Source organism: Streptomyces sp. NPDC051776, from assembly GCF_040681345.1.
Lineage (GTDB): Bacteria > Actinomycetota > Actinomycetes > Streptomycetales > Streptomycetaceae > Streptomyces.
The window spans coordinates 1-115,343 of the sequence record NZ_JBFAYQ010000004.1 but is presented as its reverse complement, the minus strand read 5'-3'; the positions used below and the strand labels follow the sequence as shown (position 1 = coordinate 115,343).

At 70.1% G+C, this 115,343-nt stretch carries 97 protein-coding genes, 3 tRNA genes, 2 pseudogenes and 1 riboswitch (1 of these 103 running past the window's edge); of the genes and pseudogenes, 71 read left to right on the top strand and 31 right to left on the bottom strand.

Annotated elements, in window-relative coordinates; translation table 11 throughout:
- The 5 genes from AB0M26_RS05345 to AB0M26_RS05325 all read left to right on the top strand — a co-directional run.
- Positions 1 to 806, top strand: partial view of an Ig-like domain-containing protein gene (locus AB0M26_RS05345; protein WP_365254817.1) — the 3' portion only. It extends 349 nt beyond the left edge of the window; 806 of the gene's 1,155 nt are visible here — the last part of the coding sequence; its start codon lies beyond the left edge, outside the window; its stop codon occupies positions 804 to 806.
- A gap of 258 nt (positions 807 to 1,064) precedes the next feature.
- Positions 1,065 to 2,297: an Ig-like domain-containing protein gene (locus tag AB0M26_RS05340; protein ID WP_365254815.1), complete on the top strand. Its 1,233-nt coding sequence runs from the start codon at positions 1,065 to 1,067 to the stop codon at positions 2,295 to 2,297.
- Positions 2,298 to 2,428: 131 nt separating this feature from the next.
- Positions 2,429 to 3,196 (top strand): enoyl-CoA hydratase-related protein, encoded by a 768-nt coding sequence (locus AB0M26_RS05335; protein ID WP_365254812.1) that lies wholly within the window; start codon positions 2,429 to 2,431, stop codon positions 3,194 to 3,196.
- Between the two features lie 266 nt (positions 3,197 to 3,462).
- Positions 3,463 to 3,966, top strand: coding sequence for an ATP-binding protein (locus AB0M26_RS05330; protein ID WP_365254809.1), 504 nt, complete (start codon positions 3,463 to 3,465; stop codon positions 3,964 to 3,966).
- 88 nt (positions 3,967 to 4,054) lie between these two features.
- Complete coding sequence (locus tag AB0M26_RS05325) at positions 4,055 to 5,245, top strand: hypothetical protein (RefSeq protein WP_365254806.1); 1,191 nt, start codon at positions 4,055 to 4,057, stop codon at positions 5,243 to 5,245.
- A 392-nt stretch (positions 5,246 to 5,637) separates the two neighbouring features.
- Here AB0M26_RS05325 and AB0M26_RS05320 read toward each other — a convergent pair whose 3' ends face one another.
- The gene (locus AB0M26_RS05320; RefSeq protein ID WP_365254803.1) at positions 5,638 to 6,279 is read right to left on the bottom strand and encodes a GNAT family N-acetyltransferase; all 642 of its coding nucleotides are present in this window, start codon (positions 6,277 to 6,279) and stop codon (positions 5,638 to 5,640) included.
- 105 nt (positions 6,280 to 6,384) lie between these two features.
- On the opposite strand from AB0M26_RS05320, the gene AB0M26_RS05315 reads away from it, so the two are divergent.
- The gene (locus AB0M26_RS05315; RefSeq protein WP_365254800.1) at positions 6,385 to 6,597 is read left to right on the top strand and encodes an EF-hand domain-containing protein; all 213 of its coding nucleotides are present in this window, start codon (positions 6,385 to 6,387) and stop codon (positions 6,595 to 6,597) included.
- 36 nt (positions 6,598 to 6,633) lie between these two features.
- Here AB0M26_RS05315 and AB0M26_RS05310 read toward each other — a convergent pair whose 3' ends face one another.
- From AB0M26_RS05310 to AB0M26_RS05300, 3 genes are all read right to left on the bottom strand, one after another.
- The gene (locus AB0M26_RS05310) at positions 6,634 to 6,942 is read right to left on the bottom strand and encodes a hypothetical protein (protein ID WP_365254797.1); all 309 of its coding nucleotides are present in this window, start codon (positions 6,940 to 6,942) and stop codon (positions 6,634 to 6,636) included.
- Positions 6,943 to 7,234: 292 nt separating this feature from the next.
- Positions 7,235 to 7,732, bottom strand: a complete 498-nt coding sequence (locus AB0M26_RS05305) for an SRPBCC family protein (RefSeq protein ID WP_365254794.1) — start codon at positions 7,730 to 7,732, stop codon at positions 7,235 to 7,237.
- A gap of 204 nt (positions 7,733 to 7,936) precedes the next feature.
- Entirely contained in the window at positions 7,937 to 8,719 is a 783-nt protein-coding gene (locus tag AB0M26_RS05300) for a class I SAM-dependent methyltransferase (RefSeq protein ID WP_365254791.1), read from the bottom strand.
- A gap of 390 nt (positions 8,720 to 9,109) precedes the next feature.
- On the opposite strand from AB0M26_RS05300, the gene AB0M26_RS05295 reads away from it, so the two are divergent.
- From AB0M26_RS05295 to AB0M26_RS05260, 8 genes are all read left to right on the top strand, one after another.
- Positions 9,110 to 9,886 (top strand): GNAT family N-acetyltransferase, encoded by a 777-nt coding sequence (locus tag AB0M26_RS05295; RefSeq protein WP_365254788.1) that lies wholly within the window; start codon positions 9,110 to 9,112, stop codon positions 9,884 to 9,886.
- Between the two features lie 567 nt (positions 9,887 to 10,453).
- Positions 10,454 to 10,930, top strand: coding sequence for a cyclic pyranopterin monophosphate synthase MoaC (gene moaC, locus AB0M26_RS05290; protein ID WP_365254785.1), 477 nt, complete (start codon positions 10,454 to 10,456; stop codon positions 10,928 to 10,930).
- 10 nt (positions 10,931 to 10,940) lie between these two features.
- Positions 10,941 to 11,540 carry a MogA/MoaB family molybdenum cofactor biosynthesis protein gene (locus tag AB0M26_RS05285; RefSeq protein WP_365254782.1) on the top strand — a complete coding sequence of 200 codons (600 nt, stop codon included), beginning with the start codon at positions 10,941 to 10,943 and terminating at the stop codon, positions 11,538 to 11,540.
- A gap of 375 nt (positions 11,541 to 11,915) precedes the next feature.
- Positions 11,916 to 13,016 (top strand): MFS transporter, encoded by a 1,101-nt coding sequence (locus AB0M26_RS05280; RefSeq protein WP_365254779.1) that lies wholly within the window; start codon positions 11,916 to 11,918, stop codon positions 13,014 to 13,016.
- Positions 12,985 to 13,428, top strand: coding sequence for a hypothetical protein (locus AB0M26_RS05275; RefSeq protein WP_365254776.1), 444 nt, complete (start codon positions 12,985 to 12,987; stop codon positions 13,426 to 13,428). The genes AB0M26_RS05280 and AB0M26_RS05275 overlap by 32 nt, the downstream gene beginning before the upstream one ends.
- A 536-nt stretch (positions 13,429 to 13,964) precedes the next feature.
- On the top strand, positions 13,965 to 15,014 hold the full coding sequence (gene moaA / locus AB0M26_RS05270) for a GTP 3',8-cyclase MoaA (RefSeq protein ID WP_365254773.1): 1,050 nt from the start codon (positions 13,965 to 13,967) through the stop codon (positions 15,012 to 15,014).
- Between the two features lie 44 nt (positions 15,015 to 15,058).
- The gene (locus AB0M26_RS05265; protein WP_365254770.1) at positions 15,059 to 15,442 is read left to right on the top strand and encodes a 4a-hydroxytetrahydrobiopterin dehydratase; all 384 of its coding nucleotides are present in this window, start codon (positions 15,059 to 15,061) and stop codon (positions 15,440 to 15,442) included.
- 244 nt (positions 15,443 to 15,686) lie between these two features.
- Positions 15,687 to 16,286, top strand: a complete 600-nt coding sequence (locus tag AB0M26_RS05260; RefSeq protein ID WP_365254767.1) for a class I SAM-dependent methyltransferase — start codon at positions 15,687 to 15,689, stop codon at positions 16,284 to 16,286.
- Between the two features lie 209 nt (positions 16,287 to 16,495).
- Here AB0M26_RS05260 and AB0M26_RS05255 read toward each other — a convergent pair whose 3' ends face one another.
- The 4 genes from AB0M26_RS05255 to gcvT form a co-directional block, all read right to left on the bottom strand.
- Positions 16,496 to 17,893 carry an L-serine ammonia-lyase gene (locus AB0M26_RS05255; protein ID WP_365254764.1) on the bottom strand — a complete coding sequence of 466 codons (1,398 nt, stop codon included), beginning with the start codon at positions 17,891 to 17,893 and terminating at the stop codon, positions 16,496 to 16,498.
- 150 nt (positions 17,894 to 18,043) lie between these two features.
- Positions 18,044 to 19,309, bottom strand: a complete 1,266-nt coding sequence (gene glyA / locus AB0M26_RS05250) for a serine hydroxymethyltransferase (RefSeq protein ID WP_365254762.1) — start codon at positions 19,307 to 19,309, stop codon at positions 18,044 to 18,046.
- 33 nt (positions 19,310 to 19,342) lie between these two features.
- A complete protein-coding gene (gcvH, locus tag AB0M26_RS05245) occupies positions 19,343 to 19,723 on the bottom strand; it encodes a glycine cleavage system protein GcvH (RefSeq protein WP_365254760.1) in 381 nt (126 codons plus the stop codon).
- A 99-nt stretch (positions 19,724 to 19,822) separates the two neighbouring features.
- Positions 19,823 to 20,944 carry a glycine cleavage system aminomethyltransferase GcvT gene (gene gcvT, locus AB0M26_RS05240; RefSeq protein WP_365254757.1) on the bottom strand — a complete coding sequence of 374 codons (1,122 nt, stop codon included), beginning with the start codon at positions 20,942 to 20,944 and terminating at the stop codon, positions 19,823 to 19,825.
- A gap of 163 nt (positions 20,945 to 21,107) precedes the next feature.
- A riboswitch (glycine riboswitch) is annotated at positions 21,108 to 21,214 on the bottom strand.
- A gap of 150 nt (positions 21,215 to 21,364) precedes the next feature.
- On the opposite strand from gcvT, the gene AB0M26_RS05235 reads away from it, so the two are divergent.
- The gene (locus AB0M26_RS05235; RefSeq protein ID WP_365255241.1) at positions 21,365 to 22,168 is read left to right on the top strand and encodes an AAA family ATPase; all 804 of its coding nucleotides are present in this window, start codon (positions 21,365 to 21,367) and stop codon (positions 22,166 to 22,168) included.
- 133 nt (positions 22,169 to 22,301) lie between these two features.
- Here AB0M26_RS05235 and AB0M26_RS05230 read toward each other — a convergent pair whose 3' ends face one another.
- On the bottom strand, positions 22,302 to 23,189 hold the full coding sequence (locus tag AB0M26_RS05230) for a hypothetical protein (protein ID WP_365254754.1): 888 nt from the start codon (positions 23,187 to 23,189) through the stop codon (positions 22,302 to 22,304).
- 228 nt (positions 23,190 to 23,417) lie between these two features.
- Between AB0M26_RS05230 and AB0M26_RS05225 the strand changes: the two genes are divergently transcribed.
- The 8 genes from AB0M26_RS05225 to AB0M26_RS05190 all read left to right on the top strand — a co-directional run bounded on the left by AB0M26_RS05225 (position 23,418) and on the right by AB0M26_RS05190 (position 32,118).
- A complete protein-coding gene (locus AB0M26_RS05225) occupies positions 23,418 to 24,257 on the top strand; it encodes an enhanced serine sensitivity protein SseB (protein WP_365254751.1) in 840 nt (279 codons plus the stop codon).
- 132 nt (positions 24,258 to 24,389) lie between these two features.
- Complete coding sequence (locus AB0M26_RS05220; RefSeq protein WP_365255238.1) at positions 24,390 to 25,208, top strand: enhanced serine sensitivity protein SseB C-terminal domain-containing protein; 819 nt, start codon at positions 24,390 to 24,392, stop codon at positions 25,206 to 25,208.
- A gap of 459 nt (positions 25,209 to 25,667) precedes the next feature.
- Positions 25,668 to 26,666 (top strand): ABC transporter permease, encoded by a 999-nt coding sequence (locus AB0M26_RS05215; protein ID WP_365254748.1) that lies wholly within the window; start codon positions 25,668 to 25,670, stop codon positions 26,664 to 26,666.
- A 114-nt stretch (positions 26,667 to 26,780) separates the two neighbouring features.
- A complete protein-coding gene (locus AB0M26_RS05210; protein ID WP_365255235.1) occupies positions 26,781 to 28,508 on the top strand; it encodes an ABC transporter substrate-binding protein in 1,728 nt (575 codons plus the stop codon).
- Between the two features lie 119 nt (positions 28,509 to 28,627).
- Positions 28,628 to 29,626 carry an ABC transporter permease gene (locus AB0M26_RS05205; RefSeq protein ID WP_365254745.1) on the top strand — a complete coding sequence of 333 codons (999 nt, stop codon included), beginning with the start codon at positions 28,628 to 28,630 and terminating at the stop codon, positions 29,624 to 29,626.
- Positions 29,623 to 30,756, top strand: a complete 1,134-nt coding sequence (locus tag AB0M26_RS05200) for an ABC transporter ATP-binding protein (protein ID WP_365254742.1) — start codon at positions 29,623 to 29,625, stop codon at positions 30,754 to 30,756. The genes AB0M26_RS05205 and AB0M26_RS05200 overlap by 4 nt, the downstream gene beginning before the upstream one ends.
- 88 nt (positions 30,757 to 30,844) lie before the next feature.
- Positions 30,845 to 30,970: a hypothetical protein gene (locus AB0M26_RS05195; protein WP_365254739.1), complete on the top strand. Its 126-nt coding sequence runs from the start codon at positions 30,845 to 30,847 to the stop codon at positions 30,968 to 30,970.
- A 14-nt stretch (positions 30,971 to 30,984) separates the two neighbouring features.
- Positions 30,985 to 32,118 carry a dipeptide ABC transporter ATP-binding protein gene (locus AB0M26_RS05190; protein WP_365255232.1) on the top strand — a complete coding sequence of 378 codons (1,134 nt, stop codon included), beginning with the start codon at positions 30,985 to 30,987 and terminating at the stop codon, positions 32,116 to 32,118.
- Between the two features lie 91 nt (positions 32,119 to 32,209).
- Here the strand turns inward: AB0M26_RS05190 and AB0M26_RS05185 are convergent, their stop codons facing one another.
- Complete coding sequence (locus AB0M26_RS05185; RefSeq protein WP_365254736.1) at positions 32,210 to 32,836, bottom strand: TRIC cation channel family protein; 627 nt, start codon at positions 32,834 to 32,836, stop codon at positions 32,210 to 32,212.
- 108 nt (positions 32,837 to 32,944) lie between these two features.
- Here AB0M26_RS05185 and AB0M26_RS05180 point away from each other — a divergent pair, with 108 nt between their 5' ends.
- Entirely contained in the window at positions 32,945 to 33,802 is an 858-nt protein-coding gene (locus AB0M26_RS05180) for a thioesterase family protein (RefSeq protein ID WP_365254733.1), read from the top strand.
- Positions 33,803 to 34,029: 227 nt separating this feature from the next.
- Entirely contained in the window at positions 34,030 to 35,199 is a 1,170-nt protein-coding gene (locus AB0M26_RS05175) for a cysteine desulfurase family protein (RefSeq protein ID WP_365254730.1), read from the top strand.
- 64 nt (positions 35,200 to 35,263) lie between these two features.
- On the opposite strand, the gene AB0M26_RS05170 is transcribed toward AB0M26_RS05175, so the two are convergent.
- The gene (locus tag AB0M26_RS05170; protein ID WP_365254728.1) at positions 35,264 to 35,965 is read right to left on the bottom strand and encodes an N-acetylmuramoyl-L-alanine amidase; all 702 of its coding nucleotides are present in this window, start codon (positions 35,963 to 35,965) and stop codon (positions 35,264 to 35,266) included.
- Positions 35,966 to 36,045: 80 nt separating this feature from the next.
- Between AB0M26_RS05170 and mnmA the strand changes: the two genes are divergently transcribed.
- The 12 genes from mnmA to AB0M26_RS05110 all read left to right on the top strand — a co-directional run bounded on the left by mnmA (position 36,046) and on the right by AB0M26_RS05110 (position 53,701).
- Positions 36,046 to 37,221 (top strand): tRNA 2-thiouridine(34) synthase MnmA, encoded by a 1,176-nt coding sequence (gene mnmA, locus AB0M26_RS05165; RefSeq protein ID WP_365254725.1) that lies wholly within the window; start codon positions 36,046 to 36,048, stop codon positions 37,219 to 37,221.
- Positions 37,222 to 37,440: 219 nt separating this feature from the next.
- A complete protein-coding gene (locus AB0M26_RS05160; protein ID WP_365254722.1) occupies positions 37,441 to 38,130 on the top strand; it encodes an SDR family oxidoreductase in 690 nt (229 codons plus the stop codon).
- A complete protein-coding gene (locus AB0M26_RS05155) occupies positions 38,127 to 39,143 on the top strand; it encodes a methionine synthase (protein ID WP_365254719.1) in 1,017 nt (338 codons plus the stop codon). Before AB0M26_RS05160 ends, AB0M26_RS05155 begins: the two co-directional genes overlap by 4 nt.
- 15 nt (positions 39,144 to 39,158) lie before the next feature.
- A complete protein-coding gene (gene ligA, locus AB0M26_RS05150; RefSeq protein WP_365254716.1) occupies positions 39,159 to 41,339 on the top strand; it encodes an NAD-dependent DNA ligase LigA in 2,181 nt (726 codons plus the stop codon).
- A 218-nt stretch (positions 41,340 to 41,557) separates the two neighbouring features.
- Complete coding sequence (locus tag AB0M26_RS05145) at positions 41,558 to 43,687, top strand: bifunctional diguanylate cyclase/phosphodiesterase (protein WP_365254713.1); 2,130 nt, start codon at positions 41,558 to 41,560, stop codon at positions 43,685 to 43,687.
- 351 nt (positions 43,688 to 44,038) lie between these two features.
- Positions 44,039 to 44,335 carry an Asp-tRNA(Asn)/Glu-tRNA(Gln) amidotransferase subunit GatC gene (gatC, locus tag AB0M26_RS05140; protein ID WP_365254710.1) on the top strand — a complete coding sequence of 99 codons (297 nt, stop codon included), beginning with the start codon at positions 44,039 to 44,041 and terminating at the stop codon, positions 44,333 to 44,335.
- A 2-nt stretch (positions 44,336 to 44,337) separates the two neighbouring features.
- Positions 44,338 to 45,831, top strand: a complete 1,494-nt coding sequence (gatA, locus tag AB0M26_RS05135; protein WP_365254707.1) for an Asp-tRNA(Asn)/Glu-tRNA(Gln) amidotransferase subunit GatA — start codon at positions 44,338 to 44,340, stop codon at positions 45,829 to 45,831.
- Positions 45,828 to 46,067 (top strand): hypothetical protein, encoded by a 240-nt coding sequence (locus AB0M26_RS05130; RefSeq protein WP_365254704.1) that lies wholly within the window; start codon positions 45,828 to 45,830, stop codon positions 46,065 to 46,067. The genes gatA and AB0M26_RS05130 overlap by 4 nt, the downstream gene beginning before the upstream one ends.
- Positions 46,068 to 46,082: 15 nt before the next feature.
- Entirely contained in the window at positions 46,083 to 47,588 is a 1,506-nt protein-coding gene (gene gatB, locus AB0M26_RS05125; RefSeq protein ID WP_365254701.1) for an Asp-tRNA(Asn)/Glu-tRNA(Gln) amidotransferase subunit GatB, read from the top strand.
- Between the two features lie 399 nt (positions 47,589 to 47,987).
- Positions 47,988 to 50,108 (top strand): phosphocholine-specific phospholipase C, encoded by a 2,121-nt coding sequence (locus tag AB0M26_RS05120; RefSeq protein WP_365254698.1) that lies wholly within the window; start codon positions 47,988 to 47,990, stop codon positions 50,106 to 50,108.
- Positions 50,109 to 50,317: 209 nt separating this feature from the next.
- On the top strand, positions 50,318 to 52,852 hold the full coding sequence (locus tag AB0M26_RS05115) for an MMPL family transporter (RefSeq protein WP_365254695.1): 2,535 nt from the start codon (positions 50,318 to 50,320) through the stop codon (positions 52,850 to 52,852).
- Between the two features lie 627 nt (positions 52,853 to 53,479).
- Entirely contained in the window at positions 53,480 to 53,701 is a 222-nt protein-coding gene (locus AB0M26_RS05110) for a hypothetical protein (RefSeq protein WP_365254692.1), read from the top strand.
- An 86-nt stretch (positions 53,702 to 53,787) separates the two neighbouring features.
- On the opposite strand, the gene AB0M26_RS05105 is transcribed toward AB0M26_RS05110, so the two are convergent.
- Positions 53,788 to 54,942: a PQQ-dependent sugar dehydrogenase gene (locus tag AB0M26_RS05105; protein ID WP_365254689.1), complete on the bottom strand. Its 1,155-nt coding sequence runs from the start codon at positions 54,940 to 54,942 to the stop codon at positions 53,788 to 53,790.
- Between the two features lie 129 nt (positions 54,943 to 55,071).
- The gene (locus AB0M26_RS05100) at positions 55,072 to 56,238 is read right to left on the bottom strand and encodes an aldo/keto reductase (RefSeq protein WP_365254686.1); all 1,167 of its coding nucleotides are present in this window, start codon (positions 56,236 to 56,238) and stop codon (positions 55,072 to 55,074) included.
- A gap of 246 nt (positions 56,239 to 56,484) precedes the next feature.
- On the opposite strand from AB0M26_RS05100, the gene AB0M26_RS05095 reads away from it, so the two are divergent.
- From AB0M26_RS05095 to serA, 6 genes are all read left to right on the top strand, one after another.
- Positions 56,485 to 57,423 carry a 2-hydroxyacid dehydrogenase gene (locus AB0M26_RS05095; RefSeq protein ID WP_365254683.1) on the top strand — a complete coding sequence of 313 codons (939 nt, stop codon included), beginning with the start codon at positions 56,485 to 56,487 and terminating at the stop codon, positions 57,421 to 57,423.
- Between the two features lie 325 nt (positions 57,424 to 57,748).
- Positions 57,749 to 60,724: an EAL domain-containing protein gene (locus AB0M26_RS05090; RefSeq protein WP_365254680.1), complete on the top strand. Its 2,976-nt coding sequence runs from the start codon at positions 57,749 to 57,751 to the stop codon at positions 60,722 to 60,724.
- 202 nt (positions 60,725 to 60,926) lie between these two features.
- Positions 60,927 to 62,804, top strand: a complete 1,878-nt coding sequence (locus tag AB0M26_RS05085) for an acetolactate synthase large subunit (RefSeq protein ID WP_365254677.1) — start codon at positions 60,927 to 60,929, stop codon at positions 62,802 to 62,804.
- Positions 62,805 to 62,848: 44 nt separating this feature from the next.
- On the top strand, positions 62,849 to 63,373 hold the full coding sequence (gene ilvN, locus AB0M26_RS05080) for an acetolactate synthase small subunit (RefSeq protein ID WP_365254674.1): 525 nt from the start codon (positions 62,849 to 62,851) through the stop codon (positions 63,371 to 63,373).
- Positions 63,374 to 63,446: 73 nt separating this feature from the next.
- Positions 63,447 to 64,445, top strand: coding sequence for a ketol-acid reductoisomerase (gene ilvC, locus AB0M26_RS05075; RefSeq protein WP_365254671.1), 999 nt, complete (start codon positions 63,447 to 63,449; stop codon positions 64,443 to 64,445).
- A gap of 385 nt (positions 64,446 to 64,830) precedes the next feature.
- Positions 64,831 to 66,423 (top strand): phosphoglycerate dehydrogenase, encoded by a 1,593-nt coding sequence (serA, locus tag AB0M26_RS05070; protein ID WP_365254668.1) that lies wholly within the window; start codon positions 64,831 to 64,833, stop codon positions 66,421 to 66,423.
- Between the two features lie 342 nt (positions 66,424 to 66,765).
- On the opposite strand, the gene AB0M26_RS05065 is transcribed toward serA, so the two are convergent.
- Positions 66,766 to 68,259 carry a helix-turn-helix domain-containing protein gene (locus AB0M26_RS05065; protein ID WP_365254665.1) on the bottom strand — a complete coding sequence of 498 codons (1,494 nt, stop codon included), beginning with the start codon at positions 68,257 to 68,259 and terminating at the stop codon, positions 66,766 to 66,768.
- A 236-nt stretch (positions 68,260 to 68,495) separates the two neighbouring features.
- On the opposite strand from AB0M26_RS05065, the gene AB0M26_RS05060 reads away from it, so the two are divergent.
- The 3 genes from AB0M26_RS05060 to AB0M26_RS05050 all read left to right on the top strand — a co-directional run bounded on the left by AB0M26_RS05060 (position 68,496) and on the right by AB0M26_RS05050 (position 72,000).
- Entirely contained in the window at positions 68,496 to 69,422 is a 927-nt protein-coding gene (locus tag AB0M26_RS05060) for a proline dehydrogenase family protein (protein ID WP_365254662.1), read from the top strand.
- 68 nt (positions 69,423 to 69,490) lie between these two features.
- Positions 69,491 to 71,122 carry an L-glutamate gamma-semialdehyde dehydrogenase gene (gene pruA / locus AB0M26_RS05055; protein ID WP_365254659.1) on the top strand — a complete coding sequence of 544 codons (1,632 nt, stop codon included), beginning with the start codon at positions 69,491 to 69,493 and terminating at the stop codon, positions 71,120 to 71,122.
- Between the two features lie 746 nt (positions 71,123 to 71,868).
- Positions 71,869 to 72,000 carry a hypothetical protein gene (locus AB0M26_RS05050; protein WP_365254656.1) on the top strand — a complete coding sequence of 44 codons (132 nt, stop codon included), beginning with the start codon at positions 71,869 to 71,871 and terminating at the stop codon, positions 71,998 to 72,000.
- A gap of 189 nt (positions 72,001 to 72,189) precedes the next feature.
- Here the strand turns inward: AB0M26_RS05050 and AB0M26_RS05045 are convergent, their stop codons facing one another.
- Positions 72,190 to 73,776 carry a metallophosphoesterase family protein gene (locus AB0M26_RS05045; RefSeq protein ID WP_365254653.1) on the bottom strand — a complete coding sequence of 529 codons (1,587 nt, stop codon included), beginning with the start codon at positions 73,774 to 73,776 and terminating at the stop codon, positions 72,190 to 72,192.
- 129 nt (positions 73,777 to 73,905) lie between these two features.
- Between AB0M26_RS05045 and AB0M26_RS05040 the strand changes: the two genes are divergently transcribed.
- The 3 genes from AB0M26_RS05040 to cimA all read left to right on the top strand — a co-directional run bounded on the left by AB0M26_RS05040 (position 73,906) and on the right by cimA (position 78,584).
- A complete protein-coding gene (locus AB0M26_RS05040; protein WP_365254650.1) occupies positions 73,906 to 74,946 on the top strand; it encodes a 3-isopropylmalate dehydrogenase in 1,041 nt (346 codons plus the stop codon).
- Positions 74,947 to 75,448: 502 nt separating this feature from the next.
- Entirely contained in the window at positions 75,449 to 76,552 is a 1,104-nt protein-coding gene (locus AB0M26_RS05035) for a branched-chain amino acid aminotransferase (protein WP_365254647.1), read from the top strand.
- 418 nt (positions 76,553 to 76,970) lie between these two features.
- Positions 76,971 to 78,584 carry a citramalate synthase gene (gene cimA / locus AB0M26_RS05030; protein ID WP_365254644.1) on the top strand — a complete coding sequence of 538 codons (1,614 nt, stop codon included), beginning with the start codon at positions 76,971 to 76,973 and terminating at the stop codon, positions 78,582 to 78,584.
- Positions 78,585 to 78,695: 111 nt separating this feature from the next.
- Here the strand turns inward: cimA and AB0M26_RS05025 are convergent, their stop codons facing one another.
- Entirely contained in the window at positions 78,696 to 79,322 is a 627-nt protein-coding gene (locus AB0M26_RS05025; RefSeq protein ID WP_365254641.1) for a YceI family protein, read from the bottom strand.
- Between the two features lie 331 nt (positions 79,323 to 79,653).
- Between AB0M26_RS05025 and AB0M26_RS05020 the strand changes: the two genes are divergently transcribed.
- The 3 genes and pseudogenes from AB0M26_RS05020 to AB0M26_RS05010 form a co-directional block, all read left to right on the top strand.
- Positions 79,654 to 81,237, top strand: a complete 1,584-nt coding sequence (locus AB0M26_RS05020) for an acyl-CoA carboxylase subunit beta (protein WP_365254638.1) — start codon at positions 79,654 to 79,656, stop codon at positions 81,235 to 81,237.
- 29 nt (positions 81,238 to 81,266) lie between these two features.
- Complete coding sequence (locus AB0M26_RS05015) at positions 81,267 to 81,473, top strand: acyl-CoA carboxylase epsilon subunit (RefSeq protein ID WP_365254635.1); 207 nt, start codon at positions 81,267 to 81,269, stop codon at positions 81,471 to 81,473.
- Between the two features lie 289 nt (positions 81,474 to 81,762).
- A pseudogene (locus tag AB0M26_RS05010) lies at positions 81,763 to 81,867 on the top strand (IS481 family transposase); the annotation flags it as partial.
- Between the two features lie 43 nt (positions 81,868 to 81,910).
- Here the strand turns inward: AB0M26_RS05010 and AB0M26_RS05005 are convergent.
- The 8 genes from AB0M26_RS05005 to AB0M26_RS04970 all read right to left on the bottom strand — a co-directional run bounded on the left by AB0M26_RS05005 (position 81,911) and on the right by AB0M26_RS04970 (position 92,063).
- Positions 81,911 to 82,489: an ATP/GTP-binding protein gene (locus AB0M26_RS05005; protein ID WP_360846600.1), complete on the bottom strand. Its 579-nt coding sequence runs from the start codon at positions 82,487 to 82,489 to the stop codon at positions 81,911 to 81,913.
- Complete coding sequence (locus tag AB0M26_RS05000; protein WP_365254632.1) at positions 82,470 to 83,036, bottom strand: DUF742 domain-containing protein; 567 nt, start codon at positions 83,034 to 83,036, stop codon at positions 82,470 to 82,472. The genes AB0M26_RS05005 and AB0M26_RS05000 overlap by 20 nt, the downstream gene beginning before the upstream one ends.
- Positions 83,037 to 83,132: 96 nt before the next feature.
- Positions 83,133 to 83,546, bottom strand: coding sequence for a roadblock/LC7 domain-containing protein (locus AB0M26_RS04995; protein ID WP_098749732.1), 414 nt, complete (start codon positions 83,544 to 83,546; stop codon positions 83,133 to 83,135).
- 10 nt (positions 83,547 to 83,556) lie between these two features.
- Complete coding sequence (locus AB0M26_RS04990) at positions 83,557 to 86,643, bottom strand: nitrate- and nitrite sensing domain-containing protein (RefSeq protein WP_365254629.1); 3,087 nt, start codon at positions 86,641 to 86,643, stop codon at positions 83,557 to 83,559.
- A 330-nt stretch (positions 86,644 to 86,973) separates the two neighbouring features.
- Complete coding sequence (locus tag AB0M26_RS04985) at positions 86,974 to 87,555, bottom strand: ATP/GTP-binding protein (protein WP_365254626.1); 582 nt, start codon at positions 87,553 to 87,555, stop codon at positions 86,974 to 86,976.
- Positions 87,536 to 87,943: a DUF742 domain-containing protein gene (locus AB0M26_RS04980; protein WP_360846608.1), complete on the bottom strand. Its 408-nt coding sequence runs from the start codon at positions 87,941 to 87,943 to the stop codon at positions 87,536 to 87,538. Before AB0M26_RS04980 ends, AB0M26_RS04985 begins: the two co-directional genes overlap by 20 nt.
- Positions 87,944 to 88,076: 133 nt before the next feature.
- Positions 88,077 to 88,490 (bottom strand): roadblock/LC7 domain-containing protein, encoded by a 414-nt coding sequence (locus tag AB0M26_RS04975; RefSeq protein ID WP_360847068.1) that lies wholly within the window; start codon positions 88,488 to 88,490, stop codon positions 88,077 to 88,079.
- 9 nt (positions 88,491 to 88,499) lie between these two features.
- A complete protein-coding gene (locus AB0M26_RS04970; RefSeq protein ID WP_365254624.1) occupies positions 88,500 to 92,063 on the bottom strand; it encodes a nitrate- and nitrite sensing domain-containing protein in 3,564 nt (1,187 codons plus the stop codon).
- A 473-nt stretch (positions 92,064 to 92,536) separates the two neighbouring features.
- Between AB0M26_RS04970 and AB0M26_RS04965 the strand changes: the two genes are divergently transcribed.
- The 7 genes from AB0M26_RS04965 to AB0M26_RS04935 all read left to right on the top strand — a co-directional run bounded on the left by AB0M26_RS04965 (position 92,537) and on the right by AB0M26_RS04935 (position 96,384).
- On the top strand, positions 92,537 to 92,716 hold the full coding sequence (locus tag AB0M26_RS04965) for a hypothetical protein (RefSeq protein ID WP_365254621.1): 180 nt from the start codon (positions 92,537 to 92,539) through the stop codon (positions 92,714 to 92,716).
- A 243-nt stretch (positions 92,717 to 92,959) separates the two neighbouring features.
- Entirely contained in the window at positions 92,960 to 93,742 is a 783-nt protein-coding gene (locus AB0M26_RS04960) for a fumarylacetoacetate hydrolase family protein (protein WP_365254618.1), read from the top strand.
- Complete coding sequence (gltX, locus tag AB0M26_RS04955; RefSeq protein WP_365254615.1) at positions 93,735 to 95,207, top strand: glutamate--tRNA ligase; 1,473 nt, start codon at positions 93,735 to 93,737, stop codon at positions 95,205 to 95,207. Before AB0M26_RS04960 ends, gltX begins: the two co-directional genes overlap by 8 nt.
- 245 nt (positions 95,208 to 95,452) lie before the next feature.
- Positions 95,453 to 95,905, top strand: a complete 453-nt coding sequence (locus AB0M26_RS04950) for an ATP-binding protein (RefSeq protein ID WP_365254612.1) — start codon at positions 95,453 to 95,455, stop codon at positions 95,903 to 95,905.
- Positions 95,906 to 96,061: 156 nt separating this feature from the next.
- Positions 96,062 to 96,133, top strand: a tRNA-Gln gene (locus AB0M26_RS04945).
- Positions 96,134 to 96,172: 39 nt separating this feature from the next.
- Positions 96,173 to 96,245 (top strand) — tRNA-Glu (locus AB0M26_RS04940).
- A gap of 66 nt (positions 96,246 to 96,311) precedes the next feature.
- A tRNA-Glu gene (locus AB0M26_RS04935) sits at positions 96,312 to 96,384 on the top strand.
- A gap of 328 nt (positions 96,385 to 96,712) precedes the next feature.
- Here AB0M26_RS04935 and ndgR read toward each other — a convergent pair.
- Positions 96,713 to 97,429, bottom strand: coding sequence for an IclR family transcriptional regulator NdgR (ndgR, locus tag AB0M26_RS04930; protein ID WP_365254609.1), 717 nt, complete (start codon positions 97,427 to 97,429; stop codon positions 96,713 to 96,715).
- A gap of 172 nt (positions 97,430 to 97,601) precedes the next feature.
- On the opposite strand from ndgR, the gene leuC reads away from it, so the two are divergent.
- From leuC to AB0M26_RS04910, 4 genes are all read left to right on the top strand, one after another.
- Positions 97,602 to 99,026 carry a 3-isopropylmalate dehydratase large subunit gene (leuC, locus tag AB0M26_RS04925; RefSeq protein ID WP_365254606.1) on the top strand — a complete coding sequence of 475 codons (1,425 nt, stop codon included), beginning with the start codon at positions 97,602 to 97,604 and terminating at the stop codon, positions 99,024 to 99,026.
- Between the two features lie 5 nt (positions 99,027 to 99,031).
- Positions 99,032 to 99,625, top strand: a complete 594-nt coding sequence (gene leuD, locus AB0M26_RS04920) for a 3-isopropylmalate dehydratase small subunit (protein WP_365254603.1) — start codon at positions 99,032 to 99,034, stop codon at positions 99,623 to 99,625.
- A 115-nt stretch (positions 99,626 to 99,740) separates the two neighbouring features.
- The gene (locus AB0M26_RS04915; protein WP_365254600.1) at positions 99,741 to 99,968 is read left to right on the top strand and encodes a hypothetical protein; all 228 of its coding nucleotides are present in this window, start codon (positions 99,741 to 99,743) and stop codon (positions 99,966 to 99,968) included.
- Positions 99,969 to 100,116: 148 nt separating this feature from the next.
- On the top strand, positions 100,117 to 100,770 hold the full coding sequence (locus tag AB0M26_RS04910; protein ID WP_365254597.1) for an HU family DNA-binding protein: 654 nt from the start codon (positions 100,117 to 100,119) through the stop codon (positions 100,768 to 100,770).
- A 252-nt stretch (positions 100,771 to 101,022) separates the two neighbouring features.
- On the opposite strand, the gene AB0M26_RS04905 is transcribed toward AB0M26_RS04910, so the two are convergent.
- Positions 101,023 to 101,226, bottom strand: a complete 204-nt coding sequence (locus tag AB0M26_RS04905) for a hypothetical protein (RefSeq protein ID WP_365254594.1) — start codon at positions 101,224 to 101,226, stop codon at positions 101,023 to 101,025.
- Between the two features lie 268 nt (positions 101,227 to 101,494).
- Positions 101,495 to 102,127: pseudogene (gene cofC, locus AB0M26_RS04900) on the bottom strand (2-phospho-L-lactate guanylyltransferase); the annotation flags it as partial.
- Between the two features lie 150 nt (positions 102,128 to 102,277).
- Between cofC and AB0M26_RS04895 the strand changes: the two are divergent.
- From AB0M26_RS04895 to AB0M26_RS04885, 3 genes are read left to right on the top strand one after another with little or no spacing between them, the layout of a single operon-like run.
- Complete coding sequence (locus tag AB0M26_RS04895) at positions 102,278 to 103,081, top strand: lysophospholipid acyltransferase family protein (RefSeq protein WP_365254591.1); 804 nt, start codon at positions 102,278 to 102,280, stop codon at positions 103,079 to 103,081.
- The gene (locus AB0M26_RS04890) at positions 103,078 to 104,079 is read left to right on the top strand and encodes an NAD(P)H-dependent glycerol-3-phosphate dehydrogenase (protein ID WP_365254588.1); all 1,002 of its coding nucleotides are present in this window, start codon (positions 103,078 to 103,080) and stop codon (positions 104,077 to 104,079) included. Before AB0M26_RS04895 ends, AB0M26_RS04890 begins: the two co-directional genes overlap by 4 nt.
- Before the next feature lie 34 nt (positions 104,080 to 104,113).
- Positions 104,114 to 105,259: a D-alanine--D-alanine ligase family protein gene (locus tag AB0M26_RS04885; protein ID WP_365254585.1), complete on the top strand. Its 1,146-nt coding sequence runs from the start codon at positions 104,114 to 104,116 to the stop codon at positions 105,257 to 105,259.
- 103 nt (positions 105,260 to 105,362) lie between these two features.
- Here AB0M26_RS04885 and AB0M26_RS04880 read toward each other — a convergent pair whose 3' ends face one another.
- Both AB0M26_RS04880 and AB0M26_RS04875 read right to left on the bottom strand, forming a co-directional pair.
- Positions 105,363 to 105,866: a DUF3515 domain-containing protein gene (locus AB0M26_RS04880; RefSeq protein ID WP_365254582.1), complete on the bottom strand. Its 504-nt coding sequence runs from the start codon at positions 105,864 to 105,866 to the stop codon at positions 105,363 to 105,365.
- A 20-nt stretch (positions 105,867 to 105,886) separates the two neighbouring features.
- On the bottom strand, positions 105,887 to 106,120 hold the full coding sequence (locus tag AB0M26_RS04875) for an Lrp/AsnC ligand binding domain-containing protein (RefSeq protein ID WP_064070330.1): 234 nt from the start codon (positions 106,118 to 106,120) through the stop codon (positions 105,887 to 105,889).
- A 188-nt stretch (positions 106,121 to 106,308) separates the two neighbouring features.
- Between AB0M26_RS04875 and AB0M26_RS04870 the strand changes: the two genes are divergently transcribed.
- Positions 106,309 to 107,277 carry a thiamine-phosphate kinase gene (locus tag AB0M26_RS04870; RefSeq protein ID WP_365254580.1) on the top strand — a complete coding sequence of 323 codons (969 nt, stop codon included), beginning with the start codon at positions 106,309 to 106,311 and terminating at the stop codon, positions 107,275 to 107,277.
- 40 nt (positions 107,278 to 107,317) lie between these two features.
- The gene (thiD, locus tag AB0M26_RS04865; RefSeq protein WP_365254577.1) at positions 107,318 to 108,133 is read left to right on the top strand and encodes a bifunctional hydroxymethylpyrimidine kinase/phosphomethylpyrimidine kinase; all 816 of its coding nucleotides are present in this window, start codon (positions 107,318 to 107,320) and stop codon (positions 108,131 to 108,133) included.
- Positions 108,134 to 108,252: 119 nt separating this feature from the next.
- Here the strand turns inward: thiD and AB0M26_RS04860 are convergent, their stop codons facing one another.
- Both AB0M26_RS04860 and rpmB read right to left on the bottom strand, forming a co-directional pair.
- Positions 108,253 to 109,158, bottom strand: coding sequence for an alpha/beta fold hydrolase (locus tag AB0M26_RS04860; protein WP_365254574.1), 906 nt, complete (start codon positions 109,156 to 109,158; stop codon positions 108,253 to 108,255).
- A 179-nt stretch (positions 109,159 to 109,337) separates the two neighbouring features.
- A complete protein-coding gene (gene rpmB / locus AB0M26_RS04855; protein ID WP_014628431.1) occupies positions 109,338 to 109,523 on the bottom strand; it encodes a 50S ribosomal protein L28 in 186 nt (61 codons plus the stop codon).
- A gap of 254 nt (positions 109,524 to 109,777) precedes the next feature.
- On the opposite strand from rpmB, the gene AB0M26_RS04850 reads away from it, so the two are divergent.
- The 3 genes from AB0M26_RS04850 to AB0M26_RS04840 all read left to right on the top strand — a co-directional run bounded on the left by AB0M26_RS04850 (position 109,778) and on the right by AB0M26_RS04840 (position 115,220).
- On the top strand, positions 109,778 to 112,039 hold the full coding sequence (locus AB0M26_RS04850) for a DAK2 domain-containing protein (RefSeq protein WP_365254571.1): 2,262 nt from the start codon (positions 109,778 to 109,780) through the stop codon (positions 112,037 to 112,039).
- A gap of 149 nt (positions 112,040 to 112,188) precedes the next feature.
- Positions 112,189 to 114,405: an ATP-dependent DNA helicase RecG gene (gene recG / locus AB0M26_RS04845; protein WP_365254568.1), complete on the top strand. Its 2,217-nt coding sequence runs from the start codon at positions 112,189 to 112,191 to the stop codon at positions 114,403 to 114,405.
- Between the two features lie 296 nt (positions 114,406 to 114,701).
- The gene (locus AB0M26_RS04840) at positions 114,702 to 115,220 is read left to right on the top strand and encodes a hypothetical protein (RefSeq protein ID WP_365254565.1); all 519 of its coding nucleotides are present in this window, start codon (positions 114,702 to 114,704) and stop codon (positions 115,218 to 115,220) included.
- Positions 115,221 to 115,343 lie beyond the last annotated feature (123 nt).

Below are 115,343 nucleotides of genomic sequence, written 5' to 3'. Positions count from 1 at the left end.
TCGTGCCGGAGCACCGCTTCATCGGCTTCTTCCGGCCCGAGCACGGGGCGGTCGTCGGCGCGGGCATGATCGTGTCCTTCGACTTCGACCGCGCCATCGCCGATCGCGCCGCCGTCGAGCGTGCCATCCGGGTCACCGCGCGTCCCCCGGTGAAGGTCGTCGGCCACTGGTTCGGCGACCGGCGGGTTGACTTCCGGCCGCGGACGTACTGGAAGCCTGGCACGGAGGTCGTGGTCCGGATCCGGCTGCGCGGGGTCAAGGCGGCCCCGGGGGCTTACGGGATCCAGCACCGGACGGTCCGGTTCACCGTCGCCCGCCGCCAGGTGAGCATCGTCGACGCCGCCGCGTACACGATGACCGTCTACCGCGACCACCGGGTGCTGGCCACGCTGCCGGTCACCGCGGGCGCCCCCCACACGCCCACGTACAACGGGAAGATGGTGGTGATGGCGCGGCACGAGGTGACCCGCATGGACGGCGCCACGGTGGGTTTCGGCGCCGAGTACGACATCCCGGACGTGCCGCACGCGCTGCGGCTGACCACCTCCGGCACGTTTCTGCACGGCAACTACTGGGCGCCGCGGAGGACGTTCGGCTCGGTCAACACCAGCCACGGCTGCATCGGGCTGTACGACGCCCAGGGGGGTGGGGTGCCCACACCCGCGCGCTGGTTCTTCGACAACTCCCTGGTCGGGGACGTCGTACAGGTGGTGAACAGCACGGACCGCACGGTGGCACCGCACAACGGCCTCGGCGGCTGGAACCTCTCCTGGGCTCAGTGGCAGGCGGGTTCGGCCCTGCGCTGATCCGCCCGCGGCGACTCCGCTCCCCCTGCAGGTCGGGCTGCGGCCCGCCCGCTTCCCCATCCGCTCCGGCGCCCTGCCCCGCGCACCGGATTGCTCAGGCACTCGCCCATACCCGGTACTTGGGACTGATCCGTGACATTCACGGGGATCTCTCTGTGAAAGCTGTGTGGTTATCTAACGACGTGCGCGCTGGTCGTTGCGCGCCGGGGGATAACGGCTCGGGCCGTGCCAGCAGCCCGCGCGAGGGGAGAAACAACTGTGAACGTGCAGCCGATATCGGGGGCGCCGTCGGGACGGCGGAGTCGGCGCAGGGCAGGCACCCTGCTCGCCGCGATGACCGGAGCCATGTTGCTCGCGGTCACCGCGTGCGGCGGTGACGGGTCCGATGCGGGGGACGACGGCGACGGGGTCGACACCAAGGCTTCGCAGGCCGTTGTCAAGATCACCCCGAAGGACGGCGCCGACGACGTCATGACCAACGGCGGCCTCAAGGTCACGGCGGACAAGGGCAGGTTGACCTCCGTCAAGGTCAAGGACTCCAAGGGCAACAGGGTCACGGGGAAGATCACCGGTGACGGGTCCCGCTGGGAGCCGACCGGTCACCTCGGATCGGGCACCGAGTACACGGTGGACGCGGTCGCGAAGGACTCCGAGGGCAGGGAATCCGCGAAGCACGCGAGCTTCACCACGTTCGTGCCCGAGAACACCTTCATCGGCTACTTCACTCCGGAGAACGGCCAGACGGTCGGCGCGGGCATGCCGGTCTCCATCCGCTTCAGCCGGGGCATCACCGACCCCGAGGCCGTCAAGCGGGCGATCGAGGTCAAGGCCGAGCCGTCCGTGCCGATCGAGGGGCACTGGTTCGGCAACGACCGGCTGGACTTCCGCCCGGAGAATTACTGGACCAAGGGCACCAAGGTGAGCCTGAAGCTGAACCTCGACGGCGTCGAGGGCCGTCCTGGCGTCTACGGCAAGCAGGCCAAGACCGTGGAGTTCACCATCGGCCGCTCCCAGGTGAGCACCGTCGACGCCAAGTCGAAGAAGATGACCGTGAAGCGCGACGGCAAGGTGATCAAAACGATCCCGATCACGGCCGGCGCACCCGCCAACCCGACCTATAACGGTCAGATGGTGATCAGCGAGAAGCACAAGGTGACCCGGATGAACGGCGACACCGTGGGCTTCGGCGGTGAGTACGACATCAAGGACGTTCCGCACGCGATGCGGCTGAGCACCTCCGGCACCTTCATCCACGGCAACTACTGGGCCGGCGGGCCCACGTTCGGCAGCGCCAACGTCAGCCACGGCTGTGTCGGTCTGCAGGACGTGCGCGGTGCCGGCGACAAGTCCACCCCGGCCGCCTGGTTCTACGACAACTCGATCATCGGCGACGTCGTGATCGTGAAGAACTCCAAGGACAAGCAGATCCAGCCGGACAACGGTCTCAACGGCTGGAACATGGACTGGGACGAGTGGAAGGCGCCGCAGTAGAGCTTGCGGCGGAGTCCCCCAAGCCCCGGCGGAGTCGGTGAAGCCGCCGCGGCGGCGCGCGGTCCGGTGCCTCGTGGCGGCCCGGCCGGGGGGTGGTGGCCCCCCGGCCGGCGAAAGCTAACCTTCCCCTCATGACTGCGCATCTTGAGGTCTCCGAAGGAGTCGGCACCATCCGGCTCGACCGCCCGCCGATGAACGCCCTCGACATCGCCACCCAGGACCGCCTGCGCGAACTCGCCGAGGAGGCGACGCGCCGGGACGACGTACGCGCCGTGATCCTGTGGGGCGGCGAGAAGGTGTTCGCGGCGGGCGCGGACATCAAGGAGATGCAGGACATGGACCACGCCGCCATGGTGGCCAGGTCCCGCGCCCTGCAGGACTCCTTCACCGCCGTCGCCCGCATCCCCAAGCCGGTCGTCGCGGCGGTCACCGGCTACGCGCTGGGCGGCGGGTGCGAGCTGGCGCTGTGCGCCGACATCCGTATCGCGGCCGACAACGCCAAGTTGGGCCAGCCCGAGATCCTGCTCGGCCTGATCCCGGGCGCGGGCGGCACGCAGCGTCTGCCGCGCCTGGTCGGCCCGTCGAAGGCCAAGGATCTGATCTTCACGGGGCGGCAGGTGAAGGCCGACGAGGCGCTCGCCATCGGCCTGGTGGACAAGATCGTGCCCGCGGCCGAGGTGTACGAGGAGGCCCGCATGTGGGCCGGCCGCCTCGCGCAGGGCCCCGCCATGGCGCTCCGGGCCGCAAAGGAGTCCGTCGACACCGGTCTGGAGGCCGACATCGATACGGGGCTCGCCATCGAACGGAACTGGTTCGCCGGTCTTTTCGCCACCGAGGACCGGCAGACGGGGATGCGCAGCTTCGTCGAAGAGGGCCCGGGCAAGGCCAAGTTCCGCTGACCGTCGTGGAGTTGAGGGCCGGACGGAGGGATTCGTCCCGGCCCCTTGCGGGGGAATCCCGGAAAAAAATCGAGCGCCCGGGATCGGGTCCTCGTCAACGCTCGGCGACCACCCGCATGCGGAACGTCATTGCAGGTCAGGCCGGATGAATGCGGGTCGCACTGCCGTCGGCATATGACGATGGCCGGTGCGGAATGCGATATTCCGCCAAATGCAATTGCACGGTTCCCGCTACGAGCGGTCCGACGGCCCGTCATGATGGGGTCATGGCGGGCCTGGAGGAGATGGAGCAGCCGCGGCCGCGCAGCGGTGCTGCCGCCGCGCGTTGGGTGCCGTCCGTCGAGGACGATCAGGCGCTCAAGGCGGTCGACCTGTTCGGCAATCCGGCGGTCGAGGAGGTGCGGCTGCCCTCGCGCCCGGAATCCGCGGCCACGGCCCGCCGGTTGGCGCAGACGGTCGTGCTGCGTCAGTGGGGCCTCTCCGTCCAGTTGGCCGAGCACGCGATTCTTCTCGTCTCCGAACTCGTGGGCAACGCCGTGCGCCACACCGGAGCCCGCACCTTCGGCCTGCGCATGCTGCGCCGCCGCGGATGGATCCGCATCGAGGTGCGGGACCCCTCGCGCGGCCTCCCGTGTCTGATGCCGGTGCACGAACTCGACACCAGCGGTCGCGGCCTGTTCCTCGTGGACAAGCTCTCCGACCGCTGGGGCGTCGATCTCTTACCCTGCGGCAAGACCACCTGGTTCGAAATGCGCGTCACCGATCGCTAGTGCCGCGACTGGGCCTGCCGAGACACGTTGGGCCGTCCAAATGGGTCAATAACGGGCTTATCGCCTTCTTGGGCCTTTCAATGGCCGCGTGAGATCCACCGCCACCCGCGCCGCCGCCCCCTTCGCCGCCGCCGCCCTCCTCGCCGTGCTCCCCGGATGTGCGTCCTCCCCCGAGGACCGCGGCCGTGCCGTCCGCAGTCACGGCGCCCCCTCGAAGCCGACCGGCAGCTCCCCGAGTGCCGCCCCCGCGGGCCTCCCCGGGATGCCGCCGGTGCTCGACACCCGGGACATCTACGCCGCCGACCGCCCGAACCGGCTGTCCCCGGTCGTCAAGGACTTCCCCTCCCGGGTCTACGTGCCCAACACCACGTCCAACACGGTCACCGTCATCGACCCGAAGAAGTACGAGGTCATCAAGACCATCAAGGTCGGCATCCAACCGCAGCACGTGGTCCCGTCGTGGGATCTCAAGACGCTCTGGGTCAACAACAACCGGGGCCACACGCTCACGCCCATCAACCCCCGCACGGGCAAGGCGGGCGAGCCGGTCGATGTACACGACCCGTACAACCTCTACTTCACGCCCAACGGCAAGTACGCGGTCGTCATGGCCTCACTGGACCGCGAACTGGTCTTCCGCGACCCCCACACGATGGAGGTGAAGAAGACCGTCCCCGTCTCCTGCTACGGGGTCAACCACGCCGACTTCTCGCCCGACGGCCGGTACTTCATCGTCTCCTGCGAGTTCTCCGGGGAACTCCTCAAGGTCGACACCGAGAGGATGAAGGTCATCGGTCAGCAGAAGCTGCCGTTCCGGGGTGCCATGCCGCAGGACGTGAAGATCTCGCCGGACGGCCGGACGTGGTACGTCGCCGACATGATGGCCCACGGCGTCTGGGTCCTGAACGGCGACAGGTTCACCAAGCCGAAGCTGATGCGCACCGGCCGGGGAGCCCATGGCCTCTACGTCAGCCGCGACTCCAAGTCGATGTACATCTCCAACCGCGGCGAGGGCACGATCTCGGTCTTCGACTTCCCGAACCGCAAGCTGAAGAAGAAGTGGCGGCTCCCCGACGGCGGCAGCCCCGACATGGGTGGTGTGTCGGCCGACGGCAAGGTGCTGTGGCTCTCCGGCCGTTACGACGACGAGGTCTACGCGATCGACACCCGCACGGGGAAGCAGCTCGCCCGCATCGAGGTCGGCGGCGGCCCGCACGGACTCGCCGTCTACCCGCAGCCGGGGCGCTACTCGCTCGGCCACACCGGCGTCTTCCGCTGACGGCGGCAGCGCTGCTGACCGGCGCCGTACGGTCGCGCGCTCCCCGGTCGGGGGCCGTACGGCCAGGTCCCCTTGGGGCCGGGGACCTCCTGGGCAGGGGTCCTTCGGGCCGGTGTCGTTCCATCAGGCGCCCCACGGCCCGGCCGCCGGGATGCCGGGGCCCGGCACCGGAAACTCGGTGGAGCCGCCCGGGTGCCCCTCCTTACAGTCGTGGACGTCCGGATGCGCGCGCGGCGTCGGTCCGGCCGGCGGAACGGGGGAGCGGGCCGGCGGGCGGGCACCGCGCACGCACCGGCCCGGTGCCCGGGGCCGGACGGCCATCACCCGTGGCGCCGCCCGGGTCCGCCGGTGTACGGGGGTTCCCGGCGGACCCGGGCCCACCGGTCACAGCGCTAGGCGGCGACGAGCAGGGCCTCGGCCCCGACCGGGCGGTACCCCGCCGCCTGGAACGCCCGTACGCTCGCGGCGTTGCCCGGCGCCTGCTGAGCCCACAACACCCCGCCCTCCGGGACCAGATGCCGGGCCGCCCGGGCCAGCGCCCGGCCGGTTCCCTTGCCGCGAGCGGCCGGATCGACCTCTACAGCGACCTCCCAGCGCCCGGCGACGCCCCGGCCCAGCACGACCACACCCCCCTCGCCCGCCCAGACCCGTACGTCGTCGCGGTACTTGTGCGCCCGGGCGACCCGCGGATGGTCCGGATCCTCGATCGGGCTCAGCGTCAGAGGCGGCTCGCCCTGGAGCGGCTCCGCGACGGTCAGCAGATCGATGTTGTTGACCATCCGGCCCGTTCGCGCGGTGAACGCGGTCAGGAAGGGAGGACAGAGCGCGGCGGCGAGCGGGTCGCTCGGCACCTCACGCAGCCGTCCCCGCACCCACTCCGGATCCTCGTCCGTGAAGATCACCGCATGAGCCGTGAAGGCGATCACCCCGGCGTCGCGGGAGTTGGGCTGGGGGAGCACGGTCGCCGAGCCGTCGGCGGGCGGGAAGACGCCGCGTGCCGCGTCGGCGAGCAGGGCGGAAAGCGCATCACTCATGGCAGGACGATAGCCGCACGTCAGTGCGACGGCCCGAGCCGGTACTGTATCTCCGTTCGGGAGGCATCTGCCATGACCGGCAGGCAACATCGAAGGGGTGGACCAGTGGCCGACATCGAGGCTGCGCGGCGGGCGTTCGAGCGGTACGACCTGAACAAGGACGGGCTGATCTCGGCGAGCGAGTACAAGAGCGTCATGGCCCAGCTCGGCGACCCGTTCGTGACCGAGACGGTTGCGCAGGCCGTGATCAACAGCGCTGACTCCGACGGCGACGGCCTGCTCTCCTTCGACGAGTTCTGGGCCACCCAGCAGCGCTGAACCCGGGGCGGGCCAGGTCGCGGCGGGTGCGTCGCCTCAGCGGAGTCCGTGCCGGTGCGTGCCCGCGCGCCGTCTGCGGTCGTTGCACAGCAGGCACTTGCCGTAGCCCGGCGGCAGCGGGTCCTCCGGATCCCCGTACAGCGGATCGACGGCGCCGCGCGGATGCTCGGGGCATCCCGTGGCGCCGACGGCGGAGGAGAGCGTGCCGGCGGCGGCCAGCGCGCGCCGCAGGGCCTCGACCAGCGCGTCGGCCTGCCGGCTCGACGGATCGGACTCGAGGCCGAACGCGATGTCCGACGCGGTGGCGAGCGAGTTGCGCAGTTCCAGCAGATCGGCGTGGCTCATGCCCGGGAGCGTAGGGGCCCTCACTGACAACGCGTCCGTAGGGGCAGCGGGCGCGCTGCCGCGATCGTACGGAGGCTGGGTGCCGCACCGTCCGACCGCACCTGCGACCACACGCGTCCGTACGTGATGCCCGGGTGCGCCGACAAGTGCCCCGGTAGGTCAGGGCGCGCCGCCCGCATCCGTATGGTCAGGGCGCGCCGCCCGCGTCCGTATGGTCAGGGCCCGCCACCCGCGTCCGTACAGGCCATGGACCCGCGCGGGACTCGGCAGGATTCCGGCCGGGCGCGGCACGTCACGGTGTCCGCGGGTCCTGTCCGGTGTCCGGGGCCGGTCGCTCCACATGGGCCGCGACATCGGCGAGGTCCTGTTCGATCGCCTTCATCACCGCCTTGGTGCCCAGCCCGCCGAACACCTTCATCAGCATTCCCGCGAAGCCTCCGGGCGGCGTGGCCGAGAACGTCATCCGCACCGTCGTCGCGCCCTCGACGTCGGCCTCCGGGGACAGGTCGAACTCCGAGACGTAGTGCGCACCGTGGGACTCGGACTCGACGACACAGCGCGTGGGCTCCTCGCAGGCCGTCACGTACATCTCCTCGGTCGCCGTCCGCCCCAGCATCCGCCGCGTCTCCCGCCACCGGGTTCCCTCGGTGAACGGACCCGGCGTGAGAACCTCGATGCTCTGCACGCCGCTCAGCACGCGCGGCGCCGACTCCAGGTCCGTCAGCGCGTGCCACACCTTGTCGACCGGGGCTTCGATCCGCCGGTTTACGACTACCTGCGTGTCAGTCATGATCTCTCCCGGTGACGGACCGTGATCACGTGCACGGCCGGTCCCCCCTCACACCCTGGCACCGACCGCAATACCCCGCTAGTCGGGTGACGGCGCCAGGATCAGCGCCACGGACGGGCAGGCCCGGCACCTGCCGTAAGGGTGACCGGGCCCGCCGGGGGTGGGCCCAGGGCGATCACGTCTCCGCGGTGAGCGGCCAGTGCGCTACGGGTGGGTGACCCGGATCTTCGACTGTCCGTGCGGCCGCCGCTCCCAGTCCTCCATCAGCCGTGCCGCCATACCGTGCCGCTCGGCGAGGGCGACGAGCGTCTCGGTGCGGTAGTAGAAGTCCTCGCGGAGGACGTGGTGCTCGGCGCCCTCGGTGCGGTCGAACGTGAAGTCGAAGAAGCCGTCCGGCGCCATGACCCGGCCGACATGGGTCAGGCACTGGTCGATGACCTCCAGCGGCGAGTGCGAGAAGACGCTGTGCGCATGGACTACCGAGAACCAGCCACTGGGCAGAAAGTCCAGGGTGAGATCGGTGGCCAGAGTCAGATGCGCCAGCTTGTCCTGCAAGTTCCGCCTGACCAGGGTCCTCTGTGCCTCGATCAGGATGTCCGGCGAGATGTCGATGCCGTAGTAGTTCCCCGGCTCGAGGTAGTCGATGAAGCGCCATCCGGCGCGCAGGTTCCCGCAGCCGATCTCCAGCATGCGGTCCCGGGGCTTCAGCCCGTGCTCCGCCAGGTAGTCGAACTGCATCTGCCCGAGCGCCAGCCATCGCTCCCGCGTCGCGCTGCCCACCGCTCCCTCGGGGCTGCGCGCCGTGTCGGAGGCCATGACGGCCCGGTAGTACGCGATGTGGTCGCGGTGCCGTGCCCGGAGCCAGGCATCGCGCGCGGCCCGGCGCACATGCGCGGGTATGCGCTGCGGATGGCGCACCGCGTAGGTCACCTTGTGGGCGAGGCTGGAGCGGTTCCGGCTCTGCCTCGGCGCGGATATCTCGGGCATACGGCCTCCGTGGGTCGGCGTTGCTGACCCCCCGGGGAGCGTAACCGAGTGGCGAAGGATCCGCCCTCGACGTGTCGATCCGGGACGGGTCCGTTCGCTGCCGGGCGTCCGCGGTGATCTGCTCGTCCGGTCGGCCGGACGGAGGAGGCCAGGGCCGAGCTGGAGAGGGGCGGCGGCTCTCACCCGTAATGCCCCGGAGCGGGCCTGCTGCTCGACCGTGCAGCGGCTCTGGGGGCAGGACCCGGGACGGGTGACTGCCGTCAACCACGTCTCCCAGGGTTGCTGACTCAGGTCGGTCTTGTCAGCGACTTGGGAAGGGAGCGGACGCGGAGCCGGAAGCGGCGCGGAAGTCGGTTGCCGCGCCGCTCCCCCCGGCGCTGCAATGACGCCATGGACCGCGATGCCGTACTCGCCCGCTTCGACCGCCAGATGCGCCAGGACGTGCGCGCCGACGGACCGAACGCCCGCGTCGAACGCACGGGCGCGGTCGTACGGCGGGTGGGCGCGGAGGACGACTGGAGCGCCGTCCTCTGGTCCGACCTGGACGAGGCGACCGCGGACGCGGAAATCGCGGAGCAGGCCCGGTATTTCTCTTCGCTGGGCCGCGAGTTCGAGTGGAAGCTCTACGGGTACGACGCGCCGCGCGACCTCGGCGCCCGCCTGGGGGCGGCGGGCTTCGTGCCCGAGCCCGAGGAGACCTTGATGATCGCCGAGACCGCCGCCCTGCGGACCGACGCCGAACCGCCTCCGGGCGTCCAGGTGCACCGGGTGACGGACGCCGCGGGCGTGGACCTCGTCGTCCAGGTTCACGAGACGGTGTTCGGCATGCGCCACGCTTTCCTCCGCAAGCAGCTCCTGGACCAACTCGCCCACGATCCGGACGCGGTGAGCATCGTCGTCGCGATGGCGGGCGAGCTGCCGGTCTGCTCGGCGCGGATGGAGCTGTACGCAAGCACGGACTTCGCGGGCCTCTGGGGCGGCGGCACCCTCCCCGCCTGGCGCGGCCGCGGTATCTATCGCGCCCTGGTCGCCCACCGCGCCCGTATCGCCGCCGCGCGCGGATTCCGCTACCTCCAGGTCGACGCCTCGGACGACAGCCGTCCCGTCCTCCAACGCCTCGGCTTCGCCCCGCTGACGACCACGAGGCCGTACCTGTACGGCGCCTGAACGCCCGCGCGGGCCATCGTCGGTGGGTCCGGCCGCGGAGACGCGTCGGGCCGCGGAGACGCGTCGGGCCACGGAGACACGGCGGCCCGCGAAGACGCGTCGGCCCGCGGCGGCACGGCGGCCACCGCGGCGGCGGACCACAGGTCTTGCGGGCACACAGGTCCGGTGTGCCCGGCGCGGGTCGACCCCGCTCACGCCGACGGGAGCCGCGCTCCGCCGGCGCGGCACCAGTCGTGCCATCGGCCCGCATCAGGCTGCCGCAGACGCCTACGCGTAGACCATCGCGGAGTCGGCGTCGCGCCATGTGATGGACGTCGGCGGCCGGACGCTCGGGCCGCCCAGTCGCCGCGAAGGGGCAGCGTGTCGCCGGGCAGGCGCCCCAAGCGTTGCCTACTATGTGGTGAAACAAAGGGACGGAGATAGTTCTATCCCTTTTGGGGTAACGGGGTCCTGGTCGGCCACGACCCCACTTCCAGGCGGACGCGCTGTTCGTGATTCCGGAGGCGTGACCTCCGCGCAGCAGCGACTGAGCGGCCGCAGAATTCGCACGCTGACCAGAAGGCGATCATGAAAGCAGAGCAAAGACTCACACACGTCGACGAGGTGGGCGCGGCCCGCATGGTCGACGTCTCAGGGAATGACATCACCGCGCGTACGTCCCGCGCGAGCGGCCGCGTCCGGGTCTCGGCGCGAGCCGTCGAGTTGCTGAGGGGCGACGGAGTACCCAAGGGCGATGTCCTCGCCACCGCCCGAGTCGCCGGCATCATGGGCGCCAAGCGGACGCCGGATCTCATGCCGCTGTGTCACCCATTGGCGGTGTCCGGAGTGGAGCTCGACCTGTCGGTGGCCGATGACGCCGTGAAGATCGTCGCGACCGTAAAGACGATGGACCGTACGGGAGTCGAGATGGAGGCCCTCACCGCAGTCTCCGTCGCCGCGCTGACCGTGATCGACATGATCAAGGAGGTGGACAAGGCCGCGGTCATCACAGACGTCCAGGTTGAGGAGAAGACCGGCGGCAAGTCCGGTCGTTGGTCCCGTTAGGGAGCCGACGATGAACCCTCGCGCGGATGAATCGCACAGTCACGCCCACGGCGGCCAGGCGCAACCACATGCCGGTGCCCGTGGGAAGGACGGCGGGCGGGCCGTGCGGCGCGCCCTCATCGTGAGCGCCTCCGACCGCGCCTCCGCCGGGGTGTACGGGGACAAGGGCGGCCCGATCCTGGTCCAGGGACTGGTGGACATGGGCTTCGAGGTCGACGGTCCACGCGTCGTCCCCGACGGTGACGCGGTCGAGGCGGCCCTACGTGAGGGGGTGGCCGCGGAGTACGACGTGATCCTCACCAACGGGGGTACCGGCGTCTCGCCCACCGATCGCACCCCCGACGTGACCCGTAGGGTCCTCGACTACGAGATCCTGGGCATTCCCGAGGCCATCCGCGCCTACGGTTTGGCGAAGGTCCCGGCCGCCGCGCTGTCCCGGGGCCTGGCAGGCGTGGCCGGGCGTACCCTGATCGTCAATCTTCCCGGTTCGTCGGGCGGGGTACGGGACGGGCTCGCGGTGCTGTCGCGGCTACTGCCCACCGCTGTGGACGAGTTGTGCAGGACGGTGGACGTTCTGGGCGGTACCGGCCCCGAGGGGAGTCCTGGTTGAAGCTCTCCTTGCCGGAGTACGCGGAGACCTGGACCACTTCGCCGCGCTGGGCTTCTTTGGCCTGTGCTGACGCGTTCTGACAACTGCCTGTGGAGCGGAGTGGATTGAGCTGGCGAGAGGTGTCCCAGGAGACCGGGACTCGCCGCTCGTGAGACGCGCTTGTCCCGCGGCTGCCCCGGCAGGCGCGCACTGCACGTGCCCCATCGTCCCGGCAGATAAACCGGGCATCTGGTGTGGGCCGCCAAAAACCCAGCGTCTGTTCCATCACGCGATCATGTACATCCGTTGTTGCAGCGGCGGCGTCATAAAAGGGGCCCTTCGGAAAGGCTTGTGTTGAGGCGTCTGCGCATCAGGGACGAGGATCACCGCTGGTGGGTGCTGGGCGCGATGATCGTGGCCAGGGCGATGGTCGGCATTGATGCACTTGTCGTTCTGGTCGCTCTGCCTGCGATGCAACGAAGCCTTGAGGCCTCTGGGACGGATCTGCAGTGGTTCGTCAACGCCTTTCTTCTCCCGTATGCGGGATTCGTCGCCTTGGGCGGTCGGGCAGGAGACTCCTTCGGCCATGTCCTGGTATTGCGGATCGGCATCCTGTTCTTCATCGCGGCATCGGCTGCCGGCGGACTGGCCCAGTCCACCGGTTCGCTGATCGCCGCGCGCGCCGCCCAAGGCGTAGGCGCAGCATTTCTGCGGCCGAATGCTGAAATGATCCTCGCTTCGCAGTTCGGCCGACAGGAACGAGGTCGCGCGGTAGGCGTGGCCAGTAGTGCGTCCACCGTGTTCTTCGGCTTGGCCCCGTTGCTGGGTGGGGTGCTGACTGCGACGGTGACCTGGCGAGCGATCTTTTTCCTCAACCTCCCTCTGGGGCTCGCCTGTTTGACTCTCGTCCACCTGCTCCTGCCCACCGGCAAGGTGAGGCGCAATCCACTTCCTTGGGGTAGTGCACCGCTGATCATCCTCGGAATGGGAGGCGTGGTATTCGCCATCGTGACCTCCCGGGATTGGGGATTGGCTTCGGCGGCCTCGATCAGCCTTTTCGTGGGGAGCGTCATCCTCCTGGTAGCGGTGATCATACGGGAGCTCCGTCTCACCGAACCATTGATCGAGTTCCGGTTGTTCGCCTTGCGTGCCTTCAGCGTTGACGTCGGAATGCTCACGGCAGTGCGATTCTCCGCCATTGGATTCCAAGTCTTCACTGTCCTCTGGGTGCAGGACGTTCTTGGTTTCTCAGCCATCAAAGCCGGCCTGTTCGTACTGCCTCTCACTCTTCCCATCGTTCTCTGTGGCCCCTTGGGCGGAATACTCTACGACCGCCTGGGTCCTCGCACACCTGTGGTGATGGGAGGAACGCTGCAGGCCGCGGGGACGTTGTGTGCCGCAGTGACACTCCACTATCAGTCCTACCCCGTGGCTGCTCGGCTCCTGCTTTGTGAACGGTTTAGGGATGGGCATCCTCATTGCCCCACTGTTCACTGATGCCTTCAATGTGACACCACCGGCACTGCGCGGCCAGGCAGAAGGCGTCGTTCAAACAACTCGTGAAATGGGGGCTGCCCTTGGGATCGCAGTTCTGGGTGCGGTCGTCACACATGTGCAGGGCTCGAGCCTCTCCAGCCTCCTCCAGCGCGACGGCCGTATTCCCGTCAGTCATCTCCCGGAGGTGGAACGATCGATCGGAAAGGCCGTGGCGGCTCAGGAGGCGAAACCGCCTGCCGGTATCCCGGCAGACCTGCTTCCTGAACTCAAGGCTGCTGTGACAGAGGGTGTCTCAGCAGCCTTCTATGTCGCCTTCGGCGTCGTGTTCCTGGCGACAACGGTGGCAGCTGTGTTCCTGTCACACGTGGCTCCGGGCGAGATCCCGGAACCTGGTGAGGTCGATTCGCCTTGAGCAACGATCACTACCGAGGTCAATCCTTGGTCCGATGACTCTTTGTGCGCAATCGCGAGGACCACGGGCTTCGGCTTCCTCCACGCGCTCCTCGCGTGCGCGCCCTGCCGATCGGCACCAATGCCCCGGCGTGTACATCCTGGCGACCGTGTGGCCCCGGAGCGCACCATGGGACCTGCTGACCGACGCGCGGCCCGATGAAACTGGAGGTCCAGGGCAACCGCCCCACGGTGACGACCGTCCTGCGACGGACTCCCCCTCGCACCCCGACTCTTCTCCCTGGTGTGGTCTGCATTTCTGTGTCCGCACTACAGAGTGGTGGCATCGAGTCGGCGCAGCGGTGCGTCGCTGCTCTGCCACGGGGATGAACTGGTTTCCCGCTGCTAGTAGGCTGGTATGTATGGCAAGGCTGGAGAGGCTTCTCCACCGGGGGCGGTGACGCAGCCTCGCACGCCCTCGTTCACCGCAAGAGACCCGGTTTCTGCGCGGCTTTTCCGCGCGTAGAGCTATCTCCCGATCTGATGGATTGATTTACCATGCGACCAGAGACGGAATTCACGCCCCGGGATCTGTTTGATCGCCCACTTCAGGATCTGCGGATATCGGTAATCGATCAGTGCAATCTGCGGTGCCAGTACTGCATGCCGGAGGAGCATTACACCTGGCTCGCGAAACGCGATGTGCTGACCCTCCCGGAGATCGCCCGCCTGGTGAACATCTTCATGTCATTGGGAGTCACCAAGGTTCGTCTGACGGGAGGCGAGCCACTGATCCGCCCCGATCTTCCGCAGATTGTGGGCGAGTTGGCCTCGAGGCTGGGCCAAGGACTGAACGACTTGGCGATGACAACGAACGGTGTGCTCCTGGCCCGGTGCGCCCAAGAACTCAAGAGCGCAGGCCTGCAACGGGTGACGGTGAGCCTGGACACGCTGCGCGCAGAACGCTTTTCCGCCCTGAGTCGACGCAATAGGCACGCGGCTGTCATCGAGGGTATTCACGCGGTGCCGGCTGCGGGGTTCACGGGCACCAAGATCGATACTGTCGTAATGCGCGGGCTCAATGAGGATGAGTTGGCCGATCTCATCGAGTTCGGCAGGACAGTGCCCGCAGAAGTGCGCTTTATTGAATACATGGACGTGGGCGGAGCCACCGGATGGAGCGAATCAAAGGTTGTCTCCCGTAACGAGATCCTCGCAAGCGTGGCGGAGCACTACGGCCAAGTCCCCCGTCCCCTCAACGAGGGTGGCGCGGCGCCCGCTGACCGCTACGCCCTGCCGGACGGCACGGTTTTCGGTGTAATTTCCTCGACCACTCAACCATTTTGCCGTACCTGCAACCGCAGTCGACTGACAGCGGATGGCGTCCTGCTGACGTGCCTGTACGCACTCGACGGTGTGAACTTGAGGAAACCTCTCCGCGAAGGCGCGAGCGACGCCGAGCTGCGTGAATTGGTGGCGGGCGTCTGGCTCACGCGGTCCGACCGGGGCGCGGAAAGCCGGCTCGCACAGCGCCCGCGGAGCACCTTCGTTCCACTCGACAGCCTGCAGCGTGATCCGCACCTCGAAATGCACACCCGCGGAGGCTGACTTCGCAAAGATCCGTCGTTACCCGGAACAATGAGGAGTCGGCCGTGCACACCACACCTCCTACCCCGGGTTACCCCGGGGTCGGCGCCCATGACGTCTGCCAAGGGGCTGCGGCCGCCATGGAGATCGGCGAAGTTGGCCGGTGTCTGGAAGCCATTCCAGGATGGGTATCGAGCGGGACCAGGCTGCATAAGACGTTTCATTGTACGACGTTCCGCACCTCCATTGAATTCGTACTGACCGTCGCTGAAATCTCCGAAAATGCCAACCATCACCCGAACCTGCATGTAGAAGACAAGCGCTCGGTGAAGGTTGAGCTCTGGACGCGCAGATTTGATGCCCTGACCAGGATCGACTTCGAGCTTGCTGCAGTGATCGATGCCGCCTATGAAGACCTTGAGATTCGCGTTGAGAATTCGGAGGGCTGAGTATGGTGAACGGCGTCGCCATGGGCGGTGCCGTTCACGATATTCTGTCGACTCTCTGTGGTCAGGAAAGCGAATGAGGAGTGAATCGAAGAAGTGCCGATATGAAAGAAGGAATTCTCCGCGGAGGGTTTCGAATGGATCGGAATGCGCCCATGACTGCCGCAACTTATCAGTACTCGCCCATGCGCTGAACGCCTTCGAAAGAGCCATTCTTCCGACAAGAGCGGATGCGGGGCAATCCACCATGACCCACGACGTTGCACATGTGCAGGAATTCTTCGGTGCCCGGGCGGCAGGGTGGGACGCTCGCTTCCCCGGCGACGATCCCGCCTTCGCCGTCGGCGTGGCGGCGCTCGGTCTTCGCACGGGTGACGTGGTGCTGGACGCGGGATGCGGCACAGGGCGGGCCCTGCCCGTCCTGCGGGCAGCCGTGGGCTCCTCGGGCAAGGTCATCAGAGCCGACATCACGCGGGAGATGCTGGAGGCCGGAGCTCGTACAGGGCGGGGACGGGCCGGCACTCTGCTGCTCGCTGATGTGGCCCGGCTGCCTCTGCGCCCCGAATCGCTGGACGCGGTATTTGCCGCTGGGCTCTTCGGTCATCTGCGGCAGCCCGCCGAGAACCTGCGCGAAATGGCGCGAGTCGTACGCCCGGGCGGTCGGCTGGCACTCTTCCACGTCATCGGGCGCGCCGCGCTCGCGGCTCGCCAGGGCCGGCCCCTCACCAAGAACGATCTGCTCGAGGAGACCAACGTCCGTCCGCTGCTGCGCAGTTCCGGCTGGCAGCTGGCCTCCTACGCTGACGAAGACGCGTACTTCCTTGCGCTGGCGGTACGTCAGAGCTGAGGCGCGCGCCGTCCCGGTCGTCACCGGCTCATCGGCGATCGCCCCCATCACTTCTGGGGCAGGCCCCATGTTGCCGGACCGAGCGCCGAGGCGTTGGGGCGCTGGGCGGCGGCGAGTGAGGCGGTGGATCAGACGCCTGAGTGATGGGAAACGAGGCCCAGCAGGGGCCTCATTGGAAGAATGAGAAACCCCTGATCAGAGCCCGCTTCTCAGCACTCGATGACGTTGACCGCGAGCCCGCCCCGCGCCGTCTCCTTGTACTTGACCTTCATGTCCGCACCCGTCTGCTTCATCGTCTTGATGACCTTGTCGAGCGACACGTGGTGGCGGCCGTCGCCGCGGAGGGCCATGCGGGCCGCCGTGACCGCCTTGACCGCGGCCATGCCGTTGCGTTCGATGCACGGGATCTGGACCAGGCCGCCCACCGGGTCGCAGGTCAGGCCGAGGTTGTGCTCCATGCCGATCTCGGCGGCGTTCTCGACCTGTTCGGTCGAGCCGCCGAGGACTTCCGCAAGACCGCCGGCCGCCATTGAGCAGGCCGAGCCGACCTCGCCCTGGCAGCCGACCTCGGCGCCGGAGATCGAGGCGTTCTCCTTGAAGAGCATGCCGATCGCACCCGCGGCGAGGAGGAAGCGGATCACGCCCTCCTCCTCGTCCTTCGCCGTTCCGCCGCCCGGCACGAAGTTGACGTAGTAGTGCAGCACCGCAGGGATGATGCCGGCCGCGCCGTTCGTCGGGGCGGTCACCACGCGGCCGCCCGCCGCGTTCTCCTCGTTGACCGCCATGGCGTAGAGGGTCACCCACTCCATCGCCCGCGAAGCAGGGTCGCCCTCGGCGCGGAGCTGGCGGGCCGAGTTGGCGGCGCGGCGGCGGACCTTCAGGCCGCCGGGGAGGATGCCTTCCCGGGAGAGGCCGCGCGCCACGCAGGACCGCATCACGGACCAGATCTCGAGCAGGCCCTCGCGGATCTCCTCCTCCGTACGCCACGCCTTCTCGTTCTCCAGCATCAGCGCGGAGATGGACAGGCCGGTCTCCCGGGAGAGGCGCAGCAGCTCGTCGCCCGTACGGAAGGGGTACTTGAGCACGGTGTCGTCGAGCTTGATCCGGTCCTCGCCCACCGCGTCCTCGTCGATGACGAAGCCGCCGCCCACCGAGTAGTACGTCTTCTCCAGCAGCGGCCGGCCCTCGGAGTTGTACGCGAAAAGTGTCATGCCGTTGGCGTGGTACGGCAGGGAACGGCGGCGGTGCAGAACGAGCTGGGTCTGCTCGTCGAAGTCGATCTCGTGGGCGGAGCCGATCTCGTCGCCGAGCAGACGGAGCCGCTTGGTGGTGCGGATACGTTCCACCTCGTCGTCGGCGCTCTCCACGTCGACCGTGCGCGGGGAGTGGCCCTCCAGGCCCAGCAGGACCGCTTTCGGCGTGCCGTGCCCGTGGCCGGTCGCGCCGAGGGAGCCGAAGAGCTCGGCCCGCACGGCGGCCGTCTGCGTCAGCAGGCCGTCCTTCTTCAGGCGGCCCACGAACATCCGGGCCGCGCGCATCGGACCCACCGTGTGAGAACTGGAAGGCCCTATTCCGATGGAGAACAGGTCGAAGACGGAGATGGCCACGGGCGGGCTCCCTTGCATGCTCGTGGGGCGTGCTGGTGGTGGCGGGGGGCGCCGGGACCGGCGCCCCCGCTGTCTGCCGGTCCGCCCGCCACGGCGGACGGACCGGTCGTGCTGTCTGTGCTGTTGTCGCTGATTCGCCGCCTGCGCCGGCTACTTCGCGAGTTCCGGGTACAGCGGGTGCTTCTCCGCCAGTGCGGTCACCCTCGCCTTGAGCGACTCCGCGTCGTACGACGGCTTCAGCGCCCCGGCGATGATGTCCGCGACCTCGGTGAAGTCCTCGGTCCGGAAGCCGCGCGTGGCGAGCGCCGGGGTGCCGATCCGCAGGCCCGAGGTGACCATCGGCGGCCGCGGGTCGTTCGGGATGGCATTGCGGTTGACGGTGATGCCGACCTCATGGAGCCTGTCTTCCGCCTGCTGCCCGTCCAGCTCGGAGTTACGCAGATCCACCAGGACCAGGTGCACATCCGTACCGCCGGACAGGACCGAGACGCCCGCCTCCGCGACGTCCGCCTGCGAGAGCCGCTCGGCGAGGATCCTCGCGCCCTCCAGTGTGCGCTGCTGGCGCTCCTTGAACTCCTCGCTCGCCGCGACCTTGAAGGACACCGCCTTCGCCGCGATCACATGCTCCAGCGGGCCGCCCTGCTGACCGGGGAAGACCGCCGAATTGATCTTCTTGGCCAGTTCGGCTGTGGACAGGATCACACCGCCGCGCGGTCCGCCCAGGGTCTTGTGGGTGGTCGTGGTCACGATGTGGGCGTGCGGTACGGGGTTGGGGTGCAGGCCCGCGGCGACCAGGCCCGCGAAGTGCGCCATGTCCACCATGAGGTACGCGCCGACCTCGTCCGCGATCCGCCGGAAGGCGGCGAAGTCGAGCTGCCGGGGGTACGCGGACCAGCCCGCGATGATCAGCTTCGGCCGGTGCTCCTTGGCAAGGCGCTCCACCTGGTCCATGTCGACCTGTCCGGTCTGCTCGTCGACGTGGTAGGCGGCCACGGCGTAGAGCTTGCCGGAGAAGTTGATCTTCATGCCGTGGGTCAGGTGCCCGCCGTGGGCGAGGTTCAGACCCAGGATCGTGTCACCGGGGGAGAGCAGCGCGAACATCGCGGCCGCGTTCGCCTGCGCGCCCGAGTGCGGCTGGACGTTGGCGTGCTCGGCGCCGAACAGCGCCTTGATCCGCTCGATGGCGAGCCGCTCGATGACGTCGACGTGCTCGCAGCCTCCGTAATAGCGGCGGCCGGGGTAGCCCTCGGCGTACTTGTTGGTGAGGACCGAGCCCTGGGCCTCGAGGACGGCGACCGGAGCGAAGTTCTCGGAGGCGATCATCTCGAGGGTGGACTGCTGACGGTGGAGCTCCGCGTCGACGGCGGCGGCGACGTCCGGGTCGAGTTCGTGCAGGGACTGGTTGAGAAGCGACATCGTGATCCCCATCAGGGTGGTGCGGGCGTGGGTTCAGTTGCCGGTGAAGGCGGTGTATTCGTCGGCGGAGAGCAGGTTGGCGGGCTCGTCGCTCACCTTCACCTTGAACAGCCAGCCACCCTCGAAGGGGGCGGAGTTCACCAGCGCCGGGTCGTCCACGACGTCCTGGTTGACCGCCGTGATCTCCCCGGAGACCGGTGCGTAGAGGTCGCTCACGGACTTGGTCGACTCCAGTTCGCCGCAGGGATCGCCCGCGGTGACGGTGTCGCCGACCTCCGGGAGCTGGACGAAGACGACGTCACCGAGGGCGTCGGCGGCGTGCGAGGTGATGCCCACGGTGGAGACACCGTCCTCGTCGGCCGGAGTGAGCCACTCGTGCTCCTTGCTGTAACGAAGCTGCTCGGGGTTGCTCATGATCTGAATTCTCCTGGATCGGGGGGCGTGCTCGGTTCGCGGTCTTGACAGGTGGGACGGGCGTGACGCAGTCGGCACCCGTACGGCGCGGTGAGGGGGTCAGCGCTGCCGCTTGTAGAAGGGGAGGGCGACGACCTCGTACGCCTCGTGGCTGCCGCGGATGTCCACCGCGACGCCTGCGGTGCCCGGTTCGGCGTGGGAAGCGTCCACGTACGCGATCGCGACCGGCTTGCCGAGGGTGGGGGAGGGCGCCCCCGAGGTGACCTCGCCGATCACCGTGCCCTCGCCGGCCGCCACCACGGCGTAGCCCGCGCGCGGCACCCGGCGGCCCTCGGCGATCAGGCCCACGAGCCTGCGAGGCGGGCTGGCCTCCGCGCGCTTCGCCGCCTCCTCCAGCGCCGCACGCCCGACGAAGTCGCCCTCCTTCTCGAACTTCACGACCCGGCCCAGACCCGCGTCGAACGGCGTGGTGGCGGTGGTCAGCTCGTGCCCGTACAGAGGCATGCCGGCCTCCAGGCGCAGGGTGTCCCGACAGGAGAGGCCGCACGGCACAAGGCCGGCGGGCTTGCCCGCGTCGGTCAGGGCCTGCCAGACGGTCTCGGCGTCCTCCGGCGCGACGAAGAGCTCGAAGCCGTCCTCGCCGGTGTAGCCGGTGCGGGCGATGAGTGCCTGCACGCCGGCGACGGTTCCGGGCAGGCCGGCGTAGTACTTGAGCCCGTCGAGGTCGGCATCGGTCAGGGACTTCAGGATGCCGGGGGACTCGGGCCCCTGGACGGCGATGAGGGCGTACGCCTCGCGGTCGTCGCGCACCTCGGTGTCGAAGCCCGAAGCGCGCTCGGTCAGCGCGTCCAGGACTCCTCGCGCATTCGAGGCATTGGCGACGACCATGAACCGCTCGTCCTGAAGGCGGTAGACGATCAGGTCGTCCAGGATGCCGCCCTCGGCGTTGCAGATCATGGTGTAGCGGGCCCGGCCGACGGTCAGCTTGCCGAGGTTCCCGACCAGCGCATGGTCCAGCGCATCGGCGGCCTGCGGACCGGTCAGGGTGATCTCGCCCATGTGGGAGAGGTCGAAGAGGCCCGCGCGAGTGCGGACCGCGACATGCTCGTCGCGCTCACTGCCGTAGCGCAGCGGCATGTCCCAGCCGGCGAAGTCGGTCATCGTGGCGCCGAGCGCGCGGTGCAGCGCGTCGAGGGCGGTACGGCGTGGGGAATCGGTCATGTTTCAGGCTCCCGGGCAGGGGTGGCGAGGCTGATGTCGTAGGGAACACAGCCTCCCCATCTGTCATCGGAACCTGAGAGGTTCGCCACGACCCTCATCACGCATCAGGGCTACGGCTTGCACCTTGGGTGGGGCCGCCGGGCGGCCCGCTTTTCAGATGTGCCTAATCCGCGCGGTACGGGGCCTGAGAGATTCAAGGGAGGACTTGCTCCTTCGGCGCCCCGGCGCCCGGCACGACTGCCGGTCCGGGGACTCTCCCGCGCGGGATCGAACGGCCGGTATGGAGTTGGCGCGGACATCATTGCACGACTGTCCGATGTTCGGGCGGGTCGGTGGCGAGGTATCGAGCTTGTACCGCATTGCCGTTTCTTGACACTCTGCTCCGGAAGAGCGCAGTGACCGGACCGAACGGGGAGGACGATCACGGTGCACAGGGACAGCGCGTACGCGACGTCGGCCGGGACGGCGGCCCCGGGGGGCGCGCCGCCCGGCGGCACCGCTGAGGGCCGCACCCGCCTCGTGCCCGGGACGGCGGGGCCCGGACGGAAGGAGCGTGCCCGCGCGGTCCCCGCGGTCGTCCGCCCGGGTCTCCGGGGGGACGTGACGGATCTGCGCGGGGGCGGTGGTCCGCGCGATGTGCCGGACGATCTGCCGTCCGCGGCCGGGCAGGCGGGAGCGCTCCGCTACCCGGCCGGTGACGTGCTCGTCGTCTCAGGGCTGCCGGGCAGCGGCAAGAGCACCCTGATCAAGCGGGCCGTCGCCGGGCTGGATCAGCGGGGCCGGGGCGTGCGGCGGATCGACTCCCAGGACATGCGAGACCGTTGGCGGCGCGTCGTGCCCGGCTTCTTCCCGTACGCCCTGTACCGCCCGCTGGTGCGGATCGCGCACTACGCCGGGCTGCGGCGCGCCCTCCGCTCGGGCGACAGCGTCGTCGTCCACGACTGCGGCACGCTCGCGTGGGTGCGCGGCTGGCTGGCGCGCGACGCCAGCCGCCGCGGCCGGTCACTGCACATGGTGCTGCTGGATGTGGAGCCGGAGGTCGCCCTGAAGGGGCAGGCCACGCGCGGGCGCGGTGTCTCGCAGTTCGCCTTCGCCCGCCACCGCCGCGCCGTGGGGCGGCTGGTCGCGGACGCGGAGGGCGGGCGTCTTCCGGACGGTTGCGCCTCGGCTGTGCTGCTGGACCGAAGATCCGCGAGCGCCGTACGGCGCATCGGCTTCGAGTAGCCGGAACGCCGGCCGGTCGGCCGGGGCTCCGGTTCGCACGGTCCGGCTACGGGGGTGCGCCCTCCGCGTTTTCCGCGCCCTCCGCGTTTTCCGCGCCCTCCGCGTTTCCGCGTGGACTCTTCCGTCGACCGTCTCAGCTCGCGGGCCAAGCGGCGGGCAGGTTCGCGGAGTTCGACGAGTCCGAGGAGTTCGACGAGTCCGAGGAGTTCGACGAGTCCGAGGAGCTCGAGGAGGTCGAGTTCGAGGAGGTCGAGTTCGAGGAGGTCGAGTTCGACGTCGAGTTCGAGGTGGACGACGGCTGCGAGGCGCCCGGCACCTCGGGCGACACCGGGACCTCGGTGGCGCCGGGGGAGGTCGGGACCTGCGGGGCGCCGGGGACCTGGGGCAGCCTCGGCAGGCCGTCGAGGTTCGCCGTGGGCAGACCGCCGCCGACCATGACGCTCGTCACCACGTTGACCGTACCGGTGAGGAGGTTCTGCACGGCGGAGGAGATGGCGTTCGGGTCCCCGGCCGAAAGGGCCTGGAGCAGGGAGTCGAGACGGCTCTGCAGATCGGCCGTCGCCTTGGCCTTGAGGTCCTGGCCGGGGTCGCCGGCGCGGCGCGCCTTCGCGGCGGGGTACGGCAGATCGTAGGCCGGGAGGACGACGGGGTCCTGGCCGGGTGCGGGCTGGGCGGAGGGCTGCGCGGGGGTCTGCGTGACGGAGGCGAGCGCCTGCTTGATCTCCTCCGCGCGGCTGGTGGCCTCGGCGACCGGCAGCCTGCCGTCGGGGGCCTGGAGCACCGCCTGCACAAGGTCGTTGACAGGACGGGTGATGCTGCCCATGTCGTCGAGCAGCTTCGCCTGTCCGAGCAGGTTGTCGGCGCCGGGCAGAGGGGCGTCGGAGGCCTTCCGGTCGGGCGCGGTACGGGCCGGTGCACGGGTGTCGGTGTCGGCGACGGCAACGGCGGCACCGGTTCCGATCACGAGTACGCCGCACACGGCGGACGCGACGAGGACGCCGCTCTTCCGGGACATATGCATGGTGAGTGTGCTCCCTTCGGGTGTCAGTCGGCCTTTGTCCCACCGTCCGGAGGCCCAGCACGGTGTGCAACTCGTCGTTACGCAGAGCGACGCCGCTGCCGTGGCGCCGGCAGCCAGGCCGTCACCGGTGACCTGCGCTTATGCCGCGGTTTCGAGCAGCCCGGGAGAAAGCGCATGTGCAGCCGTTAGGGTGCGTGGGCGATTCGTACGCGACAGTGGATGGGCCCGGTGACCATGACGGAGCAGCACGGCTACTCCTCCTTTCCTTCCGGCGGAGTGCCGGCCGACGCCGCACACGCCGGCGGACCCGGGCCTCTCCCGGGCTTTCCGTGCAACGCACTGGAGGAGACGCTGGCGGCTTCCGTGGGAGTGCCCGGTGCGGGCGCGCGCATCGTCGAGATGCTGGGCCGCAGCCACGTGTGGGTGCCGCTGCCGGAGGGCGGGGGCCGCGAGAGCCGGAACCTCGATCTGCCCACCGTGGAGATCGAGGGCGCCGCCTACGTCCCGGTGTTCAGCTCGGAGCAGCAATTCCTCCAGGTCGTCGGGGCGCACATGTCCTTCACCGTCGCCCCCGCCCGGGAGTTCGCCCGCGGCCTTCCGCCGCAGCTCGGCATCGCGGTCAACCCCGGCGGCGCGGTCGGCGTCCCGCTGCCCCCGGCCGCCGTTGCCGAACTCTGCCGCACCGGCCGCACCGAACTGGACCTGCCCGTAACCGAGTACGCGGCCGGGTCACCGAGCGGCGGACGGGTGCGGCTGTTCGAACCGGACTGGCAGGAGGAGCCGGTCGACTTCCTCGGCGCCGCCGCGGGCGAGTTCCTCACCACCGGCCTCGTCCGCACCGCCCGCCGCGCGCTGGCGAGCGTCGAGGGCGACCCGCCGGCGCTCTTCATCGGCGTCGAACTCCTGCGCTGCGAGCCGCAGGACCGGGACGTGGTGCTGAACGCTCTCGGCCGGGCGCTGGGCGTCGCTCCGGTGCCCTGGCCCGTACAACTCGTGCTGCTGGACGTCGCCCAGGACCCGGTCGTCGACTGGATGCGGGAGCGGGTACGCCCGTTCCACACCGCGTAGACCTCCGTAAGCTGGTTGGATGAGCGAGGGGTGCACGCGAGAGGCCGGTGCTGGCCGCGCTGTGCCGAGGAGAGAGGGCAGAAGTCGGTGAGTGCGGGAGGCGGCACGGCTGCGGTGGGGGCCGTGGAGCGGATGCTGCAGCAGGTGACGCCCGGGCGGTACGACGCCTATGAGGCGCTGTTGCGTGCCCTCGCCGACGGCCAGGTGTGGATGCTCCTGTGGCAGGGTTCCCCGGGGACGCCGGACGCCCAGTACGGGAACATGGAGGTGGACGGCCTGGGCTACGCGCCCTGCGTCACCTCCTCCCACGAACTGGCGGCCAGCGGCTGGAACCGCGCTCACGAGGTGGTCGCCGGCCACGACGTCGCCGCCTCCCTCTACCCCGACCACTGGGGCCTGTGGCTCAACCCGCACGCTCCGGGCGGAGGCGTCGGAATCCCGTGGGCGGATATGCGCCGCATCGCGGTCGGCCTCGACCAGCTGCCCGCCGGACCGCTGCGGTTGTCGGAACCGACCATTGAAATCGCCCAGTTCTACGCGCTTTTGACCCAGAATGCCCATCGCACGCCCACAGTGCGTTCCCTGCGCCGAGCCTGGGTCCAGCCCGCGCTCGGTGCGCCGTACTTGGCCATCGGCCTGGATCTGTACGACACGAGCCCGCCGGCCGTGGAGTCCGCGCGGGCGATGATGCAGCAGTCGGTGGGCGCGGCCCCCGAGGGGCTGCCGGTGTCGACCGTGGCGATGTCGGACGACCACGATCCGGTGGCAATGTGGCTGAGGGCCTTCGCCCGTCCCTTCTTCGACCGCGATGTCCAGGGTGGACAGCGTCCCATGGGTCCCGCGGCCCCCGTCTCCCCGGCGCCCGGCTACGGCTACCCGCCGCCGGGACCCGCGCACGGCAACATCTCGCCCCAGGGGTGGCATCCCGGGCCCGCTCCGCACGCCTACTGAACCGCCGCCCGGTCCCTTGCGCCTGCTGCACCGCTCGCCCCGCCCCGTACGTCTACTGAACCGCCGCTCAGTTCCTCTGCTGTGACCGGACCTCTGCTCAGTCCTCGACACCCCCGTCCGCCATCCGGACAACTCCGGGCGAAGTCCTGCCATGCGGAGGACTCGCGGGCGTTCGCCTTTGTCAAATGATGGGAGTACGGGCGGTTTTGGCCGCCGGCTTCGCGTCTCTTCCATGCGGCCGGTTGCTCCGCTGAGCAGACCGTCTCGTCCGAAATCCGGAAGCTCCCAGGCCACATCACAGTTGCGCATCCTTTCCCAAGGAAGGCTGGCACCTGATCGCAAACGCGATGAAGACTCACGTTCGCCGGGCCATCGGCCCTTTGTGCGATGTGAAGATCAAGGCCGCTACAGCGGCAGGCGCTGGCCGGCCACCGCCGGTCGAGAGGGGTCCCCACCACGATGACGGCACCTATGCACGACACGGTTCCGGTCAAGGGCGACGAGGCCGGTGTTGCCGCTGACGTCACGAAGAAGGCCGTCGAGGGCCGTTCGCTGGGTCGTATCGCTTGGAACCGGTTGAAGCGGGACAAACTGGCCCTCGCTGGTGGGGCGATGGTGCTCATCCTGATCGTGGTCGCGGTCTTTGCCCCGCTCATCACGAGTGTTCTCGGCCATGATCCGAATGAGCATCACGAGGACCTGATCGACCCGCTGTTCGGCACCCCGGCGGGCTCCTGGGGCGGCATCAGCTCCGAGCATCTGCTGGGTATCGAGCCCGTCAACGGCCGCGACGTCTTCAGCCGCATCGTCTTCGGCGCCCGCATCTCGCTGCTCGTCGGCTTCCTCTCGGCCCTGGTCGCGGTCGTGTTCGGCACCGTCCTGGGCATTCTGGCGGGCTACTTCGGCGGCTGGGTCGACGCCGTGATCAGCCGCGTGATGGACATGCTGCTGGCCTTCCCCCAGCTGCTGTTCATCATCTCGCTCATCTCGGTGATGCCCAACCAGCTCCTCGGGCTCGAAGGCACGGGCGTGCGCCTGCTGGTGATGATCCTGGTCATCGGTTTCTTCGGCTGGCCGTACATCGGCCGCATCGTCCGCGGCCAGACGCTGTCCCTGCGTGAGCGCGAGTACGTGGAGGCGGCCCGCAGCCTCGGCGCCGGGCAGCGCTACATCCTCTTCAAGGAACTGCTCCCCAACCTCATCGCCCCCATCACCGTCTACACGACGCTGATGATCCCGACCAACATCCTCACCGAGGCCGCGCTCGGCTTCCTCGGAGTGGGCGTCAAGCCGCCGACCGCGTCCTGGGGAAACATGCTCTCCGCCGCGGTGCGCTACTACGACTCCGACCCGATGTTCATGGTGATCCCGGGCGTGGCCATCTTCGTCACCGTCCTTTCGTTCAATCTCTTCGGCGACGGCGTGCGCGACGCGCTCGATCCCAAGGGAACCCGCTGACTCCCCCCACTTAAGCCCCACCCCCGGGCCCTGCGCAGCCGTGCGGGCCGTGACATACACGGAGGATCCGAGATCGTGACAACCCAACGCACCTCGAGGCGCAGACTGGCCGCCATGTCGGCCGTCGTGGTCGCGGCCCTGGTCTCCACCGCGGCCTGTGGCGGTGGCGGCAGCGACAGCGACAGCAAGGGGGCCGGCTTCAACGCGGGCGTCGAGAAGATCGCCAGCGCGTCCGACAAGAAAGGCGGCACGCTGAAGTTCATCGGCGTGCAGGACGCCGACTCCTGGGACACCACCCGCGGCTACTACGGCTTCGCATGGAACTTCATGCGCTACTACAGCCGTCAGCTGGTCACCTCCGACACGGCTCCGGGCGAGAAGGGCCTGGAGCTGAAGCCGGACCTCGCCAAGTCCAAGGCGAAGATCACCGACGGCGGCAAGACGTACACGTACGAGCTGAAGGACGACGTCACCTGGGAGGACGGCAAGCCGATCACCGCCCAGGACATCAAGTACGGCATCGAGCGCCAGTGGGCGCAGGACGTGCTGTCCGGCGGCCCCGTCTACCTCAAGGACATCCTGGACCCGGACGGCAAGTACAAGGGCCCGTACAAGGACAAGTCCAAGGACAAGCTGGGCCTGAAGGCCATCGAGACGCCGGACGAGAAGACCATCGTCTTCAAGCTCCCGAAGGCCAACAGTGACTTCGAGGAGATCCTGGCGCTGCCGTTCGCCTCGCCGGTCCGCCAGGACAAGGACACCAAGTCGAAGTACGGCCTGAAGCCGTTCTCCTCCGGCCCGTACAAGTTCGAGTCGTACACGCCGAACAAGAACCTGACCCTGGTCCGCAACTCCGAGTGGAAGCAGTCCTCGGACGACATCCGCAAGGCGCTGCCGGACAAGATCACGGTCACGCTGCTCACCAACGCCGACGAGATGGACAACCGTCTGATCTCCGGTGACTACGACCTCGACCTCAACCAGACGGGTATGTCGCCCGCCGGCCGTACCAAGGCGCTCAAGCAGCACAAGGAGAGCCTGGACAACCCGGTCATGGGTTACATCCGCTACGCGGTGTTCCCGCAGACGGTCAAGCCGTTCGACAACATCCACTGCCGCAAGGCCGTGATCTACGGTGCCGACCACAAGTCGCTGCAGAACGCCCGCGGCGGTCCGCTGGCCGGTGGCGACATCGGCACCAACATGCTGCCGCCGGTCGTTCCGGGTGCCGACCCGTCCTACGACCCGTACGGCACGGCGAAGAACGGCGGCAAGGCGGACATCGCCAAGGCCAAGGAGGAGCTGAAGGCCTGCGGCAAGCCCAATGGCTTCAAGACCACCATCGCCGTCCGCAACAACAAGGACGTCGAGGTGGCCACCGCCGAGTCGCTCCAGGCGTCGCTGAAGAAGATCGGCGTCGACGTCGAGGTCGACCAGTACGACGGCGCCCAGACCAGCGGCATCATCGGTAACCCCGAGGTCGTGAAGAAGAAGAACTACGGCATCATCATCATGGGCTGGGGCCCCGACTTCCCGACCGTCCAGGGCTACGGCATGCCGCTGTGGGACAGCAGCTACATCCTGCCGAACGGCAACAACAACTACGCGATGATCAAGGACAAGTCGATCGACAAGAAGTTCGACTCGTTCGTCGCGGAGCTGGACGACACCAAGCGGGAGCAGATCGCCTCCGACATCAACAAGCAGGTGATGGAGGGCGGCTACTACCTGCCGTTCGTCTTCGAGAAGATCCTCAACTGGCGCTCGCCGCGACTGACCAACGTCTACTCGACCTTCGCGTTCAGCGGTCAGTACGACTTCACGTCGCTGGGCGTCAAGTAAACCTATCGCCGGCGCACCCGCCGCTAGGCACGAAGGGCAGGTGAAGGCCGCGACGGCGGCCCGGTGAACTCCCGGACGACCTCCGGCAGTTCACCGGGCCCGCCAGGGGCCCGAGAGCAGTGCTCACTTACATCATCAGGCGGCTGTTCGCCGCCGCCGTGATGCTGATCGTCATCATGCTGGCGGTCTTCAGCATCTTCTTCCTGATTCCGAAGTGGACCGGTGTCGACCCGGCCACCATGTACGTCGGCAAGCAGTCCGACGCGGCGGCTCTGGAGGGCATCCGGGAGAAGCTGGGGCTGGGCGACCCGATCCTGGTCCAGCTCTTCGAGTTCTTCAAAGGCATCCTCGTCGGCCGCGATTACACCGGCGGCGGCGACACCATTCACTGCTCGGCGCCTTGCTTCGGATACTCCTTCAAGACCGAGCAGGCCATCTGGCCGATCCTCGCCGACCGTCTTCCGGTGACCCTGCAACTGGCCGTCGGCGCCGCCTTCCTCTGGCTGTTGATCGGCCTGACCGCCGGCGTCGTCTCGGCGCTCAAGCGCGGTTCCGTCTGGGACCGGGGCGCCATGGTCGTCGCGCTCGGCGGCGTCTCGCTGCCGATCTACTTCACCGGCCTGGTGTCGCTGGCGATCTTCTCCTACGGACTCGGCTGGGTCAGCAACGAGTACACCCCGCTCGAGGACAATGTCGGCGACTGGTTCAGCGGCATGATCCTTCCGTGGGTGACCCTCGCGTTCCTCTTCGGCGCGATGTACGCCCGTCTCACCAGGGCCACCATGCTGGAGGTCATGGGCGAGGACTACATCCGCACCGCCCGCGCCAAGGGCCTGCGAGAAACGGTCGTCATCCGCAAGCACGCCATGCGCTCGACCATGACCCCCATCATCACGCTGCTCGGCGTCGACCTGGGCGCGCTGATCGGCGGCGCGATCCTGACCGAGACGACCTTCAGCCTGCCCGGTCTCGGCCAGGCCGTGCTCAAGGCGATCGGCGAGCGCGACCTGCCGCTGATCCTCGGTGTCACGCTGATCACCGCAAGCGCCGTCGTCATCGCCAACCTCGTTGTGGACGTGCTCTACGGCGTGATCGACCCCCGAGTGAGGCTCGCATGAGCACTGCATCCGTCCCGGGGGACACCCCCGGAACCCAGGTGACGAAGGCAGGTGCCGTGGGCGAGCCGGTGGCCGCGGGAGCGGCTCCGCCGTCCTCGGCCTTCCTCGAAGTCCGCGATCTGAAGGTGCACTTCCCGACCGAGGACGGCCTGGTGAAGGCCGTCGACGGGCTCTCCTTCTCCCTGGAGAAGGGCAAGACGCTCGGCATCGTCGGCGAGTCCGGGTCCGGTAAGTCCGTCACCTCGCTGGGCATCATGGGCCTGCACCGGGTCGGCCAGTACGGCCGCCGGAAGACACGGATCTCCGGCGAGATCTGGCTCGACGGGCAGGAGCTGCTCAGCGCTCAGGCGGACGAGGTGCGCAAGCTGCGCGGCCGCGAGATGTCCATGATCTTCCAGGACCCGCTGTCCGCCCTGCACCCGTACTTCACCATCGGGCAGCAGATCGTGGAGGCCTACCGGATCCACCATGACGTCGACAAGAGGACCGCCCGCAAGCGCGCGGTCGAGATGCTCGACCGCGTCGGCATCCCGCAGCCCGACCAGCGGGTGGACAACTACCCGCACGAGTTCTCCGGCGGTATGCGCCAGCGCGCGATGATCGCCATGTCGCTGGTGAACAATCCCGAACTGCTGATCGCCGACGAGCCGACCACGGCCCTCGACGTCACCGTCCAGGCGCAGATCCTGGACCTGATCCGGGATCTGCAGAAGGAATTCGGCTCCGCGGTCATCATCATCACCCACGACCTGGGCGTGGTCGCCGAGCTGGCCGACCAGATCCTGGTCATGTACGGCGGCCGCTGCGTGGAGCGCGGCACGGCCGAGCAGGTCTTCTACGAACCCCAGCACCCGTACACCTGGGGCCTGCTCGGCTCCATGCCGCGGATCGACCGCGACCAGACCGAGCGCCTCATCCCGGTCAAGGGCTCCCCGCCCAGCCTGATCAACGTCCCGAGCGGTTGCGCGTTCAACCCCCGCTGCCCGTACGCGGACGTGCCCAAGGGCGGTGTCACCCGCACCGAGCGGCCGGAGCTGCGCGAGGTGAGCAGCGGGCACTTCTCCGCCTGCCATATGGCGCCGGAGGACCGGGAGCGGATCTGGACCGAAGAGATTGCGCCGAAATTGTGAGCGACGCACGCGAGGCCGCCGGCCTGCAGAAGGCAACGATGGCAGCACCTCTGCGCCGAGCGGGCGGAGAAGCGAACCGGAGGGCGCTGTGAGCGACGCACGCGAGGCAGCCTGCCTGCAGAAGGCAACGATGGCAGCAGCTTTGCGCCGAGCGGGCGGAGACGGGGGCACCGCCCAGGCGGAGGCTCTGGCGGAGAACGGAGAGGCGCTGTGAGCGAGGACGAGCCGATGACGATCCCCGGACAGGCCGGCGCGGCCGACGCGGAGGCCGTGGCCAAGACGGCGACGGCGACCTCTCCGGACCCCCGGCCCGGTGAGACGCTGCTCAAGGTGACGGGGCTGACCAAGCACTTCCCGATCACCAAGGGCATCCTCAAGCGCCAGGTGGGCGCGGTGAAGGCGGTCGACGGCATCGACTTCGACGTGCGGGCGGGGGAGACCCTCGGCGTCGTCGGCGAGTCCGGTTGCGGCAAGTCCACCATGGGCCGTCTCATCACGCGACTGCTCGAACCGAGCGGCGGGAAGATCGAGTTCGAGGGCGAGGACATCACCCATCTGGGCACGGGCAGGATGCGGCCGCTGCGCCGCGATGTCCAGATGATCTTCCAGGACCCGTACTCGTCGCTGAATCCGCGGCACACGGTCGGCGCCATCGTCAGTGCCCCGTTCAAGCTGCAGGGCGTGCGCCCCGAGGGCGGCGTCAAGCGGGAGGTCCAGCGTCTGCTGGAGGTCGTCGGCCTCAACCCCGAGCACTACAACCGCTATCCGCACGAGTTCTCCGGCGGTCAGCGGCAGCGCATCGGCATCGCGCGGGCGCTGGCGCTCAAGCCGAAGCTGGTCGTGGCGGACGAGCCGGTCTCCGCGCTGGACGTGTCGATCCAGGCCCAGGTGGTCAACCTGCTGGACGACCTCCAGGACGAGATGGGCCTCACGTACGTGATCATCGCCCACGACCTGTCGGTCATCCGGCACGTCTCGGACCGGATCGCGGTCATGTACCTCGGCAAGCTCGTCGAGCTCACCGACCGCAAGTCGCTCTACGAGACGCCCATGCATCCGTACACCCGCGCGCTGCTCTCCGCCGTACCGGTGCCGGACCCCAAGCGGCGTGCCAAGCGTGACCGGATCCTGCTGCAGGGCGACGTCCCTTCGCCGATCAAGCCGCCGTCCGGCTGCCGCTTCCACACCCGTTGCTGGAAGGCGACGGAGCTGTGCACGACGCAGGAGCCGCCGCTGGTGGCGCTGCGGACGGGGCATCAGGTGGCGTGCCACCACCCGGAGAACGCGCCGGATCAGGCACCCGGGGACACGCCCCTCCCGGGGGCCGACGAGGTGGCCGACGTCGTCACCAAGGACGACTAGCCGGGACAGGCATGCGGTCCGGAGAACCGGGCCGGTTCCTCGGGCCCACGTACCGCCGGTGCGTGGGCCCGAGCCGCTCGCGAAGTCCTCGTCACGCGCCGGGCCCGGGCGTCCGGCTGCCGTGCGGGCGGGGCAACTGCACCCCGAGGTACACGGCCGCCATGCGAAGGGCGAAGACGAGCGCGGCCGACACCGTGGTGGCCGTCGTCGCGTCCGCACCGGCCGCGTCCAGCGCGAGATAGGCGCCCGCTCCGGCGGCCGCGGCCGTCGCGTACACCTCCTCGCGGAGGAGCAGCGGCGGGAGCTCCCCGCACAGCACATCGCGCACGACCTCACCCGTCACTCCGGTCATGACGCCGAAGATGATCACGGCGAGCGGTGTGACGTCCGAATCGATGGCCGCCTGGGCGCCGATCACCGTCACGACGGAGAGGCCGAGCGCGTCGACGAGCAGCAAGGAGCGCTCGGGGAGCCGCCAGAAGCGGAGATAGACGATCGTGGCGCTGCCGACGCAGGCGATGACGGTCAGCAGGACCCAGTCGTGCGTCCAGTACAGCGGATGCCGGTCGAGCATCAGATCCCGCAGTGTGCCACCGGAGATGGAGGCGGCGAAGGCGAGGGTCAGGCCGCCGAAGGGGTCCATGTTCGCGCGGTGGGCGGCCAGCACCCCGCTCGCCGCGAAGGCGGAGACGCCCACCAGGTACAGCACGTGCAGCATGATCGTTCCCAGCCTCGGATCCGTGCACCGGCTGCCGGAGCACCGGCGCATCATCTCAGCCGACGATTGGGCTACCCGTCAGTAACAAAGCGGTGTACCGTGCAGACCATGGCACAGGGCACAACACAGGCAACGATCGGCGACAGCGAGTTCGATCGCGACACCGCCGTCACGCGGCGCGCACCCGGCATCTACGACGCCGAGCTCTCCGAAGGCTGGACCATCATCCGGGCGATCAACGGCGGCTACCTGCTGGCGATGCTCGGCCGTGCCCTGGGCGAGACCCTCCCGCACCCCGACCCCTTCACGATCACCGCGCACTACCTCACCGCCTCCCGGCCCGGGGCCGCCGAGATCCGCACCCAGACCGTGCGGACGGGGCGCACCATGTCCACCGGCCAGGCGTCGCTGATCCAGCGGGACGAGACCGGCGCCGAGGTCGAGCGCATCCGCGTCACCGCGCACTACGGGGACCTCGCCCTCCTCCCCGACGACGTGCGCACCTCCGCCAAGCCCCCGTCCATCCCCCCGTACGAGCACTGCCTCGGCCCGCGGAACCAGCAGGGCGCCGCGTCCCCCTTCCCCGGCAGTTCCGCCATCACCGACCGGCTCGACATCCGGCTCGACCCGGCCACCGCGGGCTGGGCCGTCGGTCGGCCCTCCGGAAGGGGCGAGATGCGGGCCTGGTTCGGGCTCGCCGACGGCCGCGACGCCGACCCGCTGTCCCTGCTGCTCGCCGTCGACGCCCTGCCCCCGACGGCGTTCGAGCTCGGCCATGTGGGCTGGGTGCCCACCGTCGAACTGACCACCCACGTACGCCACCGCCCCGCGCCCGGTCCGCTGCGGGTCTCGGTCACCACCCGGAACATGGCGGGCGGGTTCCTCGAGGAGGACGCCGAGGTGTGGGACAGCGAGGACCGGCTCGTGGCCCAATCCCGCCAGTTCGCACGGGCGTTGCTCGCCTGAGACCACCGGGATCGGCGGGGCCCGCCGGAGTTGTCCCCGGACTCCGGCCGGGAGAACCCCGGCCAGGCCGTCGCCGCCGGGGCGACGGGCCGCTCCGCGCCCACATTCCCGCAGGACCCGAACGCGCCGCGGGTGCATGCCAAGGGGGCAGGTGCGCACCCGCGCCCCGTGCGCCGGCGAATGCGCGGGGGAAAGGCCGGTCCGCCGCTCGTAGAATCGTGGGCATCATGGCCTACCTCGACCACGCCGCCACCACCCCGATGCTCCCCGAGGCGGTGCAGGCGATGACCGCCCAGCTCGCCGTCACCGGGAACGCCTCCTCACTGCACGCCGCCGGCCGGCGGGCGCGCCGTACGGTCGAGGAGTCCCGGGAAACCGTCGCCGCCGCGCTCGGTGCCCGGCCCAGCGAGGTGGTGTTCACCGCGGGCGGCACGGAGTCCGACAACCTCGCCGTCAAGGGGCTCTACTGGGCCCGCAGAGCCGCCGACCCGCGGCGTACGCGCGTCCTGGCCAGCCCCGTCGAACACCACGCCGTGCTCGATGCCGTCGACTGGCTGGCCGGGCACGAGAGCGCGCGCGTGGAGTACCTGCCCGTCGACTCCTACGGCCGCGTCCACCCCGGCGACCTGCGCGAGGCCATCGCCCGCGACCCCTCGGACGTCGCGCTCGCGACCGTGATGTGGGCGAACAACGAGATCGGCACCGTCATGCCGGTCCGTGAACTCGCCGATGTGGCGGCCGAGTTCGGGATTCCGCTGCACGCCGACGCCGTCCAGGCATTCGGGCAGCTCCCGGTCGGCTTCGCCGCGTCGAACCTGGCCGCGATGACGGTCAGCGGCCACAAGATCGGAGGCCCGTACGGCATCGGGGCGCTGGTGCTCCGCCGGGAGGAGACGCCCGTACCCCTGCTCCACGGCGGCGGGCAGGAGCGGCACGTACGGTCCGGCACGCTCGACGTGCCCGCCGTCGCCGCGTTCGCGGCCGCCGCCGAGCACGCCGCCGCACATCACGCCGACTTCGCCCGTGAGACCGGCGCGCTGCGCGACAAGCTGATCACGGCGGTGCGGGCCGCCGTCCCGGACGCCGTCCTGGGCGGGGACCCGGACCCCGCCGGCCGGCTGCCCGCCAACGCCCACTTCTCCTTTCCCGGCTGCGAGGGCGACTCGCTGCTGCTGCTCCTGGACGCCCAGGGCATCGAGTGCTCCACCGGCTCGGCCTGTACGGCGGGCGTCGCCCAGCCCAGCCACGTCCTGCTCGCCACCGGGACGGGCCCCGAGCTGGCCCGCGGGACCCTCCGCTTCTCCTTCGGGCACAGCTCCAGCGCCGAGGACGTGGACGCGGTGGCCGCGGCGATCGGCCCGGCGGTCGAGCGGGCGCGTACGGCGGGGCTCTCGTAGCGGTCCCGTCCGAGCCGGACGCGGTGGAGGCCCCAGGGTTCGGGGCCCGGGGTGTCGAGGGCCTCTACGCGGCCGGGCGGCTCGCCCGCCGGACGAGCTTGATGTAGCGGTCCCAGTCCCAGTGGGGCCCGGGGTCGGTGTGATCGGTGCCGGGCACCTCCACATGCCCGACGATGTGCTCGCGGTCGACCGGTATCCCGTACCGCGCGCAGATTCCGGCGGTCAGCCGCGCCGAGGAGCGGTACATCTCGTCGGTGAAGGACCCGGGACGGTCCACGAACCCCTCGTGCTCGATCCCGATGCTGCGCTCGTTGTACCCCCGGTTCCCCGTGTGGTAGGCGACGTCCAGCTCGCGGATCATCTGGGCGATGTGGCCGTCCTTGCGCACCACGTAGTGCGTGGCCGCGCCGTGCTCGGGATCCTGGAACACCTTCAGCGCGACCGGATAACTGCCCTCGACGACGTGGACGACCACGCGGTCGATCGCGTAGTCGGCCGGGCGGTCCGCCCTGCGCCGGTTCGCCGTCGACGCGGCGATCCACTGGGCGCCCCGGTGGTCCAGCTCACCCTCCTTGCGCGGCTTGTCGTTCCCCGGGATCCGCCACCAGAGGCGGGACAGCTGCTCCGAGCCCAGCACCCCGGCCGTACCGAGGACGGCGGCGGCGCCGCCGGCGATCAGGGCGCGGCGGCTCAGGGCGGCGGGACGCGGTGCGCCGCCGCCGGTGCCGCGCCCCGCGGGTGTCTCCTCGCGTGCCTGCTGATCCATCCCGCCCCCTCGCGTGTGCCGGTTCTCCGGAACATAACGCCTTCGGGGTCGCGCGCGGTTCCCCTTACCCTGGAGGCGCTATGAACGCCTCTCCCGTCCCCCAGCCCAGCCCGGCCGCGACCGCCGGCCCCCGCCCGGGCAGCCGCCTCCGCGTGCTCGCCGCCATGTCCGGCGGCGTCGACTCCGCCGTCGCCGCGGCCCGCGCCGCCGAGGCGGGCCACGATGTGACCGGCGTCCACCTCGCGCTCTCGGCCAATCCCCAGTCCTTCAGGACCGGGGCCCGCGGCTGCTGCACGATCGAGGACTCCCGTGACGCGCGGCGCGCCGCCGACGTGATCGGCATCCCCTTCTACGTCTGGGACCTCGCCGACCGGTTCCGCCAGGACGTCGTCGAGGACTTCGTCGCCGAGTACGCGGCGGGCCGTACGCCCAACCCGTGCCTGCGCTGCAATGAGAAGATCAAGTTCGCTGCGCTGCTGGACAAGGCCCTGGCCCTCGGCTTCGACGCCGTGTGCACCGGCCACTACGCGACCGTGGTACTGCGCGAGGACGGCACCCGGGAGCTGCACCGCGCCACCGACATGGCCAAGGACCAGTCGTACGTCCTGGGTGTGCTGGACGAGCGCCAGCTCGCCCACGCGATGTTCCCCCTCGGCGACACCCGCACCACCAAGGACGAAATCCGCGCGGAGGCCGAGGCCCGCGGCCTGGCCGTGGCCAAGAAGCCGGACAGCCACGACATCTGCTTCATCGCCGACGGCGACACCCAGGGGTTCCTCTCCCGCCACCTCGGCACCGCCGAGGGCGACATCGTCGACGAGGACGGCACCAAGGTCGGCACCCACACCGGGGCGTACGGCTACACCATCGGCCAGCGCAAGGGCCTGCGGCTCGGCGTCCCCGCACCCGACGGCAAACCGCGCTACGTCCTCGACATCTCGCCGGTGGACAACACCGTCACCGTCGGCCCCTCCGAAGCCCTCGACGTCATCGCCCTCACCGGGATCAAGCCGCGCTGGTGCGGCACGCCTCCCACCGGCCCCGGCACGTACACCGCGCAGCTGCGCGCGCACGGCGGGGAGACCGAAGTTCGCGCCGAGTTCGCCGACGGGGAACTGCGGGTCGCCTTCACCGAGCCGGTGCGGGGTGTGGCACCGGGCCAGGCGATCGTTCTCTACCAGGGCACGCGCGTCGTCGGTTCGGCGACGATCGCGACGACCGAGCGAGCCCGGCCGGCCGTCTCCTCGTCCTCCTGACGTCGCGTCCCGGGCCGACGTCATGATTCCCGGGACCGCTGTCGCCCCCGGGCCGTGCCCCGGGCCGCTCGTAGAGTGACGGGCGTGAACATCCGCGTCCGACCCGGGGTCCTCGCCGGGGACCCGGCGCCGGCCCGGGGTCTTCGCCGGGGACCGCGGCCCCGGCCCCTGGCCCACCTGAAGGAAGCCGCGGGCGTCCGGTGAGGCAAGCTGGGGGACATGACTGCACATCTGATCACCGGGGCGGGTTCCGGCATCGGCGCGGCCGTCACCGAGCGGCTGGCCGGACGGGGTGACGAGCTGTGGCTGCTGGCCCGCGACGCGGGCCGCGCAAAGGAGCTCCAGCAGCGATATCCCGGTGCCCGTACGGTCGTCGGCGACCTGGCCCACCCGGAGAAGCTGTCCTGGGCGTTCGGCCACCAGGAGCTTCCCGACCGGCTGGACTCCCTGCTGCACATCGCCGGTGTCGTGGAGCTGGGCGCCATCGGGGGGACGACCCCCAAGGGCTGGAACGCGCAGCTCGCCGCCAACCTCGTCTCGCCCGCGGAGTTGACCCGGCTGATGCTGCCCCAGCTCCGCGTCGCGCACGGCCACGTGGTGTTCGTGAACTCCGGCGCCGGGCTGCGCGCCAACGCCGAGTGGGGCGCGTACGCCGCGAGCAAGCACGGCCTCAAGGCCCTGGCCGACTCCCTCCGCCTGGAGGAGCACGACACCGGGGTGCGGGTCACCTCGGTCTACCCGGGGCGCACGGCCACGCCGATGCAGGCCGATGTGCACCGCCAGGAAGGCAAGATGTACGACGAGTCCCGCTGGATCGACCCCTCGTCCGTCGCCGTCACGATCCTGGCCGCGCTCGACCTGCCCCGCGACGCCGAGGTCACCGATCTGTCCGTACGGCCCGGCCGGTGAGCGGCGTGGACGCGTCCCGCTTTCCCTGGGGGCCCGCGGCCGCGACGGGTGTCGGCTCGATGCCCGGGACGGACGCACGGGAGGCCGCGAAGACCGTCACAGGTGCGCTCGAGACCTTTCCGCATCTGCCTGAACTGCCCGCTCGCGGACCGGGGGCCGACATGATCGGCCGCACGGCCGGGCTGCTCGTCGAGATGTACGCGCGCGTGGAGCCGAGCGGCTGGCGGATCGGGGACCGGCCGGGCCGCGACACCCGGCGAGCCAGGTCCTGGCGGGGCGAGGACCTCGACGCGCTGGAGGAGTTCACGCAGGGGTACGGGGGCCCGCTGAAGGTGCAGACCGTCGGTCCCTGGACGCTGGCGGCCGCGCTGGAGCTGAAGAACGGAGAAGCCGTCCTGTCCGACCCCGGTGCCTGCCGGGACCTCGCCGCGTCGCTGGCGGAAGGGGTGCGCGGCCATCTCGCCGAGGTGCGCCGCCGGGTGCCGGGCGCGGAGGTCGTGCTGCAGCTCGACGAGCCGTCGTTGACCGCGGTGCTGGGCGGCCGGGTGAAGACGGCCAGCGGCTATCGCACGCACCGGGCGGTCGACCGGGCCGCGGTCGAGGGCACGCTGCGGGAGGTGTTCGGCGCGGCGGAGGCCCCGGTGGTCGTGCACGTGTGCGCGCCGGACGTGCCGTTCGCGCTGCTGCGGCGCGCCGGTGCGACGGGCATCTCGTTCGACGCGGGGCTCCTCACGGAGCGTGAGGACGACCGGATCGGCGAGGCGGTCGAGGGCGGCACCGCACTCTTCGCCGGAATCGTGCCCGGCACGGACACCGCATTGTCGGACCCTGCCGGTAGCGTCGGGGGTGTCAGGACGCTGTGGCGCAGGCTGGGGCTGTCACCGGGGACTCTTGCGGACTCCGTGGTGATCACTCCGGCTTGCGGGCTCGCGGGTGCCTCGCCGGCGTACGCCCGGAAGGTGCTGGCCCACTGCGTCCGGGCCGCGAGATCGCTCGCGGACAACCCTGAGTGACGGGAGGAAGCAACGGTGGCTGGCGAACAGCAGGTGAGCGTGCCCACGGAGGCGCGGGAGCGGCATGCACAGCTCGCTGAGCAGGTCGAGGAGCACCGCTTCCGCTACTACGTCAACGACGCCCCCGTCATCAGCGACGGGGAGTTCGACCGGCTGCTGCGGTCCCTGGAGGAGCTGGAGGAGGAGTATCCGGAGCTGCGCACCCCGGATTCGCCGACCCAGAAGATCGCGGGGCACTACGAGACCGAGTTCACGTCCGTGCAGCACCGCGAGCGGATGCTCAGCCTCGACAACGCCTTCGACGAGGCGGAGCTGGAGTCCTGGGCCGACCGTGTCGCCCGCGAACTGAGCGGCTCCGCCTACCACTTCCTGTGCGAGCTGAAGGTCGACGGCCTCGCTGTCAACCTCACCTACGAGCACGGCCGGCTCACCCGCGCCGCCACCCGCGGAGACGGGCGCACGGGCGAGGACATCACGCCCAACATCCGTACGATCGCCGAGATCCCGGACCGGCTGCGCGGGGACCGCATTCCGGACCTCGTGGAGATCCGCGGCGAAGTCTTCTTCCCCATGGAGAAGTTCGAGGAGCTGAACGCGCGCCTGGTGGAGGCCGGCAAGCCGCCGTTCGCCAACCCGCGCAACGCCGCGGCGGGTTCGCTCCGCCAGAAGGACCCCAAGGTCACGGCCACCCGACCGCTCCACATGGTGGTCCACGGCATCGGCGCCCGCGAGGGCTTCGGCATCGCCCGCCTGTCCGAGGCGTACGGGCTGCTCCACGAGTGGGGCCTGCCGACGTCGAAGGCGTACAAGGTCGTGAACTCCCTCGACGGCGTACGGGAGTTCATCGCGTACTACGGCGAGCACCGCCACGCGGTGGAGCACGAGATCGACGGAGTGGTCGTCAAGCTCGACGAAGTGCCGCTGCAGGGCCGGCTCGGCTCCACCTCGCGCGCACCTCGCTGGGCGATCGCCTGGAAGTACGCGCCCGAGGAGGTCAACACCAGGCTGGTCGACATCCGTGTCGGTGTCGGCCGTACCGGGCGGGTGACGCCCTACGCGGTGGTCGAGCCGGTCAAGGTCGCGGGCTCCGAGGTCGAGTTCGCCACGCTGCACAACCAGGACGTCGTCAAGGCCAAGGGCGTGCTCATCGGGGACACGGTCGTGCTGCGCAAGGCGGGCGACGTGATCCCCGAAATCCTCGGGCCGGTGGTCGACCTGCGGGACGGCAGTGAGCGCGAGTTCGTCATGCCGGCCCGGTGCCCGGACTGCGGCACGGAGCTGCGCCCGATGAAGGAGGGCGACGTCGATCTGCGGTGCCCCAACGCCCGCTCCTGCCCTGCCCAGTTGCGGGAGAGGATCTTCTATCTCGCGGGCCGCAGATGCCTGGACATCGAGAACTTCGGCTATGTCGTCGCCTCGGCCCTGACCCAGCCGCTGGAGCCGTCGGAGCCGCCGCTGAAGGACGAGGGCGACCTCTTCGATCTGACGGTGGAGCAGCTCCTGCCCATCAGGTCGTACGTCCTCGACATGGACACCGGACTGCCCAAGCGGGAACCCAAGACGGGCGAGGAGAAGATCGTCACGCTCTTCGCCAATCAGAAGGGCGAGCCGAAGAAGAACACCATGGCGATGCTCCAGCACATCGAGGAGGCCAAGCAGCGCCCGCTCGCCCGCATCATCACCGGTCTGTCGATCCGCCATGTCGGGCCGGTCGCGGCCGAGGCCCTGGCAAGGGAGTTCCGTTCCGTTGACCGGATCGCCGAGGCCGAAGAGGCGGAACTGGCCGCCGTGGAAGGCGTCGGACCGACGATCGCGGCCTCGGTGAAGCAGTGGTTCGCCGAGGACTGGCACCGCGCCATCGTGGAGAAATGGCGTGCTGCTGGAGTCCGGCTCGAGGAGGAGGTCGGCGAGGACAGCGGGCCCCGTCCACTCGAGGGGCTCACCGTTGTGGTCACCGGCACGCTGGCCTCTTGGACCAGAGATGGCGCGAAAGAGGCCCTGCAGAACCTCGGGGCGAAGGCGGCCGGTTCCGTTTCGAAGAAGACCAGCTTCGTTGTCGTAGGTGACAACCCGGGTTCGAAGTACGATAAGGCCCTCCAGTTGAAGGTCCCGGTGCTGGACGAGGACGGCTTCACCGTGCTGCTGCAGCAAGGACCCGACGCCGCCAGGGAAGTTGCCGAGGTGTCACCCGAATAGCCGTCAGGGATCACGCGTACGGCGCATATCAGATCGTTCCGGATGCCTGGGTCGCATTCGGGCAACCGCTGCGGATCGCTGCCCGTTCCAGCCTTTCGCGGCCTACTGTTGAGATGTGCGCCTCCCGGGCACAGCTGCGTGATGGGACATGACGTGGTGGCATCGGAAGGGGTGCCGCTTTGTCGCGTGGGCACCGCCGGCTGTGAGAGGGACGGGAGATGAAACCCACCGAAAGCGCCGATCCGGCGTCACCACTGCGCCGGGTCGCCGTGCCCGGGCTGCCGGCCCTCGTGGTCGTCGTGGCCGTCGCGGCTCTGACCGCCGGAGTCATCCGGATCCTCGGCGACGGCCATGCGCTCTTCCCCGACGCGACGGTGGGCTGGTCGCTCGCCGTCCTCACCGGCATCATCGTCGGCCACCTGGTCGCCCTCGGCCGTGACCGCTGGTGGGGCGGCACCGGTTCGGGCGCCGCCCTCACCCTCGCCGTTCTGCTGCTGTACGGATGGATCCCCGCCGTTCTGGTCAGTCTGGCCGTCGTCGTCCTGGTCAGCACCGCGCGGCGGCACCGCTGGAAACAGGGCGTGCTGCACGGCGCCGTGGACATCCTCGGCATCGGGGCGGCGGGACTGGCACTGGCCGCCTGCGGCACGGTCCCCACCGTCGAGGAGCCTTGGCTGCCCGGGACCTGGGACTTCTCCGCGGTCCCGCAGGTGATCCTGGCCGCGCTCACCTATCTCGCCGTAACGCGCGCCCTGATCTGGTACTCCCGTGGCTCGCGCGACGGCGGCCTGCGGACCATCGCCCGTACCGCTCTGGCACGGCAGGCGCTCGTCGGTGTCGCACTGCTCGGCATCACCCCGCTCATCTGCGTCGTCGCGACCACGATGCCGCTGCTGCTGCCGCTGTTCGCCGTGCCGTTAGTCGCCCTGGACTCCACCCTGTGGATCGCGCGCGCTCGAGCGGAAGAGCAACTCCGTGACCCCCTCACGGGATTGCCCAACCGGCAGTGGCTGCTGGAGCGCACATGGACGGCGCTGGACGAAGCCGAGCGGGCCGGTGCGCGGTCGGCACTCGTTCTGATCGACCTGGACCGCTTCCGGTCCGTCAATGACACCCTGGGACACCTGGCCGGAGACCGCCTGCTGCTCCAGGTCGCCGAGCGGCTGCGCGTGGCCCTGCCCCGCGGCGCGGAGGCGGCCCGCCTCGGCGGGGACGAGTTCGCCGTGCTCCTGCCCACCGCGGACTCCACCACCAGCGCCCAGCGCGTGGCCCGCCAGCTCGTCGCCACCCTCGGCTCCCCACTCGACCTCGACGGACTGACGCTCGTCCTGGAAGCCAGCGCCGGTGTGGCCGTCTTCCCCGACCACGCACTGGACGCCGAGGGACTGCTGCGCCGTGCCGATGTGGCGATGTACCAGGCCAAGCGGGACCGCAGCGGCGTCGAGGTCTACGAGGCGAAGCGCGACGGCAACACCCCCGACCGTCTCGGCCTCCTGGGCGACCTCCGCCGCGCCCTCGACGCCGGCGAGGTCGAACTCCACTACCAGCCCAAGGTCGGCTTCGACGGCCGGGTCGCAGGCCTCGAGGCGCTCGTCCGCTGGGTGCACCCCGAGCGCGGGCGGGTCAGCCCGGACGAGTTCATCGCCATCGCCGAGTCCTCCGGCCTCATGCCGCACCTCACCGAGTACGTGCTGGAGACCGCGCTCTGCCAGGTCGCCCAGTGGCGCGCCACCGGCCTGGAGGTGCCGGTCGCCGTCAACGTCTCGCCGCGCGACGTCCACACCCCCGGCTTCGCGGGCGCGGTCGCGGCCCGCCTGGCGCGCCACGGAGTGCCGCCCGGCGCCCTGCAACTGGAGATAACGGAGCACGTCCTGCTGGAGGACCCGCAGCGTGCCGCCGACACCCTGGCCGGGCTCACCGGCCACGGCGTGAAGATGTCCCTCGACGACTTCGGCACCGGCTACTCCTCGCTGGTCCATCTGCGGCGGCTGCCCGTCAGTGAGCTGAAGATCGACCGCTCGTTCGTGGCCCGGCTGGCCGTCGACGCGGAGGACGCCGAGATCGTCCGCTGCACGGTCGACCTCGCCCACTCACTCGGCCTGCTCGTCGTGGCGGAGGGCGTCGAGGACGACGAGACCTGGGAGCGTCTGCGTGACCTCGGCTGCGACGCGGTCCAGGGCTGGCTGGTCGCGGCCGCGATGCCTCCCGATGAGACGACGGCCTGGCTCCGCCTCCGCGGCGAACGCGGCTGGCACCGCGTCGCCGCCTCCGAGGAGGACACGGAACCGGAGCCGGAACACGCGGCGATCGAGGAAGCGGACCACCCCTCGAGCCAGCCGGTGAACTGACCCCGCGCGATTGATACTCCCCCTACCGCGGCCACGCCCCCTCGCCTCGCCGCTCTCTCGCACCGCCCCAGGACGGCCTGGGGCGCCGGGCGCTCTCGGCCCCGGCCGCGCGCCGGGGCGCGACCCTGCCGCTGGGCGGCGAACGGCGCGAGCCGTCTCCCGCTGGGCGGCGCAGGACGCGAACCGTCAGCGCGGCGTATGCCGGGGGCGCCGCCGCCTCGCGCCGCCCCGCGCCCCCTCGCGTCGCCGCGGCGACGGCGCCGACGGGGGCAAATGCGTTTCGCTCCCACCCCTGCCGCCGCCATAGGATTGGGGCCAAAGCCTTTACACACTCACCCTGAGGATCGCTGCATGCCTGGCATCACGCGCGAGGAGGTCGCCCACCTCGCCCGGCTGTCACGTCTGGAGCTGTCCGGTGAAGAGCTCGACCACTTCGCCGGACAGCTCGACGTGATCATCGGCGCGGTCGCCCGCGTTTCCGATGTTGCCGACGAGGACGTACCGCCGACCTCCCATCCGCTGCCGCTGACGAACGTCATGCGGGCCGACGAGGTCCGTCCGTCACTGACCCCGGAGCAGGTGCTGGCCTGTGCTCCGGCGGAGGAGCAGCAGCGTTTCAAGGTGCCGCAGATCCTGGGGGAGGACTGAGCATGACGGACCTCACCAGGCTCACGGCCGCGGAGACTGCCGAGAAGATCGCCGCCGGCGAGGTGACCGCGGTCGCCGTCACCGAGGCTCACCTTGCCCGCATCGACGCCGTCGACGAGAAGGTGCGCGCCTTCCTGCACGTCGACCGCGAGGGCGCGCTCGCCCAGGCGCGCGCCGTGGACGAGAAGCGCGACCGCGGCGAGAAACTCGGCCCGCTCGCCGGCGTCCCGCTCGCGCTCAAGGACGTCTTCACCACCGAGGGAATTCCGACGACCTGCGGGTCGAAGATCCTCGAGGGCTGGGTCCCGCCGTACGACGCCACGCTGACACGCCGCCTGAAGGACGCGGATGTCGTCATCCTCGGCAAGACCAACATGGACGAGTTCGCCATGGGGTCCTCCACCGAGAACAGCGCGTACGGCCCGACCGGCAACCCCTGGGATCTCACCCGTATCCCCGGCGGCTCCGGCGGAGGCTCCTCCGCCTCCATCGCGTCGTTCCAGGCCTCGCTCGCCATCGGCACGGACACCGGCGGCTCGATCCGCCAGCCCGCGTCCGTCACCGGCACCGTCGGCGTCAAGCCGACCTACGGCGGTGTCTCCCGCTACGGCCTCATCGCCTTCTCCTCATCCCTCGACCAGGGCGGCCCCTGTGCCCGTACGGTCCTGGATGCCGCGCTGCTCCACGAGGTGATCGGCGGGCACGACCCGATGGACTCCACCTCCATCGACGCCCCGGTCCCGCCGGTCGTCGAGGCGGCCCGCAACGGCTCGGTCCGCGGCATGCGGATCGGCGTGGTCAAGGAGTTCAGCGGCGAGGGCTACCAGCCCGGCGTGATGCAGCGGTTCAACGAGTCGGTGGAGTTGCTGCGCGAACTGGGCGCTGAGGTCGTGGAGATCTCCTGTCCGTCCTTCGACAAGGCGCTGGCCGCGTACTACCTGATCGCGCCGAGCGAGTGCTCCTCGAACCTCGCCCGGTTCGACGCCATGCGCTACGGCCTGCGCGTCGGCGACGACGGCACGCGCTCCGCCGAGGACGTCACCGCCCTCACCCGCGCCCAGGGCTTCGGCGCCGAGGTCAAGCGCCGCATCATGCTGGGCACATACGCGCTCAGCTCCGGCTACTACGACGCGTACTACGGCTCCGCGCAGAAGGTCCGCACACTCATCAAGCGGGACTTCGACCGCGCCTTCGAGCAGGTCGACGTGCTGATCTCGCCGACCACCCCGACGACCGCCTTCCCGATCGGGGAGCGGGTCGACGACCCGATGGCGATGTACCTCGCCGACCTGTGCACCATCCCGTCCAACCTGGCGGGCAACGCCGCCATGTCGCTGCCCTGCGGTCTCGCGCCCGAGGACGGGCTGCCGGTCGGGCTCCAGATCATCGCGCCCGCCATGGCTGACGACCGGCTCTACCGGGTAGGCGCCGCGGTCGAGGCCGCGTACACCGAACGCTGGGGACACCCCCTGCTCGAGGAGGCTCCGTCGCTGTGAGCAAGCTGCAGAAGGCCAAGGGTTTCAAGAAGTCCAAGCCCGGCACGTACCTGTCCATCGGCACGTCGCTCTTCGGCGCCGTCAGCATCGTCAAGCAGGCGAAGAAGGCGCGCTTCGAGAACGACAAGCTGATGCTCGCCGACGCGGTCGTCTCGGCGGCCGCCCTCGTCACCGGCGTCGCCCTGCTGATCCGCGAGCTGCGCCGTATGGGCGACGACGACGTCCTCCTGGGCTGAAGGGTTTTTGGGAAAGTGACCGTCACTGAACTGGTGTCGTACGAGGACGCGTTGGCGGCCTACGAGCCCGTGATGGGCCTGGAGGTCCACGTCGAGCTCGGCACCGCGACCAAGATGTTCTGCGGGTGTTCCACGGCGCTCGGCGCCGAGCCCAACACGCAGACGTGCCCGACCTGTCTCGGCCTGCCTGGCTCGCTCCCGGTCGTCAACGCGACTGGCGTCGAGTCCGCCGTCCGCATCGGCCTCGCCCTCAACTGCGAGATCGCCGAGTGGTGCCGCTTCGCCCGGAAGAACTATTTCTATCCGGACATGCCGAAGAACTTCCAGACCTCGCAGTACGACGAGCCGATCGCCTACAACGGCTACCTGGACATCGACGTCGACGGGGAGACCTTCCGGGTCGAGATCGAGCGCGCCCACATGGAGGAGGACACCGGCAAGTCCACGCACGTGGGCGGCGCCACGGGCCGTATCCACGGCGCGACGCACTCGCTGCTGGACTACAACCGCGCCGGCATCCCGCTCATCGAGATCGTCACCAAGCCGATCGTCGGCGCCGGGGACAAGGCCCCCGAGGTTGCCCGGGCGTACGTCGCCGAGCTGCGGGAGCTGATCAAGGCGCTCGGCGTCTCCGAGGCCCGTATGGAGATGGGCCAGATGCGCTGCGACGTGAACCTCTCACTGCGGCCGCACGACGCCGAGAAGTTCGGCACCCGCTCCGAGACGAAGAACGTCAACTCGCTGCGCAGCGTCGAGCGGGCGACGCGCTTCGAGATCATGCGGCACGCCGCCGTGCTCTCCGAGGGCGGCACGATCGTGCAGGAGACCCGCCACTTCCACGAGGAGGACGGCTCGACCACGTCCGGCCGTGTGAAGGAGGAGGCCGAGGACTACCGGTACTTCCCGGAGCCGGACCTGGTGCCCGTCGCCCCCTCGCGCGCATGGGTGGAGGAGCTGCGGGCCACGCTGCCCGAGCTGCCGCGCGTACGCCGCAACCGGCTGCGCGAGGAGTGGGGCATTTCGCAGCACGAGATGCAGTCCGTCCTCAACGCAGGCGCGATCGGCCCGATCGTCGCGACGACCGATGCGGGCGCCCCGGCCGACCAGGCCCGCAAGTGGTGGATGGGCGAACTGGCCCGCCGCGCCAACGAGGAGGGTGTCGAGTTGACCGCCCTGCCCATCACCCCGGAGCAGGTGGCCAGGGTGTGCGCGCTCGTCGCCGAGGGTTCGCTCAACGACAAGCTGGCCCGCCAGGTCATCGAGGGCGTGCTCGCGGGCGAGGGCGGCCCGGAGGAGGTCGTCGAGAAGCGCGGCCTGAAGGTCGTCTCGGACGACTCGGCACTGGGCGCCGCCGTCGACGAGGCCATCGCGGGCAACGCCGCCATCGCCGACAAGATCCGCGGTGGCAAGGTGCAGGCCGCGGGCGCGCTGGTCGGTGCGGTCATGAAGGCGACGCGCGGGCAGGCGGACGCGGCGCGCGTGCGCGAACTCATCCTGGAGAAGCTGGGCGTTCAGGGCTGACGCCCTCACGGCGCTCGCCCCTCACGGCGCTTCACGTTGTGCTCGGCTGCAGGCACTGCTGTGGCGGCTGTCCGACAGTCCGTGGGCGTCACGTTGTGTGGGCTTCAGGCTGTTCGGTTCCGCATGCTGTGCGGCGCTTCACGCTGTAGGGCGCTCGCGAGCGCGCGGCGGCCCCGCGGCTCGCGGACGAGGGCCTTCCCGGTGGACCGGGAAGGCCCTTGTCCGTTTTCCGGGGCGCTCCTCCCCCCGCCGGCGCCGGCACACAGGCTGCGCGCGCCGCCCGTACTCGTACGGGCCCGGTGCGCCCGTACGTTTTCCGCCAAGCCGTCCACATGTCTGTCAGTCGCCACCTGCGCTCGCTACCGTCCCGGCCGTCAACAGGACGACCGGGAGGCCCCTTTGGCTCTGGACATCTCACGGCGGCGGCTGCTCGCCCTGGGCGCGGGCACGGCCGGCGCCACTGCGGCGGGCTCCCTGCTGCCGCCCTCGCTGCAGGCGGCGCTGGCCGTCGAGCCCGCGCCCGGCGGACTCCGCGCGATCCGGCATGTGGTGGTCCTCATGCAGGAGAACCGCTCGTTCGACCACTACTTCGGGACCCTGTGCGGTGTCCGCGGCTTCGGCGACCGCAATGCGATCACCCTGCCCACCGGACGGCCCGTATTCGAGCAGCCGGGACTGCTGGGACCCGTCCTCCCCTTCCCCGTCCGCGACGCCGCCGAGGCGCAGCAGAAGGACCTGCAGTACATCGGCGATCTCGACCACAGCTGGGACGGCGGCGCGGGTGCCTGGAACAGCGGCTGGTCGGACCGGTGGGTGTCCGCCAAGACCGCTGCCACCATGGCGTACTACGACCGACGCGACGTGCCTCTGCACTACGAGCTCGCGGACACTTTCACCATCTGCGACGCCTACCACTCCTCCATCCACAGCTCGACCAGCCCCAACCGCAACCACCTCGTCAGCGGCTGGACCGGCTACGAGCCGAACGGTAACCGGGCGGTCGGCAACGACGCGTACGACGAGGACCACCACACCGGCTACACATGGGCCACGTATGCCGAGCGGCTGGACCGTGCCGGTCGGACCTGGAAGACGTACCAGGAGTGGGACAACTTCCAGGACAACAACCACGAGTTCTTCGCGACGTTCAAGGCCGTGGCCCGCAAGGCGCTGTCCAGGGCGGGCGACTTCGCGAACACCGAGGCCTTCTACGCCAAGGTCCGGGACGCCGCCACGCCCGAGGCGGAGCGGCGGCAGCTGCTCGGTCTGCTCGAGGAGGGGGCCACCGCGCTGGACCCGGCCGAGCGCAGCCTCTTCGAGCGCGGCCTGCGGCGGGGCGAAATCGGCAGCCTGGCCGCTGACTTCCGCAGGGACGTCGCCGAGGGCAGGCTGCCCGAGGTCTCGTACCTTGTGCCGTCGGCGGCGGACTCCGAGCACCCCGGCGCGTCATCCCCGGTCGCCGGCGCCACGCTCGTCTACCAGGTGCTCGATGCGCTCGCCTCCCACCCGGACGTCTGGCGGCACACCGCCGTGTTCCTCACCTACGACGAGAACGACGGCTTCTTCGACCATGTCCCGCCGCCGGTTCCGCCACCCGGCGAGGCGGACGAGACGTGGGGTGGCCGCCCCACGGGCCTTGGTGTCCGCGTACCGCTGTTGGTCATCTCCCCCTGGACGGCCGGTGGCTACGTCTGCTCCGAGGTCTTCGACCACACCTCCCTCGTGCGGTTCCTGGCGCGGTGGACCGGTGTCGAGGAGCCCAACATCACCCCGTGGCGCCGCAGCGTCACCGGTGACCTGACCTCCGCCTTCGACTTTCGGTGCGGACGGCCGCTGCCCGCCCTCGACCGTCCCGCCCCGGTCCCGCCCTTCACCGGGCGGTGGCGGCCAGAACCTCCGGCCCAGCAGCAGATGCCGGTTCAGGAGCCGGGGTGCCGACGGGCGCGCCCGCTGCCGTACCAGCCGGACGCCCATGGGCGGGTGGACGGACGCCGCATCCGGCTGCTCCTGGTCAACACGGGCAAGCGCAGTGCTCACTTCGCGCTCTATCCGTATGCGGGCGAGTTTCCGGCCCCGCAGCATCGGGACGTCAAGGGCATTGCGAGCTGGGAGGTACCGGTCGCGGGGGAGGAGTACCGCTTCACGGTGATCGGGCCGAACGGCTTCCGCCGCGAGTTCGCGGGACCCGTGGCCGGCGCGGGCGCCGCTGCGGAGGTCACCACGCGTATCGATCCGCGGGACCGGGACGTCCACCTCACTCTGGCCAACCACGGAACCACGCTGCTCACCTTCACCGTGCGCCCCACGGGCTACATGGACGAGGCGGATCTCCGCCGGGCGGCACCGGGCGACTGGACGCGCGAGGTCGTCGTGAAGCCGGGGCGCAGCCGTTCGGTCGCCCACTCGGCGGCGGATGCGCACGGCTGGTACGACCTGACCGTCGCGGTCGTGGAGGACCCGGCCTTCCACCGTCGGCTGATGGGGCACATCGAGAACGGACGGGAGAGCGTCAGCGGCTGACGCGGCATACGCCCGCTGTAGGCCTCTGGTCACATCACGAAAAGGGCAGTTCTCGGGTGAGAGCTGCCCTTTCCGGCGTTTCGGTGTGACTAACCACACGAAAGGGTCCGTTGATCTTGCGTGGCTGTCACAGTGTTCGGCGTACGTCTTGTGATCTTTGGCGGCTGTTGTCCGAAAAGATCCGCGAAACCGCTCAGGGAGTTCTGGGAATGCCCGCACTTGCCCGGTGGTGTCTTCGTCGCCAGCTCACCGTCATCCTGCTCTGGCTCGCCGCCTTCATCGGCGTCGCGGTCGCCGCGGGGACGGCAGGGTCGTCGTACTCGAACGACTACGACATCCCGGGCACCGAAGCGGGCAAGGCCACCCAGATCGTGCAGGAGGCCTTCCCCGCCAAGAGCGGCGACAGCGACACCATCGTCTGGCACACGAGCGACGGCAGCAGCGTCCGCGCGGGCGCAGTCGAGGACCGGATGACCGAGACGCTTCATGACGTCGAGCAGCTCCCCGGCGTCTCCGGCGTCACCAGCCCGTACGGCACCGAGGGCGCGGGCCAGATCAGCCGCGACGGCCACACCGCGTACGCCACCGTCAGCTTCGACAAGGCGGCCGACGACCTCGACCGCGGTGAGGTGCAGAAGGTCGTGGACACGGCGAAGTCCGCCGAGCAGGACGGGCTCCAGGTGGAACTCGGCGGCGCGGGCATCGGGCTGACCGAGAAGTCGACGGCGCACATCAGCGAAGTCGTCGGCATCCTCGCGGCCGCGGTCGTGCTCTTCCTTGCCTTCGGCTCGTTCTTCGCGATGCTGCTGCCGATCGCCACCGCGCTGGTGAGCGTCGGCACCGGCTATCTGGCCATCGGGCTGATGGGCCACGCCATGACCCTCGCCGACTTCGCGCCCATGCTCGGGATGCTCATCGGCCTTGGAGTCGGGATCGACTACGCGCTCTTCATCGTCACCCGCCACCGCAGGGGCCTCAGACAGGGGCTGTCGGTGGAGGAGGCCGCCACGCGGGCGGTCTCCACCTCGGGGCGTGCCGTCGTCTTTGCGGGTGTGACCGTCTGTATCGCGCTGCTTGGCATGCTCATCCTGCGGCTGAACTTCCTCAACGGGGTGGCGCTCGCCGCCTCACTCACCGTCGTCCTCACCGTGGCCGCCTCAATCACGCTGCTGCCCTCGCTGCTCGGCATGATCGGAATGAGAGCTCTCAGCCGGCGCGAACGCCGCAGACTCCTCGAACACGGGCCGCAGCCCGAGCTGCCCACCGGCTTCGCGGCACGCTGGTCCGCGTTCGTCGAGCGGCATCCGAAGCTGCTCGGGGCCGTGGCGGCCGTCGTCATGGTCGTGCTGGCGATCCCGACATTCCATCTGCATCTGGGCAGCTCCGACCAGGGCAACAACCCGCCCACGTCGACGACGCGGCAGGCGTACGACCTGCTCTCCGACGGCTTCGGGCCCGGCTTCAACGGTCCACTGACACTCGCCGCGGATCTCGACGATGCCGGCGAGCGCGTCGCGTTCGAGAAATTGCCGCAGATTCTGCGGGACACCGAGGGCGTGGCCCAAGTGTCGCCCGCCGCGCTGAACGGCGCCCGCGACGCAGGCGTGATCACCGTCGTCCCGGACAGCGCACCCCAGGACGAGGAGACCTCGCAGCTCATCCACAAGCTGCGCGACGATGTGATTCCGCAGGCACAGGAGGGCAGCTCGCTCGACACGCACGTCGGCGGCCAGACCGCCGCGTACGAGGACTTCGGCTCGGTGATCACCGGGAAGCTCCCGCTGTTCGTCAGCGCCGTGGTGGCGCTGGGCTGCTCGCTGCTGCTCCTCGCCTTCCGCAGCATCGGTGTCCCGCTCAAGGCGGCCCTCATGAACATCCTCGCGGTCGCCGCCTCGTTCGGGATCGTCGTCGCGATCTTCCAGATGGGCTGGGGGAGCGAGCTCCTCGGACTCGGCAGCGCTGGACCGATCGAACCGTTCCTTCCTGTGATCATGGTGTCGGTGCTCTTCGGGCTCTCCATGGACTATCAGGTCTTCCTGGTGAGTCGGATGTACGAGGAGTGGCGGCAGACCGGCGACAACCGACGTGCCGTAAGGGTCGGGCTCGCCGAGACGAGCCGTGTGATCAACTCCGCGGCCGTCATCATGATTTCGGTCTTCGGAGCCTTCGTGCTCAGCGGTGACCGGATCATCGCGATGTTCGGCATCGGACTGGCAGCCGCCGTGGCGCTCGACGCGTTCGTGCTGCGGACGCTCCTGGTCCCGGCTCTGATGCACATGCTGGGCGGCGCCAACTGGTGGCTGCCCAAGTGGATGGACCGCATCCTGCCGCGCGTCAGCATCGAAGCGCCGGAGGAGGCCCCGATCGCGACCCCGGAACCGGAGCTGGTGCCGGCGCCCGAGTTGGAGCCCGTGGCGGGGGGCGGCGCGCAGCGCGTGTCGGTGACCGAGAAGGCGACGGAGCCGGAGCAGGTGCGCGTGTCGTTCTCCAAGCCGGAGCGCTGCCACGAGCCCGGGCGCGAACCCGGCCCCGCCCCCGACCCCGCGAAGATCGTGCTTCCGTCGCAGCGCGCGGGTGGTGGCGCCCGTGCGATCCCGTCATCCCGTACGAATGGCACGGCCGGGCGAAGCGGGATGGGCGAGGCGAATGGCGGGGCCGAGCCGGGCAGGTCGCCCGGGGCGCATGACGCGGCCGGTCCGCCCCGAGCGGCTGAAGGCCGGGCCCAGAAGGAACACGAGAGTTGAGCGCCGGGCGCCGGGGCCGTGCCTGATGGAAACGACCCGGCGCTGCGGGCGACACCGAGCACGGCACCCCTCCAGCCGAGGTCAGGCGGGTGGAGGGGCGCCGCCATGTCGCCCCGCTCCTTTCGCTCGGCCCGAAGCAGCCCGGTACTATCCCCCGTCCTGTGGACCTGCCCGTCCTGGCCCTGCCCCTGTGGGCCTTTCCGTCCCGCTCCGGCCTGGGGGGTGCCGGGTCGGAGCGCCCGGCCCAGCCCCGCTCCGCAGCCGTCCATCTTCCTGCCCCGCTCCGCGCCGCAGTTCCGCTGGCCACTCCTACCCCCGTTCCATCCCAATGCCCTGCTCTCTTCCCGCCCCCTCCCTGCCGCGGTTCTGCTCTTCGCTCCCCTCGATCCGTTCGCATCTCGCTTCGCTGGAGCGAAGCATCCTGTCCCGTACGGCGGACTCATCGCTCGCAACGCAGCGCCCCATGAATCGGGCTCGCGCCCAGACTCTTGAGGCCCAAGGCCCCCGCCGTGGCGGTCTAAGGCATCCGCTTCCGCGGAGATCGGGAAGTCGCCCGATGTGGCGAACCCGCCTGCGAGAAGAAGGTGGAGGCACAACAAAACGACGCTTCGTCATCAGGGGATCGACATGTTCGAGATGGTCGAGCAGGAACTGATGCGGAACCGAACCGAGGAACTGCTGCGGCAGGCCGAGGACTACCGCCGTGCCCGGCAGGCGCGAGGCGGAACCCGTCGGCGCCGGGCCGCCGGGAAGAAGCCGGAGTCCGGCGAACCGCAACCCGAGGGGCGAGTGGACAGAACCTTGCGGAAGATCGCTCGCCGGCGGCTGCGCACCACCCGGACCTGCTGACAGCACCACCTTTCGATGCGATCGGGACCCGGCCGCCCGATCGACACCTTTCCGCGTCGGCCGCCCGGACGCCCGGTCAACCGGCCTCAGCTCACACGCAGTTGCAGGATGCGGTCATCTCCCGCCCCCGGGCTCCCGCGGCCGTCCGTCTCGCTGGTGACCAGCCACAGGCCGTCCGAGCCATCGGCCAGTACCGTCCGCAGCCGGCCGTAGCGTCCGTCCAGGAAGGCCTCCGGCTCGGCGACCGGCTTGGTTCCGGCCAGGGGGATGCGCCAGAGCCGCTCACCGCGCAGGCCCGCCATCCATATCGAGCCCTTCACATACGCGATGCCGCTCGGCGAGGCCTCGTCGGTCGTCCACTGCTCGACGGGATCGACATAGCGGGGCTCGTCGCCCTTCCCCTCCACCTCGGGCCAGCCGTAGTTCTTCCCGGGCTGGACGAGATTGAGTTCGTCCCAGGTGTTCTGGCCGAACTCGGAAGCCCACAGCCGCTTGTCAGCGTCCCAGGCCAGCCCCTGCACATTGCGGTGACCGTAGTCGTAGACCACCGAGTCCGCATCCGGATTGCCGTGCACCGGTCGGCCGTCCGGGGTCATCCGGAGAATCTTGCCGCCCAGCGACTTCTTGTCCTGGGCCAGGCCGTCGTCGCCGGTCTCGCCCGTCCCCGCGTACAGCATCCGGTCCGGGCCGAAGGCGATCCGGCCCCCGTTGTGGATCACGCCCTTGGGAATGCCCTTCAGGACCGTGTCCGGCGCTCCCAGGCGGCTGCCGGCGGGCCGCTTCTCGTCGTAGATCATCCGCACGATGCGGTTGTCCGAGTCGGTCGTCAGGTAGGCGTAGATCAAGTGGTCCTCGCCGAACGTCGGCGCGATGGCGAGGCCCAGCAGCCCTCCCTCACCGGCGGGCGAGACCCCCGGCACGGAGCCCAGCTCGGTCTTCTTCCCGCTCTCGGCCGAGATCCGGAAGATCTTCCCCTCGTCACGGGAGGAAACCAGCAGGTCCCCGTCGGGCAGAGCGGCGAGTCCCCAGGGCGACTGGAGCCCCGAGGCGACCGTGCGCTCCACCTTCACCGAGCCCTTCGCGGTCGGGGCCGAGGCGCCCGGGGGAGGAGTGGTCCGGGAAGCGGAGGTGCCCGGCGATCGCTCGGGCGCGCCGGTGTCCCCGTCGCCCGACGTACATCCCACGGCCAGCAGCAACGCTGCAGCGGCGGCGGAAACGGCAGTCACAGCAGGGCGTCGCACGATGACGGGTCCTCTCCCTCGCAAAAGTGCATCACACCTCTCATACACCGGTGGAACGAATGAGGTTCCCGATCAGTCCCGCGACGCCTGTTCAGAACCCGCGCCACCGTTCCCGGTCCCCGCCCGTTCTCAGTCCCACGACCCCTTCGCCGGCGGCAGCGCGCCGATCTCCGCGAGATCCTGCGCCGTGAGCCGGGGCGTCGCCGCCTGCGCGTTCTCCTCCGCCCAGTGCTCCTTCTTCGTGCCCGGCACCGGGACCACATGCCTCCCCTGTGCCAGCACCCACGCCAGCGCCGTCTGCGCCGGCGTCGCGCCGTGCCGGTCGCCGACCCGCCGCAGCCCGGCCACGACCGGCTGGTTCGCCGCCATCATCTCCGCCGTGAACCGCGGATGGCGGGCCCGGACGTCCTCCCGCTCGAACCCCTGCCCCGGCGTCAGCGTGCCGGTCAGAAAGCCGTTGCCCAGCGGCATCGCGGCCAGAAAGCCGATGCCCCGCGACTCGCACCACGGCACCAGTCCCTCCAGTGCCTCCGGCGACCACACCGAGAGCTCGGCCTGCACGCCGCTGACCGGGAAGACCTGCTGCACGCGCTCCAACTGCCGGACCGTCGCGTCGTACACCCCGGCCCTCACTCCTCCGGCTCCCGACGTTCCGGCCCTCACACGTCCGTCTCCCGGCGTTCCGGCCCTCACTCCTCCGGCTCCCACCCTCCCGGCCCCCGGCGCACCCGCACCCGTCATTCCGGCTCCAGGGCGCGCCTCGGCCCGTATCCGTTCCCGTTCGCCGCCCGGCGACCTCCGGCGCACGCGCTTCGCGCTGCCCTTCTGGATCGCGCACAGCCCGAGGGCCCGCACCTTCCCCGCCGTGACGAGTTCGGCCATGGCGCCCCAGGTGTCCTCGATCGGAACTTCCGGGTCCGCCCGGTGCAGTTGGTAGAGGTCGATGACATCGGTCTGCAGCCGCCGCAGGGACGCGTCGCAGGCCCGCTTCACATAGCCGGGCCGGCCGTTGGCGACGATGTGCTGCTCGCCCACCAGCAGCCCGCACTTGGTGGAGACAAAGGCCTCCGGGCGGCGTTCTTTGAGCACCCGGCCGACCAGCAGCTCGTTGGTGAACGGCCCGTACATGTCGGCCGTGTCGAGGAGGGACATGCCGTGGTCGAGGGCGGTGTGCACGGTGCGCAGCGAGCTGTCGCCCCGCTGCTGGGAGGCGGTGTACGCCCAGCTCATCGGCATGCATCCGAGGCCGATCGCGCCCACGGTGAGCGCGCCTGCACCGACGGTCCTGAGCTCCACCTCGCCCCGCACCCCTCCCTGATCCGTCCTCCAAACTAACCTCTGCCGCCGACCGCTCTTCGCCCAGTGCCGCCCCAGTCAAGGTTTGCCCGGTGGCGAGGGGCCGTGGTGCGTTCGCCTGGCGCGTTCGGATGCGCCGGATCGGCCTCGTCGCGGCCCTGCTCGGCTGGTCGGCAAGGCAGCGGACCGCCGTACCACTACGGCGAGCGGGGCAGACCTCGGCGGCACGGCACTAGCCTCTCGACCATGAGTGCTGACGTATGGCTGCCCTTGCCACCCGGTGGGATCGAAGGGCTCCCCGCGAGCTTCGACTACCACTTCTGGGACGGTGACCAGGACTTCCCCTCGGATCCGGCGCGGTGCGTCTTCTACGGCGTCCCCTATATGAAGGGCCCCGAGGTTCCCGTGCGCCCGCTTCCGCGGATGACGTCCCTGCGCGTCGTACAGACCCTCACCGCGGGCATCGACCACGTGCTGCCCGCGCTGCCCGGGCTCCCGCCGGGCGTGCGCCTGTGCAACGCTCGCGGGGTGCACGAGGCGAGCACGGCCGAGCTCGCGTTGGCGCTCACCCTCGCCTCCCTGCGCGGCATCCCCGACTTCGTGCGGGGACAGGATGCCGAGGAGTGGCGGCAGGGCTTCCGTCCGGCGCTCGCCGACAAGTCGGTGCTGATCGTGGGCTACGGCGCCATCGGCAGCGCCATCGAGGACCGGCTCACGCCTTTCGAGTGCGCCCGTGTCATGCGCGTCGCGCGCTCCGCCCGCACCACCCCGCGCGGTCCCGTGCATCCACTCGCCGAACTTCCTTTGCTGTTGCCGGACGCGGACGTCGTCATCCTCTCGACCCCGCTCACCGACGACTCCCGCGGCATGGCAGGCGCCGATTTCCTCGCCCGGATGAAGACGGGAGCGCTGCTGGTGAACGTCGCCCGCGGCGCCGTCGTGGACACCAAAGCCCTGCTCACGGAGCTGGATTCGGGGAGACTGCGGGCCGCGCTTGACGTGACGGACCCGGAGCCGCTGCCTGCCGGACATCCGCTGTGGCGCGCCCCGGGCGTGCTCATCACCCCGCACGTGGGCGGCCCGACGTCGGCCTTCCTGCCGCGTGCGCAGCGGCTGTTGCGTGAGCAATTGGTCCGGTTCGAGGCAGGTGAACCGCTGGTCAACGTCGTCGCGACGACCGGCTGAACAGGGGCTCAGGGTCGTTCTCTGCTCGTTTCGGTACGCTCCGAGATCGTTCAGTTGCGCACAGTTTCCTTAATTCCCCTGGTAGTTACGCTGTGTAGAGAAGCTATGTCCCTGAGTGACGGTCCTGGTGTATCGTCCCGACGGGGGCTGTGCCGCGGAGCTGTACGGCGGTGGCGGCGACGGACAGGACTCTAGGGGGGCGACGGGCAGTGCACGGCCAATGGACGAATTTCCCGAAGCGGCGCGGACCCGGCTGCAGACAGCCCCAGTTGTACGTATCCCCGCGCAGACAAAAGCCGAGGACCGAGCCCCCCAGGGCGGTCCGGTGAGTTCCCCGGGGCAGGCGATCCCCCGCCGGGTCGTGTCCGGTGGCGGGCCCGGAGTACTGCCCCGGCTCGCTCTCGCCATGATCTGCGGCGCATACGCCCTCGGTTCGGCCACGGGCTGGGGGTCGCCGTGGTTCGCCCTCGTCATGGGCGACTTCGGCCTGGGAGCCGCGGCGCTGATCGCCGCCGTCTCCTGCCTGTGCTACGCGCGCATCAGCTCCAGTCGCCTCCGCCCGGCCTGGGTGCTCTTCGCCGTCTCCTCGGCCATGGCCGCGTTCGGCAACACGATCTGGGGCTGGTACGAGGTCGTGCTGCAGCAGCCGGTGCCGACGCCGTCGGCCGCCGACTTCTGCTTCCTGCTGTTCGCCCCACCCGCGATCGTGGGCCTGCTCGTGCTGGCCAAGCGACCCGTCACCAAGGCCGGTTGGACCTGCCTGGCCCTCGACGCATGGCTCATAGGCGGTTCGCTCCTCACGCTCTCCTGGAGCCTGGCGCTCGCCCACACAGCGCACTGGGAAGGCGAGTCCGTGGCCCGTGCCGCGCTCTCGCTCGCCTATCCGCTGCTCGACATCGTGCTGGTCAGCATGGTCCTGGCCCTGCACTTCCGGTGCGCTTCGGCCAACCGGGCGGCGAACCGGACCGGCCCGCGCCCGGCGAACCGCTCGGCCATCAACACCGCCATCGCGGCGCTCGCCCTGACCGTGCTCTGCGACGCCCTGTTCACCCTGCCGATGCTGCGCGAGCACTACCGCTCGGGTGAACTCCTGGACGCGGGCTGGTTCGCGGGCTCCATACTCCTGGCCTACGCGCCCTGGGTGAGCCGGCGCGACACCGACGGGTGGGAGCCGACCCCCGCCGCGCGCTGCCGCCGACCGTCCCAGGGCACCCGCCCCATCGCGGGTTCCATCGCCGCCCTGACCCCGTATCTGGCCGCCGCCGTGTGCACGTTGGGGATCCTCACCAACATCATCGACGGCAGGGTCCCCGACCGCGTGGTGATCTTCACCGCCTGCACGGTCGTCCTCGCCCTGGTCGTGCGGCAGGGCATCATGCTGCTCGACAACATCAACCTCACCCACGAACTGGCCCAGAAGGAGAACCACTTCCGCTCCCTGGTCCAGGGCTCCAGCGACGTCATCATGATCGCAGCTCCGAGCGGAGTGCTGCGCTATGTCAGTCCGGCCGCCGCCGGTGTCTACGGGATCGAGCCGGAGGACCTCGTCGGCACCGAGCTCTCGGCGCTCATCCACCCCGACGACCTGGGCTCTGTGGTCCACGAACTGCGCCGGTTCATCGCGGCACGCCCGGAGGACGAGCCCAACACGCGCATCGAGTGCCGCTTCAGAGCGGGCCGGAGCCGGGCCGGCGGAGGCCCCTGGCTCAACGTCGAGTCCACGGTCAACCGCCACCACGGCGGCCTGATCCTCAACAGCCGGGATGTCACCGAACGCGTCCGTCTCCAGGAGCAGTTGCAGCACAACGCCGAGCACGACCCGCTCACCGATCTGCCCAACCGCGCGCTGTTCACCGAGCGCGTCCGCCAGGCACTCAGCGGACGCCGAACCACCGACCCCGGCACCGCCGCGCTGTTCATCGACCTCGACGGCTTCAAGGCCGTCAACGACACGATCGGCCACCAGGCGGGCGACGAGCTGCTGATCCACGCCGCCCGCCGACTCCAGGAGTCCGTACGGGCCGGGGACACCGCGGCCCGGCTCGGCGGTGACGAATTCGCCGCCCTGATCCTCGGCGACGGCACCCTCGACGACGCCGAACGCGAGTGCCGCATCCTCGAGATCGCCGACCGGCTGCGCGACCGGCTCTCCCGGCCCTACCGAGTCTCCGGTACCGACGTCCGCGTGGCCGCCAGTATCGGCGTGGCCTTCGCCGAGCCCGGGATCACTCCCAGCGACCTGATGCGCAACGCCGACCTGGCGATGTACCGCGCCAAGGCCGCGGGCAAGGGCCGGGTCGAGCTGTACGCCCCGCAGATGCAGGCCGATCTCGTTCGCCGCACCGAACTGGCCGCACGGCCCCGGGCCGCCTTCCACGACGGCGAGTTCGCGCTCCTGCACCAGCCCGTGGTGGCCCTCGACAGTGGCCGGATCACGGCGGTGGCCGCCCAGGCGCGCTGGCGCTCCCAGCAGGGCATCCTCTTCACCCCCGCCGACTTCCTGCGCGTCTGCGAGCACAGCGGTGGGGAGCGGACCCCCCGCCCCGGAAGCGACGACGGCTCCGGCAGAGCGGAAGTCGGCCGCTGGCTGCTCGACGAGGCCGTGGCTCAGGCGGCCGAGCGGCACCGCGCGGGCCACACCTCGCCCGTTGCCGTCCGACTCTCGCCCCGGCGCGTGATGGACCGCGGCATGGGCCAGCGCAGCGTGGAGACGCTTCTCACGCGGCACGGGCTGCCCTCGGGCGCGCTCATCCTGGAGCTGGCCGACAGCGATCCGCGGGTCCCGCTGGAGGAGCTGGAGCGGCGTCTGGTGGCGCTGCGCCGTCTCGGTGTCCGGATCGCGCTCGACGGCTTCGGCGGAGGTTGCGCGGCCTTTGGGGCACTGCGCAGACTTCCCGTCGACCTCCTGAAGCTCGACCGGTCCCTCGTCGCGGGGGTCGTGGAGTCCGCGCGGCTCCACAAGATCACCGCGGGACTGCTGCGGATCGCGGCGGACTTGGGAGTTCAGTCCGTCGCCGACGGCCTCGACCTGCCCGAGCAGGTCGTGGCGCTGCAGGCGATGGGCTGCACCCATGGGCAGGGCATGGCCTTCTCCGGGCCGCTGGACGAGCACCGGCTGCGCCGCGCTCTCACCCTGGGGGAGTACCCGGTTCCGGACCTCGCCGACGCGGCAGGCGCTGCCCGGAAGGCGGTTCTGACCACCGGCGCGCTGCCCGTACGGCTGGGTGGCGCGGCCGCCCCGGACTCGGTGGTCCATCCACCATTGCGCTCAAATAGTGAGACGCCCGTCCCACCCACTTGACACCTCCTAGGCGCCGGGGAGAGGGTCAAGCCATGCGCACCCGAATTCTCGTACTTGGACAGCGCGTCGGCTGAAGCAGGGCCCACATGATCGCCCTGCGGACCGCACCGGCGCGCTCCCCTCGCTTGCCTCACGGCACGAGGGGTTTTTTGTTGCACCGAACTTCGCAGAACACCACAAAACCCGCATCTTCGAGAAGAGAATGCCGATGACCGAGCAGGCCACCGGGGCCCAGCATCCGCACCCACGGGCCCGTAGCGGCGGACAGCAGCCCTCCATCAGCGAGCACGTCACGGGTGCGCAGTCCCTCATCCGTTCTCTCGAGGAAGTGGGCGCCGACACGGTATTCGGCATTCCCGGCGGTGCGATCCTCCCTGCCTACGACCCGTTGATGGATTCCTCGAAGGTCCGTCACATCCTGGTCCGGCACGAGCAGGGCGCCGGTCACGCGGCCACCGGCTACGCCCAGGCGACCGGCAAGGTCGGTGTGTGCATGGCCACTTCCGGTCCCGGCGCCACCAACCTCGTCACCCCGATCGCCGACGCCCACATGGACTCCGTCCCCATGGTCGCGATCACGGGTCAGGTGGCCGCCAAGGCGATCGGCACGGACGCCTTCCAGGAGGCGGACATCTGCGGCATCACCATGCCGATCACCAAGCACAACTTCCTGGTCACCGACCCGGCCGAGATCCCGAAGACGATCGCCGAGGCCTTCCACATCGCGGCCAGCGGCCGCCCGGGACCTGTCCTGGTCGACATCGCCAAGGACGCGCTGCAGGCGCGTACGACCTTCGTCTGGCCGCCGCAGACCGACCTGCCCGGCTACCGCCCCGTGACCAAGCCGCACGCCAAGCAGATCCGCGAGGCCGCCCGGCTGATCGCGCAGGCCCGCCGCCCCGTGCTGTACGTCGGCGGGGGGGTGCTCAAGTCCGGTGCCACCGCCGAACTTAAGGTCCTGGCCGAGCTGACCGGCGCACCGGTCACCACCACCCTGATGGCCCTCGGCGCCTTCCCCGATTCCCACCCGCTGCATGTCGGCATGCCCGGCATGCACGGTTCGGTCACCGCCGTCACCGCGCTTCAGAAGGCCGACCTCATCGTGGCGCTGGGCGCCCGCTTCGACGACCGCGTCACCGGCAAGCTGGACTCCTTCGCCCCCTACGCCAAGGTGGTCCACGCGGACATCGACCCCGCGGAGATCGGCAAGAACCGCGCTGCCGACGTCCCCATCGTCGGTGACGCCCGCGAGGTGATCGCCGACCTCGTCGTCGCCGTCCAGGCCGAGCACGACGCGGGCCACACCGGGGACTACACCGAGTGGTGGCGCTCCCTGAACCGCTGGCGCGACACCTACCCCCTGGGCTACGACCACCCCGAGGACGGAAGCCTCGCCCCCCAGCAGGTCATCCAGCGCATCGGCGAGCTGGCCCCCAAGGACACCATCTACGCCGCGGGCGTCGGACAGCACCAGATGTGGGCCGCGCACTACATCGACTACCAGCAGCCCGGTACCTGGCTGAACTCCGGAGGCGCCGGGACCATGGGCTACGCCGTCCCGGCCGCGATGGGTGCCAAGGCGGGCGCCCCGGACCGTACGGTCTGGGCGATCGACGGCGACGGCTGTTTCCAGATGACCAACCAGGAGCTGGTCACCTGCGCGCTGAACAACATCCCCATCAAGGTCGCGATCATCAACAACGGCGCGCTGGGCATGGTCCGCCAGTGGCAGACCCTGTTCTACAACCAGCGCTACTCCAACACCGTCCTGCACTCCGGCCCCGACGCGCTCCAGAACACGGCCGCCGAGGGCAAGCAGCCGAGCGCGGGCACCCGTGTCCCGGACTTCGTCAAGCTGTCCGAGGCCATGGGCTGTGTGGCGCTGCGCTGTGAGGACCCCGCCGATCTGGACAAGGTCATCGCCGAGGCCAACGCCGTCAACGACCGTCCCGTGGTGGTGGACTTCATCGTCCACGAGGACGCGATGGTCTGGCCGATGGTCGCAGCCGGCACCTCCAACGACGAGGTCATGGCCGCCCGCGGCGTGCGTCCCGACTTCGGCGACAGCGAAGACGACTGACAGCCGGGACCAGAGCCCCTCAAGCAGAGAGATTCGAGCAGCCCATGTCCAAGCACACGCTCTCCGTCCTGGTGGAGAACAAGCCCGGTGTCCTGGCCCGGATCACCGCCCTGTTCTCCCGCCGCGGGTTCAATATCGACTCCCTGGCGGTCGGCACCACCGAGCACCCCGACATCTCCCGCATCACCATCGTCGTGAACGTGGAGTCGCTGCCGCTGGAGCAGGTCACCAAGCAGCTCAACAAGCTCGTCAACGTACTGAAGATCGTCGAGCTGGAGCCGAGCGCGGCCGTTCAGCGGGAACTCGTCCTGGTGAAGGTCCGCGCCGACAACGAGACACGCTCGCAGATCATCGAGATCGTCCAGCTCTTCCGCGCCAAGACCGTGGACGTCTCCCCGGAGGCCGTCACGATCGAGGCGACCGGCAGCAGCGACAAGCTCGACGCCATGCTGCGGATGCTGGAGCCGTACGGGATCAAGGAACTGGTCCAGTCCGGCACGATCGCCATAGGCCGTGGTGCTCGCTCCATCACCGACCGGTCGCTCCGCGCGCTCGACCGATCCGCATAACGAGACCGAGATCCCCTCCGATCCCTGCCGTCATACGGTGGGACGCACAACCCCAATCAAGGAGAAACCCGAAGTGGCCGAGCTCTTCTACGACGACGACGCCGACCTGTCCATCATCCAGGGCCGCAAGGTCGCGGTTCTCGGCTTCGGCAGCCAGGGCCACGCCCACGCGCTGTCGCTGCGCGACTCGGGTGTCGACGTGCGCGTCGGCCTTCCCGAGGGATCGAAGTCGCGGACGAAGGCCGAGGAGCAGGGCCTGCGCGTGACCACCCCGTCCGAGGCCGCGGCCGAGGCCGACGTGATCATGGTCCTGGTGCCGGACCCGATCCAGGCCGACGTCTACGAGGAGTCCATCAAGGACAACCTCAAGGACGGCGACGCGCTGTTCTTCGGCCACGGCTTCAACATCCGTTTCGGCTTCATCAAGCCCCCGGCGCATGTGGACGTGTGCATGGTCGCCCCCAAGGGCCCGGGCCACCTCGTCCGCCGCCAGTACGAGGAGGGACGCGGCGTGCCGTGCATCGCGGCCGTCGAGCAGGACGCCTCGGGCAACGCCTTCCCGCTGGCGCTCTCCTACGCCAAGGGCATCGGCGGCACCCGCGCGGGCGTCATCAAGACCACCTTCACCGAGGAGACCGAGACCGACCTCTTCGGCGAGCAGGCCGTGCTCTGCGGCGGTGCGTCCGCCCTGGTCAAGGCAGGCTTCGAGACCCTGGTCGAGGCGGGCTACCAGCCGGAGATCGCGTACTTCGAGTGCCTCCACGAGCTCAAGCTGATCGTGGACCTCATGTACGAGGGCGGCCTGGAGAAGATGCGCTGGTCGATCTCGGAGACCGCCGAGTGGGGCGACTACGTCACCGGGCCGCGGATCATCACCGACCGGACCAAGGCCGAGATGAAGAAGGTCCTCTCCGAGATCCAGGACGGCAGCTTCGCCCGCACCTGGATGGAGGAGTACCACGCCGGTCTGCCCAAGTACAACGAGTACAAGAAGGCCGACTCCGGTCACAAGCTGGAGACGACGGGCAAGGAGCTGCGCAAGCTCATGAGCTGGGTCAACGAGGACGCGTAGCCGAAACGCGGGGGCCGCGGCGAGGCGAGCGGGCCGAAGGGTGCGCCGCTGCCGACAGCGACGAGAGCAAGCGCTGCGAGCAACGAGCGGAGCGCGGCGCGAGGAGCGTCGGCAGGGGACCCAGCGCCCGGAGGCGAGCGAGCCGGTACTGCCGCGGCCCCGTGTCCAGCGTGGCGGGGCCACGACCGAGTGATCCTTCCCGGGAGGCGCACGACGCGTCCCGGGACGCCGATACACTGCAAAGACAAGCGCGTCAGGCTCACAGCGTCGTGCGTCTTCCACGCGGCTGCCACCTTCACGCTGCGGCCGTCGGGACGGCCGTCCTCCCCCGCGGCCCTTCGGGTGCGGGAGGGGCCCCAAAGGACAAGTGAGGACTGAGGACCCCGTGAGCCCGAAACCTGTCGTACTCATCGCCGAAGAGCTGTCGCCCGCGACCGTCGACGCCCTCGGCCCCGACTTCGAGATCCGCCACTGCAACGGCGCGGACCGAGCCGAACTGATCCCCGCCATCGCCGAGGTCGACGCGATCCTTGTGCGCAGCGCGACGCAGGTCGACGCCGAGGCCATCGCCGCCGCGAAGAGGCTCAAGGTCGTCGCCCGTGCCGGCGTGGGCCTCGACAACGTGGACGTCTCCGCCGCCACCAAGGCCGGCGTCATGGTCGTGAACGCCCCGACCTCCAACATCGTCACCGCCGCCGAACTCGCCTGCGGCCTGATCGTCGCCACCGCGCGCAACATCCCGCAGGCCAATGCCGCCCTCAAGGACGGCGAGTGGAAGCGCAGCAAGTACACCGGCGTCGAGCTGGCCGAGAAGACGCTCGGCGTCGTCGGACTCGGGCGCATCGGCGTGCTCGTCGCCCAGCGGATGGCCGCCTTCGGCATGAAGATCGTGGCGTACGACCCGTATGTGCAGCCTGCGCGCGCCGCGCAGATGGGCGTCAAGCTGCTGTCACTCGACGAGCTGCTCGAGGTCTCGGACTTCATCACCGTCCACCTCCCGAAGACCCCGGAGACCGTCGGACTGATCGGGGACGAGGCGTTGCGCCGGGTCAAGCCCGAGGTGCGGATCGTCAATGCCGCGCGCGGCGGGATCGTGGACGAGGCCGCCCTGGCGAGTGCGCTGAAGGAGGGCCGGATCGCGGGCGCGGGGCTGGACGTCTTCTCCAAGGAGCCGTGCACGGACTCCCCGTTGTTCGAGTTCGACAATGTGGTGGCCACCCCGCACCTGGGCGCCTCCACGGGCGAGGCCCAGGAGAAGGCGGGTATCTCCGTCGCCAAGTCCGTACGCCTCGCGCTCGCCGGTGAACTCGTGCCGGACGCCGTCAACGTCCAGGGCGGTGTCATCGCCGAGGACGTCAAGCCCGGTCTGCCGCTTGCAGAGAAGCTCGGCCGGATCTTCACCGCGCTGGCGGGCGAGGTCGCGGTCCGGCTCGATGTCGAGGTCTACGGCGAGATCACCCAGTACGACGTCAAGGTGCTCGAGCTCTCCGCGCTCAAGGGCGTGTTCGAGGACGTCGTCGACGAGACCGTCTCGTATGTGAACGCGCCGCTGTTCGCGCAGGAGCGCGGTGTCGAGGTCCGGCTGACCACCGGCTCGGAGTCGCCCGACCACCGCAATGTCGTGACGGTCCGCGGCACCCTCGCGGGCGGCGAGGAGGTCGCCGTGTCCGGCACCCTGGCCGGGCCCAAGCACATCCAGAAGATCGTTGCCGTCGGCGAGCACGATGTGGACCTCACGGTGGCCGATCACCTGGTCTTCCTGCGCTACGCCGACCGGCCCGGCGTCGTCGGCACCGTCGGCCGCATCCTGGGTGAGGCCGGCCTCAACATCGCGGGCATGCAGGTCTCGCGGAACGTACAGGGCGGCGAGGCGCTCGTCGTCCTGACCGTCGACGATGTCGTTCCGGCGAGTGTGCTCGGCGAGATCGCCGAGGAGATCGGCGCCACGTCGGCCCGTACGGTCAATCTGGAGGACTGATCCAGGTCCGTCCGCGCGGCGACAGGGGCCACGGCCACGACAGCAGTGCGAGCGAAGCCCGGCGCGACCGCGCCGGGCTTCGCCGTATCTCGGTACTGCATACGGGCGCGCCGTCTCCGCTGGCTGACCGGCACTGTTCCGGCGCGGGGCCCTCGGCGGGGGCGGACGGGGCTTCGACGACGGGGCCCAGTGCCGCGGCGTCCCAGGTTTGCTCCGCTCGCCGCCCTGGCGCGGCCGTCCGCTGCGTCGCCGGATCAGCCGGGTAGGACCCACTACGAGGCCGATCCGGCGCCTTGCATCCGACCGCACGTGGACCCCTCGCCGGCGGGCAAACCTGACGGGTCAACCCACCTGGATCCGGGAGGCCTTCAGCGCCATGTGAAGCAGCAGGCGGTCCTCGCCCACGTTCAGGTCGAGCCCGGTGAGCTTCTCCACCCTCGACAGCCGGTAGTAGAGCGTCTGGCGGTGGATCCCGAGCGCCGCCGCCGCACGGCCCGCCTGCCCCGCGCAGTCGAGGAACACCTCGGTCGTGTGCGCGAGCTGCGCGCGCCCCGGTTCGAGAAGCGGGGCGACGGCAGGATCGGCCCGACCCATGACCGGCAGCCGGGTGAGCGTGCGGTACGGGCCGATCGCCGCCCATTCGGCGACTGGGCCGAGCCGGGCGTCACCCCGGGCGACGCGGGCCGCGGCCACCGCTTCGCGCCACGCGGCAGGCAGATCGGTCAGGCCGCGCCGCGGCTCGCTGATCCCGGCCGCCGCATCGGCCGGGATACCCGGTCGGTCCGCGGCGGCCCGTTCTGCGGCCGGGCGCTGGGCGGTGGCCGTCCCGTTCCGTACGGACGGCTCGCCGCCGCGCGTGCCCGCGCCCGCCCGGTCGTTCGTGCCCGCCCGGCCGTTCGTGCCGCCCGCGGACATTGCCGCCGCCCCGTGGCCGGGGCGGCCCCTGCCTCCGCGGGCCGCTCCGGCCCGCGGCGAACGCAGCAGCCGCTCCGCCGCCGTATGCGCCGGGTCGAGGACCGTCGTCGTCCGGAGCCGCACGAGGACGGCGAGCGCCTCGGCCGCGCCACCCGCCCCAGCCGCGTCCTCAGCCTGCCGGCCGAGCGGAGCCATGGCACCCCCGGTGCCCTTCGGCCCGCGGGAGTCCGGCACCACGCACATCGCCGCCACGCCGGGCTGCCCGGCCAGGCCGGAGCCGGGATCCTCGGCGAAACCCTCCCCGCCCGGACCGCTCGCGCTCCGCCACGGCACCACCGCCACCAGGGCCAGCGGGCCGTCGGCCGAGGTCCCGAGCGCACCCCGGAGTTCGGACAGGGCGGCCTCGTGATCGCCCGGCGGTCCGGTCAGCACCTCCAGCAGCAGCTCTCCGGCCTCGGCCCCGGCGCGGGCCTCCGCCGCGAGGAGCGCCCCGATGCGTGCCGCCGTGTCCATGGCCTGCGCGAGCACGGGGTCGGGCGGCACCCCGGGGCGGCCGATTTCCAGCCGCGAGAGATGGCCGTCGTCGAGCAGCCAGACGTAGCCGTGGACGACACCGCCATGGCGCACCGGCAGACATATGCGGCCCATGACCACCCCGGCGGCGGGATCCGGCGGAATGCGGAGGGGGCCGGTGGCGCGGGTGATGCCGAACGCCTCGAACCACGCGCGTACGGCAGCGGTCGAGCTGCGGTGCAGGATCGAGCGGGTCCGGACGGGATCCATCGTGAGCTGGCTGTCGTCGTCCGAGGCACTGCCGTGCGCACCGAAGGCGATGAGTCCGAAGTCGCGGTCCTCGAGCGTCGCGGGGGCGCCGAGCACCGCCGAGATCTCGTCCACGAGCTGCTGATAGTCGCCGCGCATGACACCGCTCCGGTAGTTCTCGTGCAGGTGGTCCTGGTGCCGGGGTCCTCGCGGCCGCCACCGCGATTCCGTGACCGAAACCCATTCTCATACATCTGTCTGAGATCCGTCCCACGGATGCGTGACAGCTGTCGATGGCCCCCCAGCGGAGCGATCCTTAGGTTTCACGGTGGTTCTCCTCGTCGTTGCGGAAATGTCTGCAATGGCTGCGTCCGTCCTCATCGTGGAGGTGCCCCGTGCTGGGTCCCGTGCTCCTCGCCGCCGCGCGCAGCGACAGCATCCGCCGCCTCGTTTCGGCCGCACCGGTCACCCGCCCCGTCGTGGACCGGTTCATCGCCGGCGAGCACCTCGACGAGTCGCTGGCGGTCGTGCGGTCGCTGGCGGCACGCGGCCTGGAGGTCACCCTCGACCACCTCGGCGAGGACGTCACCGACCCGGCCGAGGCCCTGCGCACCCGCGACGCCTACCTCGCGCTCGCCGAGGCACTCGGCCGCGAGAACCTGGGCGTACGCGCCGAGATGTCGGTGAAGCTCTCCGCCTTCGGACAGGCCCTGCCCGGCGGTCACGACCTGGCGCTGGCCAACGTCACCCCGGTCGTCGAAGCGGCCGCCGCGGCCGGGACGACCGTGACCCTCGACATGGAGGACCACACCACCGTCGACTCCACGCTCGCCATCCTGGCGGAGCTGCGTAAGAGCTTCCCCCAGACCGGCGCCGTCGTGCAGTCCTACCTCTTCCGCACCGAGGACGACTGCCGCGCCCTCGACGGGGAAGGCTCGAGGGTGCGACTGGTGAAGGGCGCGTACAAGGAGCCCGCATCCGTCGCCCACCAGGACAAACGGGACGTCGACCGGGCTTTTGTCCGCTGCCTGAAGATTCTGATGGCGGGACAGGGCTACCCGATGATCGGCTCCCACGACCCGCGGATGGTCGCCATCGCCCAGGAGCTCGCCTTCCGCGCCGGACGCAAGCCGGCCGACTACGAATTCCAGATGCTCTACGGCATCCGCGAGGCCGAACAGCAGCGGCTCGTGACCGAAGGACACCGTATGCGGGTCTACATTCCGTACGGAACAGACTGGTACGGATACTTCATGAGGCGGCTCGCGGAGCGCCCGGCCAATCTCGCCTTCTTCCTCCGCTCGCTCGCCACCCGCGGCTGAGGCCGCCCCGACACCGTTCCCCGACTCTCCGTCCCCGACCGACCGATCGAAGGAGACAACGGCCAACCATGGACGCTGTGACCCAGGTCCCCGCGCCGGTGAACGAGCCGGTGCACACCTACGCACCCGGCAGCCCGGAGCGCGCCCGGCTCGAGAAGAGGCTGAAGGAGCTCGCGGGCAATCAGCGTGAGCTGCCGATGACGATCGGCGGCACGAAGCGGATGGGCGGCGGCGAGCGCTTCGACGTCGTACAGCCGCACAACCACGCGTCCAAGCTCGGCACGTACGCCAACGCGACCCACCAGGACGCGCAGGACGCGATCGACGCCGCCCTGGCCGCGGCCCCGGCCTGGCGCGCGCTGTCCTTCGACGACCGCGCCGCGATCATCCTCAGGGCCGCCGAGCTGCTGTCGGGCCCGTGGCGCGAGACGCTGGCCGCCGCGACGATGCTGGGGCAGGGCAAGACGGCGCAGCAGGCCGAGATCGACACCCCCTGCGAGCTGATCGACTTCTGGCGCTTCAATGTGCACTTCGCACGCCAGATCCTGGCCGAGCAGCCGGTCGCGAATGCCAAGGGCGTGTGGAACCGCACCGACCACCGCCCGCTCGAGGGATTCGTCTACGCGATCACCCCGTTCAACTTCACCGCCATTGCCGGCAACCTGCCCACCGCCCCCGCCCTCATGGGCAATGTGGTGGTCTGGAAGCCGTCCCCGACGCAGACCCTCGCGGCCGTGCTGCTCATGGAGCTGCTGGAGGAGGCCGGTCTGCCGAAGGGCGTCATCAATCTGGTGACGGGTGACGGCAAGGACGTCTCCGAGGTGGCCCTGGCCCACCCGGATCTGGCCGGTATCCACTTCACCGGTTCGACCCGGACCTTCCAGTACCTGTGGAAGACGGTCGGCAACAACATCGAGAAGTACAAGACGTACCCGCGCCTGGTCGGCGAGACCGGCGGCAAGGACTTCATCGTCGCCCACCCGTCGGCCGACCCGTCCGTGCTGAAGACCGCGATGACCCGCGGCGCCTTCGAGTACCAGGGCCAGAAGTGCTCCGCGGCATCCCGCGCTTACGTCCCGCGCTCGATCTGGGAGAGCGGCTTCAAGGAGGAGCTGGCGGCCGAGGTCGACTCCGTCCGGATGGGCGATGTCACCGACCTGTCCAACTTCATGGGCGCCGTCATCGACGAGCGCGCCTTCGCCAAGAGCAAGGCCGCGATCGACCGGGCCAAGTCCGACCCGACGATCGAGGTCGTGGCGGGCGGCACGTACGACGACAGCGAGGGCTGGTTCGTCCGCCCGACGGTCCTCGTCTCCTCGGACCCGGACAACGACATCTTCAGGACCGAGTACTTCGGCCCGATCCTCGGTGTCCACGTCTACGAGGACGACAGCTACGACGAGATGCTCCAGCAGATGGAGTCGGCCTCACCGTACGGCCTCACCGGCTGCGTCATCGCCCAGGACCGCGCGGCCGCGGCGCACACCAGCGAGGTGCTGCGCTTCGCCGCGGGCAACTTCTACATCAACGACAAGCCCACCGGCGCGGTCGTCGGCCAGCAGCCCTTCGGCGGCGGGCGCGCTTCGGGCACGAACGACAAGGCGGGCGCCAAGCAGAACCTGATGCGCTGGACCTCCACCCGCTCCATCAAGGAGACTTTGGTCCCGCCGACGGACTACCGCTACCCGCACATGGGCTGACTCCTCGTCACAGACCTGTGGTCTTCGGACACCCCGCCGCCCCCGTTCCGGAATCGCTTCCGGGCGGGGGCGGTTCGTCCTTCCGTACCCGGAGCGGGGGCGGTTGCGGCGGTGATGGGGAAGATGGACAACCATTCCCCGCCATGCCGGTCAGTGCTGACTGAACCGCGTGATGCGGGCAGCGGCGTGGTGCCCGGCCGCACGGTGCCGGTTGACAGCATCGGGAACGGGCCGACCGACGATGCCGTAAGACCGGCCGTCTCCCTCGGGAGCGTTGCGCTGACCCTTTACGGGTCGCCGTCCGCCGACGCACGCAGACAGGTCAGGCCGCACGGCCGGTCCGCCGGGGCCGCCGTGATGGCTGCGCTCGGGTTCCCGCCGGACACCTCCGTCCCCGGACACCCGGACACCCGGACACCCGGACACCTCCGTCGCCCCGCTCCGCCCCGCCGCGGCGCCCGGTCCGCACCGATGACCTTGCTCGGCGCGCGTTGGGCTCACCCACACGTGTGATGTTCGCCCTGGGCGTCTCAGATAGTAGGAAGCCCAAGTATTTGTGCAGACAGCGGCGGCCACCTCGCTTACTTTTGTAGAAGCCGAACGTCTCGCTCGATCCAGCGATCGGCGGATGAGGGCCAGTGCTCCGTCGCAGGTGACCCCTGCTGAGCCGACGCCCCCCGCCCCTCCGGCGTCCCGATCAGCAATCTCGGGGACCTTCCTCGCCCTGTTATTGGAGACGTGCACCCATGAACGAGACCATCCGCAAGGTCCGCCACTCCGCCGCCCGCAACGCCGACGCCGTCGCCCGGAAGAACGCCGCCGCCGCCCTTCAGCGAGCGCTGGACCGCCGGGACAACGGCGGGTCCACCGGGCACTGACCTGCCACAGTGAGCACGGGCCGCGACCAGGGTGGCCCCCCGTCGGGGTTTGCCCCGCTCGCCGCCCTGGCACGGCCGTCCGCTGCGTTGCCGGACCAGCCAGCGGGCCCACTACGAGCCGATCCGGCGCCCTGCATCCGACCGCACCAGGTACACCTCGCCACCCGGCAAACCTCGGCGGAGGCGGCACTAGCTGCCCGGCCGCACGATCTCGAACGCGTCGATGCGCTCGCCGCTCTCCGCCAGCGCCGTGACCTTCAGCCGCGGGCGGTTGCCCGGCTCTGCCTCCACCGCCAGGAACGAGAAGCCGGTGTAGCGCACGCGTGACCACTCCACCGTGTCCGGGTCCGGCAGCCGCGGCTTCGTCCAGTGGAACGTCAGGATGTGGTCGTGGTCGTGGACATGGCCCTCGTAGCTGTCCTTTACGCCCGGCCCGAAGCCGTAGAGGTCCTTGCCCCCGCCGCCCGCCGTCACGTAGACGATGCCGTCGCGGGTCGGGTCCGTCGTGGCGCCGATCGGCAGCGGCTTGCCGACCTCGCCGCCCTTGACGGCGTCGGTGCGCTCGTAGACGTGGTTGTGGCCGTTGATGACCAGGTCGACCTGGTGCTTCTCGAAGAGGTGCCCCCACGCGTCGCGCACCCCGCCGTCCGAGGCGTGCGTGCTCGTGGAGTACGCGCAGTGGTGGAAGAAGACCACGATGAAGTCGAGGTCGGGGTCGGCCCGCAGTGACCTCAGGCGCTTGTCCAGCCAGTCGGTCTGCTTGCCGTCGGTGTAGCCCTGGTTGGCCGGGATCTCGTAACTGACGTCGTTCGCGTCGAGCGCGACCACGCCCACGTTCCCGTTGGTGAAGGAGTAGACGCCCGGTGCCTGTGCGGGGTCGGGGCCGTTCTTCGGGAGGGACCAGCGGGCGGACTGGCCGCCGTAGCCGTTGGGGGAGTACCAGGCCTCCATGTCGTGATTGCCGGTGGTCACCATCCACGGCACGCTCGCCGCCACCGACTCCGTCTGCGCGAGGAACTGGTCCCAGACGCGGGCGTCGTAGGTGTCGGACTCCTTGCCCTGCCCCGAGGAGTCCGCGTAGCAGATGTCGCCCGCGTGCAGATGGAAGGACGGGTTCTGGCCAAGAATCAACTGGTCGTTGGCGAGGGCGTCGTAGCTCACGCCCTGGTCGCCGAAGGCCGTGAAGACGAACTTCTCCGCCTTCGCCGGGGCCGTGCGGAACGATCCGATGCTGGAGAGCCGGCTCGCCTCGGTCGGGTCGAATCCGTCGTGCCCGACGCCGTAGTAGTACGTCGTCCCCGGGCGCAGCCCATCCAGCGCCGAGTGGAGGTAGTACTGGTCGACGGGCGGGCGCTTCGTCGACAGTGACGGGGTGTGCAGATCCCGCACCTCCGCCTCGACCTTGCGGCTGAGTTCCCAGGGCGTCAAACCCACGCGCAGGTACGGCCGCTTGACCGCGAACGGCACCTGCCAGGAGATCCGCATCTGTGTTCTGGGGTCGGCTCCGAAGGCCAGATGGCGTCCGAAGGGGGCCACCAGCGCGCCGTCGACCTCGGCGGCAGCACGTGCGGTGACCAGTGTGGGTGACGGATTGCCGTGGGCGGTGCCCGTGGAACCCGCGAGGAGGCCGAGGCCGCCCGCCGTCCCCGCGGTGGCCGCGCCGCCCACCAGCGCCTTGCGGCGCGACAGCTTCGAGCGCAGGTACTCGTGCTGTTCCGGCATGCTCATCCGGTTCTGGAGGTGCTCCGGGATGCCGACACGTGGGGTATCAGTCATGCCGAACAACGTGCCCGTAACTTTCAACTCCCGGCTATCCGCCAGGTGAACAGAGTTCGTCCGCGGTCCGGCATGTCCGGATGGCGGACATGAAGTGTCGGACCATGGGACGCGGAGTAGGGTGCGACCATGTCTCGCAGCATCGATCTCGCAGTGATTCCGGGTGACGGCATCGGCCAGGAAGTCGTGGCCGAGGGCCTCAAGGTCCTCTCCGCCGTCCTCCCGCAGGATGTGAAGCTGGAGACCAAGACCTACGACCTGGGCGCCCGGCGCTGGCACGCCACGGGCGAGACCCTCCCGGACCGGGAGCTGGAGTCCCTCGCGGGCCACGACGCGATCCTGCTCGGCGCGATCGGTGACCCGTCCGTGCCGTCGGGTGTGCTCGAGCGCGGCCTGCTGCTCAAACTCCGGTTCGCCTTCGACCACTTCATCAATCTGCGCCCGTCGAAGCTGTTCCCGAACACCGCCACCCCGCTGGCGGGGCGCCCGGACATCGACTTCGTCGTCGTCCGCGAGGGCACCGAGGGCCCGTACGTGGGCAACGGCGGTTCCCTGCGCACCGGTACGCCCGCGGAGGTCGCGACCGAGGTCAGCCTCAACACGGCGTACGGCGTGGAGCGGGTGGTGCGGGACGCGTACGAGCGGGCCCAGGCGCGTCCCCGCAAGAAGCTGACGCTCGTTCACAAGAACAACGTCCTCGTCCACGCCGGCCACCTCTGGAAGCGGATCTTCGACGCGGTCGGCGAGGAGTACCCCGAGGTCACCACCGATTACCTGCACGTGGACGCGGCGACGATCTTCTTCGTCACGCAGCCCGAGCGGTTCGACGTGATCGTCACCGACAACCTCTTCGGCGACATCCTGACCGACCTCGCCGCCGCCGTCACCGGCGGCATCGGCCTCGCGGCCTCCGGCAACATCAACCCCACTCGCGCGTTCCCGTCGATGTTCGAGCCGGTCCACGGCTCCGCGCCCGACATCGCGGGCCAGGGCAAGGCGGATCCGACGGCGACGATCCTCTCCGTCGCGCTGCTGCTCCAGCACCTCGGCTACGCGGAGGAGGCCGCCCGCATCGAGGCGGCCGTCGCCGCGGACCTCTCGGAGCGGGGCGACACGCCGCGCACCACGGACGCAATCGGTGACGCCCTGGCCGCTCGCGTATCCGGCTGATCATTCCGGCCACCGCCGGGGAGCCGCCCAGGCCCGCCCGCGGCGACAGTACTCCCGCCCTTCGGGACCCCACATCCCGTCCCTCGGCGCGCGTGGCGCCACATCCGCCCTTCCGGGCGGACGCCGCACCGCTGCCCACGCACTCGCACATCCCGCGAACCCGACCAGCCGTCCCTGGGCACCTCTCAGCGGCGGCCGGGAGGGGGCGCACCTCCCAGTGGTAGCGGGGGTGGGGGCGCCTCCTTGCGGTAGCCGGGGGAGCTCCACGCCGACGGCCCGGCCCGCTGACAACGGCGGTGCCGGGTGCGACCATCAACGCTGGACCGCAACTGCCAAGCCCGCCGGACCCGTATTCTCCCCTTGCGGCACGATTCGCGATAATCGGACGAGGGCCGCATCCCGGAGAGAAGCTCGGACGTCCTAGCATCGCCTGAGGCGGCACGCCACGGCGAAGGCGGAGCGCGCGGTCCGCCACGACCTCACGGTGAAGGACAGAGCAGACATGACGACCCCCTCGATCGAGTTCAAGCCATCGGCCCACCCGCTCTCCGACGCGGAGCGCGAGGCGATCCTGGCCAACCCCGGCTTCGGCCGGCACTTCACCGACAACATGGTGACGATCAAGTGGACCGAGGGACGCGGCTGGCACGACGCCCAGCTCGTGCCCTACGCCCCGCTCTCGATCGACCCCGCCAACATGACGCTGCACTACGCACAGACGATCTTCGAGGGGCTCAAGGCGTACCGGCAGCCCGACGGCAGTGTCGCCACCTTCCGGCCGGAGGAGAACGCCAAGCGGTTCCAGGCGTCGGCCCGCCGTCTGGCCATGCCGGAACTGCCGGTCGAGACCTTCATCGCGGCCTGCGACGCCCTGGTCACCCAGGACAGGGCATGGGTGCCGAGCGAGGGCGAGCAGTCGCTCTACCTGCGGCCGTTCCTGTTCGCCACCGAGGTCGGGCTCGGGGTGCGGCCCGCCAACGAGTACCTCTTCATGGTCATCGCCTCTCCCGCGGGCGCGTACTTCCCCGGCGGTGTGAAGCCGGTCTCTGTCTGGCTCTCGGAGGAGTACGTCCGCGCCGCGCCCGGCGGAACGGGAGCCGCGAAGGCGGGTGGCAACTACGCCGCGTCCCTCGTCGCCCAGGCGCAAGCCGCCGAGAAGGGCTGCGACCAGGTGGTCTGGCTGGATGCGATCGAGCGCCGCTGGATCGAGGAGATGGGCGGGATGAACCTGTACTTCGTGTACGGGGCGGAGGACGGGAAGCGCCGGATCGTGACGCCGGAGCTGTCCGGTTCACTGCTGCCCGGCATCACCCGCGCCTCGCTGCTGCGAATCGCCGGAGACTTGGGCTACGAGGTGTCCGAGGGGCGGATCTCCGTCGACGACTGGCGCCAGGGCAACGCCGACGGCTCGCTGACCGAGGTCTTCGCCTGCGGCACGGCAGCCGCGATCACCCCCGTCGGGTCGGTCAAGTCCGCCAAGGGGAACTGGGCCGTGGCCGACGGGGAGCCGGGCGAGGTCACCATGAAGCTGCGCAAGGCGCTGCTGGACATCCAGATGGGCCAGGCCCCCGACACGCACGGCTGGATGCACCCGCTGGGCGGCTGACGTCCGCCCGTACCGGCAGCACCGGGCCGCGCCACGACGGATACGCGTCGGGGCGCGGCCCTCGTCGCGTGGGCTCGTCGTATGGGGGCCGGGGACCGCCATGCGCTGCCCACATCGTGAGACCTTGTCTCGTCGTGAGCGTATTCCGTGCAAGAATGCCCGCGTGCTCTCGTTCGCCATGATTATTGGCAGGGCGCGCCGGTCCGCAGTGACCGCACCGTAGACCCGATACGGAGCGGGCACCGTGTCCTATGACCCGCGCGCAGACCTCTCGCACCCGCGAGGGGTTTTTTCGTTTTCCGGCCCACTCGTGCCGGACGCGGAGCGCGAGGAGCCAGAGGGACGGTGGAGCCGGATCCCCCGTGGTTCACTTCCGGGGGTCCCAGGTAGACCGAGATCCAACAGGAGTCATAGCAGCATGACGGACGCAAACGGTCCCTCTTCTCCCGGGGACGACTTCCACGTCTTCGACACCACGCTGCGCGACGGCGCCCAGCGGGAGGGCATCAACCTCACCGTCGCGGACAAACTGACCATTGCCCGGCACCTGGACGACTTCGGCGTGGGCTTCATCGAGGGCGGCTGGCCCGGTGCGAACCCCCGGGACACGGAGTTCTTCGCCCGTGCCCGGGCCGAGATCGACTTCAAGCACGCCCAGCTCGTGGCCTTCGGGGCGACCCGTCGCGCGGGGGTGCCCGCCGCCGACGATCCGCAGGTTCGCGCCCTGCTGGACTCGGGAGCCCCGGTGATCACGCTGGTCGCCAAGGCACACGACCGTCATGTGGACCTGGCCCTGCGCACCACGCTGGAGGAGAACCTGGCGATGGTGCGCGACACCGTCGCCCACCTCCGCTCACAGGACCGCCGGGTCTTCGTCGACTGCGAGCACTTCTTCGACGGCTACCGGGCCAACCCGGCGTACGCGAAGGAGGTCGTACGCGCCGCGTCCGAGGCGGGGGCGGACGTCGTGGTGCTCTGCGACACCAACGGCGGCATGCTGCCCGCGCAGGTACAGGCCGTCGTTGCCACCGTGCTGGCGGACACCGGCGCACGCCTTGGCATCCACGCTCAGGACGACACCGGCTGCGCCGTCGCCAACACGCTCGCCGCGGTCGACGCCGGTGCCACCCACGTCCAGTGCACGGCCAACGGCTACGGCGAGCGGGTGGGCAATGCCAACCTCTTCCCCGTCGTCGCCGCGCTCCAGCTCAAATACGGGCGCCATGTGCTGCCCCAGGGCGCTCTGGCGGAGATGACCCGGATCTCGCACGCCATCGCCGAGGTCGTCAACCTCACCCCCTCCACGCACGAGCCCTACGTGGGTGTCTCCGCCTTCGCTCACAAGGCCGGACTGCACGCCTCCGCCATCAAGGTCGACCCGGACCTGTACCAGCACATCGACCCCGAGAGGGTCGGCAACACCATGCGGATGCTGGTCTCCGACATGGCAGGCCGCGCCTCCGTCGAACTCAAGGGCAGGGAACTGGGGGTGGATCTCGGCGGGGACCGGGAACTGGTCGGCCGGGTCGTGGAGCGCGTCAAGGAGCGTGAACTCGCGGGCTACACCTACGAGGCCGCCGACGCGTCCTTCGAACTGCTGCTCCGCGAGGAGGTCGAGGGCCGTGCCCGGCGCTACTTCCGCATCGAGTCCTGGCGGGGGATCGTCGAGACCCGCCCGGACGGGACGCACGCCAACGAGGCCACGGTGAAGCTGTGGGCCAAGGGCGAGCGGATCGTTGCCACGGCCGAGGGCAACGGCCCGGTCAATGCCCTCGACAGGGCGCTGCGCGTCGGGCTGGAGCGGATCTATCCGCAGCTCGCGAAACTGGAGCTGGTCGACTACAAAGTCCGGATCCTGGAGGGCAAGCACGGCACGGAGTCCACGACCCGGGTGCTGGTCTCCACGACCGACGGCCGCGGCGAGTGGTCGACGGTCGGAGTCGGGGACAACGTGATCGCCGCGTCCTGGCAGGCGCTGGAGGACGCGTACACCTACGGGCTGCTGCGGGCGGGCATCGAACCGCAGGAGTAGCCCGCGGTCAGGGCCGGGAAGGCGAATGCACGGCGCCCCGGCCGGGGAGGGAGACCCCGTCCGGGGCGCCGTGCCGAACAGCGGCGGGTCGCCGGACGCCCGTGCGTGGGCTCACGCCGCCTGCGGTGCGGACTTGACGGCGGAGATGTCGAAGGTCAGCTTGACCTTGTCGCTGACCATGACGCCGCCCGTCTCCAGAGCGGCGTTCCAGGTGAGTCCCCAGTCGGAGCGGAGGATGTCGGCGCGGCCCTCGAAACCGACGCGCTCGTTGCCGTAGACGTCGGTGGCGGAGCCGTTGAACTCCAGGTCGATGCTGAGCGGACGCGTGACGTCCTTGATCGTCAGGTCTCCGGTGATCCGGTACGTGTCGCCGCCCACGTGCTCCGCGGCGGTGGAGCGGAAGGTCATCAGGGGGAACTTCTCGGCGTCGAAGAAGTCGCCGCTGCGCAGATGGCCGTCGCGGTCGGCGATGCCGGTGTCGACGCCGGCGATGCGGACGTCGATGGAGGCGCGGGACCGGGAGACGTCGGTGCCGTTCAGCGAGAGGGTGCCCTCGAAGTCGCCGAAGGTGCCCCGGACGTTGGTGACCATGGCGTGGCGGACGGTGAAGCCGAGGCTGCTGTGCGCCGGGTCGATGGTGTAGTCCCCGGTGAGCGCGGCGAGTGCCGCGTCGGGGGCGGCCGTTGCGGCGGAACCCGCGGTCGGGACGTCTGCGCTCTTCCGGTTGAACAGAGCCATGGCTTCCTCCTGGCAGTGGAGCAGTGGTTTAAGCTTCAACTAGCGCAGCCCACTATAGGGGAATGTGGTTGATGAATCAACATTACGGGTGTGTGGTGGCGCACGCGTCCCGGCTGTAGGCAGGCCACACGCATGGCTGTACGGTCTCCACTGCATGAACGCAGTGGGCATGGCGCACCACATTTGTGGGATGTGTACAGCGCAGAGCCGCCTGAGTCGTAGCTACTCAGGTCTACGGTGGCGGTTCTGTCCAAGGGTTCCAGGAAAACCCTGGGGAGACTGTTAGAAGTCAACGGGCCGATTTCGGGCCCTCTTTTCGTAGGGTCGTTACATGACCCTTCTCGACGAGTCGCCCACCGGGGCGAGCGATGCCCGTGGGCGAGTGGCCGAGCTGCACGCGATCCGTGAGCTGGCTCTGCGTGGGCCGAGTGATCGTGCGACCGAGGCTCAGAAGGCCAAGGGGAAGTTGACGGTTCGTGAGCGGATCGAGGTGTTGCTGGACGAGGGCTCCTTCCATGAGGTGGAGCCGTTGCGGCGGCATCGTGCGACGGGGTTCGGTCTGGAGGCGAAGAAGCCGTACACCGATGGTGTGGTGACCGGGTGGGGGGCCGTCGAGGGCCGGACGGTCTTCGTGTATGCGCATGATTTCCGGATCTTCGGTGGGGCGTTGGGTGAGGCGCATGCCACGAAGATTCACAAGATCATGGATATGGCGATCTCGGCGGGTGCGCCGTTGGTTTCGTTGAACGATGGTGCGGGGGCGCGGATCCAGGAGGGTGTTTCGGCGCTGGCGGGGTACGGGGGGATTTTTCAGCGCAACACCCGTGCGTCGGGGGTGATTCCGCAGATTTCGGTGATGTTGGGTCCGTGTGCGGGGGGTGCTGCCTATTCGCCGGCGTTGACGGACTTTGTGTTCATGGTGCGGGAGACCTCGCAGATGTTCATCACCGGGCCGGATGTGGTGCGGGCGGTGACGGGTGAGGAGATCAGCCAGAACGGTCTGGGGGGTGCGGATGTGCATGCCGAGACCTCGGGGGTGTGTCACTTCGCGTATGACGACGAGGAGACGTGTCTGGCGGAGGTGCGTTATCTGATCTCGTTGCTGCCGTCGAACAATCGGGAGAATCCTCCGTCGTCGGTGTGCGAGGACCCGGTGGACCGGCGGTCGGAGGCGTTGTTGGATCTGGTGCCCGCCGACGGTAACCGGCCGTATGACATGCGGCAGGTGATCGAGGAGATCGTCGATGACGGTGAGTATCTGGAGGTTCATGAGCGGTGGGCGCGGAACATCATCTGCGCGTTGACGCGTCTGGATGGTCAGGTGGTGGGGGTCATCGCGAACCAGCCGCAGACGTTGGCGGGGGTGCTGGACATCGAGGCGTCGGAGAAGGCGGCTCGGTTTGTGCAGATGTGTGATGCGTTCAATATTCCGATTGTGACGTTGCTGGATGTGCCGGGGTTCCTTCCTGGTGTGGATCAGGAGCACGGGGGGATCATCCGGCACGGGGCGAAGTTGTTGTATGCGTACTGCAATGCGACGGTGCCGCGGATCTCGTTGATTTTGCGGAAGGCGTACGGCGGGGCGTACATCGTGATGGATTCGCAGTCGATCGGGGCGGATCTGACGTATGCGTGGCCGACGAACGAGATCGCGGTGATGGGGGCCGATGGTGCGGCCAATGTCATTTTCCGCAAGCAGATCGCCGAGGCCGATGATCCCGAGGCCATGCGTGCGCGGATGGTCAAGGAGTACAAGGCCGAGTTGATGCATCCGTACTACGCGGCCGAACGCGGTCTGGTCGACGATGTCATCGACCCCACCGAGACCCGCGCCGTCCTCATCGGCTCACTGGCCATGCTCCGCACCAAACACGCCGACCTGCCGTCCCGCAAGCACGGCAACCCACCGCAGTGACGCGGCCCACGAAAGGCACGGAGAATCCCATGAGTTCAGAGAACTTCCTTCGCGTCGAGAAGGGCCACGCCGAGCCCGAGGAGCTGGCCGCGCTCACCGCGGTCCTCCTCGCCCGCGCCGTCGGCGGCGGTCATCACCGCGGGGTGGTCGCGGCCCGCAATCACCGCTCCACGGCACGCTGGCGGCGTCTGGAGCGCCAGTCGGGCTTCCGTGCGCCGCACAGCTGGCAGCGCTGACGCCGCGCCCGCAGCGCGGCGCTGAGCGCGTCGCCGCCGGGACACCCGCCACGAACGCCGAAATCCCCCTGCAGTCGGAGAAGTTGCAGGGGGATTTCGGCGTTCGTGGCCAGGTGTTCCCACGCCGGACGAAGAGACAGAACGCAGTGGCGGGGGCGGCACTGGCCGTACTGCTCGGGCAGGTTGGTCGAGTTTGTGCGACGGCACGGTCTGAATGTGTGGAATGGCGAAGGCCTCCGGTTGCGGAGTGGAGCTGTCGAGGAACCTCTCCGCCGACCAGGAGGCCTTCGTGCCTCACGCAAATGCTGCTTCGACGCCTCGTGCCCGTCTTCGCCTGGCGCGTCTGATTGTTGATGACGGGTGGCCGGTCGCCCGGGCGGCCGAGCGCTATGAGTGGCACCCATCACCAGGTTGACCAACGCCCCCGGCCAGTACAACTAGCGCAGCCGCGCCATCAGGGCGTGTTCCACCAGTGTGATCAGCGCGCTCTTGGCCTCGCTGCGGTGGCGGGCGTCGGTGGTGATGATCGGTGCGTCCGGCCCGATCTGCAGCGCCTCGCGGACTTCTTCGGGGGTGTACGGCTGATGCCCGTCGAATCCGTTGAGGGCGATCACGAAGGGCAGTCCGCTGTTCTCGAAATAGTCGACCGCGGGGAAACAGTCCGCGAGCCGCCGGGTGTCGACCAGCACGACCGCGCCGATGGCGCCGCGGACGAGGTCGTCCCACATGAACCAGAAGCGGTCCTGTCCCGGCGTACCGAAGAGGTACAGGATCAGGTCCTGGTCCAGGGTGATCCGGCCGAAGTCCATCGCCACGGTCGTCGTGGTCTTGTCCGGGGCGTGCGTGAGGTCGTCGATGCCCGCCGAGGCGGAGGTCATGACGGCTTCGGTGCGCAGTGGATTGATCTCCGAGACCGCGCCGACGAACGTGGTCTTGCCCACGCCGAAGCCGCCCGCCACCACGATCTTCGCGGAGGTGGTGGAGCGGGCTGCACCGCTAGAGCTTCCGAAGTCCACTGAGCACCCTTTCGAGCAGTGTCACGTCTGGCTGTCCGCCGGCGGCCGCATCGCCGCCGGGCTGGTGGATGGCGACGAGCCCGGCCTCGGCCAGGTCGGCGACGAGGATACGGGCGACGCCGAGGGGGATGGTGAGCAGGGCGGAGATCTCGGCGACCGACTTGATCTCCCGGCAGAGGTGGCAGATGCGCTGGTGCTCCGGAAGCTGCCCCTGGAGCTGTGAGGGTGCGGCTGTGGTGTGCACCAGCGCCTCGATCGCGAGCTGATAGCGCGGCCGGGTGCGGCCTCCGGTCATCGCGTAAGGACGCACCAGCGGGTTGGAGCCGCCGCCCGCCGGAGCGGGCTGTGCCGCGGGGTGCTGCGGCTGCACCGGCTGGATCCGGGGCGGCGGCGGCTCGTACGGGTCGTACGTTCCCGGCTGCTGGCGATGCGGCGGTCCTTGACGGCTCGGCGTGGAGGGGAAGTTGAAGCGGTTGGGCTGCTCACCACCCTGCTGATGAGGCTGCTGACCACCGCCGTACGGGTAGCCGCTTGGGGGTGTTGCCACGATTCTCCTCCTCCAACTTCCGTTGTGCCGGTCCCGCTTGAGGATCCGCGCCACCGCACCCTATGGCGCGGTGGCGCGAAACGCACGGCGTGTCTGCTAGTTGAGCAGGCTTCCTTGCAGTTCCGCTCGCAGGTCCGGCGTGAGGACGCTGCCGGCACGATCGACAAGAAGGGCCATCTCGTAACCAACGAGGCCGATGTCGCACTCGGGGTGGGCGAGGACGGCCAGGGAGGAACCGTCGGAGACGGACATGATGAAGAGGAAGCCGCGCTCCATCTCCACCACGGTCTGGTTGACCGATCCGCCTTCGAAGATGCGGGAGGCGCCGGCCGTCAGCGAAGTCAGGCCGGAAGCCACGGCCGCAAGCTGGTCCGCGCGATCGCGCGGGAACCCTTCGGACATCGCGAGAAGGAGTCCGTCGGCGGAGACCACCACCGTGTGCGACACCCCCGGGGTGTTGTCCACGAAGTTGGTGATCAACCAGTTCAGGTTCTGCGCCGCCTGGCTCATCGGGCTCACACTAACGCTCCTGATCGTAGGTGCTACCGCCGGGGCCGTAGCCCTGGCCGCCTGTGTTCATCCCTGCGTTGCGTCCCCGCTGGACACCCCGCCGCAGGTTGCTCAACCTGCCGCGGACGTCCTCGGGAGCGCGGGAGACCTGAGGGCCGCCCTGCGGGGTCTGCTCTGCGGTTCCCTCGACCAGGTTGGCCTTGGGCACCCGCCGGGGGAGTCCGGACGGAGTGACTCCGCCGGCCTTCGGGTCGCGGAGCTGCTCGGCGCGCCGCCAGCGGTCGTCGTTGGCCGAGCGCCAGTCGCCACTGTCGTCCTGCCTGTCCTGCCGGTCCTGCGGGATGCCGCGGGCCTGCGGGACCTGCTGGGTCCGCTCCGCCTCCTCGTGGGGCTGCCACGCCTTCTCGCGGCGCGGCAGGCCGGCGCCGGTCGTGGAGTGGGTGCCGCTCGAAGTGGGTCCCGGACGGTCGAAGCCTACGCGTTCGGACGCTTCCGCGGGAGCCGCCTGGGATTCCGATTCCGCTCCGTAGCCCGCGTTGTGGCGCGGCTCGTAGGAGGCGGGGGCACCCCAGTCGGTTTGCGGGGACGGGGCGTCGTACTGGGGATACGTACCGTGTCCGTTCTCCGATGGCTCGTCGTATGCCGGCTCCCGGTAGTCCTGCTCCGGGTATGCCGGGCTCTGGTATCGGGATTCCGGATAGGCGGCCCGGGGGAACTCGGCGGTGTCGTAGCCCTGCGGCTCGTCGCGGTAGCCGTTCCGGTCCCGGTCCTCCTGGAAGCGGTCTGCGGCCTGGGCCTCGAGCTGGGCCCGCCGCTCCTCGCGCATCAGCGAGCGGCCCACCGGGTCGAGCTCGCGGGCGTCGTCCGGAACCTCGTAGCGGCTGTCGTCGAAGCCCAGCTCGGCGGCGGTGCGCAGGGGGGCCTGGTGGACGCCGTTGAACGAGGACCGGTCCTGCTCCGGCATGATCCGCGAGACCGTGAAGTCGTCCTCGGGTATCTCCTCGCCGCCGCCACCGTGGGTGATCGCCTCCGGAAGCATCACGAGCGACGTCGTACCGGCCTGTTCGCCGGAGGGACGGAGCTGGACGCGGATGCCGTGCCGGTCGGCCAGTCGGCCGACCACGAACAGACCCATGCGCTGGGAGATCGCGGCATCCACGGTCGGCGGGTTCGCCAGCTTGTGGTTGATGTCCGCGAAGTCCTCGGCGGTCAGGCCGATGCCCTTGTCGTGGATCTCGATCATCACGCGGCCGTCGGGCAGCCGGGTCGCGGTGACCCGCACCTTGGTCTGCGGCGAGGAGAACGTGGTGGCGTTCTCCAGCAGTTCGGCGAGGAGGTGCACGAGATCGGTCACGGCGGTGCCGTGGATCTCGCTCTCCGGTACGCCGGTGATCTCGATGCGCTCGTACGCCTCCACCTCGGAGGTCGCGGCACGGAGCACGTCCACCAGCGGGACGGGCTGGTTCCAGCGGCGGCCGGGCTCCTCGCCGGCGAGGACGAGGAGGTTCTCGCCGTTGCGTCGCATACGGGTCGCCAGGTGGTCCAGGCGGAAGAGGCTCTCGAGCTGGTCCGGGTCGGCCTCGTTGTTCTCCAGCTCCGTGATCAGGGTGAGCTGGCCCTCGATGAGGCCCTGGTTCCGGCGGGAGAGGTTGGTGAAGATCGCGTTGACGTTGCCCCGAAGCAGTGCCTGCTCGGCGGCGAGCCGGACAGCCTCGCGGTGCACCTGGTCGAAGGCGCGGGCGACCTCGCCGATCTCGTCCTGGCTGGTGATCGGGATCGGCTTGACCCGGGTGTCCACGCGGCCAGGATCCGTACGGGAGAGCTGGTCGACCAGCATCGGCAGGCGCTGCTCGGCGACGTCGAAGGCGGCGGTGCGCAGCCGGCGCATGCTGCGGCTCATCGAGCGGGCCATCAGCCCGGCGATGATGAACGCGGTGAGCAGGGCGACGAGCACGATGGCGCCGTTGACAACGGCGTCCCGTTTGGCGTCGTCGGAGATCTGCGCGGCCTCGTTCACGGCCTTGTCGATCAGGTCCGTCTCGACCGATCGGTAGGCGTCGAACTTGCCCGTCGCGGTGGCGAACCAGCTCTCCGGCGTGATGCCATCCGGCTTGAGGTCCTTGGCACCCGTGCCCCGGCCGATGGCGGTGACCATGTCCTTCATGGGCGGCGGCGTGACGAACGGCACGCCCGCGGCCTCGGCCTGCTGCTTGGCCTGGGCGACCTGCTTCTTGCCCTCGGCCTGCGCGGCGGCCATCGCCTTGCGCAGGGCCGTCTGGTCCTGGGCGGTGCCGCCGGAGACGTACTCGGCGAGGGCGATGTTCTCCAGGTACGCGTACGAGGTGAAGGCGGTGACCTGGGCGCTGCGGTCCTTGGCGGCCGGGCCGGGCTTCACCAGGAGGTGGGCGCCGATGGAGCGCTGAAGCGATTCAGCACCCTTGGCCAGGGATATTGCGTAGACCGTACGGCCGTAGCTGGTGATGTTGCCGGTGCCGAGACCCAGTTCGTTGGCGAACTCCATCAGCGGGTGCTGGACCCGGACATAGCCCTCTTCGGTCTGCACGGCGGGCAGCGCAGAGGTGTAGGCGGCCTGGCGGAGCTTGGTGAGGTTGCCCTGGGCGTCGCGGAAGGCCTTGAGCCGCCGTTGGAGGCCGGGGCGGTCCGGCATGTCCGCGACGGCCGCTTCGAAGTCCTTGCGGGCGTTGTCGGTCGTGGAACGCGCGTCGGTGACGATCTTGCTGTCACGATCCCCGCTCAGAAGTGGAACCGCGGTACGGTCACGCTCGTCAAGGAGAGCGTGACCGTAGGTTTCCGCCGCCCTGACGAGACGCGCCGTCCGTTCGGCGTCCTGCGCCTCGCGCCAGGTGTCGACGGAGCCTTTCACCTGGAAACCGCCGAAGACCAGTCCGACGAGCACGGGGATGAGCAGGATCGCGTTCAGCCTGGTGGGCACGCGCCAGTTGCGGGGGGACAGCCGGCTACGACTCGCCGGGGCGATGTCCGGCACATCGACGGTGGACGCCGCGGGGCGCGACGCTGGGGTGAAGTTGCCTCGTGCCGCTTGATGCGACGCGGGACCGGGCTTGCTTCGCCTCACTCGACCAACAACCTCTCGGCGTCGGCACCCAGGGGTGTGCCGGGGACTTCCAGAGCCGTTACTACTCGGCAGTTCAGGGAATTGCAGCACGTCAGGGGCGAGCATTCCAAACACCCGGTGGAGGCCGTTCCGGCGGGCAAAAGGGCGAGATAATTGGTGCATCGCCCCTGATTTCCCACAAAACGCCGGGTGATTGTGCGCACAGCGAAGCCACCCGGATGCGTCGGGTGTTGACCGCTGAACAATTCTCTGTCGAAACGTTATGAACACAGCGGCGGGCCGTGTCAAAGGACACGGCCCGCCGATCGATCAACTCCCGCCCCCCGACGGCTACTTGAGCCGGGCCATAAGGGCGTGCTCCACCAGTGTGATCAGCGCGCTCTTGGCCTCGCTGCGGTGGCGGGCGTCGGTGGTGATGATCGGTGCGTCCGGCCCGATCTGCAACGCCTCGCGGACTTCTTCGGGGGTGTACGGCTGATGCCCGTCGAATCCGTTGAGGGCGATCACGAACGGAAGGCCCGAATTCTCGAAATAGTCGACCGCGGGGAAACAATCGGCCAGCCGCCGTGTGTCCACGAGCACGACCGCGCCGATGGCGCCGCGGACGAGGTCGTCCCACATGAACCAGAAGCGGTCCTGTCCCGGCGTACCGAAGAGGTACAGGATCAGGTCCTGGTCCAGGGTGATCCGGCCGAAGTCCATCGCCACGGTCGTCGTGGTCTTGTCCGGGGCGTGCGTGAGGTCGTCGATCCCCGCCGAGGCGGAGGTCATCACGGCTTCGGTGCGCAGCGGATTGATCTCCGAGACCGCGCCGACGAACGTGGTCTTGCCCACGCCGAAGCCGCCCGCCACCACGATCTTCGCGGAGGTGGTGGAGCGGGCCGCTCCGCCATTAGAGCTTGCGAAGTCCACTGAGCACCCTTTCGAGCAAAGTCACATCCGGCGTACCGCCGGCCTCGTCGGCGCCGCCGGGCTGGTGGATCGCCACCATGCCCGCCTCCGCCAGATCGGCCACGAGGATCCGAGCCACTCCCAGAGGTATCGCCAGCAGCGCGGATACCTCGGCAACGGATTTGACCTCGCGGCACAGATGGCAGATGCGCTGGTGCTCCGGGAGCAGCCCGCCCAGCTGAGCCGGATCGGCGGTGGTGCTGACCAGAGCCTCGATGGCGAGCTGGTAGCGCGGCCGGGTCCGGCCCCCGGTCATGGCGTACGGCCGCACCAGCGGCTGGTCGCCATCGTCCCCGTACGGCGCGTCCTGGTAGGCGCCGTACGGGCCGAGCGAATGGGGCGGGGTCATGAGTCCTCCGGGCGGGACAACGGTTGTCGTGTCGCGGGGCCGGTGGGAGGTTCGATCGGCCCGACGAGGTCGGTCGGTTGAGCGTACGTCGGACGGGCGTTTCGGTCAGTCGGTTCGGAAAGGTCGGTCGTGATCAGTTGAGCAGACTTCCTTGCAATTCGGCACGCAGGTCCGGGGTGAGGACACTGCCCGCGCGGTCGACAAGGAGCGCCATCTCGTAGCCCACGAGACCGATGTCGCAGTCGGGGTGGGCCAGGACGGCCAGGGAGGAACCGTCGGAGACGGACATGATGAAGAGGAAGCCGCGCTCCATCTCCACCACGGTCTGGTTGACCATGCCGCCTTCGAAGATGCGGGAGGCACCGGACGTCAGGGACGTCAGGCCAGAGGCGACGGCCGCGAGCTGGTCGGCGCGGTCGCGCGGGAACCCTTCGGACATCGCGAGCAGCAGGCCGTCGGCCGAAACCACCACCGTGTGCGACACCCCAGGGGTGTTGTCCACGAAGTTGGTGATCAACCAGTTCAGATTCTGCGCCGCCTGGCTCATCGGACTCAACTAACGCTCCTGCTGGTATGTGGGGCCGAAGCCCTGGTTGTTGCTGTCGTGGCCGTCCGTCCCGGCCTGACGGCCTCGCTGGATGCCCCGCCGGAGGTTGGTCAGCCGGCCCCGCACATCGTCCGGGGCACGGGAGACCTGCGGTGCCGTCGGGTGGGTCTGCTGCTGCGACGCGGTGCCCGCCACGAGGTTGGCGCGTGGGACACGGCGCGGAAGGCCCGAGGTGGTGACACCGCCGGAGGCGGGCTGCCGGACCCGCTCGGCCTGCCGGCCGAGCTCGTCGTTGGGCGACGAGCGCCAGGAGGTGTCCGAGCCATTCTGGCCGCGGGCGGGCTCGCGCCGCGGCGCGGGTTCCTGCGGCGGCACCGAGGACGCGGGGCGTCCCGTGGGCTGCTGCGGCCCGGGACGGGACTCGTGGCCCTGCCTGCGGCCCGGGCGGTCGGCCAGCCGGCCGCCGCCGCGGAACCAGTCGGACTCCAGGGTGTCGAAGAGCGGCGTACGGCCGTCTCCGCCACCGGTCGAGGGCGAGTCCAGCTCGGACGGCGGCAGCGCGAACTGGCCTGTCTCCCGGGGCTGTTGCTGCGGCTGCTGCTGTTGCTGCTGAGGGGCCTCGTCGTAGTCCGGGCGCTGGAACTGCGCCGTTGACTCGACCTCCTCGTGGCCGCGCGGAGCGTCGGCGGTGTCGCGGGGAGCCGTGGTCGGCCAGTCGTCGGAACCGGCGGCCCGGCGGGCGCCCCAATTCGTCCCCGGCCCCTGGCCCCCCGGGCCGCCGGAGCCGCCCGGAAGCTCGGCGGCGGGCCCGCGCGGCGGCAGCTGCGGTCGTCCGCCCGGGTCGGAGCCGGAGGCAGGACCGCGGTTCGCGGGGCCACCGGTGGGCGCCCCGCTGGGCGAGGCGACGGTCGGCGAGGACCCGCGGCCGTCGCTCGCGCCGGGACGCGGCGGAAGGGCCGGGGCGCGGCCCTGGTCGTCGGTGCGGCCCGGTCCTGTCGGAGGCATGCCCGTACGGGCGCCGGGTGCGTCGCCCGCGCCTGCTCCGGCCGGCGCGGAGCCACCGGGACGGCCGGGGCCTCCGCCGGGGCGTCCGGCGGGGGAGAAGACCCCGCTGTCGCGTGTCCGGGACGTGTCCTCGGCGCCGCTGCCGCCCTGGGCGAAGGCGTTGCCCGCGCCGGCACCCGCGGTCGGGCGGGAGGGCAGGGGGCCGCCCGTACGGCCCTGCTGGTCGCCGGGGCCGCCGGAGCCCGGACCGTTCGCACCGGAGCCGCCGGGCCCCTGTGACCCGCCCGGGTCGCGGCTCGGCAGTGCGGCGCGCGCAGCACCGCTCGGGACCTGGCCGCGCGGCGTCATGCCCGCGAGGCGGCTGGTTCCGGGAGCGGGAGCACCGCCCGAACCACCGGAGGGTGCGCCCGGCTTGCCGGCCGTCTTGGCGCCGCCCTGGGCGACGTCCACGGGCAGCATGACGAGCGCGGTCGTACCGCCGGAGTCCGAGGGGCGGAGCTGGATGCGGATGCCGTGCCGCAGGGACAGACGGCCGACCACGAACAGGCCCATGCGCCTCGATACGGAGACGTCCACGGTCGGCGGGCTGGCCAGCCGCTCGTTGATCGCCGCCAGGTCCTCCGGGGAGAGGCCGATGCCCGTGTCGTGGATCTCGACGAGCACGCGGCCGTCGGGCAGTGCGTGACCGGTGACCTTGACCTTGGTCTGCGGAGAGGAGAACGACGTCGCGTTCTCGAGCAGCTCTGCGAGCAGGTGCACGAGGTCGTTGACGACGCGACCGGCGACCTCGGTCGTCGGGACGGCGCTCAGCTCGATCCGCTCGTACTGCTCCACCTCGGAGGCGGCGGCGCGGAGCACGTCGACCAGCGGGACCGGGCGGGTCCAGCGGCGGCCGGGCTCCTCGCCGGCGAGGACCAGGAGGTTCTCGCCGTTCCGGCGCATACGGGTCGCGAGGTGGTCCAGCTTGAACAGCGAGGAGAGCTGGTCCGGGTCGGCCTCACGGCTCTCCAGTTCGGAGATCAGCGAGAGCTGACGCTGGATGAGGCCCTGGCTGCGGCGCGAGAGGTTGGTGAACATCGCGTTCACGTTGCCCCGCAGCAGCGCCTGCTCGGCGGCGAGGCGGACCGCCTCGCGGTGCACGTCGTCGAACGCCGCGGCCACGCGGCCGATCTCGTCCCGGCTGTGCACACCGACGGACTGGACGGAGGTGTCCACGTCCTGCGGGTCGGACTCGGAGAGCTGCTTGACCAGTTCGGGCAGGCGCTTCTGCGAGACGTCCTGCGCGGTGTCCTGCAGCCGGCGCAGTGTGCGCACCATGGAGCGGGCAACGACGAACGCGCCGACGAGCGAGACACCGAGGACGAGCAGGATCACCGCACCGTTGAGGATGGCTTCCTGCTGGGCTTTGGAGCGCAGTTCGCGCGCCTTCTCCTCCATCTCGGAGAGCAGTGTCTGCTCGATCCGGGACATCTCGTCGATCTTGGTGCTGTCCTGGTCGTACCAGTCCTTGTACGAGCGCTTCTCGTTGGCGATCTGGCCATCGGTCTTCAGGACCCGGGCGGCGTAGGTGTCCGCGAGGATGATCTCGGAGTTGCCGCCGTCCTCCAGGGCCTGCAGCAGCTCCTGGGACGAGGCCTTGCCGCCCTCGCCCTGGTAGACCTGGATGAACTGGGCGAGCGAGGACTCCTCGCTCTGCTGCGCGGACTGGCCGTAGAGCCGGTCGTTGGCGGACAGCTTCGGCTTGGGCTCGTTGGCGAGACCGGCCGCGATCACCGCGCGCTGGATGGAGGCGTACTCCTTGGCCGAGGAGAACGCGGCCAGGGCGCGGGTGGACCGGATCATCTCGCTGTTGCTGGTGGCCTGGGCCATGTCCTGGGACAGCGAGAGCAGCGAGGTGATCAGTTCGTTGTAGCTGCTGGCGGTCTGGGCGATGTACTCGCTGTCGTCGTACGCGTTCGCCCGGATCGTCTTGATCTTCTCGAGCTGCTTGAGGATGTTGACGAGCGAGGAGTTGACGCCGACGAGGGCCTCGGAGTTCGAGGCCTCGATGTCCTGGGTCGCCTCACGGAAGGACTGCTTGGCGCGGTCGGTCTTGATGCGCGAGTAGACGACGTCGTCGTTCTTGTCGTCCCCGGTGGCCAGCGGCCCCGCCGAGTGGTCGCGCTCCTCCTGGAGTGCGGACGCCAGTTCGGTGGCCTGCTTGGTCATCTCGGTCAGCAGCTTCATGTTCTCGAGCTGCTTGAGGTTGTCCATCGAGTTATCGATGCGCAGCGCGCCGAGGGTCGTCGCGGCGACGACGGGCAGCGCGAGCAGAGAAACCAGACGGGTGCTGATGCGCCAGTTGCGCAGGGCCATCCGCGAACCGGTGCCCGGCGTGGGCTTCGTCTGCGGTGGCTCCGCGGCCTCGCCACCGCCCAGCGGGCCCGGGCGGGCAGGACTCAGCGTCCCGTTGCTCTCGGGCGTGGCTCCCGCACCCTGGGCACGCTCGGGCGTGGAGCCACGATCGGTTCCACCGCGCGGCTCGGGCTCCGCCGCAGCGCTGTCATCCCTCTTGAAACGTCCCTGCACTAGCGTCGCAACCTCTGGACCAGGCGTCCCGCCGTGTGAGCGGTGGGACGGTGTCGAGTCATTGTGGGGAACAGTGGCCCCGGCGGTCCGTGGAATTCCAGCACAGTGCCGGATCTGCAACAAGACCGGCGGGTGAGAGCGTGACAGAGATGACGCTGTGTACGTACGAAATCACCGCCCGTGGAAACCGAATTCAGCGATAACGGACTTTTTTCCACCAGTTGAGCGGCGCGTACCGGTGTCCCAGTAGCGGTGATCAGGGGCGGAACATTCCATTCAGTGGCCATTGTCCGTTTCGGGGCGCTGTAGGGCATGTCCATAATGAGCGTTTTGTCGTGGAGTCGGTGACTAAAATCACATGAGGATGAAGGGAGTTGATGCACCCCGCCACCAGGGCGTGGGAATGGCGCGTCTAGCCTGTCACTTGACAAACGCAAGCGATTCGACAAGCGACTTACACGAGGCAGACACCGGTGAAGACCACGATGCTGTTCCGCAACATAGCCAACCCGCGCCGCACCACCCTCGCGCACCTGGAGGACGCCGAGGAACTGCAGGCCGGAGGTGCCGTAACGGCGGAGCAGAGCGCCGATCTGCCCACGCACACCGCCAACCCGCGTCGCACCGTCCTCGTGGACGTGCCCGAGGTCTGACCCGGAGACGCGCGGCAGCGCAGGAAACCGCCACCCGGCCCGGCGCACCGGCCCCTCCCTGGGGGCCGGTCCCGTGGTACGGGGAGGCCGCGCTTCCCGTCCGGTGAGAGGACCCGAGCGGTACCGCGGCCCTGGGCAAGACCCCGGACGGGCACCCGCGAGCGCCCGGACAGCCGGTCCGCGCCCCCGCGATAGCCTGGAGTGTCAGTCTCCAGCAGTGATCCAGAGGGGCAGCGGCTTCGCGTGCGCATCGCCAGGTTCTCCATCGACGGCAACGTCGCCTTCGGCGTGGTGGAAGGAGATTCCTCCTCCAAGGAGGGACCCGTCCTCGACATCATCAAGGGCCATCCCTTCGCCGAGTTCGAGCGCTCGGGCCAGACGGTTCCCATGGGCAAGGTCAGGCTGCTGCCGCCCGTGCTCCCCAGCAAGGTCGTCGCGATCGGCCGCAACTACGCCGAGCACGCCGCCGAGCTGGGCCACGAGGTCCCCGACGTCCCGGTCGCGTTCTTCAAGCCGTCCACTGCCGTGTCCGGCCCGGGCGACCCCATCGCGTACCCCGCGTTCTCCGGCGAGGTGCACCACGAGGCCGAGCTGGCCGTCGTCATCGGCCGTATGTGCCGCGAGGTGCCGCGGGAGCGCGTGAAGGACGTCATCCTCGGCTACACCTGCGCCAACGACGTCACGGCACGGGACGTCCAGCGGCGCGAGTCGCAGTGGGCCAGGGCCAAGGGCTTCGACAGCTCCTGCCCGCTCGGGCCCTGGGTGGAGACCGACCTCGACCCCGCCGACCTGGGCATCATGTGCACCGTCAACGGCGAGCAACGCCAGCTCGGCCGTACGAGCGACATGGTCCACTCCGTGGCGGATCTGATCGTGCACATCACCGAGGCGATGACGCTGCTCCCCGGCGACGTCGTCCTCACGGGCACCCCTGCAGGGGTCGGCCCGCTCAACGTCGGCGACGAAGTCGCCGTCACCATCGAAGGCATCGGCACTCTCACCAACAAGGTGATCAAGCGTGGCTAGCGCACCCGTACGCGTACGTTTCTGTCCCTCGCCGACCGGCAACCCCCATGTGGGCCTGGTCCGCACGGCCCTCTTCAACTGGGCGTTCGCGCGCCACCACGGCGGTACCCTGGTCTTCCGCATCGAGGACACCGACGCGGCCCGAGACTCCGAGGAGTCCTACGAGGCGCTGCTCGACTCCATGCGGTGGCTTGGCTTCGACTGGGACGAGGGCCCCGAGGTCGGCGGCCCCCACGCGCCGTACCGCCAGTCGCAGCGCATGGACGTCTACACCGACGTCGCTCGCCGCCTGCGCGAGCGCGGATTCGCCTACCCCTGCTACTGCACCACCGAAGAGCTGGAGCAGCGCCGCGAAGCCGCCCGCGCCGCGGGCAAGCCTTCCGGCTACGACGGGGCGTGCCGCGACCTCACGGCCGAGCGGATCGAGGCGTACGAGCGCGAGGGCCGCACGCCGATCATCCGCTTCCGGATGCCCGACGAGCCGATCACCTTCACCGACCTGGTACGCGGCGAGCTGACCTTCAGCCCCGAGAACGTCCCCGACTTCGGCATCGTCCGGGCCAACGGCGCCCCGCTCTACACCCTGGTCAACCCCGTCGACGACGCGCTGATGGAGATCACGCACGTACTGCGCGGCGAGGACCTGCTGTCCTCCACCCCGCGGCAGATCGCTCTCTACGCCGCTCTCGCCGAGATCGGCGTCGGCAACGGCACCACCCCGCAGTTCGGACACCTGCCCTACGTGATGGGCGAGGGCAACAAGAAGCTCTCCAAGCGCGACCCGCAGTCCTCGCTCAACCTCTACCGCGAGCGCGGCTTCCTGCCCGCTGGACTGCTCAACTACCTGTCCCTGCTGGGCTGGTCGCTCGCCGCCGACCGCGATGTCTTCACGATGGACGAGATGGTCGCAGCCTTCGACATCAGCGGCGTCAACGCCAACCCGGCGCGCTTCGACCTGAAGAAGGCGGAGGCTATCAACGCCGATCACATCCGCCTGATGGACGTGAAGGACTTCATCGCCGCCTGCGAGCCGTGGCTGCGCGCGCCCCACGCGCCGTGGGCGCCCGAGGCGTTCGACGCCCAGGGCTTCGCCGCCCTGGCCCCGCTCGCCCAGACAAGGCTCACGGTCCTCTCCGACATCATGGCCAACGTCGACTTCCTCTTCCTGGACGCGCCCGTCGAGGACGAGGCGTCCTGGCAGAAGGCCATGAAGCCGGGCGCCGACGCGCTGCTGAAGACCGCCCGCGAGAAGCTCGCGGTCGCGGACTGGAGCGCCGAAGCGCTGAAGGAGGCCGTCATCGCCGCGGGCGAGGAGCGCGGCCTCAAGCTCGGCAAGGCCCAGGCCCCGGTCCGCGTCGCGGTCACCGGCCGTACGGTCGGCCTCCCGCTCTTCGAGTCCCTGGAGGTACTGGGCCGCGACCGCACCCTGGCCCGCGTGGACGCGGCCCTGTCGAAGCTGTCGTAGTCACTGCGCGCACGGCGGAGGGCCCGGAAGAGTCCGCTTCCGGGCCCTCCCGTGTGTTCTAACCGGCGTGCTGCCGTGCGAAGTCGATGAAGCCGAGGCCGGCTCCCGTCCTGGCTCCGTCACCGTGTGTCCTCCGCCCGCTTGCCCAGCACGACCCCGACAAGCGGAGGACCGGCCCCGACAGTCACGCTCCGTACGCACGCCGTGCTGGCCAGGGCAAGGGGCGTCTCGGCAGGCTCGTCCGCATGACGACCGAAATTCCTTCGTCCCGGACCATGGGCCAACCCGTGCTGTGCGTCGGTGAGTTCACGATGCGCTTCACCTCCCCGCCGCGCGGTGCGCGCCTGGCGCGGCGTCTCGCGTCGCAGCGGCTGGAGGATTGGGGACATCCCTATGGGACATGGGTGAACGACGAGGCGGCCCTGATCGTGGCCGAGCTGGCGGGGAACGCCGTGAGGCACGGGCGCGTACCCGGACGGGACTTCCGTCTCCGGCTGGAGGTGCACGCCGCATACATCAGGGTCGAGATCACGGACATGCGTGGCGAGCGCCTTCCGCCTCGGGAAGTGGCGTCTCCGTCGCCCGTGGCGGAGTCGGGTCGAGGTCTGTGGCTGGTGTCCCAACTCGCCGCTCGCTGGGGGATCCGTGCCTGCGCGGACGGGCCCGGCAAGACGGTGTGGGCCAAGGTTGTGACCTGACAGCGTGGTCGACGGCGGCACTGCTGGACCCGCCCGATACCCGTTTTGGAGCGTGCTCTTCGATCGGGTAATGTTCTTCCTGCGCCGCCGAGCGGGCTGGAAGGTCGACCGGGGAGCGTAAGCCGAACAAAGCCCCCTCAGGGGGTTGCGTTTTGGTGGGGTATGGTGTAATTGGCAGCACGAGTGATTCTGGTTCACTTAGTCTAGGTTCGAGTCCTGGTACCCCAGCAAGAGTTCACCTCGGTGTGACTCTTGGAGCAGTGCCTAGCCCCCGTTGTGTAGCGGCCTAGCACGCCGCCCTCTCAAGGCGGTAGCGCCGGTTCGAATCCGGTCGGGGGTACAGATCCTGCCTTCCGCCACCATCCGGGTCGCGCCCGGAGGCGGTGATGAGTCAAGGATCGCCAGGGCCCCCGTTGTGTAGCGGCCTAGCACGCCGCCCTCTCAAGGCGGTAGCGCCGGTTCGAATCCGGTCGGGGGTACAGCAGAGCCCCTCCTCGCGGAGGGGCTTTTCTCGTGCCCGCATTCTCGAGCCCGCAGCGGGATGTGCGCGGCCGTGAGCTCAGCCGCGGCCGTGAGCTCAGCCGCGGCCGTGAGCTCAGCCGGTGAACGGCCGTGCGGATTCCTCCGCGTGTGCCGTCCGCCGGAAGCTGAGCAGCACCGGTTCGTCCGGGACCGTCAGCGCCACCTCGGCCTCGACCTGCGTCGCCGGCGCCGAGCCGGTGGCCGCCGCGGCGAGCGTGCCGCCGAGCGGCCGTGCCGCGGCTGAGGCGTGCTCCGGGCGCAGCCGGGCCCCCGTGCGGCCGGGACTCAGCCGCTGCGCCGCAGCGCCTCGCTCAGCCGGCCGGCCGCGTCCACGACCGCCTGGGCGTGCATCCGGCCCGGGTGGCGGGTCAGCCGCTCGATCGGTCCGGAGACGGAGACGGCCGCCACCACGCGGTTGGACGGGCCCCGCACCGGAGCGGACACCGAGGCCACGCCCGGCTCCCGTTCGCCGATGGACTGGGCCCAGCCCCTGCGCCGTACGCCGGAGAGCGCCGTGGCCGTGAAGCGGGCGCCCTGCAAGCCGCGGTGCAGCCGCTCCGGCTCCTCCCAGGCCATGAGGATCTGTGCCGCGGAGCCCGCCTTCATGGGCAGTGTGGATCCGACGGGCACGGTGTCCCGCAATCCGGACAGCCGCTCCGCCGCGGCCACGCAGATCCGCATGTCGCCCTGGCGCCGGTAGAGCTGCGCGCTCTCCCCGGTCACGTCCCGCAGATGCGTGAGCACCGGACCCGCCGTGGCCAGCAGCCGGTCCTCGCCGGCCGCCGCGGCCAACTCCGCCAGCCGCGGTCCCAGGATGAAACGGCCCTGCATGTCGCGCGCCACCATCCGGTGGTGCTCCAGGGCGACCGCGAGCCGGTGCGCCGTGGGGCGGGCGAGACCGGTCGCGGCGACGAGCCCGGCCAGGGTGGCCGGACCGGATTCGAGGGCGCCGAGAACCAGCGCTGCCTTGTCGAGAACACCGACGCCGCTAGAGTTGTCCATGAAACGATATTCACGTCTCACTCTGTGAAACGCAAGTTCAATTTCCTGCGGAACCCGTCACTCTGGTTGAGGCGGGCGCAGACCACGGCCCGCAGGCGCCGCCCGGCAGGGGGCGGGCGGAGGCCCCGGGAATCGAGCAGGGCCGGCGGAGCGGCCGGCCGGAGGGAAAGCGATGGGACGGACACTCGCGGAGAAGGTCTGGGACGACCATGTCGTCCGGCGCGCGAAGGGCGAGCCCGACCTTCTCTTCATCGACCTGCACCTGCTGCACGAGGTGACCAGCCCGCAGGCGTTCGACGGCCTGCGCAAGAACGGTCGGCAGGTCCGGCGCACCGATCTCACCATCGCCACCGAGGACCACAACACCCCCACCCTCGACATCGACAAGCCCGTCGCCGACCCCGTATCGCGTACACAGTTGGAGACGCTGCGCAAGAACTGCGCGGAGTTCGGCGTCCGGCTGCACCCGCTGGGCGATGTCGAGCAGGGTGTTGTCCACGTGGTGGGACCGCAGCTCGGTCTCACCCAGCCCGGCACGACCGTGGTCTGCGGTGACAGCCACACCTCCACCCACGGCGCGTTCGGTGCGCTGGCCTTCGGCATCGGCACCAGCCAGGTCGAGCACGTGCTGGCCACGCAGACACTGCCGATGGCCCCGTTCAGGACCATGGCGATCACGGTCGAGGGCGAACTGCCCGAGGGCGTCACCGCCAAGGACCTGATCCTGGCGATCATCGCGCGCATCGGCACGGGCGGCGGCCAGGGTTACGTGATCGAGTACCGCGGTCCGGCCATCGAGAAGCTCTCGATGGAAGCCCGGATGACCATCTGCAACATGTCGATCGAGGCCGGGGCCCGCGCGGGCATGATCGCTCCGGACGAGACGACGTTCGACTACATCAAGGGCCGCGATCACGCACCTCGGGGGAGCGACTGGGACGCGGCGGTGGAGTACTGGAAGACGCTGCGCACCGACGAGGATGCGGCCTTCGACCACGAGGTCGTCATCGACGCCTCGAAGCTCGCGCCGTTCGTCACCTGGGGCACCAACCCGGGACAGGGTGCACCGCTCTCCGAGGCCGTGCCGGACCCCTCCGCGTACATCGACGCCTCCGAGCGCCATGCTGCCGAAAGGGCCCTGGAATACATGGGTTTGACGGCGGGTCAGCCATTGCGCGACATCACCGTCGACACCGTCTTCGTGGGCTCCTGCACCAACGGCCGCATCGAGGACCTGCGCTCGGCGGCGGCCGTTCTCGAGGGCCGCCAGATCGCTGACGGCGTACGCATGTTGGTCGTCCCCGGCTCCGTACGCGTCGCCCTCCAGGCCGTCGAAGAAGGCCTGGACAAGGTTTTCACCGCCTCGGGGGCCGAATGGAGGCACGCGGGCTGCTCGATGTGCCTCGGCATGAACCCCGACCAACTCAAGCCCGGTGAGCGAGCCGCGTCCACCTCCAACCGCAACTTCGAGGGACGGCAGGGCAAGGGCGGCCGTACGCACCTGGTCTCGCCGCAGGTGGCCGCCGCCACAGCGGTGCTGGGGCATCTCGCCTCCCCGGCCGACCTCGCCGACGCCCCGACCCTCGTGGAGGCCTGAGAACCATGGAAGCTTTCACCACGCACACCGGCCGGGCCGTCCCGCTGCGCCGCAGCAACGTCGACACCGACCAGATCATCCCCGCGCACTGGCTGAAGAAGGTGACCCGCGACGGATTTGAGGACGGGCTTTTCGAGGCCTGGCGCAAGGACCCGGAGTTCGTGCTGGAGCGCCCCGAGCGCAAGGATGCGACCGTGCTGGTCGCCGGACCCGACTTCGGCACCGGTTCCTCGCGCGAACACGCCGTCTGGGCGCTGCAGAACTACGGTTTCAAGGCCGTGATCTCGTCCCGCTTCGCGGATATCTTCCGCGGCAACTCGCTCAAGAACGGCCTGCTCACGGTCGTGCTGCCGCAGGAGACGGTCGATCGCCTCTGGGCGCTGAGCGAGTCCGACCCGACCGCCGAGATCACCGTCGACCTGGTCGCGCGGGAGGTCCGAGCCGATGGCCTCACCGTCGAGTTCGAGCTCGACGAGAACGCCCGCTGGCGGCTTCTGGAGGGTCTGGACGACATCAGCCTCACTCTCAAGAACGAAGCCGACATCGCGAAGTACGAGGCCGGCCGCCCGTCGTTCAAGCCGCGGACTCTAGAGGTCTGATCAGCACGGATTCCCCTCTGCGCCCCCAGCCGACCGGTTGGGGGCGCAGTCGGTTCGAGGGGGTCTGTTGAGATCCCGCGAAGCGACAACTCGCCCCAGGTGGCACAATCGGTGCATGGACCGCGAAAGCCAACTCGAGCTACACCGGCTCGTCGCGGACCGGCTCAAGGAGGCGCACAGCAGGGTGCGCTCGCTGCAAGTCCCGGAGGGCGTGCGTATGGCACTGTCCCGGAAACTGCTGGTCATCACTGGTGCGGCCAAGCACGATCTCGCCAACGCGGCAAGGCGTCTGGACCGCTTCATGAAGGACCTCGACGAGGGCCGCTTTCCCGAAGGCGGCTGAGGCCGCGACCGAACCGGGCGTGACAGTCGAGTCGGTTGCGGCACAAGGGTGATTAGCCCGTTTCGTGTTTGATTTGCGGTATATATCTGCCTAACGTGCGAAAAGGCTTGAACAGTTTCGTTCCGGCAATGTCTCCGAAGGGGAAGACGTGAACAAGGCGCAGCTCGTAGAAGCGATTGCCGACAAGATGGGCGGCAGGCAGCAAGCCGCCGAGGCTGTCGACGCGGTACTGGACGCGATCGTGCGTGCAGTTGTCGCCGGGGAACGGGTCTCCGTCACCGGCTTCGGTTCGTTCGAGAAGGTCGACCGTCCGGCGCGGTACGCCCGTAACCCGCAGACCGGCGAGCGCGTCCGGGTCAAGAAGACCTCGGTGCCCCGCTTCCGCGCGGGTCAGGGCTTCAAGGACCTGGTCAGCGGCTCCAAGAGGCTGCCGCGCGGCGGAGAGGTTTCCGTCAAGAAGGCGCCCAAGGGCAGCCTCCAGGTCGGCGGGGTCAAGAAGGCCGCCGCGAAGAAGGCCACCGCCAAGAGGACGACGGCGGCCAAGAAGGCAGCGGCGAAGCGGACGGCGGCGGCGAAGAAGACCGCGAAGAAGGCGCCCGCGAAGAGGACCACGGCCAAGAAGACGATCGCGAAGAAGACCACGGCCAAGAAGACCGCGGCGAAGAAGACCACGGCCAAGAAGACCGCGGCGAAGAAGACCACCGCCAAGAAGGCGCCGGCGAAGAAGGCCACCGCCAAGAAGGCGCCGGGTCGCAGGACCGGGGCACGCAAGACCACCGCCAAGAGGGCGGCGGCGAGGTAAGCACCCCCCTTCCCGACGCGCCGGGCCGGACTCCCCCAGGGAGCCCGGCCCGCGGTGTTTTCCGGTTCCGGGCGCGGGAGCATGCGGGGGCAGGAGCGCGTTCCGGGCGCGGAGCCTTCGGAGGCAGGAGCGGCCGGTGCCGCCTCGTCGGGCCCCTATCGCTGCGTGCCTGTGATTACGGGCCTGCGTGATTACGGGCCTGCGTGATTCCGGGCCCGCGTGATTCCGGGCCCCGAGGGGCCGCGGCGCCCTTCAGAGCGTCTGGAGCGTCACCAGCGCGATCCGGCGGTCGTCGCCGTCGCCCTCCACCTCGATCCGCACCCGCTGGCCGGGCCGCAGCAGCCGCAGGCAGCCCGCGTCGAACGCCGCCGCGTCGAAGGGCAAGGGCGTCCCGTCGTCGAGCAGCACACTGCCGCTGCGGGTCTCGGAGTCGTAGGTGAACGCGGTCGCCTGCATGCGGCTCAGCCTAGTCCGGCATCCGCGAAGGCCCGCCCGCCGCCCCTGCCCCCTCTCCGCGGGACGGAATGACCGCGCCACCGGGTGCCGCCGGTCCCCGTCAGTCGCCGTCCGCCGCCGCGGTGCGGGCCTGTGAACCGGCCACGGGACAGGGCGATGGGCCTCCGGCTTCAGGGGCCGTACGGGAGCCCGGGTTCGTATGCGAGCCCCGCTCCGTCCGCACGCTCCGGTCCGTGGACGGTCCGGAGGGCGGGGGCGCGCACATCCGGGCCGTGTATGGGCCCACGCCCAGGGCCAGAGCGGCATGGAGGTCCTCACCGGTGTCCACGTCGCGGCGCACCGATTCGACGTCCTCCAGCACGATCTCCCGCGCTCCGGAGGCCCTGTGGCGGGCCCGGGAGGCTCCGCCGAAAGCCGGGGCCAGGTCGACTCCCGGAGCGGCGGAGAGAAGCGTTGTCCCGAATTCCGCCGCATCGGCCAGAAAAGCCCGGGGAAAAGTCCCGGCAATCGCCAGAACACGGGACAGTTCCTCCGGGCGGAGCGCCGGCAGATCCGCGTTGAGCGCCGCGATCCGCGAGCGCGGGACGGCCTCGCGCACAGTCCGCGCCCCGTACGCGAGCGCCGCGTTCAGCCCGGCGCCGGGAGCGTCTGGTACCACCCGTGCCCCCAGCGTGGTCAGCTCCGCGGACACTAGCCGGTCGTCCGTCACCACGACGACCTCCCGAACCGCCGGACACCCGAGGGCGGCGGCAACGGTGTCCTGGGCGAACGCAAGGGCGAGGCCCGGCCGCAGACCGTTCCCGGCCGTCTCCGCGAGCCTGCTCTTGGCCAGGGACAGCGGTTTGAGCGGCACCACCACCGACCAACCCGCGTCCGGAACGGCTTCTCCGACTCTTCGCATCGTGTCCCATTCTGGCCTGCTGCCCCGGTGGCCCTCGCAGCCGACCGGAAGTCGTGGGGTTACGGTGTTCTCGACAGACCGGGACCCTGGGGCGACACTTGTGCGGCTGCCGGTCCGCAGCTCAGCAGGTCCTACAAGGAGGGTGTCCGAGTGTCCCGCCGCAGAATCGGCTTCTGGTACCGCTTGGCCGCGGTCATCGCAAAACCGCCGCTCGTGGTGCTGTTCAAGCGGGACTGGCGCGGAATGGAGCACATTCCGGCCGAGGGCGGATTTATCACGGCGGTGAACCACAACTCGTATCTGGACCCGCTGTCGTATGCGCACTTCCAGTACAACACCGGTCGCGTCCCCCGATTCCTCGCCAAGGCCGGGCTCTTCAAAGCGCCCTTCGTCGGCACCGTGCTCCGCGGCACCGGCCAGATCCCCGTCTACCGCGAGTCCACCGACGCCATAGACGCCTTCCGTGCCGCCGTGGACGCCATCGAACGCGGTGAATGCGTGGCCTTCTACCCCGAGGGCACCCTCACCCGCGACCCCGACCACTGGCCGATGCAGGGCAAGACGGGCGCCGCCCGCGTGGCGCTGCTCACCAAGGCACCGGTCGTTCCCGTCGCGCAGTGGGGCGCCAACCACGCCATGCCGCCCTACGCCAAGGACAAGAAGCTCCGTCTCCTACCGCGCAAAACGCTGCTGGTGAAGGCCGGTCCACCGGTGGACCTCTCCGCCTACTACGGGATGGAGCCGACCTCCGAGGTCCTGCGCGCCGTTACCGACAAGATCATGGCGGCCGTCACGGAACTCCTCGCCGACCTGCGCGAGGAACCCGCGCCCGAGGACCCGTACGACCACCGCCAGGCGCGGGCCGAGCAGCGCAGAAGAGCCCTTCGGCGGGCGGAGAAGGAGAAGGAGAACGAGGAGCGGAGAACGGTTCAGGAGCAGGGGGAGAGCTCGTGACGCGCTGCGCCGTCTTCGGCACCGGATCCTGGGGAACGGCCTTCGCGATGGTGCTCGCCGACGCCGGTTGCGAGGTGACCCTGTGGGGCCGCCGCCCCGAGCTGGCCGAAGCGATCAACACCGGCCACACGAACCCCGACTACCTTCCCGGTACCGAACTCCCCGCCCCCGTCACCGCGACGACCGATCCCGCGGAGGCCGCCCGCGGCGCGGAGTTCACCGTGCTCGCCATCCCCTCCCAGACGCTGCGCGGCAACCTCGCCGAGTGGGCGCCGCTGCTGCCCGCGAACACCGTGCTCGTCAGCCTGATGAAGGGCGTGGAACTCGGCACGGCCAAGCGCATGAGCGAGGTGATCGAGGAAGTCGCCAAAGCACCCGCGGAACGCGTGGCGGTGCTCACCGGGCCCAACCTCGCCCGGGAGATCGCCGCCCGGCAGCCCGCCGCCGCCGTGGTCGCCTGCGCCGACGAAACCGTTGCCCAGCGCCTCCAGACCGCCTGCCACACGCCGTACTTCCGGCCGTACACCAACACCGACGTCGTCGGCTGCGAGCTGGGCGGCGCCGTGAAGAACGTCATCGCGCTCGCCGTGGGCATCGCCGACGGCATGGGCCTCGGCGACAACGCCAAGGCGTCCCTCATCACCCGCGGTCTGGCCGAGACCACACGCCTGGGACTGGTCATGGGGGCAGACGCCCGAACCTTCGCGGGGCTCGCGGGCATGGGCGACTTGGTCGCCACCTGCTCCTCGCCGCTGTCCCGGAACAACACCTTCGGTACCAATCTCGGCCGCGGCATGACGGTCGAGGAGACCATCGCGGTCACCAAGCAGACCGCCGAGGGCGTCAAGTCCTGCGAGTCCGTACTCGATCTGGCCCGACGCCACGGCGTCGACATGCCCATCACGGAGACCGTCGTCGGCATCGTGCACGAAGGAAAGCAGCCGCTCGTGGCGCTGAAGGAGTTGATGTCGCGGAGTGCCAAGGCGGAGCGGCACTGACGCGGCGCGAACTGTTCGGTAGGGTCGTCGCGATATGAGCAGCGAGCACTTCCCCAAGAGCCCCAAGCCGCGCGTGGCCGTCGTCTTCGGCGGGCGCAGCTCGGAACACGCGATCTCGGTGGTCACCGCGGGCGCCGTGCTGAGCGCCATCGACCGCGAGAAGTACGACGTGCTGCCGATCGGCATCACCCCCGACGGCCGCTGGGCGCTCACCGCCGACGCCCCCGAGCGCATGGCGATCGCCGACCGGAAGCTGCCCAGCGTCGAGGAACTCGCCGAGTCCTCCTCCGAGGGCGCCGTGCTGCTGCCGCTCGACCCCGCGAGCCGCGAGGTCGTGTACTCCGAGCCCGGTTCGGTGCCCAAGGCGCTCGGCGAGGTCGACGTCGTCTTCCCCGTCCTGCACGGGCCGTACGGCGAGGACGGCACGATCCAGGGGATGCTGGAGCTGTCCGGCGTGCCGTACGTCGGCTCGGGCGTCCTCGCCTCCGCCGTCGGAATGGACAAGGAGTACATGAAGCGGGTGTTCATCTCCTACGGGCTGCCGGTGGGTCCGTACGAGGTGATCCGGCCCCGCGAGTGGGAGCGGGATCCCGCGGCCGCCCGTAAGAAGATCGTGGACTTCGCCGGTGACCACGGCTGGCCGCTGTTCATCAAGCCGGCCCGCGCGGGTTCCTCGATGGGCATCACCAAGGTCGAGTGTCTCGAGGGCCTGGACGAGGCCGTCGAGGAGGCACGGCGCCACGACCCCAAGATCCTTGTCGAGTCGCTGCTCCGCGGCCGGGAGATCGAGTGCGGGGTGCTGGAGTTCGAGGACGGGCCGCGCGCGAGCGTCCCCGCCGAGATCCCCTCCGAGGGCGGCCACGACTTCTACGACTTCGAGGCGAAGTACATCGACTCCGCTGCCGGAATCGTGCCTGCCCCGCTCACCGAGAAGGAGACCGCCCGCGTCCGGGAGCTGGCCGTACGGGCCTTCGACGCCGCCTCCTGCGAGGGCCTGGTCCGCGCGGACTTCTTCCTGCTGGAAAGCGGGGAGTTCGTGATCAACGAGATCAACACGATGCCCGGCTTCACGCCGATCTCCATGTACCCGCGCATGTGGCAGGAGACCGGGCTCAGCTACCCGGAACTGATCGACCGGCTGATCCAAGCCGCGCTGCGCCGCCCCACCGGGCTGCGCTGAGCCCCCCTACGGCGCCCGGCCGCGCTGAGCCCCCTACGGCGGCGGCCGCGCTGAGCCCCCTACGGCGCCCCGCTCCGGAACCCCGGGCCCCCGAGCCCGGGGGTCACAGTTCGCTCGGCACGCTCTTCTTCACGGCCTTCGCGAGGTCGAGCAGCGGGCTCGTCTCGGGAGCGTACTTCCCCGGAACCGTCACCTCGACGTACACCAGGCGCCCCGTCGTGGTGAAGCGGTAGCCGTCGTCCTGCTTCTCGGGGAGCCACAGCACGCCGTTCACTTCCACCCCTTTGGCCGTGGGGTTGTAATGTTCACTTCCATGCGTGAGCAGCTCCGGTCGCGGTACCCCGCAGCGGAGCTGTACGGCCGGGTCCCCCCAGTCCGCCGCGAAGTCGGAATCGGGCCCCGCGGTGCTCCGGTCGAGCCCGTCCACGGTTCCCGGCAGCCGGTGGTGGAGTTTCCTGCACACCTCGGCGGCCTCCCCGGACGGCGTCGGAACCGGGCGGGCGTCACCCTCGTCGCTGAAGGAGCAGCCGGAGAGAGCGGACATGCCGACGGCGGTCAGCAGCGCGGCAACGGGCAGGCGGAAGCGCCGGAGAGGAGAATCACTCACCGGCCGAGCATAGACGGGGGCTACAGATGAACCACCGGGCAGGTCAGGGTCCGCGTGATGCCGTCCACTTGCTGGACCTTCGCCACCACCATGCGGCCCAGCTCGTCCACGGTGTCGGCCTGAGCCCGCACGATCACGTCGTACGGCCCGGTCACATCCTCGGCCTGGATCACCCCCGGGATCTTGGCAATCGTCTCGGCGACGGTCGAGGCCTTGCCGACCTCGGTCTGGATCAGGATGTACGCCTGTACCACGGAACCTCCAGGGCGGCCACGAGGATCATGTGGAGAGAAGGGACGCCACGGTATCGCGTCGCGCTACGGCACGGGGAGACCCGCGCGGCGCACGGCGTGCTCAGCGCGGCGGAGAGGAACAGGATGACCGTACCGGCACCACAGTCGGCACGCGAGCGCAAAACCATTGGGGCAGAAGGGGCACACCGATGAAGGGCACCGTGGGTGAGCTGGGGGAGTTCGGGCTCATCAGGGAGTTGACCTCGCGGCTCACCACCACCCCTGCCGTACGGCTCGGCCCGGGGGACGACGCCGCGGTCGTGTCCGCTCCGGACCGGCGGGTGGTGGCCAGTACGGACGTACTCCTCGAAGGACGGCACTTCCGCCGCGACTGGTCCACGGCGTACGACGTCGGGCGCAAGGGGGCCGCGCAGAACCTCGCCGACATCGCGGCCATGGGCGCCGTGCCGACCGCCCTGCTCCTGGCCCTCGTCGTCCCCGCCGATCTGCCCGTGACCTGGACGACCGAGCTGATGGACGGCATCCGGGACGAGTGCCAGGTGGCGGGTGCCGCCGTGGTCGGCGGAGACGTCGTGCGCGGGGACACCATCACCGTCGCCATCACCGCGCTCGGCGATCTGCGCAACCACGAGCCCGTGACGCGCGCCGGCGCACAGCCGGGCGACGTGGTGGCGGTCACCGGCTGGCTGGGCTGGTCCGCCGCGGGACACGCGGTGCTCTCGCGCGGGTTCCGCTCTCCGCGGGCCTTCGTCGAGGCGCACCGGAGGCCCGAACCCCCGTACCACGCGGGCCCCGCGGCCGCGGGCCTCGGCGCGACCTCGATGACGGACGTGAGCGACGGACTGGTGGCCGACCTCGGGCACATCGCCGAGGCGAGCAAGGTACGGATCGATTTGCGGGCCGCGGCGATCGACATCCCCACACAGATGTCGGACATCGGACAGGCCGTCGGCGTCGACCCGATGACCTGGGTCCTGGGCGGGGGAGAGGACCACGCGATCGTGGCGACCTTCCCGCCGGACGTGAAGCTCCCGGCCCGCTGGCGCGTGATCGGGGAAGTCCTCAACCCCTCCGCGCTGCCCCGCGTCACGGTGGACGGAGCGCCGTGGGACAAGGGCGGCTGGGACCACTTCGGGGACACCGAGGACGCCCCCTAGACTCCCCCCAGCGCCGTAGTGACAGCCGCAGGGAGACCTCATGGAGACCGGCCCGGGGGCGGCGACGCCCCGCACACCGCCGCGCGTTCTGACGATCGCCGGATCGGACTCCGGCGGCGGCGCGGGCATCCAGGCCGACCTCAAGACGATGCTGGCGCTGGGGACGCACGGGATGAGCGTGCTGACGGCCGTCACGGCGCAGAACTCCCGTGGTGTGCAAGGCGCGTGGGAGTTGCCGGCCGACGCCGTGCGGGCGCAGTTCCGCAGCGTCGTCGACGACATCGGCGTCCAGGCGGTGAAGACCGGCATGCTCGCGACGGCCGAACTCGTCGGTGCGGTGGCGGAACTGCTGGCGGGCCTCGAAGTCCCCGTCGTCGTCGACCCGGTGGGCGTCTCCAAGCACGGCGACCCGCTGCTCGCCGCCTCGGCGCTCGACGCGGTCCGAACGAAGCTGCTGCCGCATGCCACGGTCGCCACCCCGAACTTGGACGAGGTGGCCCAGTTGACCGGCGTACGTGTCACGTCGGAGGACGGGCTGCGGGACGCTGCCACCGCCGTGCTCGCGTTCGGACCGCGATGGGCGCTCATCAAGGGGGGCCATCTCGACGGCGACGCGGTGGACCTGCTGACCGACGGCTTCCAGGAGCACTGGCTGCGCGCCCCGCGCCACGACAACCGGCACACCCACGGCACCGGATGCACGCTCGCGAGCGCCCTCGCCGCTCAACTGGCCAAGGGACAGACGGTGCCGGGCGCCGCGGCGGCCGCGAAGGAGTACGTGACCGGCGCCGTGGCGGCCGGCTTCCCGCTGGGCGGCGGCATCGGTCCGGTCGACCACGCCTGGCGCCAGCGGTAGGCCGCGTCCGTCGGATCAGTTCGGGCCCGCGACACCGGACACGGCTCCCCCAGAGCTTCTCCTGGGGGCCCTGCACCAGACGCAAGCAGGCTGATTCGAGCCGATCCGGGAGACATGGCCTATTCCAGGAGCGCCCCGACTGCATGGTGGAGGAAGGGCAGGACTACGCGGCTGAATTCGTCGGGCACTTCCAGTTGGGGGTAATGGCCGCAGTCGGCGAACTCGTGCGTCTGGACGTTCGGGTAGGCGCCGACGGTGTCGAGGTAGTCCGCCGGAATCATCCGGTCCTTCTCGCCGGTGAGCACGAGGACGGGGGCGGGAACATGCGCGAGCCGCTCCCGGTAGCGGTCGACGACCTCCATGCGCTGGCCGTCGTGGCGGACGAACGTGCGGAGCGTGTCGAGGAGTCCGTGTGCCGCGCCGTCGTCCGCGGAGTGCCGGAACGCCGCCTCCACCAAGCCCTCGGGGACGGTTGAGGGCCGGTGCACGCATCCCAGTACCGAGCGCCTGCTGGCCTCCCGGTCGGGCCGGGTGAGCATCTCCCCGACGTGCGGGACGCTGAGCGTCCGGGGCCCGGGACCGACCGCTCGGCCGAGTCCCGCCGGGCAGACCAGGACGAGGCTGCGCAGACGCTCCGGGCTGCGGATCGCACACTCCATCGAGACGGCCCCGCCCATGGAATTCCCCACCAGGTGCACGCGGTCGAGACCCACGGAGGCGGCGAACCGCCAGACGGTCTCCGCGAGGAAGGCGCGCGTGTAGCGCACCCGCGGCTTGTCGCTCCTGCCGAAGCCCGGAAGATCGAGGGCGAAGACGCGGTGGTGCTCCGCGAGGCGCGGCAGGGTGCGCGACCAGAACTCCACGGACGCCCCGAGGGCGTGCAGCAGGACGACCGGGGAGCCGTGGTCCCCCGCCTGCCAGTAGCGGAGCCGCAGTCCGTCCAGGTCGGCCCAGAGATCCGAGTGATTCAGGTGATCCGTGTGATCCAGGTGATCCCGGTTGTCGGGGTGATCCAGGTGATCCATGACCCGAAAACTACGGCGGCGCGACCCGTGCCCTCCAGCGTCGGGAACGACACGTCCGATACGGCTTCCGTCAAAGGGCGCGCGTTCTCCGGACCGTTCCCGGGCATACGAAAAGCCGGCCCGCCACATGCGGACCGGCTTATCGGGCAACCAGCGAGGGCTGCGCTACGACGGGAACGTCAGCGCGCGACCTTGCCGGCCTTGATGCACGAGGTGCAGACGTTGAGCCGCTTCGGCGTCCGCCCGACCACTGCGCGCACCGTCTGGATGTTGGGGTTCCAACGACGGCGAGTGCGGCGGTGCGAGTGCGAAATGTTGTTGCCGAAGCCCGGCCCCTTGCCACAGACGTCGCAGTTGGCAGCCACGGGTCACTCCAAAGACTTCAGATGCACTTACAGTGAATTCCGGCCTCGCCGAGATCAGTCACTGACCGGCAGTTCCGGGTGGGAATGGCCCGACTCGCGCCGGGCAACCGGAGCAGCATACAACGGCCGCTCCCGTACAACGAAACTACCATGACGGGCCGGGGCCCCGGCCCTGGCCTGGCCCGGCCTCGCGGCTACCCTGCGGAGCACCCCTCTCCGCGCAATCCCTCCGCCCCGGTCCGAGGAGGACGCTGGTGCCGCACACCCTCGACGCCACCACGGTACGCACGTGGTGCGGCCTGGCCCTCGAAGCCCTGGGGCAGGCCCGTGAGGGAATCGACGCGATCAATGTCTATCCGGTCGCCGACGGGGACACCGGGACGAATCTCTATCTCACCCTCGAATCGGCGGCGCAGGCCGTGGACGCGGTCTTCGCGGCCCATGCGGCGGTCGCCGACGAGAAGGGCCCGGCCCTGCCCGACGCGGTACGCGCCATGGCTCACGGCGCGCTGATCGGCGCACGTGGCAACTCCGGCACGATCCTGGCGCAGCTGCTGCGCGGCATGGCCGACGTGCTGGCTGCGGAGCACGGCTGCACCGCCTCGGGCGGCCCCGGCAGCCCGGGAGGCGGCGGGCCCGGCGGGGCCGAGGGCCCGGGAGGGCCGCACGGCGCCGACGCCGCCGAGGCGCTGCGCCGCGCGCTGCGGCGGGCCGCGGAGTCGGCGTACGAGGCCGTCGCCCATCCCGTCGAGGGCACCGTTCTCAGCGTGGCCTCCGCGGCCGCCGATGCCGCCGAGCACGCGGAGGGCGGCGCGGTGGCGGTGGCGCGCGCGGCGTACCAGGGGGCGCGTACGGCCCTGGACGCAACACCCGAGCAGCTCGACGTCCTGGCCCGCGCAGGTGTCGTGGACGCGGGCGGGTCCGGACTCGTCACGGTCCTGGGGTCCCTGGTCGAGGCCGTCTCGGGCGAGACCGCGATGGGCCCCATCGCGGCGGCACCGTCCCGCCACGCCGCCACCTCGTCCCGCCCCACCTCGTCCCGCCCCGCCACGGCTTCGGCCCGGCCCCCCGCCGCCCCTTCCCTCCGTACCGCACCGACGACCGGTGCGCCCGCGCAGCGGCGTTCCACCGACGACCCCGCCGCGGTCGCCGCGGGGGAGCACCGGACGGCCGTCGCGTCGTCTCCCGGGGCCGCGGTAGCGGCGGGGAGGCAGCCGACAGGGCGAAGCGGTGCGGCAGTTGACGGACGTACGGGCGATGGCCCCCAGGCGGGAGCAGCCGGGACCACCGGTATCCCGGGCGAAGGGCCCGCGTCGGAGGCCACCGGCGGAGGGCCGGGGGACAGCCCCGTCCGCGCCGGCACCGCTCCCCGCCAAGCGGCACGGGACGAGTGCGAGACGGCGGGCGAGGACGACTGCGGACCCGGTGCTGCGACGCCCACCACGTCACCGTCGGCGACCGCAACGGCGCCCCCGGCCGGGCCGCGGCCCACAACCGTGCTCCCCACGGCGTTCCACCACCCCGGCGCCGGACGCCCCGCCGGGGACGCCCAGCCCGCAGGCGAGCCGCGGTCGGGACCCGCCTACGAGGTGATCTACCTCCTGGAGGCGACCGACGAGGCCGTCGCCGTCCTGCGTTCACGCCTCGACGCCCTCGGTGACTCCCTCGTCGTCGTCGGGGGCGACGGCCTCTGGAACGTCCACGTGCACGTGGACGACGCCGGCGCCGCCGTCGAGGCCGGTGTCGACGCCGGGCGCCCGTACCGGATCCGCATCACCCACTTCGGCGCGGCGGCTGCCGCCGCGGAGAGCACCCCGGGCGCGCCGGGCGAGGAACACGAGCGGACCGAACGAGCGGGGCGGGTCGTCGTGGCCGTCGTCCCCGGCGAAGGGCTGGCCGGGCTGTGCCGGGAGGCCGGCGCGACCGTCGTCACCGCACGCCCCGGGGAACCGCCCGCCAGCGGCGAGCTGGTGCAGGCCATCCGCCGGGCGCACGCGCGCGAGGTCGTCCTGCTGCCCAACGACCCCGGCCTGCGCCACACCGCCGCCGCGGCCGTCGAGCAGGTGCGCGCCGAAGGGGTCCGGGTCGCTCTCATCCCGACCCGGTCCAGCGTCCAGGGGATCGCCGCCCTGGCCGTGCACGAGCCCGACCGCCGCTTCGACGAGGACGTCGTCGCCATGACCTCCGCCGCGGGTGCCACCCGGTACGCGGAACTGGCCGTCGCCGAACGGCAGTCGTTCACCACCGCCGGGGTCTGCGAGACCGGGGACGTCCTCGGCATGATCGACGGGGACGTGGCGGTGATCGGCGCGAACCTGGCGGGAACCGCCGCGGTCCTGCTCGACCGGATGCTGGCCGCGGGCGGCGAGATGGTCACGCTGGTGCTCGGGTCCGGGATCCCCGACGACCTCGGCGAGAGGCTGGAGGCACACGTACGAGAGAGCCATCTCGCCGTGGACACCGTGGTCTACCGGGGCGGCCAGCCGTCCGTACCGCTGCTCATCGGCGTCGAGTGAGACGGGACGACGGCGAGGGCCCAGGGGGCCTACGGCGGCCCTCGCGGCGGCGCGGGCGTCATACGGGCGTGCGCAGGACGGGACGCGACGGGACGGCCGGGGCGCGCGGGGACGCCGCAGCGCGGGTTCTGTCACACCGATGGTGTGCAATGGACTGCGTGCCCGCGCTGGATGAATCCCTGAAGAAGACCGTCGGCGGCACCACCGCAAAGGTGATGGCCGACCAGCTCGGCCTGCACACGGTGGGCGACCTCCTCCACCACTACCCGCGTCGGTATGCCGAGCGCGGTGAGCTGACCCGGCTCGCCGACCTGCCGCTGGACGAGCACGTCACGGTCGTCGCGCAGGTCGCCAAGGCGGCGAAGAGGACCTTCAACCGCGGCAAGGGGGTGCGGCTGGAGGTCGTGGTCACCGATGGCAGCGGCTCGCTCACCCTGGTCTTCTTCGGCCGTGCCGCACACCACCACGAGCGCGAACTGCTGCCCGGGCGGAGGGGGATGTTCGCAGGAAAGGTCTCGGTCTTCAACCGCGTCCGCCAGCTCGCCCACCCCGACTACGAACTGCTGGACCGCGGCGGGGGCGCCGACGCGGCCGAGGCCGTCGACGCCTTCGCGAACCAGTTGCTGCCGCTCTACCCGGCGTGCAAGCAGCTCCCGTCCTGGAGGATCGCCAAGTCGGTGGGCGCGCTGCTGGACACCTTCGAGGCGGACGGCTGGCGCGACCTCGTCGACCCGCTGCCTCCGGAGCTGAGGCAGAGCCGGAACCTGGCCACGCTCCCCGAGGCGTTCCTCCGCGTCCACCGGCCGCGTACCAAGGCCGACATCGCCCTGGCCAAGGACCGTCTGAAGTGGGACGAGGCGTTCGTGCTCCAGGTCGCCCTGGCCCGCCGCCGCCATGCAGAGGGCCAGCTGCCCGCCGTGCCCCGTGCCCCGCGTGAGGGTGGCATGCTGGACGCTTTCGACGCCAAGCTGCCGTTCACGCTCACCGAAGGCCAGCGGAAGGTGTCCGCGGAGATCTTCGGCGACCTCGCGGGGGATCACCCCATGCACCGCCTCCTCCAGGGCGAGGTGGGCAGCGGCAAGACGATGGTGGCCCTGCGCGCGATGCTCGGCGTCGTCGACGCGGGCGGGCAGGCCGCCATGCTCGCGCCGACCGAGGTGCTGGCCCAGCAGCATCACCGGTCCGTCGTCGAGATGATGGGCGAGCTGGCCGAGGGCGGCATGCTCGGTGGTGCGGAGGAGGCCACCAAGGTCGTGTTGCTGACCGGTTCGATGGGCGCCGCGGCCCGCCGCCAGGCGCTGCTCGACCTCGTCACCGGCGAGGCCGGGATCGTCATCGGCACGCATGCCCTGATCGAGGACAAGGTGCAGTTCCACGACCTCGGTCTGGTCGTGGTCGACGAGCAGCACCGCTTCGGCGTGGAGCAGCGCGACGCTCTGCGCGCGAAGGCCGAACGGCCCCCGCATCTCCTGGTGATGACGGCGACGCCCATCCCGCGCACCGTCGCGATGACCGTGTTCGGCGATCTGGAGACCTCCGTCCTGAACCAGTTGCCCGCCGGGCGTTCACCGATCGCCAGCCATGTCGTACCGGCCCAGGACAAGCCGCACTTCCTCACGCGCGCCTGGGAGCGGGTGCGCGAGGAGGTCGGGCACGGCCACCAGGCGTACGTGGTGTGCCCGCGCATCGGCGACGAGGAGGACGACAAGGCGGCCAAGGCGCGCACGTCCCCGGAGGACGAGGCCGAACGGCGGCCGCCCCTCGCCGTCCTGGAGACGGCGGAGAAGCTGACGGCGGGTCCGCTGGCCGGCCTCCGGGTGGAGATCCTGCACGGCAGGATGCAGCCCGACGCGAAGGACGAGGTGATGCGGCGGTTCGCGGCGGGTGAGGTGGACGTCCTCGTCGCGACCACGGTCATCGAGGTCGGCGTCAATGTGCCGAACGCGACGGTAATGGTGATCATGGACGCCGACCGGTTCGGCGTCTCGCAGCTCCATCAGCTCCGCGGTCGCGTGGGCCGTGGCACCGCACCCGGACTCTGCCTGCTGGTCAGCGACATGCCGGAGGCGAGCCCGGCGCGCGCCCGGCTGGCCGCTGTCGCCGCCACCCTCGACGGCTTCGAGCTGTCCCGTATCGACCTGGAGCAGCGGCGCGAGGGTGACGTGCTCGGACAGGCTCAGTCGGGCGTCCGGTCCTCGCTGCGGATGCTCGCCGTCATCGAGGACGAGGACGTGATCGCGGCGGCCCGCGAGGAGGCCGCGGCGGTGGTCTCGGCCGACCCCGAGCTGACCGGCCTCCCCGAGCTGCGCACGGCGTTGGACGCACTGCTGGACGCCGAGCGCGAGCAGTACCTCGACAAGGGCTGACGGTCGTACGCGGGAAGGGCTGACGGTGGTACGCGGGAAGGGGCTGACGACCGTAGGGCCAAGGGCTGACGGTCGTACGCGGGAAGGGCTGACGGTGGTACGCGGGGGAAGGGCTGAGGGCCCGTGGCGGGAAGGGCCGACGCGCGGGGCGGAACAGCCGATTCCGTGCGCTGTGCCGCTAGCGCCCCAACTCCCTTGGCGGCAGGCCCGATTGTCAGACCCCCCTGGGAAGATGGAACCAGTCCGAACCGATCAGACCCGTGATCGGCCGACTTGGACCATTGGGGGCTTGTTTCATGGCATTCCGTCATCTGAACGAACTGCCGCTCGGCGACAAGATCTTCCGGATCGAGCTGGTGAGCGACGACGATTCCACCGTCACCCTGACCGTCACCGGCTGGCACGAAGACGCCCCGGAGACCCTGCTCGCCTCCGGCGCACTCACCCTCCCGCTCACCGAAGTCCCGCCGCTGCGCATCGCGCTCAACCGCGCCCTGCGCGCCCTCGCCCTCGTCGCCGACGTGGCCGAGCCCATCCCCGACCGCGATGTGCTGCGCGAGCTGTTCCCCGGCCACGGCGCGCCCTGGGTCCCGCAGCACGAGCAGGACCTCACCCAGCGGTTCCACGAGGGCGAGACGATCGCCCGGATAGCCGCGCGTTTCGGCCGCACGCCCGACTCGGTGCGCACCAAGCTCCGCGAGCTCGGCCACGACCCGCGCCGCCCCGAGTTCTGCCCGCCCGACGGCTGCCTGTCATGGTCGCGGTACGCCTCGCCGGCGCTCGTCGGCGCGGGCGAGTCATCCGCCAAGCACTAGGGAGCGTATTTGGTCGTGATCAAGGGGTGGCTCGCGTGAGGTCCTTGATCCAGATCATCGAGGCGCGGAGGTGTAGGCCGGCAAGGTAGCTCCCCGGGGTCTTGTCATAGCGCGTGGCTATGC

Bases quoted from the DNA above. Each gene is read 5' to 3' on its own strand.
- AB0M26_RS05200 (WP_365254742.1), top strand. From the start codon at position 29,623: ATGAGCACTGCATCCGTCCCGGGGGACACCCCCGGAACCCAGGTGACG.
- AB0M26_RS05330 (WP_365254809.1), top strand. From the start codon at position 3,463: ATGGCGGGCCTGGAGGAGATGGAGCAGCCGCGGCCGCGCAGCGGTGCT.
- AB0M26_RS04915 (WP_365254600.1), top strand. From the start codon at position 99,741: ATGGACCGCGAAAGCCAACTCGAGCTACACCGGCTCGTCGCGGACCGG.
- gatA (WP_365254707.1), top strand. From the start codon at position 44,338: ATGACGGACCTCACCAGGCTCACGGCCGCGGAGACTGCCGAGAAGATC.
- AB0M26_RS05115 (WP_365254695.1), top strand. From the start codon at position 50,318: ATGCCCGCACTTGCCCGGTGGTGTCTTCGTCGCCAGCTCACCGTCATC.
- AB0M26_RS04860 (WP_365254574.1), bottom strand. From the start codon at position 109,158: ATGGATCACCTGGATCACCCCGACAACCGGGATCACCTGGATCACACG.
- AB0M26_RS05145 (WP_365254713.1), top strand. From the start codon at position 41,558: ATGAAACCCACCGAAAGCGCCGATCCGGCGTCACCACTGCGCCGGGTC.
- AB0M26_RS04975 (WP_360847068.1), bottom strand. From the start codon at position 88,490: ATGAGCCAGGCGGCGCAGAATCTGAACTGGTTGATCACCAACTTCGTG.
- AB0M26_RS05275 (WP_365254776.1), top strand. From the start codon at position 12,985: ATGGGCATCCTCATTGCCCCACTGTTCACTGATGCCTTCAATGTGACA.
- AB0M26_RS05335 (WP_365254812.1), top strand. From the start codon at position 2,429: ATGACTGCGCATCTTGAGGTCTCCGAAGGAGTCGGCACCATCCGGCTC.
- leuD (WP_365254603.1), top strand. From the start codon at position 99,032: ATGGAAGCTTTCACCACGCACACCGGCCGGGCCGTCCCGCTGCGCCGC.
- gcvT (WP_365254757.1), bottom strand. From the start codon at position 20,944: ATGACCGATTCCCCACGCCGTACCGCCCTCGACGCGCTGCACCGCGCG.
- AB0M26_RS05095 (WP_365254683.1), top strand. From the start codon at position 56,485: ATGAGTGCTGACGTATGGCTGCCCTTGCCACCCGGTGGGATCGAAGGG.
- AB0M26_RS05285 (WP_365254782.1), top strand. From the start codon at position 10,941: ATGAACCCTCGCGCGGATGAATCGCACAGTCACGCCCACGGCGGCCAG.
- AB0M26_RS05050 (WP_365254656.1), top strand. From the start codon at position 71,869: ATGAACGAGACCATCCGCAAGGTCCGCCACTCCGCCGCCCGCAACGCC.
- pruA (WP_365254659.1), top strand. From the start codon at position 69,491: ATGGACGCTGTGACCCAGGTCCCCGCGCCGGTGAACGAGCCGGTGCAC.
- thiD (WP_365254577.1), top strand. From the start codon at position 107,318: ATGGAGACCGGCCCGGGGGCGGCGACGCCCCGCACACCGCCGCGCGTT.
- AB0M26_RS05015 (WP_365254635.1), top strand. From the start codon at position 81,267: ATGAGTTCAGAGAACTTCCTTCGCGTCGAGAAGGGCCACGCCGAGCCC.
- AB0M26_RS05310 (WP_365254797.1), bottom strand. From the start codon at position 6,942: ATGAGCCACGCCGATCTGCTGGAACTGCGCAACTCGCTCGCCACCGCG.
- AB0M26_RS05020 (WP_365254638.1), top strand. From the start codon at position 79,654: ATGACCCTTCTCGACGAGTCGCCCACCGGGGCGAGCGATGCCCGTGGG.
- moaC (WP_365254785.1), top strand. From the start codon at position 10,454: ATGAAAGCAGAGCAAAGACTCACACACGTCGACGAGGTGGGCGCGGCC.
- AB0M26_RS04995 (WP_098749732.1), bottom strand. From the start codon at position 83,546: ATGAGCCAGGCGGCGCAGAACCTGAACTGGTTGATCACCAACTTCGTG.
- AB0M26_RS04980 (WP_360846608.1), bottom strand. From the start codon at position 87,943: ATGACCCCGCCCCATTCGCTCGGCCCGTACGGCGCCTACCAGGACGCG.
- mnmA (WP_365254725.1), top strand. From the start codon at position 36,046: ATGAACGCCTCTCCCGTCCCCCAGCCCAGCCCGGCCGCGACCGCCGGC.
- AB0M26_RS05215 (WP_365254748.1), top strand. From the start codon at position 25,668: ATGACGGCACCTATGCACGACACGGTTCCGGTCAAGGGCGACGAGGCC.
- glyA (WP_365254762.1), bottom strand. From the start codon at position 19,309: ATGTCGCTTCTCAACCAGTCCCTGCACGAACTCGACCCGGACGTCGCC.
- leuC (WP_365254606.1), top strand. From the start codon at position 97,602: ATGGGACGGACACTCGCGGAGAAGGTCTGGGACGACCATGTCGTCCGG.
- gatC (WP_365254710.1), top strand. From the start codon at position 44,039: ATGCCTGGCATCACGCGCGAGGAGGTCGCCCACCTCGCCCGGCTGTCA.
- AB0M26_RS05065 (WP_365254665.1), bottom strand. From the start codon at position 68,259: ATGCGCGGCGACTATCAGCAGCTCGTGGACGAGATCTCGGCGGTGCTC.
- ilvN (WP_365254674.1), top strand. From the start codon at position 62,849: ATGTCCAAGCACACGCTCTCCGTCCTGGTGGAGAACAAGCCCGGTGTC.
- AB0M26_RS05220 (WP_365255238.1), top strand. From the start codon at position 24,390: ATGCTGCAGCAGGTGACGCCCGGGCGGTACGACGCCTATGAGGCGCTG.
- AB0M26_RS05185 (WP_365254736.1), bottom strand. From the start codon at position 32,836: ATGCTGCACGTGCTGTACCTGGTGGGCGTCTCCGCCTTCGCGGCGAGC.
- AB0M26_RS04950 (WP_365254612.1), top strand. From the start codon at position 95,453: ATGACGACCGAAATTCCTTCGTCCCGGACCATGGGCCAACCCGTGCTG.
- AB0M26_RS05085 (WP_365254677.1), top strand. From the start codon at position 60,927: ATGCCGATGACCGAGCAGGCCACCGGGGCCCAGCATCCGCACCCACGG.
- AB0M26_RS04885 (WP_365254585.1), top strand. From the start codon at position 104,114: ATGAGCAGCGAGCACTTCCCCAAGAGCCCCAAGCCGCGCGTGGCCGTC.
- AB0M26_RS05210 (WP_365255235.1), top strand. From the start codon at position 26,781: ATGTCGGCCGTCGTGGTCGCGGCCCTGGTCTCCACCGCGGCCTGTGGC.
- AB0M26_RS05110 (WP_365254692.1), top strand. From the start codon at position 53,480: ATGTTCGAGATGGTCGAGCAGGAACTGATGCGGAACCGAACCGAGGAA.
- AB0M26_RS05170 (WP_365254728.1), bottom strand. From the start codon at position 35,965: ATGGATCAGCAGGCACGCGAGGAGACACCCGCGGGGCGCGGCACCGGC.
- AB0M26_RS04840 (WP_365254565.1), top strand. From the start codon at position 114,702: ATGGCATTCCGTCATCTGAACGAACTGCCGCTCGGCGACAAGATCTTC.
- AB0M26_RS05300 (WP_365254791.1), bottom strand. From the start codon at position 8,719: ATGCCCGAGATATCCGCGCCGAGGCAGAGCCGGAACCGCTCCAGCCTC.
- cimA (WP_365254644.1), top strand. From the start codon at position 76,971: ATGACGGACGCAAACGGTCCCTCTTCTCCCGGGGACGACTTCCACGTC.
- AB0M26_RS05260 (WP_365254767.1), top strand. From the start codon at position 15,687: ATGACCCACGACGTTGCACATGTGCAGGAATTCTTCGGTGCCCGGGCG.
- AB0M26_RS04905 (WP_365254594.1), bottom strand. From the start codon at position 101,226: ATGCAGGCGACCGCGTTCACCTACGACTCCGAGACCCGCAGCGGCAGT.
- AB0M26_RS04870 (WP_365254580.1), top strand. From the start codon at position 106,309: ATGAAGGGCACCGTGGGTGAGCTGGGGGAGTTCGGGCTCATCAGGGAG.
- AB0M26_RS05040 (WP_365254650.1), top strand. From the start codon at position 73,906: ATGTCTCGCAGCATCGATCTCGCAGTGATTCCGGGTGACGGCATCGGC.
- AB0M26_RS05320 (WP_365254803.1), bottom strand. From the start codon at position 6,279: ATGAGTGATGCGCTTTCCGCCCTGCTCGCCGACGCGGCACGCGGCGTC.
- AB0M26_RS05295 (WP_365254788.1), top strand. From the start codon at position 9,110: ATGGACCGCGATGCCGTACTCGCCCGCTTCGACCGCCAGATGCGCCAG.
- AB0M26_RS05035 (WP_365254647.1), top strand. From the start codon at position 75,449: ATGACGACCCCCTCGATCGAGTTCAAGCCATCGGCCCACCCGCTCTCC.
- AB0M26_RS05180 (WP_365254733.1), top strand. From the start codon at position 32,945: ATGGCACAGGGCACAACACAGGCAACGATCGGCGACAGCGAGTTCGAT.
- AB0M26_RS05230 (WP_365254754.1), bottom strand. From the start codon at position 23,189: ATGCATATGTCCCGGAAGAGCGGCGTCCTCGTCGCGTCCGCCGTGTGC.
- ndgR (WP_365254609.1), bottom strand. From the start codon at position 97,429: ATGGACAACTCTAGCGGCGTCGGTGTTCTCGACAAGGCAGCGCTGGTT.
- recG (WP_365254568.1), top strand. From the start codon at position 112,189: ATGGACTGCGTGCCCGCGCTGGATGAATCCCTGAAGAAGACCGTCGGC.
- AB0M26_RS05305 (WP_365254794.1), bottom strand. From the start codon at position 7,732: ATGACTGACACGCAGGTAGTCGTAAACCGGCGGATCGAAGCCCCGGTC.
- AB0M26_RS05045 (WP_365254653.1), bottom strand. From the start codon at position 73,776: ATGACTGATACCCCACGTGTCGGCATCCCGGAGCACCTCCAGAACCGG.
- AB0M26_RS05025 (WP_365254641.1), bottom strand. From the start codon at position 79,322: ATGGCTCTGTTCAACCGGAAGAGCGCAGACGTCCCGACCGCGGGTTCC.
- AB0M26_RS05190 (WP_365255232.1), top strand. From the start codon at position 30,985: ATGACGATCCCCGGACAGGCCGGCGCGGCCGACGCGGAGGCCGTGGCC.
- AB0M26_RS05160 (WP_365254722.1), top strand. From the start codon at position 37,441: ATGACTGCACATCTGATCACCGGGGCGGGTTCCGGCATCGGCGCGGCC.
- moaA (WP_365254773.1), top strand. From the start codon at position 13,965: ATGCGACCAGAGACGGAATTCACGCCCCGGGATCTGTTTGATCGCCCA.
- gcvH (WP_365254760.1), bottom strand. From the start codon at position 19,723: ATGAGCAACCCCGAGCAGCTTCGTTACAGCAAGGAGCACGAGTGGCTC.
- AB0M26_RS05175 (WP_365254730.1), top strand. From the start codon at position 34,030: ATGGCCTACCTCGACCACGCCGCCACCACCCCGATGCTCCCCGAGGCG.